This is a genomic window from Methanosarcina sp. DH1 (genome assembly GCF_020804205.1).
Classification (GTDB): domain Archaea; phylum Halobacteriota; class Methanosarcinia; order Methanosarcinales; family Methanosarcinaceae; genus Methanosarcina; species Methanosarcina vacuolata.
This window is the reverse complement of record NZ_WJBJ01000023.1, coordinates 1-115,343: the sequence shown is the minus strand read 5'-3', so window position 1 is coordinate 115,343 and position 115,343 is coordinate 1. Positions and strand designations below refer to the sequence as shown.

Below are 115,343 nucleotides of genomic sequence, written 5' to 3'. Positions count from 1 at the left end.
ATGGATGGTTATGCAGTCAGGGCAGAGGATACGTATGAATGCAGCGGAACCGAGCCTGTAGAACTCAAACTCATCGGAAACATCCAGGCCGGCTCGGATGTAAAATTCAATGTTTCAGCGGGGGAAGCCGTGGAAATAGCTACCGGAGCTCCGATTCCCGAAGGAGCTAACGCTGTGGTAATGGTTGAATATAGTTCTGAAGAAGACGGAACCGTATCGATTTACAGTCCTGTAACTGTGGGAGAAAATATCATGAAGGCCGGTTCTGACATCCAAAAAGGAGAGCGTATGATCAGGGCAGGTCGGAAGCTCGGGACCAGGGAAATCGGAGTGCTTGCTTCTGTCGGAAAAAAGGATGTGCCTGTCCTAAAACTGCAGGTTGGAATACTCTCAACAGGAGACGAGCTTGTGCGTCCCGGAGAAAAACTTACTTTCGGAAAGATATATGACGCAAACTCTTACACCTTATATGCTGGCATACATGAATGTGGCGCTTTCCCCCTGCTTTACGGGATTGTAGAAGATAACAAGGCAGCCATGAAAAAGGTACTTGAAACTGCGGTTTCGGAGTGTGACCTGATTCTGACTTCTGGCAGCACGTCATCGGGGTCAGGGGACGTGATGTACAGACTCGTAGATGAAATCGGAGAAACCCTTGCCCACGGCATAAGTGTAAAACCTGGGAAACCTGTGGTCATTGGAATAATACAAGGTGTCCCTATAATAGGGCTTCCTGGAAACCCTACATCTGCATTAACAATTTTTAACGAATTCGTAGCTCCCCTACTTAGAAAAACCCTTGGAGAAGAGAAAGCGCTTAAAAAAACGGAAAAAGGAGTTATAGGCACACGTTTCCGTTCAGAAGGAAGGCAACAACTTCTCCCAGTAGGCCTGATCAGGGGAAGGGTTTATCCTGCAGATAAAGGCTCGGGTGCCATAACCTCTCTTTTCGGGGCAGATGGCTTTATTGAAATCCCACCCAGTACAGAGTTTATTGAAGCGGGAACCCCTGTAGAAGTGACTCTTTTCGGAGAGGTTGAAAAACCTGATATCCTGATAGCAGGCGGCTTCTGTCCTGGTCTTGACCTTCTTGAAGACCTTAGTGGACTTCGTTTCCGGGCCCTTTACACAAGTTCAAGCGGGGGCTTCAGTGCAATTGCCGCAAATACAGCCGATATTGCAGGCGTGAATCTGCCGTCACGAGACCACCGGGGACAGGATGGAGTCCTGTATAACGTCCCTACAATCGAGAATATGGGACTTTCGGACATTGTTCTTGTCAAAGGGTACAGGCGGGAAGTAGGGCTTCTTGTCAGGGAGGATAGGCAGGTTTCCGGGCTTTCTGACCTCCCGGGAAAACACCTGATTAACCGGAATCGTGGTTCAGGTACAAGAGCTCTTTTAGACCTGAAAATTGCAGAATTTATAGCTGGAAAGGGAATTGATAAAAAGGAGTTTACAGATTCGATTCCTGGATATGCATCCGGAGCAAAATCGGAAGTAGCTGTCTGTGAGACCATCATCTCAGAAAACGCCGAAGTAGGTGTGGGAATAAGAAACTGTACTGAAAAGAATGGGCTCCAATTTGTAAAATTTGCAGAAGAAGAATATGATTTCCTTATAAGGAAGGAAATTCTGGAAACTCCCGAAGTCTGCAAGTTTCTGGAAACTCTTAACTCCGCAGAATTCGCTTCAAAGCTTCCCGAAGGGATACGTGTGTATGAGAGGACAGGAGAAATAATATTCTTTGAATAAAAATAATATTTTTTGAATGAAAATAATCTCAATGGATAGGAGAGATTGTCCCTTTGAGACAGTTCCTTTGAATAAGATAAACGGCCACTCATCATAATAAGTAAGACTGTCTCTTTGAATCCAGTTCTGATGAAGAAATTTTCACCGGAAGCAGCTTTTAATAAGCTTTAAGTATTATTATAATTATTATGAAATAGAAATGTTTTGAGTAGCCTTATTATTCAGAACCAGTAAATGAAAACATTCCATAGTTATATATATTGCATTCAACTATTCAGGATAAAATATCCAGATACGGATCTCTTTTGGATCAAAAAAGGTTTGTATAAACCGTTTGGACACGGTTTCTTTTTCAATTAATATGAAAATCATTTCTTTAGTCCCTAAATCGGCAGGTTCCAGATGAGCAGCATACAGGAGCAAATACAGGACGTCGAAGACGAACTTCGAAAGACCGTGTACAATAAGGCAACTTCCCATCATATAGGCCGCCTCAAAGCCAAGCTAGCCCGCATGAGGGATGAAGTTGAGAAAAAAGCCTCGGCAAAAGGAGGAGGAGAAGGGTACTCGGTCAGAAAATCAGGAGATGGAACCGTCACCCTTGTAGGTTTTCCATCAGTAGGGAAATCTACGCTTCTGAACAAAATCACGGGTGCCAATTCTGCAGTGGCAGCATATGAATTTACTACCCTTACAGTTGTGCCAGGCGTACTGGAACACAAAGGTGCAACAATCCAGTTCCTTGATGTCCCTGGGCTTGTAAAAGGCGCATCTTCAGGGCGTGGACGTGGAAAGGAAGTCATATCTGTTATCAGAAACTCGGATATGGTTATATTTTTGCTTGATGTATTCCAGCCCAAGCATTACGAAGTACTTATGGACGAACTTTACCAGGCCGGCATTCGTGTGGATGAAGAGCCCCCTGATGTGGTAATCAAGAAAAAAGATAGAGGTGGGGTAGTGATCAATTCAACCGTTGACCTTGACCTGGATGAGGAAACTATCAAGGCTGTGCTGGATGAGTATAAGATCCACAACGCAAGTGTACTTATAAGAGAAAACATAACGGTTGACCAGCTTATTGACGTTGTCCTGAGCAACCGCAGCTATGTCAGGTCTCTAATAGCTGTTAACAAGGTTGACCTGGCCTATCCACAGTTGATTGAAGAATGCAGAGAGCTATACCCTAACTCGATCTTTATTTCAGCCCATGAAGGCATTAATATCGGGACTCTCAAAGATGCTATTTACGACAGGTTGGGTTTCATTCGAGTCTACTTAAAGCCACAGGGTCAGTCTGCCGATATGGAAGAGCCCCTGATAGTTATGAGCGGGACCAACATAGGCCAGATTTGCGATCGCCTGCACAGGGATTTCCGCAGGAAGTTCCGCTATGCTCAGATCTGGGGCACCTCCGCAAAACACCCGGGGCAAAGAGTAGGCCTTGACCATAGAATGCAGGATGAGGATATTCTTACAATTATCATTCAGAAGTAACATTTGAAGTAAATGAAGTAAACGTTCTGAAGTAAAAGAAGTAAACATTCTGAAGTAAAAGAAGTAACAGAACTATAAAAAAACGAGACGCGAAAAAGAAATACCCGATATTTTCGCATCCCACACTTTTTTGAGTTTATATGCTCTCAAAAGCCTGTACTGTTCCGGAAGTTTTTGAAAAAACACTTTTCTTCCTGTTATTTTCGGAATCAATACCGTTTCTAGCTTCAATTTCCTCTTCAAACTCAGCAGCGCATTCATCCGGGCTTTTTCGGGGAGTGGTTTCAGGCATTTTCCTTGGCTCGAGATTTTCAGAAGCTCCAAGGCCATACCTTTCCTTTGCAGCTTCTATAATGGCCTTAAGCATTTCGGAATAGGAAATATTAGCATAAGCCGCCATCTTTGCCAGATGACCGTCCCAGCACCAGCCAGGATTGGGGTTTACTTCAAGAAGTTTGGGTTTGCCTTCGGCGTCAAGCCTCCAGTCAAAACGGGCGTAATCCCGACAGCCTAATCTGGTAAAGAGAGCAAGGCAGCATTTTACGATTTCCTTTCGGGTTTTTTCTGGGAGATCAGCAAGCACGGACTTTATGTTCCAGTACGGAGAACCTGGAATCCATTTAGCTTCATACCCGCAGATCTTTGGAAGGTCTTCAGGCACTCCCGAGTAATCTTCTTCCGTAATAGGCAGTACAGTACATGCAGGCGGATTTCCAATAATGCCAACACTGATATCTTTTCCGGGAAGAAACTCTTCCAGCAGGAAAGGCCGGTTCGAGCCAATTTTTTCCCGGGTTGCCGCAAGAATTTCAAGAAGTTCCTCACGGCTGTGAGCAATGCTTTTCTGTGTAATCCCAAAACTTGAGTCCCCTGAATTGGGCTTTACAAGCAGGGGGAAAGAGAGAGAAAGCTTTGAAAGCTCCGAGTCTTCGGTTACAAGCATTCCCTTTGCTACAGGAATACGCATCTCTCTGGCAAGGCCCCTTATAATGGATTTGTCATAACAGAAAGCAAGACATTGAGGGCCCGCCCCTGTATATGGAATGTTGAGCTGTTCGAGCAAAGCCGGAACATGAAGCTCTTTTGTGGGGTCGTTATTAAACCCTTCATCACAGAGATTAAGTACAAGATCAATTTTTGCTGCTTTCTTCTTCAGTTCCTCCAGCAACGTTTCGTGCCTGTCAAGGAAAGTAAATTTCATAAAAGGAATCTCTGCAAGTGCTTTTTTCATTCTATCAAGAGTATCAAAATCATCATCATCGAAGACACAGGCAGGCTTAACCTGATCTTCTTTTCTCGGATCTCCAAGCACAACTGCAATATTCATTGGTTTTTTATTCCCGGCTGCGTGAAGAGAAGGAGGCCACGGTTTCTCAACAGAGGCCGAGACCAGGATTCTCTGTTCCATCATGCCCGCATCCTGAGTAACTGCGGATACCGGGCTAAAAGTAGTGTGAAAAGTCGGACTACTAAACCCTGACGCAGTAAGCAACTCAAAAAGGCTTCCTTTATTGTATAACCTCTCAGCGTAAAACTGGTCTGCAATTACTCCTCTGTCAATACGGCTTATCACTTCTCTGCAAATTAGCCGATCACCATCGGCCGAGAGGGCTCTTTCCCTGCAGACAAAGTATTTCCTGTCCAGCCATTCCCATGACCTGGGCTGGAAGCTTTTTTTCATGTAATCTCCGTCCACAACATCAACAAAAACTCTGCCTCCGGGCTTCAGAACTCTGAAAATTTCTTCAAGAACCTTTTGGTCCTGGAGCGTTGAGTCAAAGTAGCCAAAACTGTTGCCCATTATAGTAACTATGTCAAAAGTATCAGATGGATAGGGAAGTTTTCTTGCATCTCCTTCTCTGAACCTGACCTGCAGGTTCTCTTTCTGTGCTCTGGTTCTTGCTTTTCTTATAAGGTACTGGGACCTGTCATATCCTTCAATATTTGAAAAACCTCTCCTCGCCAGTTCAAGTATATGTCTTCCCTGACCACAGCAAAGATCAAGAATTTTTTCTTCAGGAGACACTCCTAAAATGGAAACAATGAGATCGACCTCTTTTCTAGTAACCTCCATATCATCCAGAAGATCGGCATCGGTCTTAAGGTAAAGTGAGTTAAAAAGAGTCTGCCACCAGTCGGACCGGACATGAGTTTCAAGGTCGTCAACAGGCCCAAAGGTTTTCTTCTGTACAGTGCACCTGGTGCGTCTGCGCCTGGTATTTGGATCTGTATTATTCAGGGTCATGATCTTATATCTTCCAGAAAAAAGTGTATGTGCTTTGAGTATATCAAGTTTATTGGAGAGTTGAAAATACTTACGTACTCGTAGAAAAAAAGTGGATGCATTAAAGATCAATAGACCTATAAATTTGGTTTAAGGGAGTATTACATCTTTAAAATATATTACAAGACAAATATGGGTTTAAAAAGTTAAAGAAAGACTAAGTAAGTAATAGCATCCAAAATAGTAATTAAAACTCCAATTTTGGAAAATTCGGCAAATGATAGAGTTTTTCCTTCTTTTTCTGCGTTTTGGATAATTATGACATTGCTTGCAGCGCCCAGGATCAACAGGTTTCCTGCAATTGTACTTCCTGCAGCAAGCGCCATCAGTTGCACCTGAGAAACTGTACTGCCCATGGCAGGCAGATAGAGCGCAACAAAGGGAACGTTAGAAATAAGTTGACTGAGTCCAATGCTGAGTGCGAGGATCATTGACACCGAGCCTAACTGAGGAGACATCCTGGTAAGCAATTCCTGGCATGTTCCGGAAATCCATACGCTTTTCATTAGCACAAACATTGAAACGAAGAAAACCAGGGTTGACCAATCAATATTTTTCAGGACCTCAACGCGTTTTCTATTGAGCAGGACAGGCGACGCGGAGAAAAGTGCAATCCAGCTCAAATCAAAGTCCCAGGCAGGGAAAAATTCCACCAGGAAAATTTTACAGACTATGAGAATCAGCAAAAGCAAAAGAGAGATTTTTGAAGCACTGGCAAGTTCAGGGTCAGTAATAACTTCTTCAGAGTGAATAAGGGTTGATTTTCCAAATTCCTCCCGGAAAAAGAGTTTTAGCACTGCGTAAGCAATTAAAAGACATATAAGGGTTGGTATGGCGAGTGAATGCAAAAAGATTACAAATGGAGAATCAAGGTTTCCTCCGATTGCTATGAGGAGGTTCTGCGGGTTTCCAATAGGGCTCATAACGCTTCCCGTAGTCACCCCAAATGCCAGGGAAAAGAGCATTAGTTTGGGAGATATATTGTACTTTCTGGAAAAACCCAGAACCAGTGGAGTCCCCATGATAGCCAGGGTATCATTCATGAGAATTGCAGAAAGAATTCCTGTAGAAAACAGCACAAGTAAAACAAGTTGATCCGTATCCCTTGCCCTGGAAACTATCCGGTTCCCAAGCCAGGCAAGATACCCACTCATGTTAAGTGCTTCCCCAACGCAAAAAGCCCCGAAAAGGAAGATGAGCACATCCATATTAATCGCTGCAAGAGCTTCTCGGAGAGAAATCTCACCGAGCAACAGTACCAGTATCGCTCCAAAAGTCATGATCTGCCAGATATGCAGCCTTAAAGATCCGACTTGCCTGAGAGCAGTAAGTACAAAGACACCCAGAAGAATAAGCACGGAAAGGTCAGGTAAAGATACAGGAGAAGACAGTAAAAACTCTGCTGGCATAGGGCACACGAACTTAACAATATATATTTAGAATGTGATACCAGCTTAAGTATAAAACTCCTGCGCTCAGAGGGAGATTTTCTGTAAAAAAAGACCTTAATGAATAGGAAAGTACGAAAGATTTAAACGTAGACTAATAGATTTTTTAAAACATGACAATCTTTTTCCCTTTTTCTGCAACCATCCGCCAGGAAGAAGACTTCTATATCTCAATCTGCCCTGAAGCTGATATAATTTGCAAGGGAATCACTATTGAAGAAGCTATTGAAAACCTGAAAAAAGAAATGGAAAAATTCCTTGGGGAAGAACTGTCCCAGGGATTTTCAAAAATTACATTTTACTGAATCTGAAATTTATAGTTTCCTTCCGGAAATATAATCTCTTCTGATTGAAATCATGGCAGTTATCAATGATTTCAATGATTTTCATCAAAAACCAGGAACTCTGTAAGAATCGATCAGATCGCTAGCAAAGAGGTTCCGGGTTTTATCGATATCATGAACACACAGTAAAAGGGTTTTTAAAAGGGTTTTTAAAAGAGGTTTTAACAGAACTAGTAGAAAAAACAAGAGAAACATACATTAAAAGGAGGGTAAGGAAAAACCCGAAAACTTATGGTCCTTTTACCGTAGCCCCCGTTACGGTCGCTCGGAAAATACGCTCCCCCAAGCATATTATTCAGAACAGGACCAAAAAGCTTCCGGGCAATTCTTTACTATTCATACCCTTTGCTCACTCTTTGTTATCTCTAGTGTACAGTATAGGATAATCCCTGTCATTATTTTAAATTAATTATACCAAAAATTAGTTCCAAACGAAAAATGTTTTCGCATAAAAAGTTTTAAAATCGGAGTATGATTTCATGTTATACGAGTTTTTAGCGTTAACCAGATGTTAATAGACTTTGAAAAGGGAATACAGTAGTAAGAGGTTTGATTGAGAGTTAATTTACAACTGACCATCTGGCAAATTTCAATAAAAGTCCACAAAGGCATTTTCAACTTTTCAAAGAAGCAATAAGATAATAAAAAGACCAGAAAACAAAAAGGATAAGAGAATAAGAAGACCAGAGACCAGAGAGAACAAAAGAGTTAGTAAATCCAGAAAAAACGTAAGAAAATGCCTGGAGGCGCTGTACCTGTTCACTGTATCCCCCAATAAAATCTCCCTGATTACCATGCTCCCCCGAACATGATTTTCAAAGAAGGACCAGCAGCCTCCAGGCTATTCTCTTATCTATTAAGGTTTCTCTTATCTATTGAGGTGGTTACCAATCTAACTATCTAACTCCATAATATACTAAGAACATAAATTATTTTAAATTAATTATATCAAAAATTGTTTTTAATCAAAAAATATTTTGACGCCAAAGATTTTAGTTCCAGAATAGGTTCAAATATAGAACAATATTTTTAGATACTTCCGTTTTTTTGGCCAATACTATTTTTTTATATATTTAATAAATTCATATGAAGAAGCGTAAAACCCTGAGTTTTTAGCTCAGGGATATTCACATATTATCCTTCTTCATTGTTTTGTGTGGATATCTTCTCATAATATTCTCATAAAAACCAGTGCGGCCTTGAATTGAAAATCATCTAATCCATAGGGAATGACGAAGAACCCATATTATTTACATCCACACATGAAGATTATTAATGAAGGAAGTGGCGCATGCCTGTAAAGACCATGGAAACTCCTAGCCGATTTGCAGCAGCAATGACTTCGCCATCCCGAATTGATCCGCCTGGGGAAACTATGTAGCGAATATCATTTTCTGCTGCATGAATTATGCTGTCATCGAAGGGGAAGAAGGCGTCTGAGGCCATTACGCATTCTGACATAACTCTCTGGCAATAATCTTCAAAGGAGGTTTCAGGATTTTCCCGTTCGTAAATGATCCTGAGATTTTCAACAGCTTTTGTGGCTGCAAGTTTACGAATCGAGTCCACCCTGTTCGGTTGTCCTGCGCCCATAGCAAGTACCATGAAGAAACCTGGCTCATACTCGTGAGCAAGGATCACTGAATTGGATTTAGTTGACTTACAGGCTTTAAGGCAGAATTCCGAAAGAGAGCGCTTCTCTTCAGGATAAGGAATGTCTGTGACTGATTCCCATTTTTCGTAGAGGCCAATATCTCGACTTTGCTTTAGCATGCCTCCGATTACATACTTATATGTGTAGTCCGTCCCGAAAGCTTCCCTGAGATCAGGCAGTTTAAGGAGTCTAAGATTTTCACTTTTCTTTTTCAGGTATTCAAGAGCATCGGGCTTGAAGTCAGGAGCAAGAATAATCTCCACAAATTTTCCGTTCAGAAAAGTCGCAGCTTCGAGGTCAAAGATTTCATTGGTGCAGATTATGCTTCCGTAAGCTGAAATTGGGTCTCCGTCCCAGGCAGCCTGAAGAGCCTGCAGGAGTGTGCTGCCGGTTGCAAGCCCACATGGATTATTGTGTTTTACAATTGCCACGCCAGGATGAGCATTTCCTAGTTCTTTCACCGTTTGAAGAGCATTATCGGCGTCCACATAGTTATTGTAGGAGAGTTCTTTTCCGTGCAGCTGAGTAGCTTTTGCCAGGGTAGGGCCTTCAATTTGGGAATCTTTATAAAAATAGGCTTTCTGATGCCAGTTTTCGCCATAGCGAAGTTTTACACCGCCAGTAAAATTCAGGCGAAGCACGTTTTCTTCGAGCAGGGTTTTGCTCAGGTAGGTATCGATTGCTGCATCATAATCCGCAGTATGCCTGAAAGCCTTAACTGCAAGGGCAGCTCGAGTTGCCTCCGAAACTACCCCTGTTGAGCGGAGTTCTTTGAGGACACGCCCGTAGTCCGACGGATCTGAAAGTACTATAACCGAACGGTAGTTTTTAGCTGCCGAACGAAGAAGAGTTGGCCCTCCAATGTCTATGTTCTCAATGGCTTCTTCGAGTTCGACGCTTTCCTTTGAGACCGTTACCTCAAATGGATAGAGGTTTACAGCCACCATGTCAATAAGCGAGATGTCTTCTCTTTCAGCCTCAGCCATCTGTTCCTGGCTCTCTCGCAGACATAAGAGCCCGCCATGAATTCTTGGATGGAGAGTTTTAACCCTTCCTCCCATCATCTCCGGACAGCCTGTGACTTCCGAGACATCAGTAACTTCTATGCCGGCGTCGCGAAGAATTTTCGCTGTCCCGCCTGTTGAAATAATTTTCACGCCAAGTGATTCAAGCCCGCGTGCGAATTCTGCAATTCCGGTCTTGTCTGAGACGCTGAGCAGTGCCCTCTTTACCAAAAAATCACCAATATCTTTGGTTTAAAAATTCTTAGCTATAAAACTTATGGTCTACGCATTATTATATTAAAACAGAGAGTTTTTTCTGGATAAACTGAATTTATATTTTATAAATTCAGTATTTCCGTTAAGGGGCTTCCAGAATTCTTCCAGGAATATAGTTCTTTAAGTTTTTGGTACGTTTCATACACAACTCCTCCAAGTTATACATTTTTTGCTTCTTTTTTGGTAACTCGTATAAAGGGTAATATGCAGCTTTACTTTTATAGCTGCATTTTCATAAAACAAACATAGGCTGAGAAGTTAGGGCTCAAAGCCTCGGGCATGAAAAACTGGTCTTTACCTATCCTATTAAATGTTCGGGTATTCCTTATATGCTGTAACCTGCTGGATCGGACATCGAACTCAAGCTTCAAAGAAGCACAAGAAAATACCATTTCCTAAAACAAACAATTTCCGGCGAAAAATGGGACAAAACTAGAAGAAGGAGTTAGCATGCCTGAAAAAAAGTCAAAAAAATCTGACACTCAGGACTTCATTTTCGAATATGATATTCCTGATAACAGACACAATTTCGACCGAATCTGGGCTCTTTTAAAAGAAGAGTATTCTGACGTAAAACCCTCTCTTAACTACAGCAATCCCCTTGAACTGCTTGTGGCGACTGTTCTTTCAGCCCAGTCAACTGATGTACAGATTAATAGAGTGACTGATAAACTGTTCAAAAAGTACAGGACTGCAGAAGATTATGCCAGTGCAGACATCAGAGAACTTGAAAACGATTTATATTCCACAGGTTTTTACAAAAGCAAGGCAAAAAATATCAAAACTGCTGCGCAGATTATTGTTGAGAAGTACAACGGAAAAGTCCCAAAGACTATGGAAGAACTTATCAGTTTGCCAGGGGTCGGAAGGAAAACGGCTAATATAGTACTTTCTAGAGCATTTGGAATAGTAGAGGGAGTTGCTGTAGACACTCACGTAAAAAGGATTTCAAGACGGTTGGGACTTACGAAAAACTCCGACCCCGCTAAAATTGAACAGGACCTTATCTCACTTGCCCGAAGAGAAGATCTCGATTCAATTTCCATGACACTGATCTATCATGGGAGGAAGGTCTGCCAGGCAAAAAAACCAAAATGCAAAATCTGCATTGTAAAGGACTTATGTCCTTCGAGTGTAATATTTATTAGCAATGCTTGAATTTTTTTCCAGAGACAGGAGGACTAAATTATTTTGTTGAAACAAAATCTGTAAAGTTTTACTGAAAAGATTACTTTTTCAAAGATCTTTTAATATGCGAGCCGTTTCTCCCCTACTTTTTGGGAAGAACGGTTTTTATGGAAGAGAACTCTATTTTATGTTCAGACTTTTTTGCTAAAAACTTTTCCTAGCCCTAAACTGATAACCAGCACTGCAAGTGTTCCAACAGCTATTGCTACTACTTCCCCACTCTTTCCCAGGCCTTCGATGGAATAGTCAGACATCGGAGAACTTACCGCAGGTTCAGTCTCTTCAATTTGGGACATCTTCGATTCTTCAACCACCCCCCCAGCAGCACTTTCAAGCCCGTCAGGGTCGGAGGATGCGAGGAAAGGAGCTAGAACCGCAAGCAGAAGTGCAATCACAATTCCGGCATAAAATAATTTCATGTTTGATTTTCCGCTCATGCATGAGCCTCCTTTTTATGTTTATCGGGTCTGGCAGTGAAATTATCCTCAAGAAGATCAGGACGGGATTTTGCAATCGCTGTGATTACAACTGAGGTGATCAGTCCTTCACCTATAAAACCAATTATCAAGTGATATGTTCCCATTGCAATTAGACCTGGGACAAGGGGGAAGGTGCCTGCAATCCACATTTGGATCGCACAAACTATTGCCGAAATAAATAGTCCGAGCCAGGCGCCTCCGAAGGCTGCAATGCTTGTACCTACCCTACTTCGAAGGGCAACATATGTATAATATCCAACAAATCCGGAAATGACACCCATATTCAGAATATTTGCTCCCATGGTAGTGACTCCCCCGTCCCCGAAGGCGAACCCCTGCACAAGCAGGACTAGAGTAAGCACAAGGACCCCAGCCCAGGGGCTTCCGAACACGATGGCAACAAGGACTGCTCCTACCATATGCCCACTTGTTCCCATCCCTATGGGAATATTCATGGCCTGGATTGCAAAAATTCCTGCCGCAAGAGCCGCAAGAATCGGTACTTTCATCTCATCAAGCTCGTTTTTTGCCCATTTCATTGACATTATAATAAACGGAAGGGCAATAACCCAGTAAATTACTGCCTGGCTAAGCGGTATGAATGAATCAGGTATGTGCATTTCACTTTCCTCTTTTACCCCTATCTCTTATTTAGCATGAAAATGCTGCATCTGTAAGCACTTTCACTGGTTATGCATGTTATTCAAATAATATCATGTTCGTTGCCTGTAAATCCAAACAAAAGTTCTTTAGGTTCAGAAATATTCCTAAAGCAAGGAATTGAAAATTATCCTTAACATAAAGCCTGAAAATTCTTTTTCAGGAATAACCTTAGCATTTTTGAGTTTCTTGTACTGTTTTCAGTGACTGTTTTCAAAGAACACTTCCGATAACCACATTAACCAGTATTACATATATACGTTTTGGTATTACTTTTTTTGACAATTTTTTTATTGAAACCTTCTCATGTATCTCTCTTTTTATTTTTTAGTCGAATAAAGTAGCCTGGTATATTCGATTAAGTCGCACATCGATTCATATTAATTTTTTGACTTTGTCTCCTACTCTGTTTTGGTCTCCTACCCTATTTTGAAACACGGAAAAATGAATGAGACATCTTTGTTCAAAAATATGAAGTATGAAGAATGAATTTATCGAACAGGCACAAAGAAATGAAAGTACTTGAAAGAACTTTCATGCTAAAATAACGTCCTGGTTTCGTAAGAATATTATTATAAAAGTTAGCAATACGTAATAGGAAATATACCAAAAATCTTAAATATCAACTGGTAATATCGATTAATGGTCTATGGCGAACAGACACAAAATAAAATTACCTCCGAAATCGCCTAAGTCATCTGAACTCCTTTTTGCCCTGCCTGTGGTAGCAAAGCAGGCAGGAACTGGATGAAACGTTTTAGAACTCCTGGTTAAACTAATGATTTTCATAGCGCCATTTGTTATTTCACCCATATTTTACTCCCGTTCCTTCATTTTTCGTTCTGATATCTTTCCAGTCCTTGATGTTCAAGATTTTCAAGGGAATTTTTCAACTAACTCACCCTTAGCTCTAGTTATCGTCAATTCTGTCATACAGTTTTTCCAGATCCATTTGCAACCTGTTAATTTCCTTTTTCCAGATTTTTTTATTAAATTCCATACAGAGACCCATTTTCAAAGCTGCCAATTTCACATAATTCTGGGAAATTTTTCTGTTGCTGCAGGGAAGGCCGAAAGCCAGATCGGTTTTTTTGATGCTATATTTTTCGTGGATGAGAAACTCGTAAAGCTCAGTAACCAGGTATGGTTTTTCTTCAGACTGTTTGGAAAAATCCGGGCAAAGATCAACCAGATTCCGCAGGTGGGACTGGACGCCACAACATTCAGGGCACAATTGCTTTGAATTTGCAAACTTAAGCAGCTCTTTGAATTCAAGAAAAATACTCGTCTGCTCAAAACCTGAGGGTAGAGTTTTTCCGAGAAAGATAAGTATATGGATGCATTCATGAAAGAGGATTTTTGCTATCAGGAATTCAATCCTATCCCGAAGGTTCCATAATTTTTCGACCAATTTTCGTTCCCACAACTCATATGGATTTATCAGGACAAGGGATCTGTAGATTATTTTCTTGTCTTCTTTAGAAATGATTTTTTTAGGCTCGAAGGCTAACCCCGGCATCATTCCAACAAATTGAACTCGGACCGCTAGATCCCAGCAGTATTTCCATTCCCCTAAACGCGCACATTTTACCCGATAGTATTTTCCGTCAAATTTGACTCTTTTAATTAGCCGATACAGCTCATCATTTTGTTTTTTGATAAGGGCTTTTATTACAGTTTCCCTGTAAATGTTCAGGTCGAGATAGAAAAGCCCTGGAGATAAAAACGAACAATCAGGAGCAGGATTAGAAACAGAATTAGAAACAGGATAAGTAAAAGGATTAGAAACAGGATAAGTAAAAGGAGAGAAGTATAAGTCAACAGGAGAGGCTGGTGAAGAGGCAAGGAATAACTTGTCCTTCACTCTATGTAACGGCAAGCTATTTTTTTCCTTTGGCAAAACTTTCTTTGTTCCTATTCCCTGCACCGCAAATCTACCCCTCTTGAACCCGTTACCCACAATAATAGGTTATTAGTGTTAGGTTATTAGTATTACTAAAATTTATTTTTGTATTATCAAATAGTAAAACATCATAACTAATAAATACTTTATTCTACAAAAGTGAAATATAGTAACAATACCACAGAGGATATGAAGAAACTCATATTTCCTTAGAGCTTTTAGAACCCTCTTAACTCTAAAAACAGAGAAGCCTAAAGTTTTTAATTTTCAAAACAACCTTCTGCAGATTTACTGGACTCAAATCTACTGGAATATCTGTATTCTTCAAAATAACTTTTTTAACTTACTGCATTAGTAAATTTCATTGTAGTATTATGTATATAGACAAATTTATTAACTTTGTATACAGATTAGTACCAATAGGAAATAATTTATTTTAAGAAATCTATTAAAAGTATAATCCATAAGTTAAGAAAATCCTGTCTGTTCAGGAAAGGAGTAAAATATGTCTGAGAAAGTTGCAAGAGCAAATGTTATTAGGTTCAAAAATACGCACATAAAATGCCTGAAAATTAGACTTCGGAAGTCAAAACCGTTTATTGCAAAGAATGAAACTGAAGGATACAACAACCAATAGAGCTAAATCTAGAAATTTCCGGACCTGGTTAAGTCTAACATAAAATATACAATGCTGCCGAAAAAGTTCTAAAACTCTCTTTTTTGAAATTTGAAGAGGATACCTGAATTCCCCTAAAATGCCGCAACAATTTTATTTTCCCGCTGTTAACAAATATTATTTTTTTGTTTTCGTATGGTTTAAATGATTTTTACTAAGCCATCTTACGTTTTTTGTCTTATTTTTTACTTAATGCAATGAATTTTTTTAATATACTTACTTTTTTAAGATTGTAGATAAGTTTATATATATTCAACAAAAATTAATCATATATAAAATATATTTTTATTAATATATTATTGATTAATAACACGGAGTAGTGTGATCTCATGAACAGCTTACTAAGTGCTGAGGGCAACAGTTTACTGCCCATTTTTCAAGACTATGAGCCGCAATTATATGACATCAGGTCCCATATCTTACATTTTTACAACAATATTAAAGATCGTGATTTAAGTATAAGTGCAGAATCAAATATGGCTGAACTTTATATGATATTTTCCGAGCTCGATGAGCTTGGGCATCTGGATGTTTCTGAAGATCTCTGTCAGGCCTTACTTAGAGATCCGGTGATCCGTTCTGTTCTTCCTGCAATTTACACCAGTTATACTCGTTTTTTTAGTTTGCATGAGACTCAGCTAGCAAAAAATATTCTGGCTTACAGGGAACCCTGGAAAATGATGGAATCTTTTCCTCTATATTCCAGATACGAAAAAATGGTCAAGACTCAAGTTCGGGCATCCCCTGGAATTGAAGTGATGTCTTTCATAGGCTGCGGTCCTCTTCCTGTTACTCTACTTTTTTTCAGTAAATTATATGGCATCCGTTGCATTGGAGTAGATCAGGATCCTGAAGCCGTGGATCTGGCAAAAAGCTGTATAAAGCACTTTGGGCTTGAAAAGGAAATCACTATTCTTGAGGGAGACGAAACCGTACTTTCAAAAATGGAATGGGACTCTGTGCTTATAGCAGGACTTGCCGAACCCAAACAACGTATCTTCGAGAACTTACATACAATGATAAAAAATCGAGAATCAAGTTCCGAAAAACCAATTTCAGTGTGTTATCGCAACTATAGCGGCATAAGACAATTATTATACTGGCCAGTCCAGCCGGAACAGATTAAAGGTTTCAGAAAAATAAACGAAATTTACCCCGCTGGAAAAGTAAACAATACCCTGGTTTTCATGGAGTGTGAGTAACATTCAAAAAATAGATGTTAAGCCTCTAATTGCCGAATTTCGCCAGATCTATACCCAGATAAAAGATCTTAAAGAAACCGATATCCTGGATAATTCCTCTCCTGAACTGTATGCCGTGTTTAAAAGGCTGGATGAACTGGTATCTCTGGATATAGATGAACAGTCTATTGATGTACTCTTTGAAAGCCCGGATTTTAATATTCTGATTGCTGAGATTTCTCGCTTTCGGTTTTTATACAATTTGAAACTTGAAATCGAAAAAGCAAAAAGTCTTCTTGAAAGCTCGAATCCGTGGCAAACTCTCCAGAATTTTACATTTTATCCGAACTACCTGCAGCTTGCCAGAACCGAATATACAGGTTCAGGTCTTAAACCAAAGGATTGTGTTCTTTTTCTTGGAAGCGGCCCTCTACCTCTGAGTCTAATAATGCTCTGTCGCGAACACGGTCTTTTCGGAATCGGAATTGAACAGGATGGAAAAAGGGTAAGCCTCTCCCGGGAGGTAATTGCTTGTCTTGGTCTTTCCGAAAGTATTGAGATAATCGAAGGAAACCATTTCATCCTGCCCCTTAAAACCAGATGTGACCTTTACATGGTTGCGGCCCAGGCTGAACCCAAAGAAGAGATATTCGAGCACCTTGCAAAAGTCCTTCCCAAAGAAAGTAAAGTTTCCTACCGCCTTTATGAAAAGGGCCTTCGGAGAATTCTGGACAGTAATTTCCTCTTTGAACTGCCTTCAGGATTTGAAGAATATCTCAGGGTTCAGCCGGAACCTCCAGTTAATAATACGGTTGTATTTTTGAAAAAGAGATAAAATCTTCTGGCTGTAGGAAGCGGTTTTCAAAATCTTCTATAATAATCAGTTTTCAGAAAGAATCAGTTCTCAAAAATAATAAGTTATCAGAAAGAATCAGTTCTCAGAAAAGTTAAGGGAGTAGTGGAGGCAGTGGAAGCTCCTTTCAGACATAAAGGTGTATATATAATATGCAACCTGCACTCAGGAGCAAAAAGAAGATGTCCTGAGCTCTGATTTTTGTCCTATAATAAGCCTTTTCATGACCACTTCCGTAACCTCTGCAAAGCATACTTATATAGGTCCTTTCTCCCTGCTCGTAGGAGCGTATGAAAATAGAACTTATGCTGTTTCCTACCTGCTCGATGACCCATTTTCTTGGCACATCTTTGTTCCAGATATCAAAAAGCCTTGTTTGCTGTGCGGTCCTTATCCTTTTAAGAACGGCCCAGAACAGGAAAAGATAGCGTATCATCATGCTCAAAAGCAGAGTAAACTCTCTTGGAATGCCTATTCTGTCTGCAGCTGCAACCATATCTCTCAGCCGCGTAGTAGAAGAAAACAGGATAATAGCTGTTATGCAGACCAGAAATTTTGCAAGCAGGGTGATTCCAAAGTCAAGTCCTTCATAAGTTATACTGAGCCCGAAAGGCAGGTCAAGAGGGTATAGAGTATAATTTTCTATAAAGGAAGGTCTAAAGAATGGCTGGATAAGGGCTATTGTGAGTCCGAATGGTAAAATTGCAAGAATACGAAGGAAAAAGTATCTTAAGTCGAGCCCTGCAGCAAGCACCAGAAGCAGCAAATAAACCTCGATGGCAAAAAGGCGGACCATATTTTTTTCGTGAATCCGGGGCAGGCTAACTGCATAAATGATTATTGCAAATGTAAAAAGCAGCTTTATCCGGGGGTCAAGCCTGTGTACTGGACTGTCTTTATATGATTCGCGTTCAATATCCGTGAGCGTTACCATTAAAAATTCTCCTCTGAGGACTATTTCCGGCTTTCAATCAAGCCTCATATTTTGCTGTCCCGAGCTTATAAGCCGCAGTACTTCGTCTCTGGCTGCTTCGGCTGTTATCTGTATGTTAACATTGAGTCCTTTTTGCTGGAGCATCTCGAATACTTCAGCCACTCTCGGAAGTCTGAGGTGAGCTTTCCTGAGGAGTTTGGGATCACTAAATATCTCATCCGGGCTTCCGTCAGCCTCAAGTCTTCCATGATGGAGAACAAAAACCCTTTCTGCAAAATAAGGAACCACATCCACATCATGGGTAGAAAGGAGAAGGGTAATTCCAAGTTCCTTGTTCATCTTCATAATTAACTCAAGCACGCGAGCAGAACTGAGAGGGTCAAGGCCAGCTGTTGGCTCATCAAGGACTATAACCTCAGGGCGCATGGCAAGGATGCCTGCAATCGCCACAAGTTTCTTCTGCCCTCCGCTTAGATGATGCGGAGCCCTTTCCTCAAAACCTGTGAGTCCGACCATCTCAAGGGCTTCTTTAACTCTCATTTCCACCTCTCTTCTGGACAAACCCATATTAATCGGCCCAAAAGCAACATCTTCTTCAACACTCGGAGCAAGCACCTGGTCGTCAGGGTCCTGGAAGACGATTCCTACGGTTTCCCTGCAAGCCCGGAGATTCTTCTTAGTCATTTTTTCCCCTTTTATCAGGATTTCCCCTGAAAGAGGCCGCAGGATTCCATTAAGGTGCTTGAACAAAGTCGATTTTCCGGCTCCATTAGCTCCAAGCACTGCAACTCTCTCCCCTTTGAACACTTTGAGATTGATTTTATCCAGGGTATTTGAATCAAGATGAGAGTATCTATGGCAGAGGTCTCTGACTTCCAGTACAGGAACGCCATTTCTTTCGGGAAACATGCCCGATTTTTCGGAACCTGTTCCGGCTTTCTGGCTCATTCTGCCTGTTGTTTCTTTTGGGAAAGTTACTGTTTCTTCTGAGTTCTGTGGGGAATTCGGAGTGCTCATACTGAAAACATCCTGTATGAAGATCGCGTTTACATATGAAAACTAACTTTTTTAAAAATAGTATTACAAGTAATGAAGTTATCTTTCTTATGTATTATGGTTTGTACTTTACCTTTAACTTATCCATCTATTGTTTAGTTCCATTTCATTATTTGCATTTAATTTTATATATTATTTTAAGTGCCTTCAAAAAAGATTCTGATTAAACTTGCCTTTCAAAGATGTGTGATTTTACGGCATCTATAGACTTTGTTTGTGTATGCCTAATAAAAGAATAACCCTTTCGGTAACGATTTTGTTAGGATGACAGGTATTTCTTTAACAAAATTTTTGAAAGATTTTAGTTTTCGTACCTGTAGCTTTATTATTTCTAGAATAACAAATGATCAAATACATATTTTGCATGGCCACAAAAAACCCGTATTCAAAATATCGTATACGAGTGGCCTTCTAAACAGATTAATGTATTGGTCAGTTGTGGATTTTTTATACTATCTCGTTGTAACATTAATTGTGAACTAAAATTAAGATCTACGTTTATAGATTTTTTGCGAAAAAAACGAAATGAACAGACTTTTTAAAGTGAGTTTATTAATTAGGATCAACAATTCAAGCAAAAATGAGATGTCGCTTGATGCTGATTTTAAGGAAAATTTTTGGCAAAAAACACATTTCTTTGAAAGGAAAGGCAAACCATAACGAGGAAGGAACAAAGGCAAATGGCACATTTATGACGATTGTTCAGACGACAAAGAAACTGGGTGTAAGTGCATATCATTACATGTGTAATAGAGTCGGCGGTACATTTGAGATGCCATCTCTGGCTCAACTCATCAAAGAAAAAAGCTTGGTGAGTGGAAGGTGAGAGATTTCCACTCAACTTGAAGAGGATACGAATCCAGTTTTTATCAAAATCGATATTCGCTATCTAAAGACTTGAATCACTATGTTGTATTACACAGATGATGACCATTTACAAAATCTAGTGATTTTGAATTTTATATTCATCACTAGATTTTGGTACTGAGTCCTGTAATGAGAACGCTTAGTGTTATTTCAACGCAGCCTATAATGAGAATGCTCAGTATTATTTTTTTGTTAACCAAAATATAAAACCTCCATTTTCGATTATTAACCCTGTAATCTCAATTATGAAAGTGAAGAAATGAGAAATTCATCAAAGAACATTCATATTCTTGCAATTTCAAACGGGGATTAATCCCCTCCTTTCGTACTTGTTACTATTAGTTATTGGCTAATTACCAAGAATTTTGGACAGGTAATAGGCAATTACCACTACCAGTAAGCTTTGTGTTGAAAAAGAAGTTAATAAATGATTAACTCGGAAAATCTGTTTGTAAGAAAAAAATCCCTTGGGCAAGATCAAAATACTTATATAAGATTATGTGAGGTAGATCCAAAATATGGGGTGACTGTTGTTCTGGAAATACCTTCTGCCTGAGTAGATAAATATAAAAAAAGAATGAATGTGTCGTTTTTATGACGTGGATTATTAAGTCTGTTTAAAAATAAAATAGGATAAATAGATATATTTGCCCTATGATGAACTTATCTCATTTTCCAAGTTTACGAACTTGGCAAATATGGGATATTGAGGCGGCCATGAAAAGAAAGTTTGTAAACAGCATCCACTTAGAACTTGGGATCCATTTTATTAACCCTGCAACTATAAGGAAACCGCTGACTGTGGCAAATATGCTCAGGCCAAGATAGAACTGGCTCCAGGGTATATCTCCTTTATTAACAGTTTCCAGGTAAATGTCAAATTCCTGGGAGGCTGGGAGAAGTTCCACAGTGTCCTGCTCTCTATTGTAGGCAACGATCCCCATATTTTCCATTTTTGGGATATGTGTCTGAAGCAGTGAAACATATATGCTTTTCCTAACACCCCTATTTGGCTCTTCGTCTTGGGATTCAATACGGGCGATCTCTTCGGACAGGGAACGTACACTCTGGTTTCCCTGAATGCGGAGGAGTTCAAGCACAAGCCTTCTTCGGTCGTTCTGGAGTACTCCAAAAATGTCACTCTTTGATAACTGCGATTGTGTTTGTACAGTTCTCTGAGTATTAAACATTTTATTTACTAGATAATAAACATTATTTATTAGGGAGTTCAAGCACAAGAATATCTCTCCATTTTTTTAATAAAAAACTTATGTATCCTCTTCAGATTCAATGGAGAATTTTCCAACTTTACACGTATGTGATAATTTTGACATAGTTAGGTACTCGAATATATCGCTTGAGATTGTTTCATAAACTTGGAATAATTCTTAAATTTTTGTAACTATTCAGCCTGCCGGAATCTATTGATCTATATCGATTTTGATGAAATCGGCATGTCTGAATTTTAACTAGTAAGGATTGAAAAAACGTAATCAATAGCCAACAATTAAATAAAATACATTTTCTGAAATTTGCCAATTGAATTTGGGTAAATCAGGCTAATGATGTTGTTTTTCCTAGGCTGAATAGTTACAAATTTTCAACAAATATATGAAATTTATTTTTACCCATTGAATCTACATGGCTCTTCGTTGTTTTGTGTGGATATCCTCGTAATGTCTTCATAAAAACCAATGCGGTCTCGAATTGAAAATCATCTTATCCACAAGGAATGACGAAGAGCCATACAACCTTACTCTTTTTTGGATTTGGCAGGTACTGAAAGTTCTGTGAACCACAAAATTTTAAAAAAATCGTAAAAATTGAGAACTTGATCTAGGTAGACCAGTTTCAGATACAGTGTACAAAACACAGTATACAAAAATGTGACTTAAAAATTACAACATATTCAGAACACTGCCTTAGAATTAATTACTAATTATGAACATGACTCTCTTTTTGTGTTTTGGTTATTTATTATGCAATGTTATTCGTAATGTTATTTGTAATGTTATTTGTAATGTTATTTGTAATGTTATTTGTTAGAACGTTTATAATGTAGTCCATACATATAAATATATAGGATTTCGCATATATTTATGGTTTTTAATATAAGTGTATGAATTTCAATATAAATATTCATTTTTAGTATTTATTGAACATACTTAATAGAAATCTTGAGTTATTAATTGGAAATCACCACGATCAGTATTTTTGTGTTGAAAAAAATGGTTATATGTTTTATCCCAAAATAATTTCGCTTTTTTAATATTTTTTCATCGGTCATCGGTTAAGGATTTATTTCCATTTCCTGTTACTCTTTTTTGAGTCCAATCTCTCTATTTCTTATTCAAACCATTCTTCTCTGAACCTTTCTCTGTTTACATGTGGATCCAATGCTTGACTTTCGTATACACTCATTATCGTTTCGAAAGTTCTTTGAATTCCACATCTATTCAGAATTACTGTCAACAGATCTGATGCATTCTCTGCAAATATTGTGCTCCAGCGTAACTGCGTATATTGAGCCATTTTTTCAGGATGAGCTGTTGAGTTTCTTACAAGAGAATAAATTCTTCTGCTAACGATTAGCGTCAACATTGCTGTCCATATTAAAGCCTCAATTACCTGTATATTCTTTGTATCCAGAACGTCAAGAGCGTATTTGCTTTTTAACTCTTTAAACAGCAGTTCTATGTCCCATCTTGCCCCGTACAATTTTGCAATATCTTTTGCATTCAAAACATCTTTCTGAATATTTGTGATATATATATGATGTTTTTCATCCTCATCATTATATACTGCAACAAGACGTACAAGCATCTCATCCTGCTTTTGTTTGCCTTTATATGCTCTTCTTTTGAATGCTATTTTTACAACTGCATCAATATCTTTTCCAGAAAGTTGTTTAATACACTCACTAACAGGTTTTCCAGCGAACTCTTTGCTTTTTGTCTTAGAAAGTCCCTCTTCAATAGAAACAAGAATAGGATCCATATTCTTCCTTATTCTTGAAACAAAATACCCTCCGTTTTCCTCAACTCTTGCAAACATTTGAGTTTTGTAAAAACCAAGATCAACAAGAAGAATACGGTCTTTGATCCAGGGACCGATTTTCAATGTTTTGATCTCAGCTGTTTTCTCAGAGTATAAAGCAACAGTTTTAGGGCCGTTAGCAACTGCACTTACCATAACTCCCACTTTTATCCCAGCAGCTACTGTTCTTGCTCTTGCTGCTGGAAACTTGTCTGATAAAGAGGAGTGAAGGCGAACAATTGTGCTGTCCTGAATGAGAACATCCTGGAAGTTTTCGAGTTTCTTGCTAAGTTTTCTACCAGGTTCTTTTGCAAGCTCTTCTATGCCGTGAATTACACACTGATGAAGAAACTCCACAAGTTCGGGAGTGAAGCGATAGTACCAGCTGCTATCACTTATGGTTTTACTGGATTCGGTTTCATAGTCTCGTTTCAAACTGGCAAGTGTACGCTGCAAGCGGACACCAAAACTGAGAGTTAAAACCCAAAAGATGATGACAGGATCAATTTTACGCTCACGTACTATGAGACCAGTTTCTTTGGCAGTTTGCCTTAACCACTCTTCGGGAAACATTCCCCGAAGAGAGTCTTCAAGAGTAGGTGGGGGACGAGGAGACATAGATGAACTAATATTTAGGATATTAATATAAAAACACATACGGGAGTGGTTTTCTAACGCTTAACCGATGACGCATGAATATTTTTTATTTTAATCATACATCATATACAGTTGACACACTATTTTACTCCAATTTCGAACTTGTTTCATTTTACATGATTAGTCCACAATACCAAAATGGAATTTTACTTACTCAACGTTTAACTCTTTGCGTCGCCTGCTGTTGTATTTGGTATTAAGCATTTAAAGGATTTTGAATCTGCGAAATTATTTCAGGATACAACATTACTGAGATACGGGTGAAATGGAATCTCCAGTTACGTATTCCATAAATCCATCTGCAACATATGAAACCGGTTTCCCGTCAATTTCTCCATTGACGTTGTAAGTTCCAATCATCTCCCAGATTACACGATATTTAAGTGTCACGTTTCCATTTTCATCAATTGTTGGTACAGATACTGGAAGTGGAGTAGAATGTTCCGAGGTGGTTGTAAACTCTATATTTAGACGATCACCAGAATCGGATGAGACAAGTATACCTGTGTTAAGAGGTAGAGGGAACGAACCTGCCGGCATATAAGCACCTAAGTATGGCATCGGAACGGGCTCATTGACATATATAAAGTTCGAATGAATGATTTGGATCTCCTTATCATTAAAAGTAGCAGCGATTTCCCTGTTCTTCCATACGTTCAAAACTGATCTTAATGATTGAGTATATCCAGCATCGGTGATGTTCCCAAAGTTAATTGAATATTTTCCGACATCATTTCCATTCAAACCATTCTTGGTCTGAGTAACCTGACCCCAGTCCCATCCAAGATCATCTCCCCAAGACCAGTATCCCCAGTTGTGGTCATGGTAACCTCTTTCGTTTTTCAGGATATATTTTTTCCCATTAACAGAAAGTTCGCCGTTGACCTTCATTTTTGATGAAGCTACTATCCAGTTGATACCTTCTCCCGGTACTGTAGAGAAACCAGAAGCATTAAACTCTGGGGACGGCTCTACCTCCGGTTTAAATAATGCATCGAAGACCGTAGATCCGTCATCGGATTCTACGTGCACAGAATATCCCGCTGGAGTCAGCCTGACCGTACTATTAGCTATCGTAACATTTGGCGTTTGAGAAGAGTATTCTGCAATACCTATTGGATATGATCCAAAAGAGGCATTGGAATTCTCGTCGCCAGTATCATAACCAAGAAGAACAGAAGAGGAATTAAAGACCCCATTTAATTTAAATGTACAGATGATTGAAAGGTTCTGTTCTTCATCTATTACATTGAAGTAATGCCACTCATTGTATAGGGGCATCATACTACTGTCTGTCGGAGGATGAAAAACATCAACCGTTGAAAGTTCTCCTATCAAACTATTATTCTGGCTATTATTCTGGCATGCACCGAGAGCAACCCCTGAAACTGCCAGAAGTGAAAAAAGTACAAAAATTACCGGTTTTAATATCTCTTTAATTTTCATTAATCACACCACTATGTACAAAACCTTTTTTCTTCACTTGCAACAAAAAGTTGATTTTAAGAAATTCCGATTTCATACAGTCATACATGTGATAGATTATAAAAGTGTTATTAAATTAACTTAAGATTGTATTGTTTCATATATTTCTTCACAGGTTCTTTCTTCAAAAAAGAAATAAGTTTATGTTATTCCTGCTAACTCAGACGCTCTCTTAAGATGATCTGTACCGGAATCGCGAAATGTTCTGGCCTTTTGGAAATTTTCAGCTCCTATAGTACCGTTTTTCGCTTCATTTGCTCCCTGCAACAATGACTGGCCTGCAGAGTTATAGTCCTGAAGAGCCGCTCTCCATTCTTTCTGCGCATCCTGGAGTTTGGAAGATACGGTATATTGATCATTTTCATCTATGGCGTTCTGAGTATCATTTACTATTTTTTCGGCGTAAACTGCGAGTGCGGTATAATCAGAATTGTTTGTAGCGTTGGATACACCGTTCAGATCTGCATTAAGTATCTTCAAATGCTTCTGGACGTTAGCTGCCCATGCAATATCCTGGGATGCTGACTTAAGGGAATTTTTCAGTGAGTTTGGTTGAGCCTGAGAAACATTTTCTTCGTTTTGTGACCCGGCTAAAATCCCGACAAACAGTGCAACTAGCAAAATAAACAATGCGATGTAGATGTATTTTTTCATATACACTCCCTTAAAAGTTCATCTGTAACAATAAAGATTTAGAGGAGAGGTATTATAAATTATGTTATGGTTATGTTTTTCTGATATAAGTTCTGGAAAAATCGTTTTGAGAAAGCGGGGTATATCGAGAGTTATAAATCAGGAATGATCTTCTATTAAATATTTTTTATTATGATTTTACCCAACTTCATTAAATCTTATTATTTCGCCGTTCATATTATGTTCAAGTTCTTCAGCTTCAAAAACGTCGAAGTCAAGCAGATTGAAGTGCCTGGGGAGATATAAGTGGTAGAAATTTTGGTGACTGTTTAAGGGCCTATAATAATTCCATCATAACTGTTGTAACACTAAAAGGACAGAGAATCTATTTAATTTTAGATAACTTTGATACACAACCTATTGAGCTAAAAACGTTTATAATCTATAGTATCCTATAGGATAGTATATGGCTGCTACAACTACAGTTTGTCTTGAACCTAGAGTAAAAGAGATGCTTAATGGCTTGAAAACTCACCGAGAAGAATCTTATAATTCTGTTATCGAAAGGATCGCAACTATGGCTTATGATAGTGAACCCTTGACAGACAGTGAAATTAAAGGAATTGAAGAAAGCCTGAAGGACATAAAAGCAGGAAGATACTATAGCGAAGATGAAGCAAAGAAAATGATAGGTATAGACTAATGTACACTGTTCAGTATACTTCACGCGCTATTAAGGATATCAATAAACTGCCACTTGAAGCTAGAAAAAGAATTTTTGATGCGATTACTGAGATTAAGGAAAACCCTTACTCACATGTCAAGAAATTAAAAACATCTCCTGATTCACCTATCTATTCTTTGAGAGTAGGAGAATATCGAGTACTGTTGAATATTACACGGTCACAGCTTATTATTTTTGTAATCGGAGCTGGATATCGAAGCACAGTTTACAGAAAATTTTAACTAAAATCACTGAATAGGAAATTAGGTTCTGATAAAAACAGGTCTTGTTACAATATTAGGTCTGAACTGTTTTTCAGCGAAGGACAGACCTGTATCGTTTCTCTTATATGCTCTATAGCCAGTTCAACTGTTTTTCCCTGAGTATGGCAACCCGGTATGTCAGGAACTTTTTTTAATATATATTCCGTCTTCGTCCTGCTCGATCAGAAACGTATAATTCAGGCTCTTGCCTTCATCTTTACCGGAATTTCAGTGAAGTATTTTTAAGTTATGGGATTAGCTCATACAATAAAAAAGAAGAAATGAGGCAATCCTCATTTCTTTACAGTTTTCGAAGAAACCAATTTTCCTTGAGCATTATACAAATACGCCGTATCTCCGGTATTATTCCAAATAAAGGAGTACTTATTCCAATACAACGTGCTTCCGGAGTTTCTGCCCTTTCCGCTTCTGAGAGTTACCGAAGCTTTAGATTTTAATGTGTATGAAGAAAAAGTGTAGGTATGCTTTGCACCCTTGTCCTTAATTTTCCAACCTTTCAGATTTACCGATTTTGTTCCTTTATTTGTAATTTTAACATATTCTTGATTCGGCTTTTCATTAGCTGCTCCAACATATAAAGCACTTATATAAACCGAGGTTGTCGAACCACTTACCTTTTCAGTGGCACCCAAAGCAAAAGGAACGGTACCCAAAATCAAACAAATAGCCAAAAAGATAACAAATGTTTTGTTCTTTATCGTATTACTGCCTCCAATATTTACTCACTGTTTTATAATGTTGGAGAGTAACTTTTGAATAGTGTATATCTCTTCCGATTAAACCCAAAGAAATAAAATTTATATTTCAAGAAATATCCAAAGTTTGGTGTATGTAATCATATTTAGCATACATGATCAAAGTCACATTTGAGCCTTCGATGGCAATTCACTGGTTAGTTTAGCTATGGCTTCGAAGAACCAAAATAAGTACAACCTTACTGCCTAAGATAATGATGGGACCTACAGTCAAAAAAGGTTGAGGTAAAAAGTACTTTCATAAAAGTACTTTCATTTCTTTGTGCCTGTTATTCAAAGAATTTCATGTTCGTTTAGTTTAGGAAGTATGATTTTCTACCATTAAGATAAAACTTGAAAGAAAAACAGGTATACCAAGAAAGCATACTTATAAATGAGATTCATATTAACCATTTATTATGGCTGAGGCTGATTTTGAGGAGAAAGTAATAAAGGAACTCGATTCTATCAAAAAACAACTGACAGACATAAGAGAGCATATGGTAGACGTAGACTGTATACTCACTGATAAGGAAAGAAAGCTCGTAGATAAAAGCCATGAGCACCAGAAAAAAGAAAAACTGACTTCCCTTTCGGAGTTCAAGAAAGAACTGGGAATCTAATATGTTTGAAATTTTTCTGGACACGCCTGCAAAGAATTTCATCAAAAAACTCGATTCCAAAAACAGCCAGAGAATCATCAAAGCCATTGAAAAACTTGCTGAAGACCCTATTCCTCATGATGCTAAAAGAATCTACGGCACCAGCGAAAAGCTTTTTAGAATAAGATTGGGGATTTCAGGATTCTCTATCGGATTGACTATGAAGAGATTATTATAATTATTGTCAGCGTCGATTCGAGAAAGAGAGTATATAGAGACTTCTAAGTTTAAAAGTAACCTGTTTTTAAATCACTTTTTTATTATATTTCCTGCTCAGCTACTCAAATCCTTCGATTAGGCGGTTATTTTGAAGTTTATATTGAAGAACAGTGAAAAATCGTAACATTTTAAAAGTAGTATTTCTCATTTAATTTTAATTTATAACCAAAATAATGGTGCTCTATATGTCAGACTCTATAAGAGCTTTAGCTAACAGCATGGTTTCAAGAAAAATTTCCGGTACTGATCCGTATATATTATTTCTCGGTGCTGGAGCATCAATAAGTTCTGGATGCTCAAGTATGATGCAAATTGTTGATGATGTCTTGAAACAGTATGCTAATTCAGAGTTTGATAAATGGGAAACTGAAATTGAAAATGCAACCCAAATAGAGAAAAAATTTGGAGAACTTCTTAGAGAAAGCAAAAACAAAGAGAAACTCACTCGTTTTTATGATATATGGGGAACATTAGATCATGAGACTAAATACTCAATTCTTAGGCCACATTTATGGGATCGCAAAAAACCTTCAGAAGGATATGGTAATTTAGTTAAACTCATAAAAAAAGGCTATATTAAGAAGATTCTTTCTACAAACCTGGATAGTTTACTGGAAAGAGCCCTGAATAATGTAGGATGTTACCAACCAGATGATTTTGTCCTAGTTGTGAATAAAAAAGATCGACGTGAAGAGATAGTTGAACAACTTAACTCTTCCCACTCTCCTTTAAAAATAATTAAATTACATGGTACTTTAGAATCACCAAGAAGTTATGCTTTTAGACCAGAGGAAATCTCTGATTTTGAAAAGGAAATAAAACCGGATCTGTCTCAATTAATTAACCAAAGTCTAATTATTGTAGGATATAGTGGACAAGATCGAGACATTGATAAGCTTTTTGAAGATGAAGGTAAAGAAATCCATTTTGTAAACCCCTCAAAACCAGAAGTAGAAAGCAGAATTTCCCAGACATTAATAGTTCGTGGAAAAAGCAAAATAATAGACGGAAGCGATGGAAATTTTGATAATTTTTTTGAAAAACTACTGAAATATGTAGAACTTGAAGAAGGAAGAAGCAATGCTTCATATTCTAAACCGTCAATAGAAGGATTTTTAAGAAATATAGGTTTTGGAAAGGAATTAGAAAATTCACGAAGTCGTTATAAAAATTTAACTTCCCTTTATGTAAAACCCACAGAGTACAATGAAATATATTCAAAGTTAGAAAAAGATCATATTATATTCATAATCGGAGAGCCTCATTTAGGTAAAACATATACTGCAATCCATCTGCTTTGGGAATACTACCAAAAAGACTATGAAACACTGCATATAAGACATGATAATTTAATAACAATGCTTCACGAAAATGAAGGAAACCTTAAAAAGCTTCTTTTATCTTTAATATCTTCTAAAAAGGGAAATCCTGTGATCATTCATTTTGACGATCCCTTTGGCGAAACAATGGAACGTAGAACAGATGAATTTGCCAAAGGACTAAGTGAATTTTTGATATTATCTAAACAGTATGAACATTTAAGAATTATTGTAACCACTAGATTGAATATTTTTAGAGAAGCTCTGGCTGAACAAGATTGTCAGGATATTGAAGGACTTGAAAAAGATCTTAGAGTTCATACCTCGTACAAATCAGAAGTTCTTGTAGATATATTACATAGATACACTCAGTTTTACAAACCTCTTTGGGCAACTGACGAAAAAGTAGTTCAAGTACTAGATGAAAAGTTGCCTGAAATGCTTCCAGCTCCTCACAACATAGAATTCTTTGTAAGAACTTCAGAAAGACTTACTTCTTTAGAAGAAGTACTTCAGCATGTCGATAAATCTAAGGAAATGGTAAGAGCATTGGGAGAATGGATGACGAGCTTATCTGACCATGAGCAGATCTTCTTAACATGGGTAGAAATTCAATCAACCTCAAATATACTCTTTATAAATTATTCTGCATCCAAAATAGATCTTGAAGATGCATATAGAGAAACTTTAGCATTTTTGTACAAAAAAAAGTACATATTTAGTATTCCTCCAAGTTCATTTTCAGTTGACAAAGATAAGTTTGATATGATACTTTTGGAAAGTAAAGGGAAAAATTCAAAAGTAAGTAAATTTGACTTTGTACACCCTTCTTATCATGAAGCATTTTGGTACACTATAAAGAATGAATCAAGATTGCTTCATTGGTGGAGAATATTGAAAGAAAAATGTGAAGAGATACTAGTCGATTTAGATAATAAATTGGATTGCTTTCAGTTACGTATGATTGAAAATTATGGGACAGTAAACAGAGATTTAGATAAATTATTACTCATATCAGCAGAAAGTGAAGATATTAATGAAAAAGCCATAGCCCTTAAACATATGATGGAACGAATTGAAGTGTTTGGAGAATCTCATTTATTTACTTCTTGCGTAGAAGCTGTTGTTTCATCCAGAAATACAAATTACAAGATAACATTTTTAAATTTACTTTCTAAAAACTTCGACTCGTTGCCACCGAGAATAATAGATAGATCAATGCTGCTTCTTGTTAATGAAGTAGATGAAATTCAACAGAAGTATTTGAAAATATGCAATGAAAATAATAATAATTTATATAATGTAGGTACTAGTCCCGAGTTAAAGATATACTCATTAGTGAAAAAATTTCAATTGATTGAGATATTAAACGAATTTCTAAACCAAAGGGAAATAAATGTAGAAATCTCAGACAGCTTGCTCCAAATAACTCTTAGCGAATTTAAAGAATTATTCGAAAAGAATATAAACTTGGGACATGATCTTGTGGAATTAGCCTGCAGAAAGAAGTTACGTGAAGAAGTGCCATATGAACAAAGAATAAATTTACGAGATATTGAAGATTATCTGTATATTGCAATGGGTATACCCGATGATATGTATGATTATGTTTGCAGATTTACATTTAAAAACGAAGATCGATTCGGTTTAAAAATCAAGTGATGAACATAAAACTAAAAATGAATAGATTTTAGAACAGAGTCCGAATACCTTATAGCGTGTCTTAAAATTAAATTTTATTCTACAATTGGGACAGGAATTACTCATTTGAACTGAAAAACAGAGGCAAGAAGCAAATTTATTCATTGTAGAATTTATAGCCCGTCAAATTATAAATAAAATAATTTAGGGCGTAGAAATCAATGCAAGAGGTTGTTTGTTTTACCTTTTCCTTATTCCCAAAACTTCTTCGTCTTCACATAATTCCTCTCCACAATCAGAATATCCCTGTAAAACGCCTCTTCATCCCCTATCATTTTTTCAATCACCATTGACGCCGTATCAGGCCCAATTCCCCAGCTGGCAAGCGCAATAACCGCCTATTTTCCCTACAAGCTGACCACGCTTGCGTTTCTGTAAACTCTCTGTATTCGTTTCTTTTCTTCGGGGAAACTTTGACCTTTTTTACCTATTTTTTAACAATCTTGATTTCCTCTTCCTCCCAGGGTTTGAAGGCTGCAACCATTTAGAGTTTTAGAGTAGCCAATGAATCCAAATCACAATGTACTTTCGTTTTATTTTTGATACTAACATCTTTAAATTCTGTTCTTTTGTAATTTATTATTACTAAAATTATATAGGGAGCGCATTATTATGCCTTTGAGCAAATTGTCTAAGAATGAAGGATTGGCAGTCACTGCTTATGATGGAGACGGTACGGTTCTTCTGGCATTTGATATTGATGAGGAGAAGACGAAAAACCTTGCAGGCTTTGCGGTGAAGGTTATTACTCCGAACAAAGGTCCTTACAGGTCGAACAAGTACTGGTTGAAGAACAGGCTTAGTTTTAAGAGAGAGCTTTCAAGTGAAACTGAACTTACTCCTGAAATGTGGGAAGATTCGAACAAAGCTCCTTTTCAGATATTCCACTGGGTTCATTTTCCAAGCGCAGGCCCTGGGAAATACGTTTACACTGTTTATGCGTGTTATTTCAATAGCAATGGATCTGTTGATTTAGGTCCCAGCGTTCAAACTGAAGCAGACCTGAGTTATCGTGCTTTTCCCAATCTTGAACTGGGTTTTACTAGGGGGTATATTTCGTCTCAGGCTTATGCCGACAGGTTTGATAATAAGGCTATCAGGCCGAAGACCAAGTCCATTGATTTCGATACTGCTCCATACCAGGCACAATATACATGGCTGGGTGCTCACGCAAGAAAAATGGTTTTCGATTTTCTTGAAGAGTGCTTGAATGATGATTCGATTAGTGTAGACGTATTCGCTTACGACTTCGACGAACCTGACATTATTCGAAAACTTGCTGCTATGGGGCCTCATGTTCGTGTATTTCAGGATGATGCCACGCTGCACACTAAATCCACGGCGGTTGAACCTGATGTTGTCAACAAGTTGAAGCAGGCAGGAGCGTCTGTAAAAACCGGTCATTTCTCCCGTTTTGCGCATAACAAAGTAATGATTCAAAAGAAAAATGGCAAAGCTGTAAAAGTGCTAACAGGTTCAGCCAACTTCTCATTAAGAGGATTCTACGTCCAGGCTAACAGTGTTCTGATCTTTAATGACCCCACAACCGCTGAACTTTATGAGCAGGCATTCGAACAGGCTTTCAATGATCAAAAAAAGTTTAAATCCTCAACCATCGCATCACAATGGTTTGAAGCAACAACGGATCATAACCCTTCGGTCTCAATCAGCTATGCTCCGCATAAAACAGCATTCTCCCTGGAAACAGTGTCTCAAACCATAGATTCGGCAAAAAGTTCGGTCTTCTTTGCTGTTATGGAGACTTCTGGAGGAGGACCTGTGATGCCAGCCCTTGAGAACCTGTCAAACAGAGATAATATTCTCTCTCTTGGAACTATCGAAAAAAACAGCCAGCTAAGTTTGTTCAAGCAAGGGAAGAATAGTGGAGTGACAAGCTTTGAGTTCCTGGAAAAGGACATTCCAGAGCCTTTCAAGGAAGAATATAGCGGGGGGAGGGGACAGGTTATACACCACAAATTCGTTGTCTGCGACTTTAATGGCGATAATCCGGTCGTGTACTGCGGCTCTTCCAATCTCTCCCAGGGTGGCGAAAAAAGCAATGGTGATAATTTGATCGAAATCCGGGATGTAGATATAGCTTACTATTACGCCATTGAAGCTATCCGGCTATTCGACCACTACAGGTTCAGAAGCCTGCATGAAAACAGTACGTCAAACAAACCATTGCAACTCGATACAACAGATAACTGGGTAAAACCTTTCTACAACCCAAATGATCTAAGGTGCCAAACCAGAAAATTATTCATCGGCACACAACAATCTCAAGGGCCAAAGTAACAGTAACTCATAAAAAGGGCTCTTCTTTTTTTGTGTGGATATCCTCATAATGTCCTCATAATGTCCTCAAAAACCAATGCGGCCTTGAATTGAAAATCATCTCATCCATCGGAAATGACGAAGAGCCTTATGAAAAAACAGCGCCCGGTTCTGTGGGTTTTGTAAAGCCAAGAGTTTTGAGGGCTCCTGGATCTTTGGGTGAAAAGTGTTAAAGATGTTATGAAATGACATGTTTTTTCGCAATCAATTTTTGGTTAAATTGTTCAATTGTTGTGTTAGTTGGCATCAGTGTAAATGTTTCTATGAAAGTGCAGAAATAAAGTGAATAAGACAAATAGAAAAGCAAGGAGAAGAGTGTAAGAAAACGCTTAATTTTATTCCGCTTAATTTTATTCCGCTTAATTTTATTCCTTTTATATTTTTGTATTTATCGTATCCGATCTTTTTTCACAGTTATTCGGTTTTAACATCCGATATCCTTTACTATTTAATATTCGTCGGTTTCTTCGGGGTACGCAGTGAAAGGGAACGCTTCAGCCAATCCAAACCCGCCAGGAATAAGGACATGGAACGTTTCCCTTCTTTCCCCTTTCTCTACTTCCAGCTTTTCAATATGGCTCAGATTTGTTTCAAAACCCTCTTTGGGTTCCTTGAAATCCTTGATATCTTCAAGGTCAAGTACTCCACTGGAGCAGTACAACATTTGAACATTATCTAAAATCCATCTCTTACTCACTAATACCATAATCCCACCACTCTACTATTTAACTTTTGAACCGTTAAAACACCCCCTGGTTTTCTCAAATACCGAGAATGGATCACTTCGGTAATGATAAATTGTTTATCTGGATCTCTATTTAACGTTTAAGGATCTAAAAATATGATAGAATTCAACTCTTGCATATACACACAGTTACCAGATTCTTTAATAAAACTCGGGCATTCAATCTGGATTTGTTGCAAAAGTTTTAGAAACTAAGGGCAATACAAAAATTTTTATATATGTCGTAATAAATGCCCGAATGAATGTCAGAGAAGTACTTTATGGATGACCTCGAATTAATAAAACCGACTACAACGTTTGAAGAGGCTGCTTTAGAATATAAAAAAGAACACTTTGATATCGGAGAATATGAATTACATGGTAGCGCTCTGCTTGACAAAATAGATCTTTACTCGGATTGGCTCAAAATTATCGAAGAAAACTCCAATGAAAAAACCGTACATAGTGATTGGGTAGTCGCAAGTACATTTTTTGTTGTTCGTAAGTCTGATCAAAAAATTATAGGTATGATTGATATTCGGCACAGCCTAAACGACTTTTTACGTAATTACGGGCACATTGGTTACGGTGTACGCCCCTCCGAACGCAAAAAAGGTTATGCCACACAAATGCTGAAAATGGCACTTGATTACGCGAGGCAAATTAGATTATCAAAAGTGATGCTGGCATGTTACAAAGACAATGAAGCTTCATGTAAAATAATTCAAAAGTACAATGGTATCTTTGAAAAAGAGATTTTACATCCCAATGGAAAAATTGTACAGGTATACTGGATAATATTATGAGCTTTGTGTAGCTAATGAAGATGGATACGTGACCAGCCTAATTATACAGTTTTTTGAGAAGCGACCATATGAAAAACGAGGTTAGTTGTTTCATAGTAATCTTCTGTCCTGTATTATTTTCTCCCCTTATTTTTTCCCATCATTTTCTCCCCTTATTTTCTCTCATTATTTTCTCTCATTATTTTCTCTCATTATTTTCTCTCATTATTTTCTCTCATTATTTTCTCTCATTATTTTCTCTCATTATTTTCTCTCATTATTTTCTCTTGAGTTTCCATCCTCCATAAAGGCAGGTTAAGCTTGCCAATAATCCAAAACCTGGAGTAGAGTTATTTTTGCTTTGTTTACCCCCAGCATCAGATTCAGAATCACTATTATTGCTTGAATTGTCAGGTTTTGTCATGGATTCTTCTTCAGGTGTTATAAAAACAACCGGGACGTTGGTAATATTTTGTTTTCTTGCTTCTTCGTCAATTATCTGGTAAACCTCTTTAACTATAGTGTTCTGTTCTTCGGAAGACAAAGTTTCGTTAATTTCTATTTCCAGTCTTATCCTTGCCCCATAAGTTATTATCTGACCCTTTTCCATATATGGCGTCATTTTTTTCTGTATTTGACAAGTAATCGTATACAGTTTTTCTTGCCATAAGTTTATCTCATTCGGGTCTTTTAACAAAGGAATGATTCCATAAGCTGCAATTGTTTTATTCAAAGGCATGGTCGGTTTGTGCTCCATAACCTCTTCAAGAGTATTAATATCTGATTTGGATAGATTCTCTGTACTTTTTCCAAACCAGTACCAGCCATTAATACTTTCCAGGTAAATTTCCTCCCAATAGGTTCCGTAACCAAATTCTACCGGAACGTCCTGTATACCCATCTCTTTTGCAGAGTCGTCTATTAGAGTGTACATCTCATCCATCAAAGGCTTGTCAACATTGCCATACTTGAACAAAATGACAAAGTATCCCCTGTCATTAATTCCGCATGACATTACCTCTCCATGGGGATACATATATTTTGAAGCAACCGGATCTTCTATCCTGTTACTGAGTTCTTCAAGAGTAGAGTTCCAGTTTTCTTTTTGTTCTTCACTTTCCAGTACAGGAAGTTTGCCGTATCTGCTAATTACAGTATTTCCCAGTGAGTAAAGTCCAAAAAAGTAATTATAGTACTCATAGTTCACATTAGTTGCTTCGGAATTCAGGTAATCATCCAATGTTACTGGCACACTGATACAAATTCCTTTACTAGCCGCTTCTTGTTCTATAGATTTAGTAAGCTGATCGCTTGCCTGCCAGCTCTTTAAATTCTCCTCCACCCCATTCTGTAATCTCCTATCAAAAATTGACCAAATTCCGGGATCCGTTTCAGTTGCAGGTCTATCCGGTATCACTTCAAGAGTATATGCATCTACAAATATCCGATGCTCATCCCCTGAGGCTTTGTCTTTTATTACGGTCATTGCCCCAATACTGGGATAGCAATATACAACCACCTTGGTTGATTTTATTTCACCGTCTGGATATTCATTTCTGGCAGTTTCAATTGATTTATTCACTGCTTCAGTTATATTATACAGAACCGGAGTTTGTTCGATAACCTGAATTGACTGCCCAAGGGTCTTATTCGCCCCTACGTCGACTCTACCTATCAGGCTGTTATTTTTATATACAGAAAATTGATAATACAGTTTCTGCCCGTTTGGATCATAGAGTTCTAATGGCTTGGGATCGATAGATGCTCCTTTCCACTCTTCAAATTCGGCATCGTTTGCAATAAAATTTATTATTTGCGCATTTGCATGTTCAAAAGCTACCTCTTCAGTTACAGAATAATCATTTTCATTTTGAGCATTAACAGCCGGCACCAATGCGACAGCAGCCAGAAACACTGCCAAAAGCAGTACTCTTGTTCCAATTTTGTTCCTGATCATTTACTTCATTCCGAAGAGTCTATTTTCCTTAGAAGGCAAAATAACACAAGCTTAAAACACTCAAAGCTAACTCAATAATTCCTCTTAGAGCGTATCTTATGGAGTCTTTGGTGGTCTAGAAGACTACATTTGAACTTCATAAACCCCTCTTTGCTGACTCTTTATAAGTTTTCCGTATAAAGTGTTACATTATGCAATTTTCGTGAGAATTTGAACGTGAAGCCATTTTCTTATCTTTGATTGTTCAAAGATTCGCACAGAAAACATATATATGACCCGATTGCCGCAAGTAAACTCATATGCTGTCAACAAAAAGGGAATAGTTCTTATTTTAAAGTCTGACTTTGTTAGCTGGTTGCAATCTAGTTGTAAATTTTGGCACTAAGTTGAATATTTATTTAAAAAATGCTTGCAGATCGCGGTATTTTCATGTTAAACGAACACGATATTCTTTGAATAACATGCACAACCTATGAAAATGCTTGCAGATGGCAGTATTTTCATGTTGAATTAGTTCTTCGTTGTTTTGTGCGGATGTCCTCATAATGTCCTCATAATGTCCTCATAATGTCCTCATAAAAACCAATGAGGTTTTGAATTGGAAATCGTCTTATCCATAGAAAATGACTAAAAACTAAAAAATTTAATATACTACTAAAATTTAATTTGAAAATGTCAAATTTCCAGATTTTAAATTTGAACCTGTACTTCTCTCCACGCTCGATATCTGCTCACAAACTGATAGGTTCCTTCCTCCAGAATCGTTCTGATAGGGTTCTTACTCCAGAATCGTTTCCAGTTACTCGTAATTATAAAAGAGTTTTATTCATCCGTTATTCTGCCCAACCGCTAATAGGAACATTTAACCCAGTAACAGTTAACCCCTCAATGTTCAAGCCCTTTGTATTCAACATGGAATTCCCTGGAGAAGAAAGGTGGCCATTGGAAAATATCGGACATCAGGAGAAAATAATTAAATGAAGTAATATGGAGATAAAAATGAAAACAGAGTGGAAATTATTTATAATCTTACTAATTGCATGTATCTTTGGAGTTATATTTGTACTTCCTTATACTCTTACTCTTCAAGGAGAATTACTTCAAAATTTACCCGTGCCTTTATACGTCTTCCTGGCTGCTCAGGTTATCCAAAGTATGATCCTGTTTGCGGTTGCCATCATTATTGGCCTTCATCTTGCCAAAAAAGTCGGACTTGGCCTTCCAATCCTTGAAGGATGGATTGAAGGCAGAGAGGTTAAAAGTTATTTAAAATCCATACTTGGAATATCCATTGGGCTTGGAATGTTAGCCGGTATCCTGATAATTGGACTTGATTACCTGTTTTCCTTTGCGGGTGTAACAATTAATGTAGCTCAGGCAGGTCAGCTAAATCCTCCGGCATGGCAGGGCTTCCTTTCATCGTTTTATGGTGGAATAAACGAAGAGATCCTTTTAAGATTATTTTTAATGACTCTACTTGTTTGGATATTTTTTAAAATTAAAAAAACAGAGGATGGAAAGCCAACAAACGCAGATATGTGGTTAGCTATTATTCTGGCAGCCGTTATTTTTGGTATTGGCCATCTACCAACTTTGTTAGCAATTACAACACCCAGCCCGCTGTTAATTGTCCGTACCATTGTTATAAATTGTGTTGCTGGAATTATATTTGGATGGCTTTACTGGAAAAAAGGTTTAGAATCAGCTATGATATCGCATTTCTCTGCTGATATAGTATTGCATGTGATTTTACCATTGATCGTAGTGATTTGAAGAATTAGTTTACATAAACAGGACTTACGCTCGTATGATGTTAAATCAAGTGCATTCGGCGCCATAAAGCAAATTCGGCGTCATAAAGCAAATTCGGCGTCATAAAGCAAATTCGGCGTCATAAAGCAAATTCGGCGTCATAAAGCAAATTCCACATCATTACACGGTATACTTTGATAAAAATATTATCAAACTTCCAAAGATTGGAAAAGTTGAAGCGGTTTTTCATAGAAAGTTTGAGCCTTCTTCAAAAATCTGGGCTCTTCGTTGTTTTGTGTGGATATTCTAATTCAAATTTGACCTTGAGAGACAGAGGATGGATATGTCCTTATTGCAAAACCAAACACAAGCAAAACCAAACACGATAGAGATGTAAATGCTGCAATCAATATAATAAAAATTCTATCTTCTATGTCAAAACCTAATAGTTATCTGACACCTGCGGAACGTAGGGGATGGGCTCGTGGACTTGCGAGCAGTGTTTCGAGGGATGAAGCAAGAAGCTCCTTCTTCGCCGTCAGGCAGGGAGGGATAGTTCACTACTCAATATTAAATAGATATCCGTGGTTATATAGTTTTTAATATTGAATTTGAATAATTTCTTTAGGGATAAAACTAATAGTAATGATTAAAAGGGGGAAATATAGCCAGAATCGGAGTCGTAAGACCTGAAGTAACGAACTTCCAGGATTGGAAAGGCAAATTCGACAAGAGGATGACGGTTTGAAAGAATAGCAATGGACTTTACATGAGCTGTATTATGATGAAGCCTATTAAGAGGCTCATGTCGTTCATACCGAGCTAGTTTCAAAATTCCGATTATTCATGTATTATATAAAGCAGATTTTCCATTCGACTTGATAATCTTGATTTCTTTACTCCAAAAAATTGGCATGGAAGGATTAGAGGTAGTTTTGAAACAAGCTCACAGTAAAAGATGATAAATTGGAAATGGCAAAACATCATGTAAGAATTTCAAGCTTTTTAAAAGCGGACCGAAATTGATCTCTCTGGCAAACGGCACTCAATTCTTCCAAGAATGGACAAGATTTAAGAGATTGCATACTAGAGAGTTGGTCTTGAATTTTTATTAATAGTTGGGGTAGGTAACGTTATGACTGACGAAAGAAAGATTCCTGAAATGGGCAGAACAGACAAACAAGAAACCGGTAAAGGCATGTCGAACCGCGACTGGTGGCCAAACCAGTTGAAGATCGAGATCCTGCGCCAGCATTCTTCCAAGTCCAACCCTATGGGTGAGGACTTCAACTACGCGAAAGAGTTCAAGAGCCTCGACCTGGCGGCTGTGAAGAAAGACCTCGCGGCGCTGATGACCGATTCGCAGGACTGGTGGCCAGCGGACTTTGGTCACTATGGCCCTTTGTTTATTCGCATGGCGTGGCACAGCGCCGGAACCTACCGCGCCTTTGACGGCCGTGGCGGTGGCGGTAGAGGCCAGCAGCGCTTTGCTCCGCTCAACAGTTGGCCGGACAACGTCAACCTGGACAAAGCGCGTCGCCTGCTCTGGCCAATTAAGCAGAAGTATGGCCGGAAGATTTCATGGGCCGACCTCATGATTCTTGCGGGTAACGTCGCCCTGGAAACAATGGGTTTCAAAACGTTCGGTTTCGGAGGCGGTCGCGAGGATGTATGGGAGCCGGATCAGGACGTCTATTGGGGCCCTGAGGATACGTGGCTGGGTGGTGATAAACGCTACTCCGGTGACCGGGACCTCGAAAATCCGCTCGCTGCCGTGCAGATGGGGCTGATCTACGTCAATCCTGAAGGCCCGAACGGCAACCCGGATCCGATAGCAGCGGCCAAGGATATCCGCGATATTTTCGCTCGCATGTCCATGAACGACGAAGAGACCGTTGCGCTCATCGCTGGCGGTCATGCCTTCGGTAAAACCCACGGTGCCGGTCCTGCGTCCCATGTCGGGCCTGAGCCAGAAGCGGCCAGTATCGAGGAGCAGGGCCTCGGTTGGAAGAGCAGCTTCGGCACCGGCAAAGGCGGTGACACGATCACCGGCGGCCTGGAGGTCACCTGGACCAACACGCCAACGAAGTGGAGTAACAACTTCTTCAGGATCCTGTTCGGCTACGAGTGGGAATTAACGAAGAGCCCGGCCGGTGCATATCAGTGGCAACCTAAAGGTGGCGCAGGTGCCGGCACGATTCCGGATGCCCACGATCCGTCCAAGCGTCACCCGCCAAGCATGATGACCACTGACCTTTCCTTGAGGTTCGACCCCATCTACGAAAAAATTTCAAGGAACTTCTACGAGAACCCGGATCAATTAGCGGATGCATTCGCCCGCGCATGGTTCAAGCTAACGCACCGCGACATGGGTCCGCGCGCCCGCTACCTCGGTCCGGAAGTCCCTGCTGAAGAGCTCATCTGGCAAGATCCAATCCCCGCAGTCAATCACAAGTTGATCGATGAGAAGGACATTGCCTCCCTCAAGGACAGGATCCTCACTTCTGGGCTGTCGATCTCGCAACTGGTTTCGACTGCCTGGGCATCGGCGTCCACCTTCCGTGGCTCTGACATGCGTGGCGGTGCGAATGGTGCACGAATTCGCCTCGCTCCACAGAAGGATTGGGAAGTCAACCAGCCAGTCGAGCTGGCGAAAGTGCTGAACACTCTCGAAGGTATTCAGAAAGAGTTTAACAGTGCGGCCTCCGACGGCAAGAAGGTCTCTCTTGCTGACCTGATAGTTCTGGCTGGTTGTGCAGGCGTTGAGCAGGCTGCGAAAAATGCTGGTCACGATGTGACGGTCCCCTTCTCGCCAGGGCGCATGGATGCTTTGCAGGAGCAGACCGATGTTGTCTCCTTCGCCTTAATGGAACCGATTGCGGATGGTTTCCGCAACTACCTCAAAAGCCAATACACTGTATCAGCCGAGGCGTTGCTTGTTGACAAGGCGCAATTGCTGACGTTGACCGCACCAGAGATGACGGTTCTCGTTGGCGGTATGCGCGTTCTAAACACCAACTTCGGACAGACCCAGCACGGCGTTTTTACCCTGAAGCCGGAGGCGCTAACAAACGACTTCTTCGTGAACTTGCTTGACATGGGCACGGAGTGGAAGGCGGTATCGGAAGCAAGGGATATGTTTGAAGGGCGCGATCGCAAGACTGGCAAAATCAAGTGGACCGGTACGCGTGTCGATCTCATCTTCGGTTCTAACTCCCAGCTCCGGGCTCTGGCCGAGGTTTACGGAAGTGCGGACGCGCAGGATAAGTTTATCCAGGACTTCGTGGCAGCCTGGACCAAGGTAATGAACCTTGATCGCTTCGACCTCGCTTGATCGCGTATAAATGTCTTCAAGGGCTTGAAGATCTTCAAAACAAACGACTTTGCTCAGGCTGGAAAAAGGTATCGTTCGCCTGACAGGACAGGGCAGAAACATATGATTGGCAAACTTTTGGACGACCTGAGCCACGTCACCATTCCAGCTGTTCAAAAACGTGAAAACGGAAAATTACGGCAGGCTGATAATTACGGCAGGTTGATAATTACGGCAGGTTGATAATTACGGCAGGTTGATAATTACGGCAGGCTGATGATACTTTGCAGATCTGTAGAGCCAGAAGGAATTAGAGGATATCTCAAGATAAAGAAGACTATCTAAAGAAGACTATCCTCGAATTTTCTATTTTTTATCGCGGAATCACCCATTGATTGCTTTCACTCTGGCTTTTGGATTGCCTGATTGTATGCGAGATTACTATTTCCGCAAGTTAAGAATCTCTATGAATCAACGAACTCACTCATTCCAGGCCCCATTTCTTCCTGAACTCGAGCTTCTGCTGGCTGTTCATCCAGTGGCTGCCATCACAGTAGGGCTTGTTCTCAGACTTCCCGCAGCGGCAGAGGGTTACTCTGTTCCGGGATTCGTACATGCTGCCATCGGCAGATTCGATGGGGACACCGCCTCGAACCCAAAGGGGGCCTTCACAACCTTTTTGTTTGTCGTGAACCAGTACAATAGATGGTTCAAATTCTTTTTCAAAGGGTTTGCCTGTCTTCTTGTCCCACAGGACCAGCCGTCCCGACGGGCAGATCATAGCTTCCTCTATGGCGGTTTTTCTGGCTTCCGGGTCGTCTGATTTTTGTATGAGATTCCTTATTCCGCCAGACCGCTGGCAGAAACGGGAATGGTCGCAGAGTTCGTAGGCATCGGTGAGTTTTAGATCAGGACCTTCAAATGTTTCCGCTTTTTCTAGGTAAGGCTTTCTGCTGGCTGTTTCGCTACCGTTAAAACCGATCTTGCGGTGGGTCCCATCACAGAAGGGCTTGTTTTCGGATGAGCCACAGCGGCATAGAATATAGGACTCCCGCCGGGGGTATTCCTTTATATCAATTAATTCTCTGGTGTGGCCGTCGTCATCGGTGACAATTACCTGTTCTAAAAGCGGCACTCCACCTGTAACGCGATACGGTCCGTCTTTGATTATCTTAATCCTCATTTCTTTCTCATTGACTGCCATGATCATAATCCCCCATTACCTCTTATAATGCAGTTCTGGATGTTTAGTCTGACTATTCTTTCTTCGTTTTTGCCTGTCCCGTGCCAGCCACCAGAACATGGAAGATCGCTATCCAGGATACAATATCCGAGGGGATATAATATATTTTTAGTTCTTTATCTCACCTATTCAGCAACAGATTGTCTATTCCAGCAAGACATGGTCCAGTTAAATACAATCTTTTCACGTTTTTTCAAGCTCGACATGAGTAAATTAAATTAATCTGAAAACTTCTCTCCACGCCCGCATGCTCATGAAGAGAACAGCTATCAGGCGGTCGCTGACAAGAAAGGAGAAAAAGCAGTAGAGAAGGGAAAAATGCAAAAATCCTTTAAAAAACAGCATCAAAAGACACAATCCTCAAATTGGTTTATTCCCTACACGAGGAAGGTTAAGGTAATTAAAAAAGCGTTATTCGCGGTGTAGCCAGAGTGTTCGTGCTGATTCAAAAGAGCACTCTGAGAAAAAATACATGTTGGAGTTTTGATAAAAAGTTTAAAAGAGGATGACTTCACCATTTTTTACATCTAAATATTACTGTTAAAACAAGCATTGCAGCAACAGGTACAATAATTGAAGGGAAATCTGAAAAATTAGTGGTAGATTTACTGATATTTGGAGCAAACTTCTGAATGCATAGTATACTATAATCGGCAACATAAACATTACCCGAAGAATCTAAAGCAACACCAAATGGTTCATTAAATTGTCCGTTGCCGGTGCCATACGAACCCCATTTTGTAAGGAAAGTTCCGTTGCTATCGAACTTCTCAATTCGATCTTTATGCAAAAAGGCAACATAAACATAGCCAGAAGAATCTACAGCAACACCTGATGGATTTTTAAATTGTCCGTTGCCGCTTCCCGAAGAACCCCATTGAGTAAGGTATCCACCGTTGCTGTCAAACTTCTGAATTCGATTATTATATTGATCGGCAACATAAACATTGCCCGAAGAATCTACAGCAACACCTATTGAACCATTAAATTGTCCGTTGCCGGTGCCTAAAGAGCCCCATTGTGTAAGGTATCCGCCGTTGCTGTTAAATTTCTGAATGAGAGAATTGTGAGGATTGTCAGCATAAACATTGCCCAGAGAATCTACAGCGATACCGGATGTACAAGAATAGTGTCCATATATATGTTCATAGCCGCTGCCATTACAAACCCATTGTGTAAGATATCCGCCAGTGCTGTTAAATTTCTCAATGCGATTGTTGCTTGGATCGACTACATAAACATTGCCCGAAGAATCTACAGCAACACCAGATGGTTCTTCAAATTGTCCGTTGCCGGTGCCATACGAACCCCATTTTGTAAGGAAAGTTCCGTTGCTATCGAACTTCTCAATTCGATCTTTATGCAAAAAGGCAACATAAACATAGCCAGAAGAATCTACAGCAATACTTCTTGGATAACTAAAAACGTTGCCGGTGCCATACGAACCCCATTTAGTAACAAAATTATAAGTCTCAGCATGCGCAACCGAAGAGCTCAACAATCCAAGAAATAATAAAACCAAACAAAACAATATTTTCCCAGAAACACTAACTCGTTGATATTTCATTTTTGAAATCCTTCCTTGTTTTATTTCATCTACGATCTTTAAAAGTCCAAGCTATGATTATATATTAAAAATTTCCTTGTTTAATGTGTAATTATATTAAATATTCAAACGATTGAATATATATAAGAATAATATAATAGAAAAACAATTGTATAGAGACAGTAAGCTATCTCAATCCACATTTCGACCCCTGCCAATAGGGGCAAATAATTCCTGTATATTGGCCATTTAATTAATAGGACCTCAACAAAATGGCATATTTGTACCATGAATTTGTACAAAAATGCCAGAATTCGAAATATGAGTTGAAGGCTATACATATTGAATCTTAATTCTAATTAGAGACTGAATCTTTTTTACGAATTCAGATTTTCAATCAAGAAACCTAGATTCGGCAGGTAGACATAAGGAATTTGAACATTTTTATTGATATCGTTTTTTGAACATTTGATAAATATACATTAGATTTAAAGTTGGTTAACGTGTGGTTCAACTCCCACGACACATATAAATACTGAATCATTTTTCCATTAAAGTTTAGTATGAGAGATTATGTTTGGATCATATGTAAACCGCACAACTGCACATAATAAGGGGCCCTCATTTCAAAACCGCAATCGGTAAAAATTATCGGAAATGAAATGTCGACGTTGAATAAGAAAGAGCGATTACTCGCTCTCCCTCTTCTAAGAACCGTACGTGAAAGTTTCCCTTCATACGGCTCAAGCATTCTATAACCTTTTCTGTATCAGGCAGCAGTTTTTTTTTTTCAAATGGAATGTCCTTTCCGGAAACTTAATTTGTATTGACGTTCACGGAAATAATTCGTGTCAAGAAACGGATTCATTTTCAGCTTTAAAGGAATATGCCTACAGATTCTGGTTTTGGATAAAAGCAATAAACCATTTATTCCTGTTCTGAAATTCCACCTTCTGGAAGTACTTCTTTTCCAGTACTTGTTGACAATCCAATCTTTGGATTTATTTGGATGTCTTCTTTTAGCCCATTTCCATAACAGTTCCCATATTATGTGGTCAAGTTTCTGGAAAGTATCCGAAGAAACCACAGAATTATGGTAGTTGGACCAGCCTCTTATTATGGGATTTAGTTTGGCAATTAAAACCTCCTGAGACCATGCTCTTCCTTCCGTTATGGTTTGACTGATTGTTTCAGTAAATATTTTAATGGACTTTTTGGAAGGTTTGGTCAGAAGCTTACCTTTATACTTGCGGAAATTCCAGCCGAGGAAGTCAAAGCCTTCATTAATGTTTGTGATAAGGGTTTTTTCATCAGAGAGCTCAAGACCTCGTTCTTTAAGAAAAGCAACAATTACATCCTTAATTTCTCTCGCAGTTTCTTCGGAATTAGCAGTGACTATGAAATCGTCAGCGTATCTTATGAAGTTGACCTTCTTGGAATTTTTCCCTCTTTTAGGGTACTTAGCAAGAAGCAACTTCTCGATGCCGTCCAATGTCATATTAGCCAGAATAGGAGAGATAATCCCACCTTGAGGCGTACCTGCTTTCGTTGAATTCAAATGATGTTTATATATGAAACCTGCTTTCAGAAATTGAGTTAGTATAGCTTTTTCCATTGGAATATTAGTCAGTAACCACTGATGATTTATATTATCGAAACATCCTTTAATATCACCTTCCAAAATCCATTGAGCTGAAATCTTCTTACTCAGACATAGAAAGATTTGCTGACAGGCATCCTTGGTACTTCGATGTTTTCTGAAGCCAAAAGACCGTAGGTCAGACTTAATTTCAGCTACGGGTTCCAGAGCCAGTGAATATATAAATTGGATAGCCCTGTCATACATTGTAGGGATACCTAAGGGACGCTTCTTCTTCTTACTAGGTTTATTGATGAAGACTCGTTTAAGCGGTTTGGATTTGTATCTTTTACCAGTGAGACTAAGGACAGCTTTCATTTTGGAGGCAGAACTTAACCATTTTTCACCATCAATTCCAGATGTCCTTTTTCCTTTATTTTGAGTAACTTTTCTTACTGCCAGAAGTTTGGCATAATAAGAATGAGTCAGTAAATACTGTAATCTCTTGGCAAGATTCCATTTGTTTTGTAGGACTGCTTTTGTAATCCGGGTTTGCAACTTATTAACTCTCTTTTCGACTTGATGCCAGTTGATAGTTTTCCAATTATGGCAGAGTTGAGCGTTTGTAAGCTTCTTATCCAGAGAGGATATCGTTGAACAACTTACATTCAGAAGTTTGCCTCCTTTCATACAATAGAATACCGATAAGCAAGTATGCACCCTTTCGGGTAGGGCAAAGTTAGAACCCTTATCCATTCCATTACAGAATGGCTTTCGCTTTTTGCCTAAATCCTCTGCCCTCTATGCCATTAATTTCCTTCACAGGATCTCTACCTTTCCTTTTTTTTTTCAAAAAAAGAAGAAGAAGAAGGAGCATATAGGGTTTACCAAGTTCTATACTACAAATAATGTAAATACCTTAGAAGCCATCTGTAAACCGAGAATCATTTGTCCATTTGCTATAATGTCGGCAGACCCATTACAGCCTGATTCTATACCTTTTGGTTTAAGCGCATCCAACCTGCTTTCGCTTATTCTAGATCACGATTCTTACGATGGTTCACTTTACGTTCTTCATAGTATTCTTATCCTAACCAATTATCAAAGTCAGGTTCCTTGAGTTCTTGATATTGTCATGTGAGCTTCACACACAAACGTTACCATTTATGCATGTCACACTAGGATTACCTCAAATGGAAAAGGTAGCGTATGACGCAATTCATAGTATAGCTTCTTGTCGCACCTGCCTAATCTAGGAAGAAATGCAAAAATCACTATATTTTGGAACAGAGTCGATTAAAAACCCATCAAATTTGAAGAGGATACAATTAATCTGAAACTTACCTCCACGCCCGCATGCTCATGAAGAGAACAGCTATCAGGCGGTCGCTGACAAGAACAAAGTAAAAATAGAATAGACAGTTGCCATAAAAAGAATGGTATCCTCTTCAAATTGTATGGGCGAAAGCAGTAATGTATTTTCGACCACATAAAAACTATAATAGTAGTTCCATTTTCCCTTATCATATTTTGGAGTAGAAAAATGGAACTTGAAGCTTTAAAACAATTGCTTGCTTCACTGGACATCAATCCTGATGAAATTAAAGATGAAAGATATGCCAAAGCTTTTCGCATTTTGTTTGCTATAATTGAAAAACAGAATGAAGAGATTGAATTCCTCAAGGCAGAGAACCAGAAGCTTCGAGATGAAATCAACTTACTCAAAGGTGAAAAAGCCAAACCTAAGATTCGTGGCTCTAAAAAGCATGAAGACATTTCTTCTGAAAAAGAGAGAAGAAAAAGAAAGATTCCATAGGATAAAGAGCCTAAATCTAAACTGGACAAAGTAGAGGTTCATCGAACTGAAACATGTAAAGTTAATAGATCCAATTTACCCAGTGATGCGTATCTTAAAGGTTATAGAGACGTAATAATTCAGGATATATCCATAAAGCCTGAGAACACAAAATACAGGATAGAGATATTTTATTCTCCTTCTGAGCATAAAACATATGCAGGAAAATTGCCACAAGGCGTAAAGGGTGAGTTTGGTCCTGGGATCAAATCTCTTATAATCACTCTTAATCATGTTGCTAATGTTTCAGAACCCAAGATACATGAATTCCTAAAAAATAKCGGTGTCCATATATCTAAAGCCACTATTTCTCGAATCTTGACAAAAGATATTGATATTTTTCATCAGGAGAAAGCCGAGATTTTTCTGGAAGGTCTTAAGGCTACGCCTTATCAGCAGATTGATGATACAGGTGCAAGAGTCAATGGTGTCAATTATTATACTCAGATTCTTTGCAATCTTTATTATGCTGCTTATTTTACAGTTCCAAATAAGAACCGGGAAACCATTTTAGATGTGCTTTTATGTGGAAAAGAAAAAACGTACTGCTTTAATGAGGAAGCATTTGATCTAATGAAAACGTTTAATGTTTCCCAAAGATGGATAGAAAAGCTCTCTTCTTTAAAAAACAAAATATTCAGTGACGAGGAAATGCGTCGAAAACTGGATTGTATTTTTTTGCATGGTAGAAAAACTACTAAGAAGAAAGTTCTTGAAGCCGGTGCAATTGCGGCATATCATCAGATGACAAACATACCTGTGGTTACCACACTTTTGAGTGATGATGCACGTCAATTCAGGCAAATTGCATATCATCATGCTCTTTGCTGGATTCATGATGGTAGAAACTACAAGAAATTGAGGCCAGTAGTTCCTTATCATAGAGAAAAGCTGGAAGCTTTTCTGGACAGGTACTGGGACTTTTATGGTGAGCTTTGTAAGTTTAGAATAAAACCAGATTCAGAGGTAGCGGAGCAATTATCCATTAAGTTTGATCAGTTGTTTTCTACCAAAACAGGATATGAACAGCTGGATGAAAGAATCGCTAAGACGAAAGAGAACAAGGAACAGTTGTTAAAGGTACTGATTTTGCCAGAGATTCCGCTGCATAACAATGCAGCGGAACTGGCAGCAAGAGCAAAGGTCAGAAAAAGAGATGTGAGCCTTCAAACCATAACAGAGGAAGGAACAAAAGCAAATGATACATTTATGACGATTATTCAGACAGCAAAGAAACTGGGGGTAAGTGCATATCAGTACATATGCGATAGAGTCAGCAGTATATGTGAGATGCCATCTTTAGCTCAAATCATCAGAGAAAAAGCTCAGTGAGTGGAAATTGAGGGGTTTCCACTCAATTTGAAGAGGATACGTATTTAGCTGTTTTTTAACTGTGTTTTAGTTGTATTAAGCGGTATTTAGCTGTGTTTTAGCGGTATTAAGATGTATTAGGGTATATTAGGATGTATTAAGAATTATTAAGAAGTATTAAACTGTATTAAGATGTATTAAGCTGTATTTAACTTTATTTAACGGTATTAAACTGTATTTAGCTGTTTTTTTAGTACTTTTCCCCAGTACTTCCCTTTAAAGATGCTCCCTTATCTTCAATCAGCCTGAAAGCAAGTTCTACGGCTTCTTCCGGATTTTTTGCCCTGTGAACGCCTTCGATTTTCCAGCCTGGTTCAACCACGACTACAGGTTTCCCCATCTTCAGACCCAGAGCTATCTCCGAAAGTGTTCCGTATTCTCCATTAACCGCAATCAATGCATCCGAGGACTGCGCTATAAGAGCATTTCTGGCATGCCCCATTCCGCTAACAACCGCAATATCTATCCAGAGATTTGCTTCTTCCCTCAGGGCTCCGGGCAAAATCCCCAGGGTTATTCCTCCTTCCTGCTTTGCTCCGTATGCAGCAGCCTCCATAACTCCGCCCAGACCTCCGCAGAGCAGAACCGCCCCTCTTTTTGCGATCTCTCTTCCCACCCTTTCTGCAAGAGCCCTGACCTCGCTGCAGCAAGCCCCTGCACCTATAACTCCTATCTGTTTTCTGGCCTCTGCTTTCACAGGTACGTTCATTGCGCAAACACCCTTTTCTTCATTTCAGGTCTTTTAAGAGTATTTTTCTTAGAATAAGCCCGAATTTGCTGGTTTTTAAAAATAGTTGAAAATAGTGGATATTCAGAAATTATGGACAATATATAGTCAAAGATACTGGACAATGGATAGTAAGAGATAATAGACAATATATAGTCAAAGATACTGGACAATGGATAGTAAGAGATAATAGACAATGGATAGTCAGAGATAATGGACAATGGATAGTCAGAGATAATAGACAATAGGTAATTAGAAGTAATGACTCTGAATTTCCACGATCTCCGTACTGTTCTTTGCGGTTGCATACTCTTCAAGCGGTTCCTTATTGAGTTCAAGAAAACTGTGCCCCCAGTTAAACTTGGAGAGGACTTTTTCAGCCTGTTCTTTATGCCCCAGAATGTAGAGAGCTGCTGCAAAAGCTTCGGCTGAATTAAGTTTGAAGGGCCTTCCGAAATTTACAGGATTGCCTGCAAGCAGGTATGGAAGGGCCCTGTGCTCAAGGTTCAGCTTCGCAAGTTCGGGAAAAACCCTTTCCACTTCTTCCCAGGAGCAATCGAGTACGATGATACCTTTTCTGTAATCGTCGGCAGGAGAAATGGCTTTTTCTGCAGTAGGGTCAAGAAGGATCGCTGACCTTGGCAACCTTGAGATCCTGTCGTAAAGACGGGCAAGGTCAAAGCGAGCCAATTTCCTTCCGGTGCATTTTTTCGGGTCACACTGCCCGGCATGATAGATATAAAGGGGAATATCCCGTTGATTTGTCGGATTCATTACTGATCCTCTGGACGATGAGATACTATTTAAACAGCTTCCTTATTTACCTGTTTTCTCTTTTATCTGCTTGCCTGCGGAATGTTATCGAACATTTTTTATTAACTCGAAAACATTTTGAAAACAAATAATAAAATAGTTTATATATAATAATTAATATATAATTATTTAGACCACTGCTTCGTCTCTGGTAAAGCTTGAAGATGGATAAATATTGAAAACCTATATTTTATAGTATCCTATCTTGTGATGTTGAGCGATAAATAAACATTTTACGTTAGCCTGCGTCATACCGGTAATTCGCGATGGAAAAAGCGTATTCATTAAAATTGCATTTAGTAAAAGTGCATTCAGTCAATGTTCTTTAACAGCAATGTTATGCGGTATTTATGAGGGGAGATTGCACAATCATGGCTGACTCCATCGATGAATTGAACCTGGAGAAGGAGACTATTCTTCTTTGAGAGGGGGAAGGATATTCTCTTTGACTCGGGCTATTTCTAAAAGCAAATAAATCATCCAGAAGCACGAAGTCCCATATGGGACAAAAGATATTCCTTTGACGGTGCTCAGGTATTATTCCAGCCGCAGGGAGTACTGGTTGAAGAACTAATGTTTGGGGAGTGGACTATATGGAACAACCAGCTGATGTTACGGAACAATCAATTGAATCTGAATATGAAATTGGGTATGAAATACTGCAGGTACCCTGGTGGGTGGTTCTTCTGGAAGGGATCATTGCCATACTTGTAGGAGTATTCCTCCTATACAGGCCTGCAGCAACCACTGTTTTTCTTGTACAGATTCTTGGTATTTTCTGGCTGGCAGAAGGGATTCTTTCTGTCATAGGGGCTCTGATATTTTCGGGAAATAGGGTATGGAAATTGCTTTCGGGTATCCTGAGCATTATTGCAGGAGTTGTTATACTGACATACCCAATCTACAGTCCTTTCATAGTCCTTACATTATTCGTTATTTTCATAGGGGTATGGGCTATTATCAACGGGGTCGTAAAAATTGTCCTGGCCCTTAAAGGAGGAGGGTGGGGAATAGGAATCATCGGTGTCCTCACCATAATTATCGGCCTGCTTCTTCTAACCAATTCTCTGGTAGGGGTCCTGTTCTTACCATGGATATTCGGTTTTTTCCTTATTCTCGGAGGAATCGGGTCACTTATCTGGGGATTAAAAATGAGAACCTGACGCAGGCTATCGCAGGACAGGGGGGATTTAAGTATGGAAAGACCTATTGGTGTCACAATACTAACTTTTGTAGCTGTTGTTCTGGCGTTTTTAAACGCTATTGTAATGCTTCGGTTTCTCGGCTTTTTGCCCTTTTTAGGGGTAATCGAGGGCCGTGTTTTCAATCTATGGTATGCACTGCTTTATGGCCTGCTCGCCTACATATGGGTGTGGCTGGCTCAGATGCTCTGGCAGGTGGACCAGCAAGCCTGGATGTTTCTGGCTATTATTACGATATTCAACCTGTGCATTGATTTTGTGTTACTGGTTACAGGAGGTTCATGGTATGATGTGAATTTATCAGTTCTCGCGAATACCCTAATTCTCATCTATATCATGCTGCCGGGTGTAAGGGAAGCATTCAGAATGGGTTAACGAGCGAAGATGCAGGTGGCATAGATTACGGTTCTTAAGTAATGAAAAAAGTTTATGCCTTCCTGCTTCTTCTTTAATTTCTGGGTCTACTGGCTGTAAACATAATTATGTGAGCTTTTTCCTGCAATAAACAGAATGAAGTAAGCTTCTTCCTGTGGATAAACAGAATGAAGTAAGCTTCTTTCTGTAGATAAACAGAATGAGATAAGCTTCTTCCCGCAGAGATTACGCCTTTATATTTTACTACAGGAGGCGTTGACATAGAAAGAAGAACTGCCCTGATGGGTTCCATAGTTATTGTGGGCCTGGTTGGAGGAGCCACTAACCTCATTAATGAAAGTACTGCTATTCCAGAAGATCTCAAGCCTTCCATGATATCGGCAGTAGAGGATAACGCCCGCTTTTTGAGCGATGAAGAATTGACAGCTATCCTGAAAGATGCTTCTCCTGACCTTTCACAGAAGGTCTTGAGAGTAAACGAAATCGTTCGCATCCACGGGATAAAAGCTTCCCTCTGGGGACTGGTGGTTTTTGCGATACTCGGCATAATTGTCTCAATCTTTCTCCCGTCTAAGATCCTGGTTCATTCGCAAACTGAGATATAAAAATAATCGATAGCTCGAAAGAATATGAGAGGATTTAAGGTTGGATGAATTTTTTGAAATATATTGCAGGATGAATATGCTTTTTCGATTTTATTCATTTTATTGAGAGTAAAAGACGTCTATCTATTTTCTGGTAATACTATTTGAAAAACAGGACTTTTCTACTAAGCAAAATCCTTGAACTAATCTATTAAGGAATTTAAATTTAAGGATGATAAAATATATATTTATCCTTTATAAAGTAAAAGTGATGAGATCTAACCTGATCACAATTCTTTTGTCTTCCGAAAAAAGGACCGACCTGCTTCTCCTCCTCAAAGAAAAGCCTCGAACCATTGAAGAGATCAATAATGAGCTTGATACGAACTCAGTCGCGATCCTGCCCCAGCTTAAAAAACTGAAGGAAAAAGGGCTCGTGATTCAGGAAGAAAAGATATATGAGCTTTCCATTCTCGGGAAAATCATTGTTAGAAAAATGGAATCTCTTGTAAAAGCCTTCCGACAACTTGAAAATGATTGCAAGTAAGTGGACTTTGAGATATCTTCAAAAATCTGCAAAACGCAAAACCTTCTTCCTGAACCTGCTAATCCGGCAGCCTATTCAAAAAACCGTTTTCCGAATTAGCTACCGACAGCCTATTTGAGAGTGAAGTAAAGACCCGGACGACATCTTCCTGTCACCCTCAATCTCTGCTGTCAGCTAATGAAGAAATGCTGTCCTTATCCCTGATTTTCAAGCCTTTTAGAAACTTCCTTTTAGGAACTTATTCCTGCGTTTTAAACATTTTAATACTTTTTCTATGTTTTTTAAGCCTTTCAAAAACTTACCCTTGCTTTTCAAGCTGTTTTTGAGCTTTTTCCCTTACCTCGGCAAAGATGTCCTTTCCTTTTACATCAATCCCTACAATAAGAGGCCCGAATTCTTCCACTCTGAGCACCCAGACAGCTTCAGGCATCCCAAGGTCAAGCCAGTGGACGGCTTTTACTTCCTTAATTAACTCTGCCGCAAGAGCTGCACATCCGCCTGTATAAGCAAGATAGACAGACCCATTCTTCAAGGCATCAGCTACGCCTTTCATCCCGCCTTTTCCAATAATTGCCCGAACTTTATGGGCTATCAGGAGAGGAGGAGTCATTTTTGACATCCTGCCGCTGGTTGTAGGGCCAGCAGACACTACTTTCCAGCCGTTTTCGGTTTTCTGCATAAGAGGACCGCAGTGGTAGATTACAGCACCTTCCAGGGAAAAAGGAAGTTCTTCTTTCTTTTCTCCCATTTCAAGAATTCTGGCATGGGCTTCGTCCCTGGCTGTCAGGATTTCTCCTGAGATATAGACGATATCTCCGGCATTGAGTCTCTCGATATCTTCTTTCTTCAGCGGAGTTTTCAGGTGATATTCCATTACTCATCCCCCCCAAATACAACCGAAGCATGTCGATTCGCCCAGCACTGGATATTTACTGCAACCGGAAGGGACGCAGTGTGGCAGTGAGCAGTTTTTACGCGCACTGCAAGGGCAGTTGTGCTGCCGCCAAGCCCCATACAGCCTATCCCAAGGGCGTTTACAGCCTCAAAGATTTCTCTTTCCAGTCCTTCCATCGGGGCGTCAAGGGGCTCAAGCAGGGATTCTTTTGCAAGCCTGGCTGCTGCGTCAAAAGAACCCCCAATCCCAACGCCGATGGTCAGTGGAGGGCAGGGCATTCCTCCGGCGTTCACTATGGTTTCGAGCACGAAGTTTTTGATGCTTCCGGTTTCTGTAGGGTTAAACATCCTCAGCGAACTCATATTTTCCGAACCTGCGCCTTTAGGGGCAGCTGTGATCTTTAACTGGTTTCCGGGGACGATTTTCCAGTGAATATCCGGAATTCCAACCCCTGTATTATTTCCGCTGTTCTTTCGGGTCAGGGGATCGACTGCGTTTGGCCGGAGAGGAATTTCAGCTGTTGCAAGGACCACTGATTCCCTGATTGCAGCCTCAAGGTCAAAACCTGGCTGAAACTCGCTCCCGATTTCTGCAAAAAAGATCATGATGCCAGTGTCCTGGCACATGGGGACTCTGTGTTTTTTTGCAATTTCAAGGTTCTTCAGGATTGCTCGAAGCTGAAATTTTGCAACCTGATTTTCTTCTGCGGCCTCAGCTTTCCTGATTGCGTTTACTACATCATCAGGAAGTTCGGTTTCCGTTTTTCTTAAAAGGTCTGCTATAGACCGAATAAAACTTTCACGGCTAATTTTTGTAGACAAAAGATCACCATTGTATAGAAGAAATGAATTCTTTAGAACAAAGGGCAGGCATGAATATATATCCTGTACAGGATACACAGTGAGCGCTTTATGAGATAAATTCCTGGGCGCTTTTTTGTTTTTAATGTTTAAATATCGAGCGGCCCAGATTCTGTAACTGTGCAGTTATCTGGTAAAAGGGAGTTAGGTTAAAATCGTTTTTACATTCAGGTATGACGAAAGTAAAACAGGTAGTTGTATTATGAGAGCTGTATAATTAAAATTGGACTGCTAAGTAGCAAAAATATAATTTATTATCCTTAGTTGAGTTGCCTAAAACTAAAGTAAAAGAGGTTTTTTGTCGATCAGGGCGGCTGTTATCTTTGTTTTAAGCCAATTTTTCAAATCAGCTTCAGTTTCTAGCAATCTGAAAATCTCTTCAAGTTTTGCTAACACAACAATTACACCATAATTTAAAGCATTATGGCACGCTGTAATGGATGGCTCAGTATAATCCGAAAATGATATATAAAGTCCTCTTACGTGTCCTCCTCTCTCTTGTATACGTACTATGTGGTTGTTAACTTCCGATTTACCGATGGGATATTTCCACCATTTCATTTCAACTAAATAAAGAACGTTTTCAAACTCAATTAGTCCATCAATCTGTTCTACAATTCCTTCAGAATTATTTCCTGATATTGTGAAGGATTCACGAACTAAAACTCCATAACAATCGAATAGTTCATTTAACACCTTTTCAAGAGCTTTACCTCTTTTCTGTGAGTTTTCATCCTTAAATAACGAAGTTAAATCAGATTGTACTTTCTTAATACGTTCCCTTTTCTTATTCTGCTCTGCAAGTAAAGCAGCTTCCTTATGTTTAAAATTCTTGAGTTTCTCGTTTTCTTTTTCAATACGCATTCTTGTGAAACTATCTTTCCTATTTACAATTTCTCGCACTTTCCAAACCAAACCCCTAGCCTCATTGCGTCTATTTTCATAACAGCAGGTATCAAAGTCTTCAAAATCAACTACTGCCTGTAAAATTTTACGTCTTGCTGAAAGTGCTTGATCTCCTTGCTCGTTCAATGCTATCAATAATTCATGTGTGATATCGTACATCTTGATAGAGTCCTTATCTTTTGAGATTATATCTTTATAAGGTTCTAAAATAGATGTACTAACACCTGCACTTCTAAAAAATGAAAGTAAAAGTTTCTTCGACTTGACAAGAGTTGGAATTGTTTCAATCAAAGCTGCTAAAAGGTCAGGTGGATAGTGATATGAAAAATTGTCAAGTATTGGCTCTTCCATACTATGGTCACAAGATTTATAATGCGGTTACACTATAAAAATACAGGCATTGTATGTATTTTAGAAACATATATCTATTGAAAATTAGACAATATTAAAAATAGAATATTGTATTTAATATACGTTTTTAAGGGATAATTTATGAGTCAATTCTACAGAATTCTGAGTAGTAGGATGTGAATGGCTTTTAGAGTGTTTAGTTGCACAAAAAAATCATATTTAATGTTCGGGACTTTTTTAACAAATATAACCCTGATACATCTGCGCAAACATAACAAAAAAACTAATTAACGAAGCTATACCTGACGATCTCTGTAGCAATATGTCTGGATCTGATTGTTTTAATTTGTTCAATCTCTCTAGAATTTCCTTGATATCATTATTTTTAGGAAGGTCATCAATTAAACTTGATAAGTCATCCAAGCGGTCTTGTATGTTATTATTTACATCATTTAATTCTTTAACTTGGGTGGAACTCGATTTGTCTAAACAGGATTCATTTAGTTTCACAATTTTATTTAGCTTTTCCAATTCTTTTGCCATTGCGTCAAGATTTGATATAACATTATGTGAATTCAGTTTAATTCGAAAGATGGCGAATCTGATATCATCCAGCTTGGCATCAATCCTAATAGTCTTATCATAGATAAGGTCAGACTTGCCAGAGATATATTCTATTTTACGGTGTATTTGATCTATTTCTTGCTTTGGAACCACTTTAACAGTAGACATCAGAGAAATAATAAGAGGTAGGTCATGATACTTATCCGCAGAAATTATTCTATCATCAACAGCTTCAATTTTGCTAAGAATTAGCTTGTTTTCAGGAATTTGGGGGATTTTCATTTTTATAATAGATAAAATATCTTCTAGAATTTTAGTTGCTTCTAGATATTGTACCTGATAATCAAAGATAACATTCTGGATTTCTTTATTGATATCACATACAATTTCTTCTGCTTCTGTTCCTTTCGATTCCTTACAAGCAATCTTTGATTTCTTTTGAATTTCTTCGATAATCGCTTTCAAATTTCTATCCAAAATGGGTAGCCCTTTTCTCAGAACTTCTGTTGCAAAGGGTGCTTTGTCATCAGTATATTTCATCAGTTCTGCTGCAAGATCACAATATTGTCTATAAGAGTTAAGCTCACTTTTTTTTGCTTCTAAGTCCAGATTTTTTAGACTTTGAATTTCATCTAATGCTCTCGCAAGGTTTTGAACAGCTTCAAAAAGCAACTTCTTGCTCTTTGACCCTTCAATTGTAGATTTCACTGCTGCTAAGCATTCATTAATTTCTTCTTTTGACTCCTGCCTTTTAAAAATAATAGAGTGAAATGAGCGATAAAAAAGAAGACAAAATTTAGGTAGACTATACCATTTATCAGGCGATCCAATTATTGCTTTTTCGAAAAACTCAATTGCGTTTTCTAATTCCTTTTTGTAATTCTCTTCATTTTCTGCTTTGGAAGCCTTGAATATAGAAACTTTCCCCAGAGAATGATTTGCGAAGGTTCTAACAGAACAGTATTCATCTTTGGTCAGCCTATTTAAATCGTCCAATGCCTGTTCTTTATATGGTACTTGAGAAAATGCAGAGCCAAGGGAAAAGGAGGCACTGGATCTCACACACCTATCTACATCATTTGTAAGTCTATGTAAATCGTCCCAAGCCTGCTGCTTATCAAGCACCAGAGAAAATACTAAACCAAGAGTAGAAGCAACATTAGACCTAACACCACTATCTTTATCATCGGTAAGTTTATGTAAATCGTCCCAGGCTTGTTGTTTATCAAGTACCTGAGAAAACACTAAACCAAGAGAAGAAGCAACATTAGACCTAACACTACTATCTTCATCATTGGTCAGTCTATGTAAGTCTTTCCAAGCCTGTTGTTTATCAGGTACCTGAGAAAACACTGAACCAAGAGCATAAGCTACATAATATCTTACAGAACTGGCTTCATCATTGGTCAGTCTATGTAAATCGTCCCAGGCCTGTTTATTTGGTAATTCAGAAAATGCAGAACAAAGAGCACTAGCTGCATTAGATCTCACATAATCATCTTCATGAAAAGTTAGTTCATGTAAGTCTTTCCATGCCTTTTGTTTATCTGGAACTTGAGGAAACACAGAATCAAGAGCAGAAGATGCCTGATATCTCACACCACTTTCTTCATCAGAGGTTAATTTAACTAACTCATCCCATGCTTTTTGTTTATCCGGAGCATTAAAAAACAAAGCCTGAAGAGTGTTAACTGCTTTAGATCTCACTTTCCATTCTTCATCAGAAGTTAGCTTAACCAATTCGTCCCATGCCTTTTGTTTATCAGGTACCTGAGAAAACACTGAACCAAGAGATTCGACCGTGCTATATCTTACATCACTGTCTTTATTATTTGTTAATCTAAGTAAATCATTCCATGCCTTTTGTTTATCTGGCATTTGAGAAAACGCAAAAGCAAGAGCTTTAGCAGCCCTATATCTCACATGATAATCTTGATTATTGGTCAGTCTATGTAAATCATTCCATGCCTGTTGCTTATCTGGCATTAATGAGAAGGAATTCTCTAATTCTTCTAACGCATGTATATGTTTTTCTGGATCATTGCTTAGACATTGATTGTGAATTTTCTCCTGGTCGACCAACTGCCAAACACCGTAAAATCATATCAAGTTGATGTTTAAAAATTTTCCTTTTTGGTTTTTCAAAATTCGGTAAAGAATAGACACTTTAAGCAACTGCAGGAAAAGAAACTTTTTATGTCAAGTCTTCTGAAATTGCGATTTTTCCGGCAAGTGTTCAACCTAAGCTCCGCATTTTTAAGCGTATTTTAGCCGATTTGCCAGATTCACTCTTACTCGAATTTTCCTGCGGATATTGCGGTCTCCGACTTGCAGATCCACTTTCGACAGGCGTACTACTGGCTCGATAGGTGTACCACTGGCCCTGAAAAAAGGTATGATCGCCATTAATAGAGCGTAAATTTTTTGTTTTAGCTTTATCTTTGCAAAACTCCTAATTCAACATATAATAGTAATAATAAAAATATGAAAACTAATAAGTTAATATTACTCAAGAAAAATTTAAGGCTAATTTAGTATTAAATAGAAAGATTAATATCTTACATAATTAATACTTTTTTGGAAATTAGTATGAGTAATCAAAAACAAAGTCCCTGCAATTTTATGGAAATTATGGGAAAGAAACAGCTTCCTCTGCTAGTATTCCAAAGTGCCGGAATGGCATTAGATTCGTAGCTGTGATCGAGTGTAGCATTATTACTGGGTGTAGCAACACTTTCAATAATTTGTCATTCCAGCACACAAGGCAATTAAATCTGTTATCCAGCTGTGGAGTTCTGACCGAATTAAGACAGCCTGTGTTTAGAGGTCTCAGGGGTGATCGGATGAAAAAAAATTCATGGATGGAGTTAAAGAGAGGAACCCTCCTCGGGATTTGCTTTGCTGTACTGATGATGTTTGCGGCAGTCCCATGCCAGGCGCAGCAGACAACTGTCAGCTTAAACATGCCTGAGCTGGTGAAGGGAAATACGGTTTATGCAACTGTAAGTATCGATAATGTTGAAAATCTTGATGCGGGACAGTTTGATCTGGTATTCAATCCGGATGTCCTGAAAATTGTTAGCGTCGAAAACGGTAGTATCGGGAATACGGAAATACCGGTGCAATGGCGTTCAGTTGACAGTAAGACTGCCAGAGTGATTTTTAACCTGGAAGGAGTCACCGGCGTAAGTGGTTCTGGAGAACTGGCCAAAATCGGGTTTGAAGTGATGAGTAATGGTAAAGGTGACCTTATAATTTCCAACGGACTGCTAGGAAACACAGAAGCTAAACGTATCGATACCATCTGGGGAGATTCCAATGATGACGGAAAAGAAGGGGAAGAACAAGAAGCAGATACGAAACAAACAGCCACACCCGGGTTTGAAATAGAACTCTCTCTGATTGGTTTGACTGCAGTTGTCTGTCTGGCCAGGGGTAAACAGAGGTGATAACATGAAAATAGAGTTCCTGGTTGGAATGATCATTGGTTTGATTCTTCTTACATTGCCCACATTTGCATCGGATTCTGTAAATGCATCAAACTCCATAAATGCATCCGATTCCCTAAATTCGTCTGTTTCTGCAAATGTGTCTAATTCTGCGAATCTTTCTGACTCTGAAGATGTATCGAATGTCACACTCAGCATTCTTGGAAATGCTAACGGAGACAAGACCATAGATATGAAAGATGTGGAATACACTGAAAGCATCATTCTGGGCTCCAAAAACCAAACGCAGTTTGCAGATGCAACGTGTGATAACAGTACTAACATACTTGATGTAACTAAAATCGAGCTTATCAATCTTGGAAAAGCAAAAGAGCTTACACTTGTTGATGGAGTTGGCAGGCAAGTAAATATAACTCTGCCTGTAAAAAGGATCATCCCCACGGATTACCGTACTACGGAAGCTTTGCTTGCTCTCGGAACAGGAGACATGATTGTAGGAGTGGACAAGGCTTTTCATGAGCGTATGGCTGAGTTTGGGCTTCTGGATCTTCCGGAAGTTGCAGTGCACAGCCAATCGGTTAATTATGAAATGATTCTGACTCTTAATCCCGATATAGTTCTGCTGCCTATCTCGCAGGCAGAAAGTGCCGACCAAATAGCCGAAAATCTTCCGAATACCTCTGTTGTTGTAATGGGGCTTGCCTCTAAGAAAACAATATACTCTGACTTAACAACTATGGGTTTTGCCCTGGGGAAAGAAAAAGAAGCAAATGAACTCCTCAACTGGATGCAGGGCTATGAAAATCTTGTAAACGAACGAATCAGAAGCCTGAAGTCTGACAGCATGCCGACTTTCTACTATGAGTATATGTCAGGGGGAGAAGAGAACTGGAAGGCAATAACTCCGAACGATCCCAGCGCAGGTCAGGTGGCTGAAGGAACAGGCGGGCGCAATATCGCCACAGGATTGGCAGGCACTTCCATTGAAGTTGACCCTGAATGGGTAATAGAGAAAAATCCTGACTTTATGTTTGCGGATTTAATGAAAGGATTTGACAGCGGTCCGGGAAAGACAGAAGGGGATATGAAAGTTCTGCTGACAAAAGTCCTTTCAAACAGGCCAGGGTTCGAGCAGGTAAATGCTGTGAAAAATAACAGGGTCTACTTAATCGATAGGGACATTATCGGGGGACCCAGGTGGGTAATAGGGCGTATCTACTTTGCCAAATGCATGCATCCTGAGCTTTTTGAGGATATCAACCCTGAAGAAATTCACAAAGAGTATCTCAAAAAGTTCCATAACATTGAGGTTCAAGGAACCTGGGCTTATCCAGAGTGAGAACCATGATTCAAAAAGCTTTCCAGAAGGAAGCCTCTTCACCTTTTTTTGTTGAAGATCTTCCCGATATCGTACGTGGGCATGAAATCTGGATTGAGTACGGTATGCATAATTTTTCCCCCGGAGATCCCATAGCATGTGACCTTTGCTTTGGACATAATATGAAAAGTGACAAAGCGGTTAAGACTGAAAAAGTAACTCCTGGAGTCTTTGGTATCTGGGGAAAAAATCATGCAGTCGAGGTCAGTGTCACAGAAAATCACTTACTGATGCAATTCACTCCAGCTGTCGAAGGATATCACACCATTGGAGTAGAGTACGATGGCGGAATCCTCAATTTACCTCATCCCGGACTGGAGGGCCCAAATTATTACCAGCAGTATACAAAAAACATCATTCCTGTAGGAGATTGTCACGCAGAATATGACCTGATTATCGGGCATGAACTGGAGATCATTCCTTTGAGCTACAGGAGGTATAAGGTCGGAGAACACATCCTGTTAAAAGTACTTTATGACCAGCGTCCACTGCCGGATGTAACCGTCTATGGAATACATATCTACAACCGCGATAGTCCTATTGAAGTGCCAACCAATCAGGAAGGCGTAGTTGACATTGAACTGGAAAAAAGTGGAAAGTGGATGTTCAAGGTTGGACACCGGGACCCTGAAAAAAGTGCAAAAGGCCTGTATAACAAAAAGATAATGACTGCAACTTTTACTATTATGGACATAGGTGAGAACGTATGGAAGTAAAACCTCAAATTAGAGAATGGTGGGACAATGCAGAACACGATTACGATGCCATTGCAGCACATGGAGTTCACTCTGAAGAAGAAAAGGAACTCTGGACAGAAGCGATAACCCAGATCCTGGGAACCGAACAGAAACTGAAAATTCTGGATATGGGAACAGGCACCGGATTTTTAGCTCTGCTGCTGACAGAGTTGGGTTATGATGTCACAGGTGCAGACTGGGCACAGAGTAAACTGGAAAAAGCAAAAAAGAAAATGGAGATAGCCGGAAGTTCCGTAAATTTTGTTGTGGAAGATGCCGAAAATCTCTCATTTGAATCTGAGAAGTTCGATGCGGTTGTCAGTAGACACCTGATCTGGACTCTGGCAAACCCGGCTTCTGCATTTAAAGAATGGGCGAGAGTGACAAAATCCGGGGGCAAAGTGCTGACAGACATTCCGGCTAGACATTCTCATCCCGGAAACCATCACTTTGGAGAGGAGATAGGAAAAGAATTGCCCTTTTACAATGGTGCTGACCCTGGAGAGGTTATCAGCATGTTTGAAGCGGCAGGGCTTGTGAACGTGTCTGTCAAAGTGTTCAATAAAATGACGCTTGTAGAAGGAGAGAAAGCATAAGCCATGGTATTGCTTCGGTGGTTCGTGCTGTTGAACTCTGGATATATGTTTTCCCTTTCACGGTTGCTGGCATACTGATGGCGAGTACCACAGTTGATTTCGGGATATTTGGTCGATTATTTCCGGTAATGAAACCGATACTGCACAGAGCACATTTCACTTCCCATTCGGGAATTGCGCTTATGACATCTCTTGGTTCTCCAATCACAGCAGTAGCGATGATTTCGGAATTTTATGGGGAAGGGAAAATAGACCAGAAAGAGACTTTACTGGCAACCGTTGCAATTTGGTTTCGGCAGACCATCTACGAAAGTCTTGTTTATATCTCCCCGACGATCTGAATGAAAAACAATAAATTGCCTAATGCAATGGATGTGTATCTTTGGAGACGAAACAGCATACGTTGACTAAAGAAGAGGTTAGAAGCCAGTACAATAATCTTATCGGAAAAAAGGTCTTCTTTATTTTCTTCCTCCTATTCTCAATAATTCTCGTATCAGGCATATCCGCCTCTATGGGATCTGCAAACCTCTCTATCTGGGAGACTTATTCCTCAATACTGAACAGGTTATTTCCAGCTTATTTTGAGACAGGTTGGCTTGCCGATGTTTGTATATGGAACCTCAGGCTTCCCCGAATATTCATGGGCATAGTGGCTGGTTTCGGGCTTGGGATTGCAGGCTGTGTAACGCAGGCAGTACTCAAAAACCCGCTTGCAAGTCCCTATACGCTTGGCATATCTTCAGGTGCCGGCTTTGGGGCGTCTCTTGCAATTCTTACAGGCATAAGTGTTGCCGGAGGAAATTATCTTGTAATAGGTAACGCTTTCCTATTCGCACTATTATGTTCTTTTATAATCCTTGGATTATCAAACCGAAAAGGTGCAACGCCTGAAACCATGATTCTGGCTGGCATTGCAATGATGTATTTGTTTGCTGCAATGACAACAATCCTTCAATACTTTGGCGAAGCTGAGGCTGTAAAAGAAGCAGTATTCTGGACAGTAGGTGACCTTGATAGGTCCTCCTGGCCTAAGATCACTATTATTCTCGGCGTACTCACATGCTGCCTCCCCCTGCTCATGATAAAGTCGCTTGATCTCAATCTAATGGCTGCAGGTGACGAAACCGCAGCAAGCCTGGGTGTAAATGTCAAACGTACCCGAATAATTCTGATGTCAATAACGACTTTGCTGGTTGCATGTATTGTGTGCTTTACGGGAACAATAGGATTTATAGGCCTGGTTGCTCCACATTTCACGCGAATTGCAGTAGGAGGCGATAACAGGTTTGCTCTTCCGGTATCTGGCCTTCTTGGTTCACTACTGCTGACCAGTGCAGACCTTGTAGCAAGAAGAATTTTAGCTCCAATAATTCTTCCTGTTGGAGCAATAACTGCTTTCATGGGCGCTCCACTTTTTCTGTATATGATCATGAAACGAAAGAGGGAATACTGGTGAAACTGAAGGTAAACAATGTTGAATTTGCTTATAAAAGCGTATCTGTGCTCGAGAATATATCACTGGAATTGAATCGCGCAGAAGTTCTTGGCATTGTAGGTCCAAACGGTACCGGAAAATCCACCCTTATCCGGTGTATCGACCATATACTGAGCCCGAAAAGAGGAAGCATATTACTGGACGATCACAATGTCAGTAAAATGAGCAGAATAGAGGTTGCAAGGAAAATGGGCTATGTACCGCAGAGTCTTGAAGGTGTTTTTCCTGCTTCTGTTATAGATACCGTTCTTATGGGCAGACGTCCGTACATTGGATGGAAAAGCAGTAAAGAAGACCTGGATAATGTACTTGAAGTGCTGGAATTACTTGGTATAACGGAGTTTGCCATGAGAGATGTTAAAGAAATCAGTGGAGGTCAGCAACAAAAAGTGCTTATCGCACGGGCGCTTGCACAGAAAGCAAGTGTTCTTCTTCTTGACGAGCCAACCAGCAATCTTGATATAAGGCATCAACTCGAAGTTATGGAGATTATTAAGAACATCGTGAAGAACAAAGGAATCTCTGCAATCATGGCACTTCACGACTTGAATCTGGCTTCGAGATATGCCGATAGAATAATCATGATGAAAGAGGGTAAAATATTTGCAGTTGGGAAACCTGCTTCAGTTCTCACCGTAGAGAATATAAAAGAGGTCTATGGTGTACGAGCTCTGGTGAAAGACGATGGAGAGGGCCCATATATTATTCCACTAGAACCTGCAACAAGTTAACGAAACTGTATCTGTAAGAAGATGATCCATTTTTATTTTATTGATGTTTTAAAACACCTGAATGTCAGAAGTTCCCTTAAAGTCAATATTGAGTCCGCAATTCCTGCTTCTCTTGCAGGTGCATTTTTACATTCAATCCCTCTTTCATCTTTGTACCTTAGTCATCCATCTACATTTGGTCCGTCGACTATTACTTCCTTTACCAGGCCCAGTTTGATGATATCCACCCCGACCCCTGGGTTAACCACGTCTTTTAGCAGGGAATAAATTTGTTCATCCTTAAGCGCTGTTCCTTGTGGAGTTTTTCCATGTCCAGAAACTAACTCTTCATGCTCCTGGAACTTGTCTTCTAGCCTGCTCAGCCGGTCAAGTATCTGGCTTATCACAGTCAAAGTTGCGCTGGTGCACGCCGCAGCAAGCTAGCGGGGTATTCGAATGAAAATAAAGTACCAGTTTCCAAAGGATATGATGATTTCAGGAATTAATATTAGCACTTAAATGGACTTGAGATTCTATAGAACAGCGAACCTAATAAAATCCTACTAAAATAGAATTATAGGTATAATCTAATATACATAAAAATCTAAATATACAATTGAAATTGTGGGGCCGCGAATTCTGAGGGTAGATATCGCAGTTCAATAAAGGGGGAGAGTCGAAAATATAAAATTTAGCCGGATACAGGCTTGAATTGTTATTTTTTGATAGTTCTTTCTGAGACTTTTGATATGCCTGGTTTTTTGGGTCAAAAAATAAATTATCTCTGGATACTCACCAGAAACTGTGGACCTGAGATGCTCTTCTCCAGAATCCTGATTGGCGGGCTGGCACGATAACCAGAAATGAATCTGAAAGCAGAAATCTGAAAGCAGAAATCTGAAAGCAGAAATCTGAAAGCAGAAATCTGAAAGCAGAAATCTGAAAGCAGAAATCTGAAAGCAGAAAGGAGCTTGATAATGGCAACTTTAACAGTTCTGAAATTTGACACAGCTAACGGTGCAGAACGTGCACTTGATGTGGTAAAGGATTTGAGCAAGCAGAACCTGATCAACCTGCATGATGCAGCCATAGTCACCTGGCCTGAAGGTAAAAAGAAACCAAAAACCAAACAATTGACTGATTTATCAGGTGCGGGCGCATTAAGTGGAGCTTTTTGGGGAATGCTATTTGGCCTGATCTTTTTTGTCCCCATATTTGGTCTGGTCGTCGGAGCCACACTGGGTGCACTGACCGGTTCAATGGCGGATGTTGGGATTAATGATGATTTTATCCGATCTGTCCGCAGCAAAGTTACAGAAGGCACCTCAGCCCTCTTTTTGATGACCAGTGATGCTGTACAGGATAAGGTCTTCGAATCCATGAAACAGTTCAAGTTTGAGATAATTGCATCCAACCTGTCTAAGGAAGAGGAAGACAAACTTCGTGAAGCGTTTGCCGAAGAAGAAGCAGCACCTGCATACTGAATTTTGATAGACAAGCAAGCCACCCTTCCGGGAATGTAAATATTTCTGGGATCGATTGCAAAGCAAGAAAAATAATTCAATAAAAATAATTCAATATAAGATGAATTGGGGAGAAAAACAAAAAATAAGTATCTCCTCCTTTTTATAACTTCAACGGAATTTTAAGATTTATGGAGAGGGTGCCACTCAAAGAATACAAATCATGAGCTACTTTTCCAGGAGTTATCGGACGCACGTTTGGCCAGTCTGAACAGCCTGAACGGAAGCATTGCGCGCCAAAAAGAGTGTTTCAAATGTACTGTTCATTGTGCTGGACAATTCCGAAACAATCGACTACGCAACATGATGGCATAACCTGAAACAAAAGGAATTTTCATGACATCAGAAATTGAATATTTTGTCATAGCCTTTGCAGTGCTGCTCTTTCTCTTTGGCCTTGTCTCCCGAAGGATCTCAGGTACTGTAGTTACAGCTCCTATGATCTTTGTGACAGCAGGAATGCTGCTCAGCCCGGAAGGACTTGACCTTTTGAGTTTCTCTTCAAGCAGCACTCCAGTTCTTAGTGTAGCTGAGCTTGCACTTGTCCTGACTTTATTCTCGGATGCCTCAAAAATTGAGCTGCAGACACTATTGAGTGAAGAGAAACTTCCAGGACGGCTTCTAATAATTGGAACGCCGCTAACAATTGCCTTCGGAGCTATTGTTGCCGCTTTTCTTTTAAAAGATATAACACTTGCAGAAGCAGGTCTTATAGGAGCCATGCTTTCTCCTACCGATGCCGGACTTGGTCAGGCAATAGTTAACAATACAAAAGTACCTGCAAAAATCAGGCAGGCACTTAACGTAGAGAGTGGGCTCAATGACGGGGGTGCAATTCCATTCTTTCTCTTTTTTCTGATACTAGCAAGAGGAGAGGCACTAAAATGGCCAGTAGGTACCTTTATTGTCCTGGCGTTTGAACAGATAGGTATAGGGGTGCTTGTGGGCGCAGCTATAGGGCTTGCAGGGGGATGGCTTTCGAGCAAAGCTGTAAGAGTCGGGTGGATGGCGGGGCTTTACCGCAAAATTGGATTTATGTCTCTGGCTGTCATTTCCTGGCTTGGAGCAGACTTAATTGGCGGTAGTGGGTTCATTGCCGCTTTTACAGGCGGTCTCATTACTCAGGCTGCAGGTAAAATAAAAGCTACAGAAGAAGAGATCATCCTTACAGAAGCTGAAGGAAGCATACTTAGTTTTGCAGTTTTTTTCATATTCGGAATTACAGCGGCTGCAAGAATTTTTTCAATCAGCTGGCCGATATTTATCTATGCGGTGTTTAGCCTTACGCTTATCCGCATGATACCTGTGGCAATCTCCCTGATAGGCATGAAATTGCATACTAAGACCGTACTTTTTCTGGGCTGGTTTGGGCCCAGAGGTCTCGCATCTGTTGTTCTGTTATTGATTGCTATGGAAGAAACGGGAGGAATTGGGGGAAGTGAAACTCTAAGTCTTGCCGTGATCACGACTGTTTTTCTAAGCGTTTTTGTACAGGGAGCTACAGCAGGCCCTGGAAGTGAGTGGTATTCTCGCATAGTAGCGGCGCTGCCTACTGATGCACCTGAAAGGAAGAAAGTAGGAGAAACTTCTACAAGCTCCGATAACCTAGACCATCAAACCTGATTAGCTGGTTATAAAAGAAAATGATTAGTGCGAAAAAGGCAGCCCTGCTGTATTTCAACACGGAGAACTGCAAAATATGAAAATAAAAAGCGGTCATTACCGGTCACAGAGCATAAACAATTAGGGACTGGGAGAAATGTAAGTGGTTGAAATTGAACAGATACTGCCGCTTGGCAGAATTCTCCTGAGGCTGGCTGTTATTCTGTTGCTGACAATAGGAGCCATAATAGTAAGCCGATTAGTTCTGAAGCGCTTGCTCTGGCCGGCAATCAAAAAGACAAAAACAACAGTTGATGACCGAATTCTTCGCCTTCTAGAAAATCTCCTGTTACTTTACATTATTCTGCAGGGCATGCAGGCGACAGTAAGGCTGTTCAGTGAGTCTGTAGGTGTCTATTCAAAATTAGTGGATGATCTTTTCTTCCTTCTCTACTGGAGTATAGGAGCCTATATAATTCTTCGCCTCATATCTATCACTTCAAACTGGTACTTATCCAGGGTACCCTTGCGGGATCGGGAAAAAATTGACCAGCGAATTGTTCGCGCCATACAATATATATTTCTGCTGGTTTTCGGTTTTCTAGCTATAGTTATACTCCTGAGACATTTCGGGATCACGGGGACTGCACTTACCGCATCACTTACAGCTCTTGGTCTCGGTGGAATAATCATTGGACTTGCAGCCCAGACAACCCTTGCTGATATAATTACCGGAATTGTGCTTTTAATTGACCGCCCCTTCAGAATCGGAGACCGTATTCGAATCGAAAAACTCGATACGTGGGGAGACGTGGTAGAGATTGGGTGGAGGTCAACGCGTATTCTTACAAGAGACAATAGGCTTGTAATAATCCCCAATTCTGTAATCGGAATGGATTTGATCACTAATTATTCCATACCCGATAAGATATACCGTGTCGAGATCGATGTAGTTGTATCCTATGGCCCGGATATAGAGTACGTACGGGATCTGATTATTGAAGCTATGAAGCACGAAGACTGGATCATGCATGAAAATCCTATACAGGTCCTCTTACTCGAGTTTACAGGGTCAGGAATGAAGCTCAAAGCCAGATGCTGGATAGAGGATTACGTGGAGACAAGAATTTCAGAGGACCGACTAAATACGGCAATATATAAAGCTCTGAGAAATGCAAATATAGCGATGCCTTCTTCTGATGTCATTATTCATTTTGCTGACAAGGAAAATGTGTTAACAATTTCCAAAAGAAACGAGAATTAAAAAAGGAAATAAGATTAGCAGAAAGAAGAGAACATCTTCAATTTTATAGAATAATTCTCCTCAGCAGATCCGATAAAATTAGTCAACATGCATAAAGTATTATATATAAAAAAATAATTATATAAAGCGATTTATTGAACACCGAGCCTGGGGAGATCTCGGAGGTTCTATTGGGGAGGGTTGACAGTATAAAAATTAACATATAGATTCCTGCAAGAGGTTTTCGTAATGAGAGAGATATTCGACATATCTCAGCATCCAGGTTGAAATCGAGAATTCAAAAACAATTTTAATCGATCCGCCTACCTCTGGATAGCACGGTGTCATGTAGATAACAAAATGTCGTACATAAAACAAAGTGCTGTACATAAAACAAAATATCGTACATAAAACAAAGTGTCGTACATAATAGATTGCAATTTTTCGAAATAATCGAATCCTTGAGGATTAACGCGGCACTGGTCTGTGGAAGGATATCAATACATGCGAAATTGTAGGATCACACTGCATGAAGAAAATCATACCCGGAGCTTTCCTGCAACAAACTGGCCATTCCCTGAACCCCGCTACAAAAAGCTTGACGGTTTAAGTAAGGCTCTTTCCCGACTACTATGCTGTTGCATATTGAGACAGCAGAAAATGTGTAACCCGGGGAAGAAGACATGATTAACCCAGGTTTTTCAAGATTTACAAAACGATAGTGGAGATGATGGGCTCACCTCTATTGGCGAACTGAAACGAAAACACAACAATCAACGAACTGTGCGACATAAAGGAGGTTTGAGTAATGGAAACTTTAACAGTTCTGGAGTTTGATACCGCCGAAGGTGCCCAAAAAGCGCTTCATGTGATTGAAGATTTAAGCAAAAGACAATTGATCAATCTGCATGATGCAGCCATAGTTACCTGGCCTGAAGGGAAGAAGAAGCCAAAAACAGAGCAACTGCACAATTTAGCAGGTGTAGGCGCGTTGAGTGGAGCTTTTTGGGGTATGCTGTTTGGCCTGATTTTTTTTATTCCCATATTTGGTATGGTTGTTGGAGCGGCAATGGGCGCACTTGCAGGTTCCATGTCTCATGTGGGTATCAATGAGGATTTCATAAAGTCAGTCCGTGGAAAAGTGACTGAAGGCACTTCAGCTCTCTTTTTGATGACCAGTGGTGCTGTAGAAGACAGAGTCGCAGACGCTATGAAACAGTTCAAGTTTGAAATCATTGCTACCAATCTGTCTGCAGAAGAAGAGAAAAAGCTGCATGAGGCATTCGCTGAAGAAGAAGCAGCTCCAGCACGATAAAATTTGATCGAAAAAACGCCTCTCTGGGAAAACACGTATTCTCTAGAATTTAGTTTAAGTGAAGAACAAAAATTCAAGAATAAAATGAGTGGGAATAAAATGGTGGGTGCAGGACAAATTCAGTTCCTCTCCACACCCTTATTTTTATAAATTTTATAGGTAATCCAAAATAGATCGGGGGATAAATGCCGCTTAAAGAATACAAATCAGGAACCACTTTTCCAGGAGTTATCGGGCGCACGTTTGACCAGTCAGAGCCAGCATGGCCCGAACCACTGCGGGCTAAAGAAGGCGCTCCTAATGTACTGTTCATTGTGCTGGACGACACTGGATTTGGCCAGCTTGGGTGCTATGGCAGCCCTATCCAGACACCAAACCTGGACAGCCTGGCTTCGGGAGGCCTAATTTACAGCAACATGCATACGACTGCATTGTGCTCTCCCAGCCGTTCGTGCATATTGACCGGCCGAAATCACCATTCAAACAACATGGCCTGTATTACAGAGGGTTCAACAGGCTATCCCGGCTACAACGGCTATATACCTTTTGAAAACGGTTTTTTGTCGGAGATCCTTCTCGAACATGGATACAACACTTACGCGATAGGCAAATGGCATCTGACGCCTGCAGACCAGATCTCGGCAGCCGGACCTTATGACCGCTGGCCTTTAGGAAGAGGCTTTGAGTGTTACTACGGTTTTTTAGGAGGTGAGACTCACCAGTATTACCCTGAGCTGGTACATGACAATCACGCAGTAGTCCCTCCAAAAACTCCCGAAGAAGGTTACACATTAAATGAGGACCTGGCGGACAAAGCTATCCAGTTCATTGCCGATGCCAAACAGGTAGCTCCAAACAAGCCTTTTTTCATGTATTTCTGCACGGGAGCCATGCATGCTCCTCATCATGTTCCTAAGGAATGGCCAGACAAGTACAGAGGAAAATTCGATGACGGTTGGGAGGCTTACAGGGAGAAAACATTCGCACGGCAGAAGGAACTGGGCATCGTTCCAAAAGATGCAAAACTATCCCGCCATGACCCGGATGTTAAGCCCTGGGAAGAATGCTCGCCGGAAGAAAAAAAGCTCTATGCCCGCATGATGGAGGTCTTTGCCGGATTTCTGGAACACACCGATTACCACATCGGCAGGTTGCTGCAGTTTCTGAAAGACATAGGTGAATTTGAAAACACCTTAATCATAGTGATTTCTGACAATGGTGCCAGCTCCGAAGGTGGTTCTACTGGATCGGTCAACGAGAATTTATTTTTCAACAACGTGCCTGAGTCGCTAGAGGAGAACCTCTCATTGCTGGATAAGCTGGGGGGTCCGGAGACCTTCAACCACTATGCCTGGGGCTGGACCTTTGCTGGAAACACGCCCTTCCGCCGCTGGAAACGTGAAACCTACCGTGGTGGTGTCAGCGACCCATTCATAGTCCAGTGGCCCAGGGGAATAAAGGCAAGAGGTGAAGTCCGAAATCAGTATGCTCACGTTATCGATATAGTGCCTACAGTTCTGGACTGCCTGGGAATCGAACCTCCGACTGCTATAAAAGGTGTAACCCAATCGCCTATTGAAGGCGTAAGTTTTGCGCATACTCTCGACAATACCAGTGCACCTACCAGACACCACACCCAGTATTTCGAGATGATGGGACATCGCTCCCTGTATCATGAAGGCTGGCGTGCCGTATGTCCGTGGCCTGGCCCTTCATTCACTGAAGCAGGAAAACCCTTTGGTGAACCGATTTCTGCAGAAAAGTTGACCGAGCTTGATGCAAAAGGCTGGGAACTTTACAATGTCCAAAAGGATTGGACAGAGAATGAGAATGTAGCTGCAGAAAACCGGCCGAAGTTAATCGAGATGATTGCTACCTGGTATGCAGAGGCAGGAAAATATAATGTGCTGCCTATCGATGCTCGAGGAGTGTTGCGCCTTGCTGATGAGCGGCCACAGATTGCAGCCGATCGGATTAACTACGTTTATTATCCCGGAACTCAGCCAGTTCCCGCAAACGCAGCTGTCAAGGTTCTTAACCGCACACACAGCATCACTGCCGATGTAGAAATTCCAGCAGGAGGTGCTGAAGGAATCCTGCTTGCCCATGGTGGTATCGATTCCGGCTATTCATTATATATTAAAGGCGGAAAGCTGCACTGGGTACATAACTATGTAGCCAAGGCCCTTTATCACGTAGAATCCGGAGAAAATGTTCCAGAGGGAAGGCACCAACTGCGCTTCGAGTTTGAGGTAACCGGTAAGCCAGATATTGCCAATGGTAAGGGTGCACCTGGAAAGGCTCAGCTCTATATAGACGGGAAATTAGTCGGCCAGGCTGAGGTTCCTGTAACGACTCCGCTTGTACTCGGTCTAACCAGTGGGATTACCTGTGGCTCAGCTCATGGAGCACCGGTTACACCTGATTACGAGCCTCCTTTTGAGTTCACAGGCAAGATCTACAGCGTGGCCGTGGACGTGAGTGGCAACCTGATCGAGGACAAGGAAGCTGAAACACGCATGGTCTTGGCAAGGCAATAAATAATTCCCTTACATGTTCAGTTATCCTCTTAATAAACTAAATAAAAAGGGTAATTCTAATGAGGCGAATCATGGGAGGCCTCAGGGGGTTTTGGAGAAGAAAGAGTACAACGCTATAAGATACAAGAAAAACTCGTTACTATAGGAGATGACTACTGGATAGAAAACGAAGCTGAAAAGAAAGTTTTCTATGTCGACGGCAAAGCTCTTCGAGTGCGAAACACTTTGATTATCAAGAATTCACAGGGCAAAGAGTTGTATAAACTCAAAGAGTAGCTTCTCCGGGTCAGGAACATAACTCAAAGAGAAGCTTCTCCGGGTCAGGAACATAACTCAAAGAGAAGCTTCTCCGGGTCAGGAACATAACTCAAAGAGAAGCTTCTCCGGGTCAGGAACATAACTCAAAGAGAAGCTTCTCCGGGTCAGGGACATGATGGATTCTCCGGGTCAGGGATATGATAGATATTCAAGATGCAGAAGGTGAAACAGTTGCGACTATCAAAAAAGCTCTGATCACACCTCTTCGAGACCGCTGGAAAGTTGAAGTTCCAAATGGGCCTGAAATGAATGTCCAGAGCAATATTCTGAACCACGAGTATAGGATTGAAGCCGGGAGGAAAAAAGTTGCAGAGATCTCAAAAAAGTGGTTTCGAATATGGGATACTATGGAGCATAAATTGCTCCTGGCCGGGATAATGCATTTATCTTGACAATTACGGCAGCCCTTGATCAGATGGCACACGAATAAACTGAGAAATTTTGAACTGAAGGGAGGAAGAATGGTTGAGCCTGTTCCATTTTTGAGTTTCCTTGAAACAATTGGTATCCTTTCGACATTGATTTTCGTACTCTCCAGCATGCTTGCCATGGGTTTCTCCCTTACAGTTCAGCAGATACTTGTCCCACTGAGAAACACGAAACTGGTAATCTTATCCATCGTAGCCAATTTCATATTCGTACCCATGCTCGCTCTTGCAATACTTATGATTTTTCCACTCTCAGAAGGACTTTCCATCGGGCTTTTCCTTCTGGGCACTTCCGCAGGAGCTCCGTTTATCCCGAAACTTGCACAGGTGGCAAAAGGGGATATTGCTTTTGCAGTAGGGCTGATGGTACTCCTGATGGTAGTGACTATTATTTATGTCCCGATAGTCTTGCCGCTTCTACTCTCAGGAGTTACCGTCAACCCGTGGGATATAGCAAAGTCTCTTATCCTTCTAATGCTTCTCCCACTTGTAATTGCCCTGTTCATCAGAGCCAGATACGAAGAAGTAGCCGATGGACTCCTACCCCTGATGACCCAGGCTACCAACCTTTCATTACTTGTCCTTTTTGTGGCTTTCTTTGTGGTCTATTTCTCAGACCTTATTAATGTCATCGGGACTACAGCGGTTATAGTAGCGGTAGTTTTTGTGCTTGTTTCATTTGCCACAGGCTATTTCCTCGGAGGATCCAGCAGGCCTATCAGGAGAGTGCTTGCCCTCGGGACCGCCCAGCGCAACCTTTCAGCAGCCCTGGCAATTGCCACGTTAAATTTCACAGACCCGGATGTGATGGTCATGATCATGGTAGTGGCACTGGCAGGCCTTATCCTGCTGATGTTTATAGGAGGAGAGATGGGAAAAAGGGTAGAAATGCCTGAAGAGGAGACGCAGAAGCAGGAAAACCTTTCTTCAGCACCGGGAAAGTAAAAAGAGATATAGAAATCTAAAAAACCGATCAACTATAAGGATGAGGAGGGTGGTTGCCAGAAAATTGCTCAAGTAGAAAGAGTTCAACTTGAGGAGTAAAAGGATTACTTCTAAGGGTAAAGACACAACCTGTTAGACCAGCATAACAATCTCAAAGAATGTCTGAGTATAGCACCTTATCTTCAACAGACCCAGAAGAATTCGTGGTCTACCTCCAGAAACTAGTTTCCGCCAGTTTAGGGTTTCTGGTCGATGCCTCAAAAATTGATTTGCAGGCACTGTTGCGTGAAGAAAAACTTCCAGGACGGCTTCTACTTATTGGCATGCCGCTTACAATATTCTTTGGGGCTATTATTGCTGCTTTTCTTTTAAAAGATATAACACTTGCAGAAGCAGGTCTTATAGGAGCTATGCTTTCTCCTACTGATGCAAGGCTTGGTCAGGCGATAGTTAACAATACAAAAGTACCTGAAAAACTGAATAAGTTAATTTATAAAGCTCTAATAAAAGCAAATATAACAATGCCTTCTTCTGATATCGTTGTTCATTTGCTAACCAGGAAACTGAGTTAACAGCTTCCGAATAGAGTGAGAATTTAAGATGAAAATAAGATCAGCAAGAAAGAATAGAACATCTTCTATATTAAAGAAATCACATTCAGAAGACCCGATAAAATAAATCAATATGCATAAAATAATATGTGTAAAAGAATAATTATTTAAAGTAAATTATTGAACAACGAGCTTGGGGAAAAATCTCGAAGGTTCAGTTGGGGTGAACGAGATATTTAATCGATGCTCTTTCCCGGTTACTATTTTGCTGCATGCTAAGACAGCAGAGTACTTGTAGCTAAGGATGAAGACAGAAAACCCAGCTTTTTCAAGATTTACAATAGCGCAGAGATGATGATTTCGTCTCAATTGGCCAACTGAATCAAGATGCAATAAGCAACAAAAATATGATAAAAGGGGGGTTCGAGTTATAGCAACTTTGACAGTTCTGAAGTTTGAGAAAGCTGATGGTGCTGAAAAGGCACTTCATGTGATTGAAGATTTAAGCAAGAGGCAATTGATTAACCTGCACGACGCGGCTATAGTTAGCTGGCCAGAAGGAAAAAAGAAACCGAAAACCAAACAATTGACCAGCATGGCCGGGGTAGGCGCACTTAGTGGTGCCTTTTGGGGCATGCTGTTTGGACTGATTTTCTTTATCCCCATATTTGGTATGGTTGTTGGAGCCGCATTAGGAGCACTGACTGGTTCTATGGCTGATGTGGGTATTAGTGATGATTTTATACGGTCAGTCCGGAGCAAAGTGACAGAAGGTACGTCAGCTCTTTTCCTGATGACCAGTGATGCAGTTCAGGATAAGGTGTCAGAAGCTGCCAGAGGAATGAAGTTTGAACTAATTGCCTCTAACTTGTCCAAAGAAGAAGAAAACAAACTACGTGAAGCCTTTGCCGAGGAAGAAGCTGCACCTGCATACTGAAATTTGAGTGAGAAACTACATCCTCAGGAAATACGAATGTTTCTGAAATATTTCTGAAATCGAGTTTAGGGCAAGAATAACATTTCATGAATAAATAAGAGTTCACAGGGTAGAGCAAAAATTTAGTTCTTTACCCATTTTTGATCGATAAATCGTTCCTCAGAAAATGCAGTTTTCTGGAAAGTTTTCTGGAATTTATTGTAAGACAAGAACAATGATTTGATACTGACATATAGGGGAAAGAAAGGGCAGATAAACTGAAACACGCATGGTATTGTCACAGCAGTAAACAGAAATACTGCCTGAAGGCCAGTATTCTAATTATACTTAATATACTCAGGCTGGCTATTGCTTCAAAACCCGGAAGAATTAACGAATAATTAGAAACTGGAGCGAAAATGACAAAGAACCATCTGCCTCCACGCATTCATGTGCTGGCAAAGCCAACAGGAGCAATTTGCAACCTTGCCTGTTCTTACTGTTTTTTTCTGGATAAAGAGCTGCTTTATCCAGGCAGCAGGTTCCGCATGTCAGATGAAGTTCTGGAAAACTACATCCGGCAGCTTATCGAAGCCCACCACAGCTCGCAGGTAACCGTTGCCTGGCAGGGAGGGGAACCTACTCTGATGGGAATAGACTTTTACCGGCGTGCAATCGAACTGCAGGAAAAGTACAGAAAACCGGGGATGGTATTCGAAAATACGATGCAGACAAACGGCACGCTGCTGGATGACGAATGGTGCCGGTTTTTTAAGGAAAACAATTTTCTCATAGGGATCAGTATCGACGGTCCTCGTGAAGTGCACGATGCCTATCGGGTGGATAAAAGGGGGAATGGAACTTTCGACCAGGTCATGAAGGGGCTTCGACTGCTGCAAAAACACGGTGTTGAATACAATGTCCTGACCACAGTAAATAGGGTAAGCGCCAATTATCCACTTGAAGTCTACCACTTTCTTCGGGATGAAGCAGGGACAGACTGGATGCAGTTTATTCCGGTTGTAGAGCGAATCAATGAAGAGGGGCATACTCTTTACCAGAGAGGAGACACAGTTTCGGACCGTTCTGTGCAGCCAGAGCAGTTTGGCAGTTTCTTGAGCCGCATTTTTGACGAGTGGGTAAGAAACGATGTGGGAAAGGTATTCGTGCAGACTTTTGAAGCTTCTGCACGCAAATGGCTGGGGCTTCCTTCAGGCATGTGCGTTTTTGAGGAAATGTGCGGTATTGGGCTTGTTCTGGAGCACAATGGCGATCTTTACTCATGCGACCATTTTGTGGAACCGGACTATCTGCTTGGCAATATTCTGGAAAATGAGATTTCTGAGCTTGCTGCTTCGGAAAAGCAGTACAGGTTCGGGCAGGACAAAAACGACACTCTCCCGCAGGTATGCCGGGAATGTGAGGTGCTCTTTGCCTGCAGGGGGGAATGCCCTAAAAACCGCTTCCTTACCACTCCTGCAGGAGAAACCGGACTGAACTACCTGTGCGAGGGCTGGAAAGCTTTCTTCCGGCATATCGACTTTCCGATGCAGATCCTGGCAATTCTTATACGCAGGGGCTACCCGGCAACAGAAGTGATGAAGGTCCTGGCTCTGGAAGAGGCTTTTGCCCGGGCAGGGCGTAATGATCCCTGTCCCTGCGGCAGCGGCCGAAAGTTTAAACGCTGTCATGGTCTCAGGAAAAATAACGCGAAAAGGGAGACGAGAAGCAGGTAAAGTAAAGGGTTCAGATGTAGTCTGGATCAGTTATGCGATTGTGAAAAAATGGGGTATATTGAAGAAAAAAATTAAATTTATCTCTCAAACTGCGGAAGGTTGCTTTAAATTGCCGAGTGAGATATCAATCCATTTTGGGGGGTTAAATGACAGAAAAGAAACCAAATATACTGGTCATCTGGGGAGATGACATCGGAATCACCAACCTGAGCTGCTACAGCGACGGGCTGATGGGATACAGAACACCAAACATTGACCGGATAGCAAAAGAAGGTATCAGATTTACGGACTCTTATGGGGAGCAGAGCTGTACTGCCGGAAGAGCTTCGTTTATCACCGGCCAGAGCGCCTTCCGTACCGGACTGAGTAAGGTGGGAATGCCCGGAGCCAAGATGGGACTTCATTCCGAAGACCCGACAATTGCTGAACTGCTGAAACCTCTGGGTTATTCCACAGGCCAGTTTGGAAAGAACCATTTCGGAGATCGGGACGAATACCTGCCCACAAACCACGGTTTTGACGAGTTTTTTGGCAATCTCTACCACCTGAATGCTGAAGAAGAACCTGAAAAACGCGATTATCCACCTGAAAAAGATTTCCCTAATTTCAGAAAGAACTATGGTCCCAGGGGCGTAATCCATAGCTATGCCGACGGCCGCATCGAGGATACCGGTCCATTGACCAAAAAAAGAATGGAAGACGTAGACCAGGAATTTCTGGATGCAGCTATCGATTTTATTAAACGTCAGCATGAGGCGGAAAAGCCGTTCTTTGTCTGGTTCAATACCACAAAAATGCATTTCAGGACCCACATCCCTGACAGGATACGAGGACAGTCGGGGCGCTGGCAATCCGCATACCATGATGCAATGATTGAGCATGATCGGCAGGTAGGCGTGCTGCTCGATTTGCTGGATGAAATAGGTATTGCCGACAATACCATTGTTCTCTACAGCACGGATAACGGACCACATATGAACTCCTGGCCCGATGCAGCTATGACTCCGTTCCGCAACGAGAAAAACTCCTGCTGGGAGGGAGCTTTCCGTGTTCCTGAGGTAATGCGCTGGCCTGGCAAGATCCCGGCAGGCACAATTTCTAACGAGATAGTGAGCCACCTGGACTGGCTGCCCACTTTGCTTGCAGCAGCCGGAGAGCCGGATATTAAGGAGAAGCTTAAAAGAGGCCACAAAGCAATAGACAAAACTTTCAAAGTGCATCTTGATGGTTATAATCTGCTGCCCTACCTGACCGGGAAAGAGCAGAAATCACCCAGGATTGAGTTCTTTTACTTCTCAGACGATGGAGACCTGGTAGCTTTGCGGTACGACAACTGGAAAATGGTCTTTATGGAGCAGCGCGCCATCGGTACTTTACTGGTCTGGGCTGAACCTTTTGTCCCGCTGCGAATACCGAAAATATTCAACCTGCGTACAGACCCTTATGAGAGGGCGGATCAGACCTCAAATACTTACTACGACTGGCTGCTGGATCACGCGTTCCTGCTGGTGCCATCCCAGAGTGTTGTGGCAGATTTTCTGGAGACATTCAAAGAATTTCCTCCACGCCAGAAAGCGGCCAGCTTTACCGTTGATCAGGTGATGGATAAGCTTTTGCAGGGAATCGGAAGCACCTGAAGGTTAAAGCTTTATCTGAAACAGAAATCTGCGGAAAATGGGGATATAATAAAAATGAGGATATAATAAAAAATGGGGATATAATAAATCAATAGCGAGCAGCTTAACTGCAGTTTGTAAAACGAAGTTCATATATATTATAAATTTTAAAATTATAAAATAATATATATTTAGTACTGCATATTTATCCATTTATTTATGTGGGGAAAATTTCTGGGCATCCTGAAGAGAGCCATAGCTTAGACTAGAATTGGAAACAGGTTCCAGTGTCACAGGTTGCCGGGATCGATAGGCTAACAGTACAATCTTCACAAATTCAATAACAGGATAAATAAGCTGCCTTCAAGGGTACGTAAATATAGTAAACAAAAGGAGTGATTTTGATGAGACGAATTATGGGTGGTCTCAGGGACCGTGGAGAAGAAAGCATACAACGCTACAAAATGCACGAAAAACTTGTTTCCATAGGAGACGACTACTGGATAGAAAACGAAACTGGAAAAAGGGAATTCTACGTGGACGGCAAAGCTCTTCGCCTGCGCGACACTCTGATTATCAAGGATGTGCAGGGTAATGAGGTATACAAACTCCAGGAGAAGCTTCTCAGGATAAAAGATACGATGGACATCCAGGATGCGGATGGAAAAACAGTTGCAACGATCAAAAAAGCTCTGATCTCACCTCTTCGCGACCGCTGGAAAGTTGAAGTCGCAAACGGACCTGAGATGGATGTCCAGGGTAATATTTTAGACCATGAGTATAAGATTGAAGCCGGGAGGGAAAAAGTCGCAGAGGTCTCAAAAAAATGGTTCCGGGTAAGAGATACCTATGGTGTGGAGATCGAGCCCGGACAGGACAGTGCGCTTATCCTGGCGATTGCAGCTGCTCTCGATCAGATGGCCCACGATTGATAAGATAGGTTGGAGAAGAATAGTTTAGATTTTTCTTTTTTTGAATCTGCAGTTAACTTGGCAACGATAGATTTCACATTGAAGCACGCTGTAATTGTGGTTTTATTCAAGTTAAATTTGTGCGTGTGTAGAATCAGTTAGAATCATTTGTATTCCTTCAGTCTAAGTATTCGCAGATAGTCCATGTCTGTTTAGCTCATAATTTCAAAGTTAAGGTGCTCATAAATTTGACCCACCTCCCTGTTTATTTTTTGAGATTTCCGATAGTCCTGGAGCTCAATAAAGAGAATTAAAAAAGTAGTCTAAACCTGTGAGGTTGAGACTCAATAAAATAAACTTAGCCGGGTTATAGAATATTTTTGCCCAACGCCTAATATGAAAGTGCATCTCTAAGCTCAGATCTTAATACAGCATATGGGATATTATTTTTGGTTTTATATTCATTAATTCTTTTGTATATTTTTAGGCGTCTTTCATTAAATGTAAGGAAACTAAGCCTAATTTTATAATATTGTTCTATATATTGTCCTACGTGCATTTCGTCGCCGATTGCATAAGGATTTTTGTATTTTTTATCGAGTTTAGTGTAAGTTGCTTGAGAGTCTTTTATAAATTTTCCGACGCTTGAACGGAGCTTTTTTATATAATCTATCTCGCTTTCATCGTAACAATAAATCTCATCAGAGCATTTCAGCACTTGTAACTTATTAATCGAATCAATATCTGATTTCTCTTTCACTATAATGGTGGTTTGTGTATGTTTATGTGCTTGGTATAAATCTGTATCATAAAGCAGAATTAACAGTTTATCTGTTATTGGGCAGAAAATCATAAAACCACTACATGCAAGAGCAGTTGTAATCTTGTATAGAGAATAGTTAGGAGCAATATAGTTGTAGAATACGACAGGATTATCGCTAGTTATAAAATTTGTTTCTGTATCATTTATGAGCAACACTGGGCTCAAGCCAATCATGGAATGTAAGTTCTTATCTACAGAACCCAAGAGTGTTTGAATCAAATCAAAATGAGCTCCTACTGGATGTGGTGTTGCTTCAACTCTAAGATCGTGATGATTGTTCTTATCTAAATACATTTGACCAATGCTTTCATACATAGTCTGAGATGTTTTTATAGCGTAATCTCTAGCACTTTTTGTTCTACTTTTTAGTAAAATAAGAAACACGCACAAAGAACATAATTCTACAGAAGTTAAAGATAAATTTTTATAATCTATTATGCGATTTAGCAAATCGTTATGTTGAGTTTCTAATCTGTTAAGTATATCTTCTAAGTTTTTACAATCGCACTCATCTCCATCTTCTAAGTTATTAACTCCATATTGCTCATCTTTTCCATAGAAATAATTTCCATAGCCCACATTTTTTATTGCCATGCAATGTCTCTTTTCTTTTATAACGCTGTGACAATAAATCCTTTTATCTCCAGGATTAATATCAGGATCGTCTCTGTCAATAGAGAATCCGCGCAAATAATGTTGTGGTATTATATGCTGCTTTTTATGATCTGCCATTAAATATTTACATACACTAAATCATATAAAAATAGTCACTTTTGAGTGAAAGTATTTGAGTTGCAGATAGTCTACAGGTTTTTCTGTAGAATCATAAATTTAAATAAATTGCTAAATTAAATGTTAAACATAATTCTTACAGTGGTCGAAAGTTCCGTAAAATTACAAATATCATAAAAATTACAAAATGCATCCAATGCAAAATCGACACAACTTTTGAGAAGCACGTAATACTAAAGGTATAATTCATATATTATCTGTTGTTTTTATAAAGAAATTTGCCAATTTCAGGCTGATTTTTCCACAATTGCCTATGTGTTTGTTTTCTCGATCATTACATAGTATATAGGAATGCACTTGTTTCCTTCGATGAGTAGAACATTAAATGAAAAAATCCTATGAGAAACACATAGGCACTTTTTTAGGGGTCTGTAGATACCGATTTAAATAAGTGTTACTGAACGGAAATATAAAAGCCTTTAATGAAAAGTGAGTTATGACAGTTGTAGAACCCTTAAGTCAATTGTGAATTTAGTAAAATGATACACGTCAAAGATAAAGAGAAGTTATTGCTTAAAATATCTACTTTGCAATATAAAAGTAATAAAAAATATTCCAATTGCAAAGATGAAACTAATCAAGTGGCTAAAATTCCCTGATGGATATATTACATTAAGTATTTCCACAAAAGCAAAGCCAAAAAAAGCTGCTATGGTTGATGGGGCGTTAATTGCTTCAACAAAACCTTTCTTTTGGGGTAAATTATAAATAAGCACTAATAAAGAACTTAACATTGTATATTGTTTCACCATGTCCGTTTCTTCCCCTATTTGTTTAATTTTATCACAAATAGGCTGATACTCAGGACCCTTTGGAACCAAATTTTCAAGTATAAATACTAGATTTTTTACATTTGATGTCATATAATCCTGATTACCTATCTCCCATTTCTGGACTTCTCTGTTCACTGCACATGCTAGTTCTTCTGTAGCACCTCCTTTCGATTTTTTGCATGCAACCTTAGCGTTCTTTTGAATTTCTTCGAGAAGATCTTTTATATTCCTATCTAAGATGGGAAGTCCTTTTGTAAAAACTTCTGCTGCAAAAGGTGCTTTTCCATCAGTACCTCCCATTAGTTCGGCTACATGTTCTACGTAATTTCTATAGAAGTTAAGCTCACTTTGCATAGCTTGCAGTTCCTGATCTTTTAAAATTTGGATGTTTCTTATTGCTTCTGCAAGTTTCTCAACTGCTTCAAAAAGTTCCTCCCTCTGTGTTCCTCTAATTGCTTCTTTTGCTTCTTCTAGAAATTTATTCACTTCTACTTTAGCTTCCTGTTTTTTGAAAACTATTGTATGGAATGAACGATAGAAATTAAGACAAAATTGTGACGGATTACCCCATTTATCTGCTTCCCGCACTGCTCTTTCAAAGAAACAAATTGCTTTTTCTAATTCTTTTTTATAATCTTCTTCTTTATACGCTTGCGAAGCAATGAATATAGAAGCTCGACCAAGAGAATGATTAGAGGCGTTTCTCACATCTCTGTCTTCATCATAGGTCAGTATAAGTAAGTCATTCCATACTTGTTGTCTATTTGGTGCTTGAGAAAAAACAGAACCAAGAGCTTTTGCAATGTACAATCTGACATGTTTGTCTTCATCTAAAGTTAGTCTGTTTAAGTCATTCCATGCCTGCTGTTTATCTGGAACTTGAGAAAAAACAGAACCAAGAACTTCGATAACTCTTGCCTTCAAATAACCGTTTTCATATAAGGTTAGTCTATGTAAGTCATTCCATGCTAGTTGTTTATCTGGAACTTGAGAAAACGAAGAACCAAGAGCTTCGATAGCAATTTCTTTCACATCCCTATCTTCATCTAAAGTCAGTCTATGTAAGTCATTCCACGCCTGCAGTTTATCAGGAACTTGAGAAAACGCATCTCTAAGGACATAAGCAACCATACGCCTAAAATAACCGTCTTCATGCTTAGTCAATCGATGTAATTTATTCCACTCCGTTTGTTTATCAGGTAAATGAGAAAACGAAGAACCAAAAACTCTGATAGCACTAGTATTAACTATGCCTTCTTCATCTAGGACTAGTCTAATTAAGTTATTCCATGCCTGTTGTTTATCAGGAGCTTGAGAAAAAACAGAACCTAAAACAATAGCAGCAACATATCTCACATTACTGTCTTCATCATAGGTCAGTCTAATTAAGTCATTCCATGCCTGCTGTTTATCTGGTATTTGAGAAAATGAAGAATCAAATACAATGGTAGCAGTAGCCCTCACAGAACTGCCTTCATCTAAGGTCAGTCTATGTAAGTCATTCCATGCCTGCTGTTTATCCGAAACTTGAGAAAACGCAAATCTAAGTACGTTGGCAGCCTTTTGTCTCACCTCCCTATTTATATCATTGGTCAGTTTATGTAATTCATTCCATGCCTGCTGTTTATCTGGAACTTGGAAAAAAAGAGAACCAAAATCGACAGAATTGTACTTGTCTTCAAAAGTCAGTCTTTTTAATTCATTCCATGCCTGCTGTTTATCTGGAACTTGAGAAAAAACAGAACCAATAAATTCTTCAGTTTCATATCTTACACTCCAGTCTTCATCACTGGTCAGTCTAATTAAGTCATTCCATGCCTGCTGTTTATCTGGAACTTGAGAAAAAACAGAACCAAGAATTTCTGCAGCACTAGCCCTAACATCATTGTCTTCATCTAAGGTCAGCTCGTGTACGTCGTTCCATGCTTGTTGTTTATCTGAAACTTGAGGAAATGCATATCCAAGAGCTCTAGCAGCACTAGACCTAACATTACTGTCTTCATCTAAGGTTAGTCTTAACAGTAATTTCCATGTCATTTGTTTATCTGGCACTTGAGTAAAAATAAAACCAAGAGCTATAACAGCACTAGACCTAACACTATTGTCTTCATCTAAGGTTAGTCTAAGTAAATCATTCCATATCTTTTGTTTATCTGGCACTTGAGAAAAAACAGAATCAAGAGCTTTGGTAGCAAAATACCTTAATTGACTGTTTTCATCTAAGGTCAGTCTATGTAAGTCATTCCATGCCTGTTGTTTATCCGAAACTTGAGAAAACACAGAAACTAGAGCTTTGGCAGCTATATACTTAACATCATTGTCTTCATCACTGATCAGTTTAATTAAGTCATCCCATGCCTGCTGTTTATCTGGCACATGAGAAAAAACAGAAACTAGAGCTTTGGCAGCATCATACCTTATATCTCTGTCTTCATCATTAGTCAGTCTAATTAAGTCATTCCATGCCTGTTGTTTATCTGGCACTTGAGAAAAAACAGAACCAAGAGCTTTGGCAGCGATATACCTAACATCATTGTCTTCATCACTGATCAGTCTAATTAAGTCATTCCACGCCTGTTGTTTACCTGACACATGAGAAAACGAAGAACTAAGAGCTTCGGTGGCATATAACCTAACATCTCTGTCTTCATCACTGGTCAGTCTAATTAAGTCATTCCATGCCTGTTGTTTATTTGGCACTTGATAAAAAACAGAACCAAGAGCTTTGGCAGCAACATGCCTTACATCATTGTCTTCATCATTGGTCAATCTAATTAAGTCATTCCATGCCTGTTGTTTATCTGGCACATGAGAAAATACAGAACCAAGAGCTTCGATAGCAATAAACTTAATCTCTCTGTCTTCATCTAAGGTAAGTCTTTGTAAGTAATTCCATGCCTGTTGTTTATCTGTTAACTGAGAAAACACATAACCAAACACTTCGGTGGCATAAAACCGAATATCTCTATCTTCATTTAAGGTAAGTCTTTTTAAGTCATTCCATGCCTGCTGTTTATCTGGTACTTGAGAAAATACAGAACCAAGAGCTTCGATAGCAATAAACCTAACATCTCTATCTTCATCGTTGGTCAGTCTAATTAAGTCATTCCATACCTGTTGTTTATCTGGTAATTGAGAAAACGAAGAACTGAGAGCTTCAGTGGCATATAACCTAACATCTTTGTCTTCATCTAAAGTTAGTCTACGTAAGTCATTCCATACCTGCTGTTTATTCGGCACATCAGAAAACGAAGAACCAAGAGTTTCGATAGCAATAAACCTAACATCCCAGTCTTCATCGTTGGTCAGTCTAATTAAGTCATTCCATGCCTGTTGTTTATCTGGAACTTGAGAAAAAACAGAACCAAGAATTTCTGCAGCACTATGCCGCACATCCCGATCTTCATCTAAGACCAATCTATGTAATATATTCCATGCCTGTTGTTTATCTGGAACTTGATAAAAAACAGAACCAAGAACTAAGGCAGCACCATGCCTTACATCTCTATCTTCATCATTGGTAAGACTAAGTAAATCATTCCATGCCTGTTGTTTATCTGGAACTTGAGAAAATGCATAATCAAGTCCCACGAGAGCATTAGACCTAACATCCCTATCTTCATCATTGGTAAGACTAAGTAAATCATTCCATGCTTGTTGTTTATCTGGAACTTGAGAAAACACAGAAACAAGGACTTCGAAAGCAAAAAACCTAACATCTCTGTCTTCATCATTGGTAAGGTTAAATAAGTCGCTCCATGCCTGTTGTTTATATGGCATTAGAGGAAACGCATATCCAAGAGCCCCGAGAGCACTAACTCTCACATCTCTGTTTTCATCATTGGTAAGACTAAGTAAATCATTCCATGCCTGCTTTTTATCTGATACTTGAGAATAAGAAGAACTAAGAGCTTCGATAGCACTAACCCTCACATCCCCGTCTTCATCTAAGGTAAGTCTCTGTAAGTCATTCCATGCCTGTTGTTTATCTGGAACTTGAGAAAACGCAGAACCAAGAGCTTGAGCAGCAATAGACCTAACATAACTGTCTTCATCATTGGTGAGGCAAAGTAAGTCATTCCACGCCTGTTCTTTTTCTGATACTTGAGGAAATACATACCCTAGAACTGATATCGATCTAGTCCTCACATCTCTGTCTTCATCATTGGTAAGGCAAAGTAAGTCATTCCACGCCTGTTGTTTATCTGGAACTTGAGAAAGTGCAGAATTCAGGGCTGCATTGGCATAAAACCACACATAACTTTCTTCTTCTTCGATTTGTTCATCCGAGCTAGAAATCGTATTTACATCTGGATTTAAAGAATACGCAATACAAAGAGCTTCTAGAATACTATACATAATATTTCTGTCTTCATCAATGGTCAGTTTAATTAAGTCATTCCACGCCTGTTGTTTATCTGGCACATGAGAAAACACAGAACCAAGAGCTTTGGCAGTATCTTTTCTTACATCACTGTTTTCATCTAAGGTAAGTTTTTGTAAGTCATTCCATGCCTGTTGTTTATTCGGCACATCAGAAAACGCAGAACCAAGAGCCTTGGCAGCAGCATGTCTTACATCACTGTCTTCGTCATTGGTAAGATTAAGTAAATCATTCCACGTCTGTTGTTTATCTGGAACTTGAGAAAAAACAGAACCAAGAACTTCTGCAGCACTATGCCGCACATCACTGTCTTCATTATTGGTCAGTTTAATTAAGTCATTCCAAGCGTATTGTTTATCTGACACCTGAGAAAACGCATATACAAGAGATTCGAGAGCATTAGACCTAGCATCACTGTCTCCATCGATGGTCAGTCTAATTAAATCATTCCAAGCCTGTTGTTTATCTAACACATGAGGAAATGCATATACAAGAGATTCGAGAGCATTAGACCTAACATCACTGTCTTCATCATTGGTCAGTCTATGTAAGACATTCCATGCCTGTTGTTCATCTGGCACTTGCGAAAACACAAAACCAAGAGCTAAGGTACCAAAAAGCCTTACATCCCTGTCTTCATCATTGGTGAGGCAAAGTAAGTCATTCCACGCCTGTTGCTGATCTGGCACCTGAGAAAACGCATATACAAGAGCTCCGAGAGCATCAGACTTAACATCATTGTTTTTATCTTTGAACAGTTGAATTAGGTCATTCCATACCTGTTGTTTATCTGGAACTTGAAAAAAAACAGAACCAAGAGCTTTAGTAGCCCTAGACTTCACAAAACTGTGCTTATCTTTGGTTAGCCTAATTAAATCATTCCATGCCAGTTGCTTATCTGACATGGAAGAGAAAAAAATCTGTATTAGGCCCACTGCATATATGCGTTCTTTAGGATCATTGTTTTGACATTGGTAGTGAATTTCCTCTTGGTTAATCAACTGTCAACACCTCAAATTTTATGTAAACTTGGTGTTTAAATATTTTCTTATTTATTTCAATCAACGAGCACGAATAGGGGGCTCTATTCACTAATAGTCCAAAAATTTTATTGAGTAGTCAGCTTCAAAATTTCTAGAAATAATTTTCTATATAATAAGAGAGCGTCGCAAAAGGACTCAGTACCAAAATCTAGTGATGAATATAAAGTTCAAAATCACTAGATTTTGTAATTAGTCACAATCCTTGTGATACGACTTAAGAATTGAAGTCTTTAGATRTCGAATATTGATTTTGATGATAACTGGCTTCTTCGTGGYTAATTCAGATTTTCAATCCAAAAATGCAAAAATCACTAGATTTTGGAACAGAGTCCGCAAAAGTCCAAAATTAACTAAAATTCAGCCGAGCATATCATAGCAAATAAATTTCATAATTTCATGTGATGCCGATTTATGAAATTGAAGTTCTATGACTGTATGTAATTAATTAGAATCTCTAGACTTTTACGACGCTCTCAATAAAGTAAATGTTTTATTCCAAAATAATTTCGCTTTGTAAATCTATGCGTATTCTATAAGAGATAAAATACAAACTTTTTATGACAAAATGTTGTAGTAAAATTCAGGAAAATATTCGGGTAATACAATAAAACCTATGCAAAAAATTAAAGCTAATTTTAAAGCTTTGATTTAGATTTTGCAGTAAATTCGCAACACAGCCCAAAAAAGCATATGAAATGACTTCGGGAAATTTTAATATGTTAAAAAAAGTCGCAAAAGTCGAAGATAAATTTGTATGAAATGAAAATAAAGAATAGATACCTCTTATCTTTTTTTAAAATTCCTTTATTTTATTATATTGTTTTATCCTGAAATTATTTCGTCTCAGAATTTTTACCGTTTTTCAAATACGATCCTTTTGATATACAAAGTTCGTATTTTAGGCAAAAAACCACTTATTTTTTATCATATTTTTGAATATTCTTTAATAAACACGAACTTTTTAATATTTTGTTCGTATTCCATCTATTAGTAAATGTCACAATTTTTGAATTTACGTAATCTCATCATGTTAAAATACTTCAACCGTGAGAACTTTAGTTACATCTCCAAAGACAAGACCATTTCCATACTAAGCCTATAGAAACGAAATATTATAATGTCGCTAAACTCGAAGTAAAAAGCCTAAAAAACTGCATGGAATAATCCTTAAAAACATAAAATAGCAACATTTTTATAGTATAACGTCGTTATATTCCGCCTTTTTAAAGAATCTTATCGAGACTAAGTTTATATCTGCTGTAATGTCAAAATCGACTCGCATAAAAATTTCATTATCCAGATGTTTTTATGTATTCAACCTGATCATGTCAGAACCGCGAATAGATAGGTGACTTCTGTTGAATCAATCGAATTTAGAGATTTGAAAGAATTTCACTAATAGGAACTGATCTAAAACATCAAATCCACTGAGCCTTAAGCATTGTACTTATCAATTAGAGAGTATCAATTAGAGAGGTCAAAATCTCCAAGCTGGATGGATACTTCATAATTTGGTGATAGACCAAACAAGAGCATCTATTCTGTCGGGTGACTTCTCTACTCCTAGAACCCACTCACACATTTGGGCTTCGAGTTGAGGAATGTACCGAAATGGTGAACCTTTCCCTGCTCGTAAATAGCACTTATAGGTTCTGCTCTGATAGCTTTTCCCATTGAAGCATGAACCGCCTTAGAAGGAATTTTTGGATCAACTGCTTTGATGTTCCTCTCTACATACCCTTTTACCAGATACACCGGGAGGTTACTACTAAAAAGAATTGACAGTAATAATAAAAACGCTTGCAAGTTTTACATATCGATAGCAATCCAAAAAGTCGTTAATCATTTCTACCTGAATTTCAGAAATCGGGTACTACTATGAGACATCTGATGAATTTTACATGCCCTGTACCTTTTTTGCACTGAATGCTCATATCTAGAAAACAGTCTTCCAGTCATCCTTCATGCTGATTACGACCCAGCCCCGTTCTTCAGCCATCTGCAGAGTTTTCTCGCTTCCCTCGTCGTAGGCGTACTCACGCTTAGCATCGTCATGGCGGAGCAGTAACGATAGAGAACGGTGACCGCTTTTCTGTGCCAACCATAGCATATGCAAGTCCCCATCCGAATTACCGGCGGCCAGGATGGGCTTACGGCCGATATGCAGCTCTATGTTTACCGGCTTGCCTGGTCCGTCATCAATGGGATCGACCAGCCCTAGCTTTCGGAATACTACCGGCCCCTCATCAGTCAGGCGGGTCTCAAATGCGATATTGCTGCCAATAACCCGCTCTCTTGGAATGTTGTAGATTTCCTCTGAGACCGTACGCATAAAGCTCATACCACCACCAGATGCCAGGAAGACCTTGAAACCGTTATTGCCCAGGTAGCGCACGAGCTCAACCATTGGCTTATATGTCAGATCCTTGAATAGCACGCCAAACCGAGGATGCCTGGCGGTCTTCAGGAATTCTTTAGCTATGAGCATAAAATTATCCTGAGACATGCCAGCATGAGAATCAAAGATTATTTTCATCAGCTCCTTAACACTACCACCGGTGTGGGGATCAAGCTTGAAGAAGTAGGCCATGTCGCCTGTTACAGCAGCTTTAAATCCCGGCTGGTTCAGGAGTTCAGGATCTGCTTCAGCCAGCTGTTTCAGCCGTTCGATGGCAAAGAAAATCTGAATATATGCGGGTTTCTCCACCCACATGGTCCCATCGTTGTCCATTATGGCAATTCGCTCGGCTTCTGGCACAAAATCAGCGTTATCAGGATTTGTGATAGCATTTACGTAATTAAGGATTGCTTTCTTAGCTGGTGTTTCGTTCCATAATGAGAGAATTTCGGACATTGTCGATTCCTCTTAATTTACTTTAGATAAAATCAAAAAATCCTATCCAAAAGAGGCTGTAGGGTTATGTTTTGGCGAGCTCTCCTTCAGGTAATGCCAGGACGACCTGTATATGAGATTTCCCAGATAGCCGTCTGTGATACGGTTTCTGTTCAGCATTATGCACGAAGACAATATTCGTGTTAATCAATAATGAAAATAATAAGCATTGAGTGTGGCAGAAAAATAAGTTAGGAATAGTAGTAGTAAATAATTCCCTGAATGTTAGTTTTTATCAACATCTATCTTCAACTGAGTTCCCATACTCTAATCCTGTATCAGACGACATTCATCAGTTATATTTAAAATGTTTAAGTGAAGTTTTTTAGCAAAATCTCAGATCAGAATAGAGGCATCAGCCTATATAGCATTATTTCTGACATCAAATCCATACTTGTATTTCTAGATATATTATATTTGTCGGAGAATAATATCATGATGATAATTTTGAACCATCTTTCATTACAGGATTTCAAAAAATGATAAAATAGGAGGTGAAAAAGATGATTATGATCACGAACGACACAACTTTGCTGCTGGCTAAATTCCTTTTCGCTTATTTGGGACACAGAAGATTGTTTTAACACACCCTGGAGTTGCAAAGAATAAGCGGGATATCTTGGTTTGAAAGTAAAATATAAATCAAATTGCTTGCGGCCATACCAACCTAAAGATGTTGTCCGACAATTCAATTTCAGGGCAAAAAAATGTGAAAAATAAGGCATATAAAGCATTTAAATTGAAAAACAAGAGATTTGATAACTATTAGCGGTAATTGTCGGACAGCCTGTAAAGGATGGGGTATGCTTCAAGTCGCCTGTCCGGTTTCTGGGGAATAATTCAGTATCCATTTACAAGACTTTCTTAGTACAGAGTCGCATTACCAACTTCCGTAACCGTGATGCTAAGAAACCTCACTTTACAAAGAACAACGGTATAGAGGTTTAAACAAAACCAAAAAGATGCGAGGGTTCACTTTATCCACTACATGAAGGACAGGGTATTCGTGACCCTCTGCGCTCCCGATGTAATGAAGAAGATCGCTGCAATAGTATGGTTAAACAAACCAAGATACAACAAGCTGGCTCTTAGCTGTTTCAGGTGGATAACTCAGTTTAAGTTTACCTAATTTTGATGGATCATATCTTTTGATGGATCATATCTTTTGATAGATCATATCAATAAAATCTAATATGTGTCCAAAGCCTTTTGCATTTCTTTTTTGTACTGTACAATACTAAATCCGCGAATGTCCGAGGCAAATTACTGCTGGGTCGGTACGCAGGGGTTACCCGGTTTCAGAAGTTATGAAAATTATGAGAATTATGGCTCTGGAAGGTGCTTTTTCCCGGACAGGGCGCAATGATTCCTGTCTCTAAAACAGTGGACTCAAATTCAAACGCTGTCATGGCGCAAGAAAAATAACGTGAATGGGGAGACGAGAAGCAGATAAAATAAAGGGTTCAGACGTGGTCTGGATCAGTTATGCAATTGTGAGAAAAACGGGATATAGTGAGGAAAAAAATCTAAATTTATCTATCAGACTTAGGAAGGCTGCTTTAAATCGCCGCCCGAGATATCAACTATTCTATTCGGGGGATTAAGGATGGAAGAAAAGAAACCAAATATACTGGTCATCTAGAGAAAGCAAGAAGGAGTCTTCGAATGAAAGTTGTAAGGTTTATTGCAGGAATGCGTTTCTTCGTATTGATTCCAGTGATAGGGTTGGCAATTGCCGCTTGTGTCTTATTTGTTAAAGGTGGCATAGATATTGTTCACTTCATGGGAGAACTCATTACAGGAATGGCAAAAGAAAGTCCAGAAGGAAGTGTCATTGTTGAAATTGTAGAGACCGTACACCTTTTCCTGGTCGGTACGGTGCTTTTCCTTACATCTTTCGGGCTATACCAGTTGTTTATCCAGCCGCTACCTTTACCAGAATGGGTGAAAGTGAACAATATTGAAGAGCTGGAACTGAACCTCGTGGGACTTACTGTTGTCGTACTTGGGGTTAACTTCTTGAGCGTTATCTTTGAACCGCAAGAGATAGATTTAGCGATATATGGAATAGGCTATGCTCTGCCCATTGCAGCCCTGGCTTACTTCATGAAGGTACGTTCACATATTAGCAAAGGGCGTAGTGAAGGGGAACAAACGAAAACCATCGGCGAGGTGACCTCTGTGAACAGCGAATCAAATTGGTTAACAAACAAAAAGAGAGACTGAAGTCAGAATGTCTCACTTTTAAATTGGTTAACAAACAAAAAGAGAGACTGAAGTCAGATCAATTATCTCACTTTTCTTCTTTGCAGATCGCTCTTAGTTCCTGTGTAGATCAGCAATTGCTTTTAATTGCGCTTTGTTGATAATATCGTATTAAGTTTTCAGGATCATTTTAATAAGGATCATTTAATAATACTAATAATATGGAGGCAGATTTATATTACCCGAAACAGTATGCATGGAATAAGATTACTCTTTTTACTGTTGTTGACGGTACTCATTTTACCTGTTGCTCAGGCAGCTTCGGAGTTTAATTATCCAAAAATATTAGATAATCCCTGGGATCATTCCCCTATAACCGTATATATAGATAACAAAAGTGTTCCTCCACATTATAGTCCTACCTATTACACACAGGTACAAAAAGCTCTGAATTACTGGGCAGAAGGGGGAAATGGAAAACTGGATTACACCCCTATTTTTAAAATTGTGGATTCCGAAAAATCTGATATCAGAATAAGATGGGTCGAAGACCTGCAGAAAGAACAGGATGTTCCTCCTGGAGTTGCAGGTGATGCCATTCCATATATTGTCGATGGGCGATTTATACGCATAGATATAACGCTTGGAGTTGGATTTTCTCAATGGGGAGAGTGGGTCCCATATACTGATACTGCAATGCTCGCCATTGCAAAACATGAATTGGGGCATGCGCTGGGATTGGATCACAGCAATGACAAGCAGGACATTATGTATCCAACAAATGAGCAGATAAATAACACAAATCCTATCCTGAGCAAGTACGGTTCATTTTTGCTTTTTGCCATTTACTCTATTCTTGCTATTGCCGTTTTCCTCTCTGTAAGCTATATATTAGGACGCGTTGCTAAATAAGAGCTTATCCGAAAATAGTTACCAGCTGTAACTTCCACAATAGAGGGGAGTTAATTAAATGAATACCGCTGACACAGTCACTTCTAGCCTGAAAATAAAAACCCTGCTTAGTTTTGTAGAGCTTATTGCCATCATCGTTTTGTTCCTTTTCGTTCCTGCCGGTTCATTTAATTTTTGGGAAGCATGGGTTTATTCAATTATATATGTTGTATCATCAGCGAGAATTACTTTTTATTTATGGAAAACAAACCCTGAACTTCTGGCTCGTAGGGTTAATGGGGGGCCAGGCGCTGAAAAAGAAAAGGCTCAGAAGATTACACATTTTTTTGTTATCTTATTATTTATTGCCTTTCTCGTTATTTCCGCACTTGACCATCGTTTTGGTTGGTCGTACGTCCCTTTCTATATTGTAGTTCTTGGCGACGTTCTTGTGGTGTCAGGATATTATTTACTCTTTCTTGTCTTCAGAGAAAACGCTTTTGCATCTTCAATTGTTGAAGTAACAGCCAATCAAAAAGTAATAACAACTGGACCGTATAGTATAGTTCGGCACCCACTGTATGTGAGTGGTCTCATTATTATGTTAGGCACTCCCCTCGCGCTTGGATCGTGGTGGAGCTTACTTATATTTATTCCCCTTACGCTGGTAATTATCTGGAGACTTCTTGATGAAGAAAAGTTTCTATCCAAAAATCTACAAGGCTATACAGAATACTGTCAAAAAGTTCGTTATAGATTAATTCCATTTTTGTGGTAAGTTAGATAGAGCCGTAAAAGTAGCTAATGGTTGGCCATCAAAAAAATTTCAGCGCAAAATTTTTGATGGTCAATTTGTATCCGATTGGTATTATATATTTTAAATACAAAATCAATAGCTTTCAGGCAAGAAAATTCCTTAACCTATTACCAGTGATTAATTCTTAGTATTCTATATTTACCGTTGCTTTTCAATATGTGTTATTTACTTTCCGGATAGGCTTTGAATCAATTTGCAGACGAATCAATTAACTCAACTCCTTGAATTGCTATACTTAACGCTCTTGTGTCGTTATTCTTTAGTTCCGGAAAGTCACATGGTCTTTCGGTGCCTTCAGGTACATTCAAAAGAATGACATTCTTTCCCTGATTTAAGGTAACAGGGATATTTACTGTGCTTAAATTAGTGCTGATATTTTGTTTACCCTGGAGAGTTTTGCCATTATAAACCTCGAGCGTCTTTGGTGAATGTAAACTGCATGCGCTGATTTTCAATACTGCATTTTCAGCAACACCTGAATAAACCGATAATGTAGCCTTGTTTGATAGCCACCTGGTCATTGTGCCGTCCCAATTCTCCAGGCGGTTCCACCCTGTACCTAAAAGCATGAAGGGCTGAATTGTTTCATCTGGAACACGGTAAACAATAAGCTCGTCTTCCTCGTATACATCAGGTTCGGTTTTAAGGGTTTTTTTCAGTAAATTGGTTACAAACTCAAGCTGCTCACTGGACAACTGGTTTTTGTGGACAATAACATACCTTATATTATTGGCATTCAGGACAGACGTACCTATATCAGTAACATCTTCCTGTAAAATATCTTTAGTTCCTAGAGAATAATACTGTAATTCTTTAATAAACGGAGTCTTCCTTTGGAAATCACTAACGTTGGCCGGATATCTTGCTGCGTATCCACCGACAAGAGCTTTATTGTGAATTGTCTGATAGTACAGGTACCGAAAATCCATATATCCTGCGTTAGAGTTTTGTGGGATTTCGAGCATCGAATAGTTATCCTCATCGTTACTAATTTTACAGTAAAAGTCAGGAACACTTACCTGTGTGGTCGGATACGGAATAGCCAGGTATTCGAAAACCACCAGGAAACCCACTATTGTAAAGATAAGCTTTTTTCTATCGGGCTTATATTTCAGTAATTCTGAAAAACCATACCCTGCCAGGACTGAGTACCCAAGGGTTGCGATAACAAAAAACCTGCCAACTGTTCTGCAGTTTTTCAGGAAAGGAACCGTGTTGTATAGTATCTGATAAGGAAGTGGAATTTTCAGGTTGGAGTCCGTGAAAGCGACCGCTCCATTGAAGTGTAAAATGGGTCCTAAGCTAATAATTGTAAAGAAAAATGTAGATACTAACCAGAACTTTATATCAGGCTTTCTACTTGATTTCAGGAGTGCAAGGACTGAAAGTCCGAGGACAATATATCCTATAAAGTTCACATGTTCAGCAGGCCAGCTTTGTATATTCGAATATAAGTCTACGGTAAACTGACCGAGCAACGGATGTAGATGAGATGGGAGGAAAAAGCTCATCAAATCGTTTGATAATTTGGGAATTTCATTTGCGTTTGGCTTTAAGAAGTTTTGATTTGAAAGGGCAGTGAGTATCTCATTAATGGTCAAAGGCAGTACTCCGAGAAAAGCGACCCCGCCAAAAATGAAGTATTTTATAATTATTTGTTTCACAGAATGAGTAAAGTTTTTCCCGGAACTGATAGTCAGGTAAAAATCATAGAAGAATACTAACCCTGCAAAGATCCCCATAAAGATCAGGTACTGCAGATCACTCATTGTTACCAGAATGAAAAATATTCCTGCAAGGATCGGGTTCTTGATTCCTTTTTCCTTAACTGTTTTCATGAGATACAGTGCACAAAAGGGTATCCACTGAACTGTTGCTGCTCCAAAAAAGTATAGTCCTCTAGAATAATGGTACGGGGAAAATGCGAATACGATTCCTGCAATAAAGGCAGCATATTTATTATCAGTAAGATATTTTACCAGGAGATACGAACCAATAGCCCCTATTATAAAAGTTAAGAGCCATAGTATCGTGTATATGACATGCAGTTCTAAAAAAGGCGACAGCAATACATATAGCATTTGATTGAAGGCTGATGAAAAGGGCATTGATTCTATGCCATTCGGATAAAAAAGTAGATGGTCATGCGTCAAAGCTGCTAAATCCGCTTCCTTTATTGCTATTTTTGTGTACCATAATATTCTCATCCACTGAAACGAATCTGCTCCCGTTCCAGGAATATCGGTTTTTATCTTAAATAGGACAGGATAAGTAAGAATAATTGTCAAAAGAGTATATGAGATTCCCACCAGAGAATATTCCAATGAGTTGTAAAAATGTTTATTCTTAAGACTTCTGTTTTTTTCCGGGTTAGATGTTTTTCTTATTTCCACGAAATTGTCTCCCAATTTCCTGAATATCTCTTATTCTTTTTTCAAAATAAATTTTGAATAATATATAAATGTTATTAAAAGGCAAATACTATTGAAATACAAAGTTTATCAAAAAGTAAATTTTAATAAAAGGTACATTTTAATAATCTATATATAGCTCCATTTTAATAAACTGTGCATATACTCTTAAAATGTTTACGTTTGTAAAAAGTAAATATTAATAATTATTTTTTGCATAGAACCATAGTCCAGGGAAACGGCCTTCGAACTTCCAGAACATCAAAATAAGTTTCTATTAAACTCACAAACTTTCCTGAACTCCAGTTCTGAACATGTTCAGGATCATTCCCAAAACGTGTCAAATTTTTACCCCGTAAGAAATTCATAGCACGGAAATAGGGTTCATTTGGCACACTGATAATACAGTAATTTTTGGTTATTCGTCGGATCTCCTGAAGGGCTAAATCCGGTTTATCGAGGTGTTCCAGTACTTCGGTTGCTATAACAAGATCAAAACTGTTTTCTTTAAACGAAATGTCACATATGCTGCCTGAACAAAATTCACATTCTGGATTTTTCTCCTTTGCAATTCTCAGAGCATTTCTGGAAATATCAACGCCTGTTATTTTTGGATAATTAAGGCAGTTAATGACAAATCCTTCCCCACAGCCTATATCAATAACATTATTTATATTTTTTAAAGGAACGGCCGTTTCCTTTAAGTTTTTCATAAAATTGGATATCACTACGCCCATAAGCGGATTTTTTGAGTTGTATTTTTTGTAATTTCTACTCTGGTTCTGATCCATTTAGCCCCACCTGGTTAACACGCGTTTTTAATTTTGTTTTTTCGTAATATTCAGTTTTAACTTTTTATTCTTAATAGCCCGATTATTTTGAATTTGTGTCAATTGCTTTGACTTATTTTTAATGTCCATTTTCAATAACTTTTCTTAATATCCTTTTTTGATATCCATTCTCAATAACTGTTTTCAATATCTGTTTTCAATATTCTTTCTTGATATCCGTTCTCTCTGTCCGTTTTCAATATTCGTTTTCAATATTCGTTTTCAATATCTGTTTTCAATATCCGTTTTCAATATTCGTTTTTGATGTCCGTTCTCTATGTCCGCTCTTGATGTCCGTTCTCAACATCTATTCCCAATGTCCTTTATATAACAATTCAACCTGCCTTGAAATTTTAAGGCTTTTTTCTTAAAGTAAGCATGAATCCAAATATCGCTGGTAATAGTGTAGTCAAGAAATATAGAACGATAGAGCAGGAAAAACCATATGCAGAACTTTCATTCAATAACTTGAATATTGTAACGCTTACGAACTCTCTAACTCCAAACCCTGATATGGAAATTGGAAAATTACCCAGAACTACTACTATTGGAAGGGAAAAGGTAAGTAAGCTGTTTAATGAGGGATTTAAGGATTTTATAACTATCCAGTATACAAATAAATTGAGTAAATAATACCCAAGAGTTAATACAGAAACAGAAAAAATAGCTTTTTTATTTCCAGTGATTTGTTTTATCGTTTGAATATAATTTTCTTTAAATTCGCTTTTCTTCGAAAATATCCCAAAAATAAGATTTACGATCTTTTCATTTGTGATAACAAAAATGCCTGCGACAAAAATCATTATCATTGGCGTCATTATATAGATTAGATATCTATCCTTAAAAAAGAAAGCTATAGACAGTACACTTAAAACCAGGAGACAGACCATATCTATGACTCTGTCCATCACTACGGTTGGTATGCTTCTGGAGTTCTCAGCATCTAAATAAAAGGCTCTTGAAACTTCTCCTGCCCTGCCCGGAGTAAGAGCTCCATAAAAATTACCCATCAAAATTATTTCAAGCGACCTTTTTACGGGAATTTGGACATTTATACAATTAAGTAGAGACTGCCATTTCATCGCTTTTATCAGGTACATCAGAGCAATAAAAGGCAACGAGAGCGAAAGCAATTCCAGGTTCGTCTGGGTAAAGGTCTCGTAGATTGTCCTCAGGTCAAGTTTGGCTATCAGGTAAAACATTAGCCCCAAACTGACTACAGTTTTACCTATCGTTTTCCAGTTCATAGCTATCGTACTTTATAATATAATCATCGTTATTTCTGGAGTTTGTGATCAGTTCTCCGATCAGGCCAAGGGAAATAAATTGAGCTCCAAGAACTGTGATTAATATACTTAACATCAGCAGAGGCCGATCTCCTATCTTAATACCCCTGAACCATAGCGAAACCAGATTCAGGTTTATGACCATTGCTGAGAGTATTAGTAAGAAGCCGATACCTCCAAAGATGTGAAGGGGCCTTTTCTTGTATAGGTTCAAAAATGTGACTGTGATCAGGTCCAGAAAGCCTTTAAGTAGTCTTTCAAATCCATATTTTGATTTTCCATGAATTCTAGGATGGTGTTCGACTTCGATTTCTCCAACAGTGTATCCTTTCCAGTGAGCTAGAGCTGGAATATAACGATGGAATTCTCCATATAATCTTATATTCTTTACGACATAGTTTCTATAACCTTTGAACCCGCAGTTGAAGTCATGAATTTTGACTCCTGTGATATGTCGAGTCAATGCGTTGAAGAATTTTGAGGGCAGGGTTTTTGAAACAGGGTCATGTCTTTTACTCTTCCAGCCTGAAACCATATCATATTCTTCTAATTTTTCAAGAAATCTCGGGATTTCTTTGGGATCATCCTGCAGGTCTCCATCCATGGTAATAACATAATTTCCCTGTGATTTCTTGAAACCGCAGGAAAGAGCCGCAGCTTTTCCATAGTTCCTCTGGAATCTTACAATCTTAATTTTGCTATCTTTGATTGTTTTTAACTTTTGAAAAGTATCATCCATAGATCCATCATCTACGAAAATAATCTCAGATGCTTTTCCCAATCTGGAAAGAACTACAGTCAATTGATTATATAATTCCCCTACGTTTTCTCCTTCATTGAAAACTGGGATTATGATTGAGAGATCTAATTTATCGGACATTTACCGTTTTCTCCTAAACAGTGTTTCAGTTTACTGTAAAATTTTAGTAGTTTAAGGAGTCTCTGAAACCAAACGAATCCATCTCAAACTTTAATTTAGAGCCAGTTTCAATAGAGGAAAATTTTAATTGAAATTGACAGCAAATTGGAACAAAGCCTCTTTACAACAATATTTTTAGTCATGTTTTAAGCCACGTTGAAGTCTCTACATAACTTATTTCTGTATTTTTAGATCAATTTTAAATTCATCTCCATTGATCTTCGGTTAAGGAATTTTCTTGCCAGAAAGCTATCGATCTTGCATTAGAAACCAGCCTTTAATTTTGGCCTGTTTACATGAAATCAATACCCTGTTCCAGCTTATAACCTGTTAAAACTATTTGATAAATGTTGAGGAAATAAATTCCATTTATCACGATTCCTTACTTAACCGAAGACGCATGAATTCATCTCTGAAGTTTCTTGTTCTATAAAATGAACCTAGATAAAGATTACTGGCGTAGAAAAAATCTTCAATTCTCACCAAAAGTTTTTCCTCGAAATTATCTTAAAAACAATAAAATTACTCTCATATAAAAGTTAAGATTTAATTATAATCTTATAAAAGTTATTTTATATCTTCTTCAAATAGCCGTCTTATTAACAGGAAAAACTGCACTTTTCATTCTTCATGTAAGAAACATTTTCATGATCAGATAAAACAAGGCAACTTTCAAAAGAAATTGATAATATAACTTTGAGAAATATATAAGTTTTTCTATGTTGTGCTAACAGCATCCAGTTAAATATTGAAATATCCATATTAATATATGTCAATGTAAAAACTGTGGGATCTTGCACAAAAGAAAATAGTTTTCTTATGTATATCAGGAACTCGGGAAAAACTTGCAAAAGGATCGTGAAAACAAGACATTACAGGCCTTTACCTGACAACAGACCACTACTTCTTTTACCCTATGGGTAGCATTCAAAAACGCATTCTGTAGTGGTCTAACTGCAAAATTAAACATATAAATATATAATTAACAGTTGATATCAAATGCAGATCAAACGGAGATGTATAGCATGGTAAGTGAAATGACTCCAACCCGAAGAGTTCTGGCAGCAGTGCTTGGAGGCAGGGTTGACTATGTACCCCCTGCAAATCCCCTGGCTCAAACCACAACCGAACTGATGCAGATATGCAATGCCTCCTGGCCAAAAGCCCACTTTGACAGCAAGATGATGGCAGACCTTGCAGCCGCTCCCTATGAGGTCTGCGGCATTGAGGCTGCACGTCCACAGTTCGATATTTCTCTCGAAGCAGAAGTTCTTGGGTGCAAACTTGACTGGAATAAACCTGACAGGCCTCCTGTAACTGGTCCTGCTTATACAGACTCCTCAGATATAACCTGGCCCGATAAATTGGAAGAAGCCGGAAGAATACCGGTAGTGCTCGGGGCAATCGAAGAACTGAGAAAGCGCTACGATGGCATGCTCCCTATCATCCCAGGACTTACATCCCCCTTTACGGTAGCAGGTCACATAGCAGGTGTTGAAAATATAGCCAGGTGGACAAAGACTGACCCAGAAAAAGCCCATGCTTTCATTGAAGCAGCAACCGATTTCGTGATAGCTTACGGGAAGTTGCAGACTATTTACGGGGCACATGTCATCTTCCTCGCTGATCCTTCGGCTTCTGGGGACCTGATTTCTGCGGAAACATACAGGGAATTTATACTTCCTTCCCACAAAAGAATAGCAAAGGAAATAAGCTGCCCTCAGATCCTGCACATCTGCGGAAATACCAGTAAACTCTTGCCTTACATAAAACAAAGTGGAATTGACTGCTTCTCCTTTGATGCCGTTCCAGTCTGGTATTGCCGTAAGGTAATGGGCAACGATATGTCCATTCTCGGAAGTCTGGATGTCATAGACCTGATGCCAAACGGTACCCCCGAACAGGTTTATAACAGAACTAGGGAATGCATTTTGCAGGGAGCTGATATTGTAGGGACTTCATGTGGGGTCTCATATGGAACCTCCCTCGAAAATCTCAGAGCGTATGTTAGAGCCTGTAAAGAAACCCCAATCCCGAAATGCGATGATGTTGAAGATCTTGTCAGGCAGATTGGAGTCGGTATCGGTAGGAATATGAAAGAAAATGTGCTGGGAGGGATGCAGGAATGATCAGGCACATTGACATTGCGGTTCAGAAGATATTCGAGATGAAAGAGAAAGAACCTTCCAGGTTTAAAAAACTCATTGACGAAGGAATCATGATCGGCCTTGGGGTTGACATTGGAGACAAAAGTAAAGAAATAACTGCTGTCGACCAGATAAAGAAACAGAACATGCCGAAAGATCCCAAATATGCAGCCGTGGCAGAATCAGTGATCGAGGGGGACAGCGCCGAAACAGTAAACCTCACAACTGCTCTGCTCGCAGCAGGAAGAGATCCTACAGACCTAGTATTAAATGCCCTTATGCCAGGAATCCAGACCGTATGTGAGCTTTACGACATAGGAGAGAGCTACGTACCTGAAATCCTGCTGGCAAATGAAGCACTTGTAGGGGGAGTGAAACTTTGCCAGGAAAGGATAGGCGAAGTCCCCTCCAGGGGGAAAGTAGTGTCCCTTGTTATTGAAGGAGATGTGCATGATATAGGCAAGAACATTGTAGCTGCCATTCTCAGAGCAAATGGTTTCGAGGTAGTTGATATGGGGAGTGATGTAACGGTAGAAGAAGCCGTTAAAACCGTAAAGGCAACAAATGCTGACCTTGTTACCGGAACAACCCTCATGAGCACAACCAAAGGTGGTCTTAAAGACCTTGCAGAAATCCTTTATTCTGAAGATGTTCCCGTAGCCTGTGGCGGGGCTGCAATCGACAGAAATTTCGTTGAGACTTTTAGTAACTCAATATATGGAAAAACTCCACTTGATGCAGTAAAAATCGCAAAGAAGATCTGTGCAGGAAAGAGCTGGAAAGAAGCCCGTCAGGAACTTTACTGATTCTATTTTACTTCCATCTCTATTTATTATTCTTCTTTTTTATTTTTATTATTCAACCCTAATTTTTTTATTTAACTCTATATCGGGAAAGAAACGTTCTACGATAACAAATAAAGAATGCTGGAAAGTGAAAATAGCGTCAGACTCAATTTTCAAATATTTTGGTTGAATGCTCCTCTTGCTAGTGGAAATTCATACGTCCATAAAGATGAAACAGTAATCTAACAAGAGTAATTTTACTCAGCAAAAAACTTAAACACAATTATCCGATCCTGAAGAGAATACCCGCTATACACAGGCATGAAACAATACAAATTTAAAATAGTTCTCCAGAATACATTGTCATAAACTCAATAATACGAAACAAATATATGAAACAAATATACGAAACAAATATACGAAACAAATCTAAATTTTTTACTTATTCCAGATATCCAGTTTAACCAGGACTTTTTAGATGAAACTGAGTATATCTGCAGACAAATATTTAATCAGGAGTCAAATCCCTTGTTCCAGACTGAACCTATACTCTACCTGCAATCCCTTGGAAACGATTGGCTTACATCCCTCATGATTTTGATAACTTCAATGGGATCATCGGCTTTTTTAGTTTCCATAGTAATTATTGTAACTTTCGGGATTAGTTTCCGGAAAGGTTTTCTTCTGTTCCAGCTTTTAATCTGGACAGGACTGATTACCGAAATCATAAAAACAGTAATCGCCTTTCCGAGGCCGGATTATGTAGATAATAGAGTACTGAACCTTGAATACGGAGTGAAAAGCACGTCCCCTTTCAATGGGAGTGGGCCTGATGGGGTGTTCCAACTTCCCGATAAAGAAGTTCTCGAAACCTTCCGCCTTCAAGAAACACTTTCCCCGTCGCCTTTTGGTTTCCCTTCGGGGCATGTTGCAATTACGACTGCACTCTGGGGAGGAAGCTCCACGATTTTCAACAGCCGGAAAATCAAAATGATGGCTCCTTTTATGGTATTGCTTGTAGCTTTATCGAGAATGTACCTTGGAAGACATTTCTTGGGAGATATTCTGGGAGGAGCTATTATAGGTTTATTTTTCCTGACTGCTTTTACCTTATTTCTCAAAAGCTCCCTGAAAGATGATTTTTTCAAGAAAGAGAATTTTGAACTTGCACTCAGACGCAAGAACCTGATTTTATATTTCGTTCTGTTTGTTATCCCTCTTGTTCTTATAGCTTCATCTATGATAAGTGCAGAAGCAGCGGGTTTTTTCCTCGGCACGAATGCGGCATATGTGTTGATTATACGAAGAGGGCTCCCTGATGATGCGGGAAGTACCGAGCAGAGAGTTTTGAGGATATTTATTGCGTTTCTGCTGTTCGGGATCTCAAGCTTTATTCTGAGTACCGGGTTCGAGAATATCGAAACTGCAGCCTATTTTGGTCCGACACTCATCGAGTTCTTGAAAGCTTTTATACCTGCATCTACAATCTGGGTGTCTGTAGTTATCTGCACAAAGCTCAACCTGTATAGAAGAGAAAGGGAATTCTTAAGCAGCCGAAAAGGAACTCTTGAGCAGCCAGGTCACGGAATGGAGTAGAAATACATTAAAAAGGACTCGGTGGAGTAGAGATCTATTAGGCAGTGTCTCAAATTTGCTGTAAATTTGAAGTCAAGTCTTTGCGTATTTGTCGATAATTGATCTGCCAATATGGAATTTTCGACCCTGCAACTTTTTGAGTTTTGTGATTTTACAGAATAATTGGCACACTGCCAAGAAAAAAGCTTGGTGAGTTGAAGGTGAGAGATTTCCACTCAATTTGAAGAAGATACGAAAGATTTAATATATCTGCAAGACCCAAATTTTACCTGTAGTAATAAATATAAAAATTAGCGTCGGAGTATTTATTATATCGAAAAGTAAATAAAAAAATAGTAGAATTTATATAGAAAGGGAAGTGGTACATTTTTAATACAAGTATGATTATTAAATAACAATTATTTTTGTAAGTTGGCTTGCCAGTAAATGGGTGCTACAGAGGTCAATTCACATCTACATGAAATTTCATTTATAGGAATTGAGACTATGAAAAACAAAATAATTGCATTTGATTTCTTGAGGGCTTTAGCAATAGCGATGATTATTCCGGCTCACTTAAGTAACTTTTTATCTTTCACTTATCTCAAGTTAGCTCTTTATGCCGTTGATCCTTTTGTTGCAAATATGGGACTGGGACTTTTTATATTTATGAGTGGATATTTGTTATATTATAACAACCATTCAATAAAATCGTTCCAGAACGTATTGTCTTTCTACAGAAACCGGCTCCTGAGGATCTTTCCCCTTTACTGGGCAGCGATTGCTGCTTTTACACTTGTGTTCTTTATATTTGCTCCAAGGCTAAACTCAGGTTTTGAATTTCCCAATGCCGCACATGTGTTTAGTTTTCACAATCTAATCATGCATGTACTGGGACTACAAATCTTTCTTGCCCCTGCATATGCGTCCCCAATGCTGACATTATACTTTGTAGGTTTGATTATTGTTTTCTACGCAATTTACCCGCTTATTATTATGCTTTCAAAAAGTTCAAAACAGATCTTACTTTATTCTTCTCTCATATTTCTCGGGTGCTTGTTAGTCTCGAGAACTTTTAACATTATTGAGTACCGCTTTTATACATTTTTCCCAATGTTCGTTTTTGGGATTCTTACCTGTAAAGAAAGCATATTTGAAAAGTCAATGATGATTAACAGGAAAAATCCTTTTGTCCAGATATTGCTGGCGATCCTCCCTGTTATGCTTGTACTGGTTATCGTTTTGGGCTCGAGAACAACCCTTCTCCTGGACCCAAAGACTACATTTACTATTGAATCTGCAGGCAGCGGCACGATAGGGTCTTCTACAGTGATGTCGATGCTAGGAAATATGGCAACTTCACTGGGCCTGAGTTACATGATCTTAAAATTCATCATTGATTCTGTGCTCCTTAACTTATTCGTTATAATATTCTGTGTTCTGGAATACAGATTTGCAATGAAATTTATCAATAATGAATTTTCAAGCTCCCTTAGTTCTGCGTTTACGTATGTCGCTACAGCTTCATATTGTATCTATTTGTTCCACAGGCCATTTCTGGCGCTCTGGAATTCAGTGACGCACTTTATAAGTAATCCACTCCTGCATGATGTAATCCTTATCTTCATAGCGCTACCTCTCCTGGTCGTTATCTCGTATCACCTGCAGATTCTTGAATTATATTTAAAAAAGCATCTTTTTCATAAGAAAGCGACTCACAAAGACTTTCCTTTTAGAGGCTATTCAAATAGTTCTGGCAAGTGAATGCCTGGTAGAAAAATTCCTGTGAAAAAATCGGAGTTTCAAAATTCAGAACTGAAATCTCCAATTCCCGTGTTTCGTCGCCCGAGTCTCATCTCGGGAGGACAGAACCCTTTTCGTTACGCTTCGCTTTGCTCAAGAGGGCTGAATTATAATGAAGATACTGAGATGAATCAAGAAGGTTAACTTACCTTATTTCTGTCTCGTCCGAGTCCGGTCCAACCGAACAGGTCCATCGTTTAGGCTCCCATAATCCCCAAGGGAAACTAAGGAATAATAAAAATATACCTTCAAATTTTTAGTTTGGGAGTTGATCTATATTTCTATTTTCCCAAATAATCATTTTTGGCAACAAAAACCCTTGATATTATATTTTTATCATTCCTAAATGAAAAATTTACACCGCACTGCTGACGGTATTTCTTCACGGCCTAGCTAAGGCATGCAGGTTATCCCAGACCTAGATCTCTGAATTCCGGGAAGATTCTCAGAAAGAAGATATTAGACATCTATGACCACATTACAAACTGAATTAAAAGAAGATTATCTGAAATTTATCTTAAATATTTTCCACAGCTTTTAATCAAACCCTAAAAGATTTTATATATTGAGCTTATCCCAAAACCAATATTATTCCCACATCAATAAGAGTTTCAGAATTATTTTTCAGGATTAGAAGCTCTTATTGATAATCCAGAATACGATATTCAGAGAAGCAATTTTGCGTTTTGGGATCAGCTCATTATTTAATTTTACACTTTTTAACTATAGTCACGCCTGTACTTGTTGCAACAAAAAACTTCATTGTACTTCAGGGCAATTACATTATTTAGCCTCGTGACTAGAGGGTCGTTAACATATTCTATTTTTGTATTATTCTATAGATTAACACATGAATTTTATTCATTTCACACATATTATCTAATTATTTTAAAAAATAATTAAATAAAACTTTATATACTATAAATGTTAAAAAATTAGTAGTTATATGCTAAAACATGTATTATGCTCAAAAAATAAGTTTAATTTTATATTTAAAAACTTTTATCTTTGGAAAAAATGTGTAAAATGGTGGATCACATGAATCTTATTTTGAACCTTTTAGTTCTCGTTTTTATGATTTGGCTTGTGTTTTATATTCTGTTTAAACTGCTAAATATTATTACACGAATACTGGATAAAAAACAGTAATATGTTGATACCTTTTTTGCGGAGGCTCCACCCAGCAAATCTTAAAACTTGTGACTTATGCATCACTCCCAATTTTCTTAAAACATGTCCCACAGATTTTAATTAATCGCTAAGTAAATTTATGTTCTCTATTTTTTTTCTTTGTGAAAAGCCAATGCATTCAATGCAAATCGTGAGTAAGCAGCAGCGGGGCCTCCTCCCATCTCGATGGCCACATCTATAGTTTCATATATTTCTTTATCTGATGCACCTGCTAAACAAGCCTGTTGAACGTGCCATTCAATACAGGGTTCACATTTAGTAACAATAGAAATAGATAGAGCCATTAGTTCCTTATGTTTCCGTGAAAGGCAACCAGCTTCAAATGCTTTCTTTTCTAATTCAAGAAAAGAGTTATAAGTACTACAATTTTCTAAAAATTGAGAATGTTGTTGCTTTCTATCGTTTATACTTTGATTTATTTTATCTTTGACGAATTTATCCATGTAGTCACATCCCGATAATAGGATTACTCTAACTCTACTTAAGTATTTATTTAGTTTAATTAAACTGATCCGAAAACTAACTTATCAGGTTGTGTCAAAATGATGTTCCTTTGATTTTCTGCTCCTTATCAAATTTAAGCCTTCTATGGCAATTCACTGCTCAGTTTAGCAATGGTTTGAAAAACCATAGTTAGGGCAACCTTAATACTCAAGGTAATGACAGGATCAATAATCAAAAAAGTGTGGGTGAAAAGTAGTGAAAAGTACTTTCATACCTTTGTGCCTGTTATTCGAAGAATATCATGTACGTTTAGAGAAACAACTATAGGTTTTTGAATGAACTCATAGTCTTAGAGTTACACTTTTTAGTATATACCAATGGTTTTGTTCTCTGCTTTTGTTATTTAAGCCGTAGCCGAGCCAAAGAGGCCATAAAATCACCTAAAAGTGCCGCGACTCCATAACAGAATTTAATCAAGTTACACAAATAAAAAACAGATTTCTTTTTCAAAATATTCCCAGTAAATTAACGCTGAGGGGGAGATTCGAACTCCCGTAGCGCAAAGCGCTACCGGTTTTCAAGACCGGCGCCGTAGTCCGCTGGGCTACCTCAGCAGGTTGAAAGAATCATTCTTACAGCTTCCCGCAAAGGGAAATATACAGATTAGCATTTGATTCCGGAAAGCGTATACAACAAACCCGATTATGGTATATAAAATTTGCGAAGAGAAAGTGCTCTTCGCCTCTCTGAACAATTAAAAGCTGAGATCAGACTTCCGGTTCTGAGGATTCCTCGGTTTCTGGTTTAGACTCAGACTCGGGTTCAGCCTCTGCTTCAGCTTCGGGCTCGGCTGGTATCTGAGTTTCGGGTTCTGCTGTAATCTTTTCAATGAACTGGACTTCCTTAAGACCAGCATACTTGAAAAGTTCGGATGCAACCCTATCCTTTGCCATGAGCCAGCGCTGGTTGAAGGTCAGACCTGTGGGAGTATAAATCTTTGCAACACCGTCAACAGCCTCGATTTCCAGATCCCTGAGGCCGGTATAGAGGGCAAGAAGACCCTGAATTTTCTCAACTTCAGTCTCAAGAACATTTTCAATGGTATACTCATAGGTAACGGTCTTGCCTGCAAGAGGACCATTAAAGTCTACAGTGACCCTGCGGCCTATAACCCTGCTGACAACTCCTCTTCTGCCATCGACCTCAACAGGAAGACCAGGATGAACATTTCGGTCTTTCAGTTTCGTGATAGACATCGTTTCTACAAGCTTGGGATTACTCAGGCCAAAAGCCTTTTCCGGAGGGATTACAACGCTTCCGTTGTAGCTGACTTCCTTTCCCTCGAGATCTTCATCAAGTCCCTCAATAGTATGATTTGCCCCGACAATAACAACGTCTCCGCCGTAAAGCCCGCGCGGATTAAAGATATCCTCCTTTTTTGCTAGTTCTTCGTCTGTTGTATCGAAAATTCTGCCGTCTTCGAACTTACCTGTGTAGTTCAACTTTATAAAATCGCCTTTCTGGATTGCCATAATTTTCAACTCTTTTTATTAAATAAACTAAATTGATAAGCAAGAAAATTATTCATTGTCAGCCAATTCAGCGTAAATGTGTTTCACGCTATAGAACTCTGCCTTTAATAAGCTTTTTGGGAATCCACAGGGTTACTGTCGATTTTACGGATACTTACAAAAAATTGTAGTTTTATGAAAGATTTACCAGAATCAATATCATTCGACCTTGAAACTTACATTTAGCAGACAACTGGCTTGAAAATAAGCAGGTAAAACTATTTTATTTTAATGCTTATGGTGAGCACCAGCTTTTGTAGAAAGAGTGCATTCCTGCAAACAACCTGAACAAAAACAGAGGTTCCGGCAGGAAAAATTTCTATCCCGACACTTTGAGAGTCTGAGAGTCGGTGATTTCTAAGTTTAAGGACTTTCTCATATTTCATATGTCTTTCGATTACTATTTATGCAACGAAATTACAATCAAATATTAGAGTATAATTCTGGGAAATCACAGTGGAGAATTTGGGGTCTACTATTAGTTTTTTCCGCTAGGTGTCCTGTTGAGTTTTACCACCAGATGTGTGGAATAGGTACTTAACAGAAAACTTTTGTTTTCGGGAGGGGTATATGGAAAGGAAGCTTATGAGAATAGGGGTTTCCATGCCAGGGGAACTTCTGGATAAATTTGATGAAACTCTTATGAAGAGAGGGTATTCCTCTCGATCCGAGGGAATAAGGGATGCCATCAGGACATATAACCAGCACTATGACTGGATGCAGCAGATCAAGGGCAAAAGAGCTGCAACGATTTCTATAGTATATGATTGCTCAAAAAAAGGGGTATCGAGCACCCTGGCAAGCATTCAGCACGAGTACCTGGGTCTGATAAATTCCTCAGTGCACTTCCATATTGAGCCAAATTTGTGTTTTGAGGTAATAATTCTTCAGGGAGAAGGGGAGAAAATAATAGAACTGACTGAAAAAATATTAAGTTTGAAGGGAGTCAAGCACTCCAGGTTAACAACTGTTCCAGAAGAGAAGATTGAAAAATGAATCATTGGTCATCGGTTAAGGAATTTTCTTGCCAGGAAGCATTGATTTTACATCAGAAACCAGCTTTCAATTTGGCTTGTTTACATGAAATCGACAACCCTGTTCCAGCCCATAACTTAATAAAATATTTAGCAAACATTATGGAAATGGACGCAGTTTGTCACGATTTCCACTTCACAGAAGACGCATGAAAAGTGAATATAAAAAGTGAATATAAAATGGGAATTAAAGCTTTCTGATCATGGAAAATAGTTTAAAATTTACTTATTCAAACTTCAGATCTTAAATTCCACTTCAAAAGCTGTGAGTATTCCTGAAGACATGGAATCGGAAACCACTCGTATATTTGTTCAGAAGCGGAAAAACTCAATTCATCGGACAGAATATAAGGAATTATTAAGGGGTAAGCTAGCAAATCGTTATGCTCGCTTAAAAGTGATCTTTATGGGTCTAACAAAAATTCAGGTTACATTAAATGTATATGCAACGAGTTTCGAGAGATTGGTGAAGGATGTAATAACTAATCTGTTTATTAGAAAATGGATACAGATAGAGAAAGAAAATGTTGTATCCGTAGAGGATTCCATGCTTCCTGAAATTATCAGAATTCAGTCCGAAGGTTTTGGAACTAAAAACCAAAATGGTGTTAAACGATATTCGAAAAGAATGAAAAAGATCTTTTATGTCATAAAAAGCTAGGATCAGGTTGTGGGTTACTGCATATATTATTTGAAGCCTGTTCTATCCCTAAAGGGTTTTAAGAAAAAATCCGTAATTTATTCAATTTCAATAGATAAGAATTTTAGAAGAAAGCACCATGGAGAGAATTTATTAAAAGAAAGCATTAAAGAAATGAGGATAAATGGGATATCTTCTATTCTATTATATGTAAATACGGAAAACTTTCCTGCCATAGGGTTGTATGAAAAAATGGGCTTTAAGATAATTAAAGAAATAAAAGACATCTGTGGCTCGAAAGAGACATGTTATGAAATGGAATTAAGAATTCTTTAATTCTCAGGTCTTTCTCTAATTCCTTAACCTCACTAATTCCTTAATCTCTCTAATTCCTTAACCTTTCTACTTCCTTAATCTCTCTACTTCCTTAACTTCTTTAATTCCTTGACCATTCTACTTACTTAATTCCAATAGTAAGTCTCATCTTTTATCAAGATTGAGAAACAAAACCATACTTTTTCAGTATATCCTGTCCTTCTTTTCCGGTCACAAAATCAAGGAACTTCTGAGCTTCTTCTTTATGTTCGGAAGAAGAAATCACAGCTATAGGACACTTAACAGGAATACTAACAGGCACGTTTCTAACGATTTTAATAGTTCCTGGTTCTGCAGTTTTCGCATCTGTTATGTATACAAACCCTGAATCAACTTCTCCCTTTCCACGTATGTGAGTACTTGTTTGACGTCTTCAGCAAATACCATCTTATTTCCGAGCTGACTCCAAAAACCTGCCTCAGTCAGTGCAGTACGTGTATAATTTCCGACAGGAACTGTATCAAGATTTCCAACGCTGATTTCAGTCACAACGCTAAATATGTTTGATTTTTTACATCAAGTGTGGATCCAGATTCCGGATGACTCCCTGGGAAGCTAAAAACTCCAAAAACGAAAACTATTGGAAGAAGTAAGAGCGCACCGTTGCGGTGTATTACCAGTGTAAAACACTACTGTTAAAAGAATGATATTCAGACGTTTGTTTAAGGTTTTGCATTCCCCTATAGTAAGATAGCATCGATCTCATCTAAACTTTTACAGTAGTTTTGATAGTTATGAATGTTCTCTTTTCTTACCAGTATTGCTTTAATTCCCGCGTTTATTGCCCCTTCGACATCTGCAATATAACTGTCGCCGATCATTGTTACTTCACTGGTATCTTCGAGTTTTTCAAGCACTCTCCTGTATATCTGGATATTTGGCTTTTCATACCCTATCTGTGCTGACGAATATACTTGAAAGAAATAATCACTTATTCCTAAATCTCTGACCAGAATGGATAATTCAGGTACATGGTTTGAAACGATTATATTTTCATAACCTTTACTTACTGCCCTTTCTAAACAGGGAATTGTATCATCATAAAGATGCCATTTTTCAATATCTAAATATTTCATTTTTATTTGACCTGCAATTTCAGCTGATAATGTCTCATTGACCCCAATTTCATGTATTATTTTAGAAAAGTGCAGTGTCATATAATCCCACCACTGGACTCCTCCTAAAAACTCTTCGTGAGATATTTCCGGAGTGTGCCAGGGAAATCCTCTGGTAAGAAGTGGACGAATATCCTCAAGTTTAATGCTGCCGTATCCATGTTCCTGTAATAGGTCGTATATAGTTTGTCCCCACATTCCATCCCGATAAGCCAATGTATTATCAAAGTCCCACAGAAGATATTTTTTCTGCATTGTTAATACTCCTTCATGCATCTTCAGTTAAGTGAAGAATCTTGACAAATTGCGTCAATTTCCAGAATGCTTGCTAAATATTTTATATGTTATGCGCTGGAACATGGTATTGATTTCATATAAACCAGTATCTCCGAATAATATCTGGCTTTTGCATACGACAAGCTAATATTAATGACAAAAGTAGAATTGTTCCCATATTTTGTTGCGGGGTCACTATCAATAGCTCCCTGCTGCTCCATTGACCTACACCTCCACGTCACTGGTTCAATGGAGGTGGCCGCTTATTTACACATTTTTGTACCTTTTCAAGCATTCTTCATACATGTCTATCATGAATACCTTGAAACTCTCCTCTTCTTTATACAGGATAATCCATAGCAGTTGCAATACCTGTTCATAAGCGAAGTAGAAAAATCGAACAWTTACATCTGTTGATTTGGATTTGATACGTGCCTCATCCTGAATTCTAAAACCCGTCTCAAATCTCCATCTTCTATTATATGATGCAATAATATTGTCAAGATCAA

The 115,343-nt window shown here is 39.2% G+C and carries 93 protein-coding genes, 1 tRNA gene and 3 pseudogenes (1 of these 97 running past the window's edge); 54 read left to right on the top strand and 43 right to left on the bottom strand.

Features of this window, described 5'->3' with window-relative positions; translation table 11 throughout:
* Window positions 1-1,755, top strand: partial view of a molybdopterin biosynthesis protein gene (locus FXW07_RS13515; RefSeq protein ID WP_229395896.1) — the 3' portion only. The gene continues 174 nt to the left of window position 1, outside the view; only the last 1,755 of its 1,929 coding nucleotides appear in the window; the start codon falls outside the window, past its left edge; its stop codon occupies window positions 1,753-1,755.
* A 402-nt stretch (window positions 1,756-2,157) separates the two neighbouring features.
* Entirely contained in the window at window positions 2,158-3,252 is a 1,095-nt protein-coding gene (locus FXW07_RS13510) for a GTP-binding protein (protein ID WP_229395895.1), read from the top strand.
* A 136-nt stretch (window positions 3,253-3,388) separates the two neighbouring features.
* Here the strand turns inward: FXW07_RS13510 and FXW07_RS13505 are convergent, their stop codons facing one another.
* Window positions 3,389-5,497: a methyltransferase domain-containing protein gene (locus FXW07_RS13505; RefSeq protein WP_229395894.1), complete on the bottom strand. Its 2,109-nt coding sequence runs from the start codon at window positions 5,495-5,497 to the stop codon at window positions 3,389-3,391.
* Window positions 5,498-5,682: 185 nt separating this feature from the next.
* The gene (locus tag FXW07_RS13500) at window positions 5,683-6,945 is read right to left on the bottom strand and encodes an anion transporter (RefSeq protein WP_229395893.1); all 1,263 of its coding nucleotides are present in this window, start codon (window positions 6,943-6,945) and stop codon (window positions 5,683-5,685) included.
* A gap of 152 nt (window positions 6,946-7,097) precedes the next feature.
* Here FXW07_RS13500 and FXW07_RS13495 point away from each other — a divergent pair, with 152 nt between their 5' ends.
* Window positions 7,098-7,289, top strand: a complete 192-nt coding sequence (locus FXW07_RS13495; RefSeq protein ID WP_048122361.1) for a hypothetical protein — start codon at window positions 7,098-7,100, stop codon at window positions 7,287-7,289.
* 1,311 nt (window positions 7,290-8,600) lie between these two features.
* Here the strand turns inward: FXW07_RS13495 and purH are convergent.
* A complete protein-coding gene (purH, locus tag FXW07_RS13490) occupies window positions 8,601-10,217 on the bottom strand; it encodes a bifunctional phosphoribosylaminoimidazolecarboxamide formyltransferase/IMP cyclohydrolase (protein ID WP_229395892.1) in 1,617 nt (538 codons plus the stop codon).
* Window positions 10,218-10,712: 495 nt separating this feature from the next.
* On the opposite strand from purH, the gene nth reads away from it, so the two are divergent.
* Window positions 10,713-11,420: an endonuclease III gene (nth, locus tag FXW07_RS13485; RefSeq protein ID WP_229395891.1), complete on the top strand. Its 708-nt coding sequence runs from the start codon at window positions 10,713-10,715 to the stop codon at window positions 11,418-11,420.
* 161 nt (window positions 11,421-11,581) lie between these two features.
* Here the strand turns inward: nth and FXW07_RS13480 are convergent, their stop codons facing one another.
* The 4 genes from FXW07_RS13480 to FXW07_RS13465 all read right to left on the bottom strand — a co-directional run bounded on the left by FXW07_RS13480 (window position 11,582) and on the right by FXW07_RS13465 (window position 14,516).
* Entirely contained in the window at window positions 11,582-11,887 is a 306-nt protein-coding gene (locus FXW07_RS13480; protein ID WP_229395890.1) for a PDGLE domain-containing protein, read from the bottom strand.
* On the bottom strand, window positions 11,884-12,549 hold the full coding sequence (cbiM, locus tag FXW07_RS13475; protein ID WP_048122369.1) for a cobalt transporter CbiM: 666 nt from the start codon (window positions 12,547-12,549) through the stop codon (window positions 11,884-11,886). The genes FXW07_RS13480 and cbiM overlap by 4 nt, the downstream gene beginning before the upstream one ends.
* A 679-nt stretch (window positions 12,550-13,228) precedes the next feature.
* Entirely contained in the window at window positions 13,229-13,402 is a 174-nt protein-coding gene (locus tag FXW07_RS13470; RefSeq protein ID WP_229395889.1) for a hypothetical protein, read from the bottom strand.
* A gap of 97 nt (window positions 13,403-13,499) precedes the next feature.
* The gene (locus FXW07_RS13465) at window positions 13,500-14,516 is read right to left on the bottom strand and encodes a hypothetical protein (protein ID WP_229395888.1); all 1,017 of its coding nucleotides are present in this window, start codon (window positions 14,514-14,516) and stop codon (window positions 13,500-13,502) included.
* Window positions 14,517-15,497: 981 nt separating this feature from the next.
* On the opposite strand from FXW07_RS13465, the gene FXW07_RS13460 reads away from it, so the two are divergent.
* Together FXW07_RS13460 and FXW07_RS13455 are read left to right on the top strand one after the other, a co-directional pair.
* The gene (locus FXW07_RS13460; protein WP_255679071.1) at window positions 15,498-16,370 is read left to right on the top strand and encodes a nicotianamine synthase family protein; all 873 of its coding nucleotides are present in this window, start codon (window positions 15,498-15,500) and stop codon (window positions 16,368-16,370) included.
* Window positions 16,363-17,184, top strand: a complete 822-nt coding sequence (locus FXW07_RS13455; protein ID WP_229395886.1) for a nicotianamine synthase family protein — start codon at window positions 16,363-16,365, stop codon at window positions 17,182-17,184. The genes FXW07_RS13460 and FXW07_RS13455 overlap by 8 nt, the downstream gene beginning before the upstream one ends.
* Window positions 17,185-17,329: 145 nt before the next feature.
* On the opposite strand, the gene cbiQ is transcribed toward FXW07_RS13455, so the two are convergent.
* Window positions 17,330-18,136: a cobalt ECF transporter T component CbiQ gene (gene cbiQ, locus FXW07_RS13450; RefSeq protein WP_229395885.1), complete on the bottom strand. Its 807-nt coding sequence runs from the start codon at window positions 18,134-18,136 to the stop codon at window positions 17,330-17,332.
* 33 nt (window positions 18,137-18,169) lie between these two features.
* Entirely contained in the window at window positions 18,170-19,153 is a 984-nt protein-coding gene (locus tag FXW07_RS13445) for an ATP-binding cassette domain-containing protein (protein WP_229395884.1), read from the bottom strand.
* A gap of 676 nt (window positions 19,154-19,829) precedes the next feature.
* Between FXW07_RS13445 and FXW07_RS13440 the strand changes: the two genes are divergently transcribed.
* Window positions 19,830-20,018: a hypothetical protein gene (locus FXW07_RS13440; RefSeq protein ID WP_229395883.1), complete on the top strand. Its 189-nt coding sequence runs from the start codon at window positions 19,830-19,832 to the stop codon at window positions 20,016-20,018.
* Between the two features lie 709 nt (window positions 20,019-20,727).
* Here FXW07_RS13440 and FXW07_RS13435 read toward each other — a convergent pair.
* The 4 genes from FXW07_RS13435 to FXW07_RS13420 all read right to left on the bottom strand — a co-directional run bounded on the left by FXW07_RS13435 (window position 20,728) and on the right by FXW07_RS13420 (window position 25,891).
* Window positions 20,728-21,249: a hypothetical protein gene (locus tag FXW07_RS13435; protein WP_229395882.1), complete on the bottom strand. Its 522-nt coding sequence runs from the start codon at window positions 21,247-21,249 to the stop codon at window positions 20,728-20,730.
* Window positions 21,250-22,405: 1,156 nt separating this feature from the next.
* Window positions 22,406-23,713, bottom strand: a complete 1,308-nt coding sequence (locus FXW07_RS13430; RefSeq protein WP_229395881.1) for an IS4 family transposase — start codon at window positions 23,711-23,713, stop codon at window positions 22,406-22,408.
* 285 nt (window positions 23,714-23,998) lie between these two features.
* On the bottom strand, window positions 23,999-25,198 hold the full coding sequence (locus tag FXW07_RS13425) for a hypothetical protein (protein WP_229395880.1): 1,200 nt from the start codon (window positions 25,196-25,198) through the stop codon (window positions 23,999-24,001).
* A 180-nt stretch (window positions 25,199-25,378) separates the two neighbouring features.
* Complete coding sequence (locus tag FXW07_RS13420) at window positions 25,379-25,891, bottom strand: hypothetical protein (protein ID WP_229395879.1); 513 nt, start codon at window positions 25,889-25,891, stop codon at window positions 25,379-25,381.
* A 445-nt stretch (window positions 25,892-26,336) separates the two neighbouring features.
* Between FXW07_RS13420 and FXW07_RS13415 the strand changes: the two genes are divergently transcribed.
* Both FXW07_RS13415 and FXW07_RS13410 read left to right on the top strand, forming a co-directional pair.
* Window positions 26,337-26,573, top strand: coding sequence for a hypothetical protein (locus tag FXW07_RS13415; RefSeq protein WP_229395878.1), 237 nt, complete (start codon window positions 26,337-26,339; stop codon window positions 26,571-26,573).
* Window positions 26,573-26,836, top strand: a complete 264-nt coding sequence (locus FXW07_RS13410) for a type II toxin-antitoxin system RelE/ParE family toxin (protein WP_229395877.1) — start codon at window positions 26,573-26,575, stop codon at window positions 26,834-26,836. Before FXW07_RS13415 ends, FXW07_RS13410 begins: the two co-directional genes overlap by 1 nt.
* A gap of 314 nt (window positions 26,837-27,150) precedes the next feature.
* On the opposite strand, the gene FXW07_RS13405 is transcribed toward FXW07_RS13410, so the two are convergent.
* Window positions 27,151-27,531 carry a lamin tail domain-containing protein gene (locus FXW07_RS13405; protein ID WP_229395876.1) on the bottom strand — a complete coding sequence of 127 codons (381 nt, stop codon included), beginning with the start codon at window positions 27,529-27,531 and terminating at the stop codon, window positions 27,151-27,153.
* Between the two features lie 500 nt (window positions 27,532-28,031).
* On the opposite strand from FXW07_RS13405, the gene FXW07_RS13400 reads away from it, so the two are divergent.
* The 4 genes from FXW07_RS13400 (at window position 28,032) to FXW07_RS13385 (ending at window position 33,811) form a co-directional block, all read left to right on the top strand.
* Window positions 28,032-28,235 carry a hypothetical protein gene (locus FXW07_RS13400; RefSeq protein ID WP_229395875.1) on the top strand — a complete coding sequence of 68 codons (204 nt, stop codon included), beginning with the start codon at window positions 28,032-28,034 and terminating at the stop codon, window positions 28,233-28,235.
* A gap of 1 nt (window position 28,236) precedes the next feature.
* Window positions 28,237-28,452, top strand: a complete 216-nt coding sequence (locus FXW07_RS13395; protein WP_229395874.1) for a hypothetical protein — start codon at window positions 28,237-28,239, stop codon at window positions 28,450-28,452.
* A 226-nt stretch (window positions 28,453-28,678) separates the two neighbouring features.
* Window positions 28,679-31,474, top strand: coding sequence for an SIR2 family protein (locus FXW07_RS13390; protein WP_229395873.1), 2,796 nt, complete (start codon window positions 28,679-28,681; stop codon window positions 31,472-31,474).
* A gap of 651 nt (window positions 31,475-32,125) precedes the next feature.
* Window positions 32,126-33,811: a phospholipase D-like domain-containing protein gene (locus FXW07_RS13385; RefSeq protein WP_229395872.1), complete on the top strand. Its 1,686-nt coding sequence runs from the start codon at window positions 32,126-32,128 to the stop codon at window positions 33,809-33,811.
* Window positions 33,812-34,298: 487 nt separating this feature from the next.
* On the opposite strand, the gene FXW07_RS13380 is transcribed toward FXW07_RS13385, so the two are convergent.
* The gene (locus FXW07_RS13380) at window positions 34,299-34,556 is read right to left on the bottom strand and encodes a hypothetical protein (RefSeq protein WP_229395871.1); all 258 of its coding nucleotides are present in this window, start codon (window positions 34,554-34,556) and stop codon (window positions 34,299-34,301) included.
* Between the two features lie 299 nt (window positions 34,557-34,855).
* On the opposite strand from FXW07_RS13380, the gene FXW07_RS13375 reads away from it, so the two are divergent.
* Window positions 34,856-35,380, top strand: a complete 525-nt coding sequence (locus tag FXW07_RS13375; protein WP_229395870.1) for a GNAT family N-acetyltransferase — start codon at window positions 34,856-34,858, stop codon at window positions 35,378-35,380.
* A gap of 256 nt (window positions 35,381-35,636) precedes the next feature.
* On the opposite strand, the gene FXW07_RS13370 is transcribed toward FXW07_RS13375, so the two are convergent.
* Window positions 35,637-37,316 (bottom strand): hypothetical protein, encoded by a 1,680-nt coding sequence (locus tag FXW07_RS13370; RefSeq protein ID WP_229395869.1) that lies wholly within the window; start codon window positions 37,314-37,316, stop codon window positions 35,637-35,639.
* A 672-nt stretch (window positions 37,317-37,988) separates the two neighbouring features.
* Between FXW07_RS13370 and FXW07_RS13365 the strand changes: the two genes are divergently transcribed.
* The 4 genes from FXW07_RS13365 (at window position 37,989) to FXW07_RS13350 (ending at window position 42,624) form a co-directional block, all read left to right on the top strand.
* A complete protein-coding gene (locus tag FXW07_RS13365) occupies window positions 37,989-38,297 on the top strand; it encodes a hypothetical protein (RefSeq protein WP_229395868.1) in 309 nt (102 codons plus the stop codon).
* A gap of 18 nt (window positions 38,298-38,315) precedes the next feature.
* Entirely contained in the window at window positions 38,316-39,089 is a 774-nt protein-coding gene (locus FXW07_RS13360; protein WP_229395867.1) for a CPBP family glutamic-type intramembrane protease, read from the top strand.
* A 1,114-nt stretch (window positions 39,090-40,203) separates the two neighbouring features.
* On the top strand, window positions 40,204-42,402 hold the full coding sequence (gene katG, locus FXW07_RS13355) for a catalase/peroxidase HPI (RefSeq protein WP_276573350.1): 2,199 nt from the start codon (window positions 40,204-40,206) through the stop codon (window positions 42,400-42,402).
* Window positions 42,403-42,426: 24 nt separating this feature from the next.
* On the top strand, window positions 42,427-42,624 hold the full coding sequence (locus FXW07_RS13350) for a catalase-related domain-containing protein (protein WP_229395866.1): 198 nt from the start codon (window positions 42,427-42,429) through the stop codon (window positions 42,622-42,624).
* A gap of 241 nt (window positions 42,625-42,865) precedes the next feature.
* Here the strand turns inward: FXW07_RS13350 and FXW07_RS13345 are convergent, their stop codons facing one another.
* The 3 genes from FXW07_RS13345 to ltrA all read right to left on the bottom strand — a co-directional run bounded on the left by FXW07_RS13345 (window position 42,866) and on the right by ltrA (window position 47,439).
* On the bottom strand, window positions 42,866-43,585 hold the full coding sequence (locus FXW07_RS13345) for a CDGSH iron-sulfur domain-containing protein (RefSeq protein ID WP_229395865.1): 720 nt from the start codon (window positions 43,583-43,585) through the stop codon (window positions 42,866-42,868).
* Window positions 43,586-44,135: 550 nt separating this feature from the next.
* The gene (locus FXW07_RS13340; RefSeq protein ID WP_229395864.1) at window positions 44,136-45,191 is read right to left on the bottom strand and encodes an SMP-30/gluconolactonase/LRE family protein; all 1,056 of its coding nucleotides are present in this window, start codon (window positions 45,189-45,191) and stop codon (window positions 44,136-44,138) included.
* Window positions 45,192-45,960: 769 nt separating this feature from the next.
* A complete protein-coding gene (gene ltrA / locus FXW07_RS13335) occupies window positions 45,961-47,439 on the bottom strand; it encodes a group II intron reverse transcriptase/maturase (RefSeq protein ID WP_229395863.1) in 1,479 nt (492 codons plus the stop codon).
* 853 nt (window positions 47,440-48,292) lie between these two features.
* Here ltrA and FXW07_RS13330 point away from each other — a divergent pair.
* Both FXW07_RS13330 and FXW07_RS13325 read left to right on the top strand, forming a co-directional pair.
* Window positions 48,293-48,565 (top strand): hypothetical protein, encoded by a 273-nt coding sequence (locus FXW07_RS13330; RefSeq protein WP_052727877.1) that lies wholly within the window; start codon window positions 48,293-48,295, stop codon window positions 48,563-48,565.
* Window positions 48,566-48,922: 357 nt separating this feature from the next.
* Complete coding sequence (locus FXW07_RS13325) at window positions 48,923-49,936, top strand: transposase (RefSeq protein ID WP_229395582.1); 1,014 nt, start codon at window positions 48,923-48,925, stop codon at window positions 49,934-49,936.
* Between the two features lie 229 nt (window positions 49,937-50,165).
* On the opposite strand, the gene FXW07_RS13320 is transcribed toward FXW07_RS13325, so the two are convergent.
* A complete protein-coding gene (locus tag FXW07_RS13320; RefSeq protein ID WP_229395862.1) occupies window positions 50,166-50,684 on the bottom strand; it encodes a TIGR00725 family protein in 519 nt (172 codons plus the stop codon).
* 270 nt (window positions 50,685-50,954) lie between these two features.
* On the bottom strand, window positions 50,955-51,476 hold the full coding sequence (locus tag FXW07_RS13315; RefSeq protein ID WP_229395861.1) for a DUF367 family protein: 522 nt from the start codon (window positions 51,474-51,476) through the stop codon (window positions 50,955-50,957).
* 632 nt (window positions 51,477-52,108) lie between these two features.
* Here FXW07_RS13315 and FXW07_RS13310 point away from each other — a divergent pair.
* The 4 genes from FXW07_RS13310 (at window position 52,109) to FXW07_RS13295 (ending at window position 54,223) form a co-directional block, all read left to right on the top strand.
* A complete protein-coding gene (locus FXW07_RS13310) occupies window positions 52,109-52,678 on the top strand; it encodes an HdeD family acid-resistance protein (protein ID WP_229395860.1) in 570 nt (189 codons plus the stop codon).
* A 33-nt stretch (window positions 52,679-52,711) separates the two neighbouring features.
* Window positions 52,712-53,092 carry a hypothetical protein gene (locus tag FXW07_RS13305; RefSeq protein ID WP_229395859.1) on the top strand — a complete coding sequence of 127 codons (381 nt, stop codon included), beginning with the start codon at window positions 52,712-52,714 and terminating at the stop codon, window positions 53,090-53,092.
* A 281-nt stretch (window positions 53,093-53,373) separates the two neighbouring features.
* Window positions 53,374-53,697: a hypothetical protein gene (locus FXW07_RS13300; protein ID WP_229395858.1), complete on the top strand. Its 324-nt coding sequence runs from the start codon at window positions 53,374-53,376 to the stop codon at window positions 53,695-53,697.
* Between the two features lie 250 nt (window positions 53,698-53,947).
* A complete protein-coding gene (locus tag FXW07_RS13295; RefSeq protein ID WP_229395857.1) occupies window positions 53,948-54,223 on the top strand; it encodes an ArsR family transcriptional regulator in 276 nt (91 codons plus the stop codon).
* A gap of 298 nt (window positions 54,224-54,521) precedes the next feature.
* On the opposite strand, the gene FXW07_RS13290 is transcribed toward FXW07_RS13295, so the two are convergent.
* The 5 genes from FXW07_RS13290 to FXW07_RS13270 all read right to left on the bottom strand — a co-directional run bounded on the left by FXW07_RS13290 (window position 54,522) and on the right by FXW07_RS13270 (window position 60,205).
* Complete coding sequence (locus FXW07_RS13290; protein WP_229395856.1) at window positions 54,522-55,097, bottom strand: FumA C-terminus/TtdB family hydratase beta subunit; 576 nt, start codon at window positions 55,095-55,097, stop codon at window positions 54,522-54,524.
* The gene (locus tag FXW07_RS13285; RefSeq protein ID WP_229395855.1) at window positions 55,097-55,939 is read right to left on the bottom strand and encodes a fumarate hydratase; all 843 of its coding nucleotides are present in this window, start codon (window positions 55,937-55,939) and stop codon (window positions 55,097-55,099) included. The genes FXW07_RS13290 and FXW07_RS13285 overlap by 1 nt, the downstream gene beginning before the upstream one ends.
* Window positions 55,940-56,257: 318 nt before the next feature.
* Window positions 56,258-57,235: a restriction endonuclease gene (locus FXW07_RS13280; protein ID WP_229395854.1), complete on the bottom strand. Its 978-nt coding sequence runs from the start codon at window positions 57,233-57,235 to the stop codon at window positions 56,258-56,260.
* Between the two features lie 237 nt (window positions 57,236-57,472).
* Entirely contained in the window at window positions 57,473-59,881 is a 2,409-nt protein-coding gene (locus tag FXW07_RS13275; RefSeq protein ID WP_229395853.1) for a HEAT repeat domain-containing protein, read from the bottom strand.
* A gap of 174 nt (window positions 59,882-60,055) precedes the next feature.
* Window positions 60,056-60,205 carry a hypothetical protein gene (locus FXW07_RS13270; RefSeq protein ID WP_156151019.1) on the bottom strand — a complete coding sequence of 50 codons (150 nt, stop codon included), beginning with the start codon at window positions 60,203-60,205 and terminating at the stop codon, window positions 60,056-60,058.
* 437 nt (window positions 60,206-60,642) lie between these two features.
* Between FXW07_RS13270 and FXW07_RS13265 the strand changes: the two genes are divergently transcribed.
* From FXW07_RS13265 to FXW07_RS13235, 7 genes are read left to right on the top strand one after another with little or no spacing between them, the layout of a single operon-like run.
* A complete protein-coding gene (locus FXW07_RS13265) occupies window positions 60,643-61,248 on the top strand; it encodes a cohesin domain-containing protein (RefSeq protein ID WP_229395852.1) in 606 nt (201 codons plus the stop codon).
* Between the two features lie 4 nt (window positions 61,249-61,252).
* Window positions 61,253-62,587: an ABC transporter substrate-binding protein gene (locus tag FXW07_RS13260; RefSeq protein WP_229395851.1), complete on the top strand. Its 1,335-nt coding sequence runs from the start codon at window positions 61,253-61,255 to the stop codon at window positions 62,585-62,587.
* 5 nt (window positions 62,588-62,592) lie between these two features.
* The gene (locus FXW07_RS13255) at window positions 62,593-63,342 is read left to right on the top strand and encodes a DUF4198 domain-containing protein (RefSeq protein ID WP_229395850.1); all 750 of its coding nucleotides are present in this window, start codon (window positions 62,593-62,595) and stop codon (window positions 63,340-63,342) included.
* Window positions 63,333-63,959, top strand: coding sequence for a class I SAM-dependent methyltransferase (locus FXW07_RS13250; RefSeq protein ID WP_229395849.1), 627 nt, complete (start codon window positions 63,333-63,335; stop codon window positions 63,957-63,959). The genes FXW07_RS13255 and FXW07_RS13250 overlap by 10 nt, the downstream gene beginning before the upstream one ends.
* A 17-nt stretch (window positions 63,960-63,976) precedes the next feature.
* Window positions 63,977-64,300, top strand: coding sequence for a hypothetical protein (locus tag FXW07_RS13245; RefSeq protein WP_229395848.1), 324 nt, complete (start codon window positions 63,977-63,979; stop codon window positions 64,298-64,300).
* 41 nt (window positions 64,301-64,341) lie between these two features.
* On the top strand, window positions 64,342-65,418 hold the full coding sequence (locus tag FXW07_RS13240) for an iron ABC transporter permease (protein ID WP_229395847.1): 1,077 nt from the start codon (window positions 64,342-64,344) through the stop codon (window positions 65,416-65,418).
* A complete protein-coding gene (locus tag FXW07_RS13235; protein ID WP_346655661.1) occupies window positions 65,415-66,188 on the top strand; it encodes an ABC transporter ATP-binding protein in 774 nt (257 codons plus the stop codon). Before FXW07_RS13240 ends, FXW07_RS13235 begins: the two co-directional genes overlap by 4 nt.
* A gap of 32 nt (window positions 66,189-66,220) precedes the next feature.
* On the opposite strand, the pseudogene FXW07_RS13230 reads toward FXW07_RS13235, so the two are convergent.
* Together FXW07_RS13230 and FXW07_RS19365 are read right to left on the bottom strand one after the other, a co-directional pair.
* Window positions 66,221-66,355 (bottom strand): annotated as a pseudogene (locus FXW07_RS13230) (IS1 family transposase); the annotation flags it as partial.
* 15 nt (window positions 66,356-66,370) lie between these two features.
* A pseudogene (locus tag FXW07_RS19365) lies at window positions 66,371-66,574 on the bottom strand (serine O-acetyltransferase); the annotation flags it as partial.
* Window positions 66,575-67,144: 570 nt separating this feature from the next.
* On the opposite strand from FXW07_RS19365, the gene FXW07_RS13220 reads away from it, so the two are divergent.
* The 3 genes from FXW07_RS13220 to FXW07_RS13210 all read left to right on the top strand — a co-directional run bounded on the left by FXW07_RS13220 (window position 67,145) and on the right by FXW07_RS13210 (window position 70,556).
* Entirely contained in the window at window positions 67,145-67,651 is a 507-nt protein-coding gene (locus tag FXW07_RS13220; protein ID WP_229395846.1) for a DUF1269 domain-containing protein, read from the top strand.
* A 375-nt stretch (window positions 67,652-68,026) separates the two neighbouring features.
* Window positions 68,027-69,313, top strand: a complete 1,287-nt coding sequence (locus FXW07_RS13215) for a sodium:proton antiporter (RefSeq protein WP_229395845.1) — start codon at window positions 68,027-68,029, stop codon at window positions 69,311-69,313.
* Between the two features lie 142 nt (window positions 69,314-69,455).
* Window positions 69,456-70,556, top strand: coding sequence for a mechanosensitive ion channel domain-containing protein (locus tag FXW07_RS13210; RefSeq protein WP_229395844.1), 1,101 nt, complete (start codon window positions 69,456-69,458; stop codon window positions 70,554-70,556).
* Window positions 70,557-71,055: 499 nt separating this feature from the next.
* On the opposite strand, the gene FXW07_RS13205 is transcribed toward FXW07_RS13210, so the two are convergent.
* The gene (locus FXW07_RS13205) at window positions 71,056-71,220 is read right to left on the bottom strand and encodes a hypothetical protein (protein ID WP_229395843.1); all 165 of its coding nucleotides are present in this window, start codon (window positions 71,218-71,220) and stop codon (window positions 71,056-71,058) included.
* A 123-nt stretch (window positions 71,221-71,343) separates the two neighbouring features.
* Between FXW07_RS13205 and FXW07_RS13200 the strand changes: the two genes are divergently transcribed.
* From FXW07_RS13200 to FXW07_RS13155, 10 genes are all read left to right on the top strand, one after another.
* A complete protein-coding gene (locus FXW07_RS13200; protein ID WP_229395842.1) occupies window positions 71,344-71,850 on the top strand; it encodes a DUF1269 domain-containing protein in 507 nt (168 codons plus the stop codon).
* Window positions 71,851-72,035: 185 nt separating this feature from the next.
* Complete coding sequence (locus FXW07_RS13195) at window positions 72,036-74,390, top strand: arylsulfatase (RefSeq protein ID WP_229395841.1); 2,355 nt, start codon at window positions 72,036-72,038, stop codon at window positions 74,388-74,390.
* A 120-nt stretch (window positions 74,391-74,510) separates the two neighbouring features.
* Window positions 74,511-74,666, top strand: coding sequence for an LURP-one-related family protein (locus FXW07_RS19540; protein WP_346655662.1), 156 nt, complete (start codon window positions 74,511-74,513; stop codon window positions 74,664-74,666).
* A 179-nt stretch (window positions 74,667-74,845) separates the two neighbouring features.
* On the top strand, window positions 74,846-75,100 hold the full coding sequence (locus tag FXW07_RS13185) for a hypothetical protein (protein ID WP_229395839.1): 255 nt from the start codon (window positions 74,846-74,848) through the stop codon (window positions 75,098-75,100).
* Between the two features lie 69 nt (window positions 75,101-75,169).
* Entirely contained in the window at window positions 75,170-76,081 is a 912-nt protein-coding gene (locus tag FXW07_RS13180) for a bile acid:sodium symporter family protein (protein ID WP_229395837.1), read from the top strand.
* A 158-nt stretch (window positions 76,082-76,239) separates the two neighbouring features.
* Window positions 76,240-76,653, top strand: a complete 414-nt coding sequence (locus tag FXW07_RS13175) for a cation:proton antiporter (RefSeq protein ID WP_229395836.1) — start codon at window positions 76,240-76,242, stop codon at window positions 76,651-76,653.
* A 418-nt stretch (window positions 76,654-77,071) separates the two neighbouring features.
* Window positions 77,072-77,569, top strand: coding sequence for a DUF1269 domain-containing protein (locus tag FXW07_RS13170; protein WP_229395835.1), 498 nt, complete (start codon window positions 77,072-77,074; stop codon window positions 77,567-77,569).
* 398 nt (window positions 77,570-77,967) lie between these two features.
* On the top strand, window positions 77,968-79,284 hold the full coding sequence (locus FXW07_RS13165; RefSeq protein WP_229395834.1) for an anaerobic sulfatase maturase: 1,317 nt from the start codon (window positions 77,968-77,970) through the stop codon (window positions 79,282-79,284).
* 146 nt (window positions 79,285-79,430) lie between these two features.
* Window positions 79,431-80,921 carry an arylsulfatase gene (locus FXW07_RS13160; protein WP_229395832.1) on the top strand — a complete coding sequence of 497 codons (1,491 nt, stop codon included), beginning with the start codon at window positions 79,431-79,433 and terminating at the stop codon, window positions 80,919-80,921.
* 383 nt (window positions 80,922-81,304) lie between these two features.
* Window positions 81,305-81,832, top strand: a complete 528-nt coding sequence (locus FXW07_RS13155) for an LURP-one-related family protein (protein WP_229395831.1) — start codon at window positions 81,305-81,307, stop codon at window positions 81,830-81,832.
* A 370-nt stretch (window positions 81,833-82,202) separates the two neighbouring features.
* On the opposite strand, the gene FXW07_RS13150 is transcribed toward FXW07_RS13155, so the two are convergent.
* The 3 genes from FXW07_RS13150 to FXW07_RS13140 form a co-directional block, all read right to left on the bottom strand.
* A complete protein-coding gene (locus FXW07_RS13150; RefSeq protein ID WP_229395830.1) occupies window positions 82,203-83,366 on the bottom strand; it encodes a DUF4238 domain-containing protein in 1,164 nt (387 codons plus the stop codon).
* A gap of 566 nt (window positions 83,367-83,932) precedes the next feature.
* Window positions 83,933-89,584: a HEAT repeat domain-containing protein gene (locus FXW07_RS13145; RefSeq protein WP_229395829.1), complete on the bottom strand. Its 5,652-nt coding sequence runs from the start codon at window positions 89,582-89,584 to the stop codon at window positions 83,933-83,935.
* Between the two features lie 1,978 nt (window positions 89,585-91,562).
* Window positions 91,563-92,480: an HAD family hydrolase gene (locus FXW07_RS13140; RefSeq protein WP_229395828.1), complete on the bottom strand. Its 918-nt coding sequence runs from the start codon at window positions 92,478-92,480 to the stop codon at window positions 91,563-91,565.
* Between the two features lie 1,704 nt (window positions 92,481-94,184).
* Here FXW07_RS13140 and FXW07_RS13130 point away from each other — a divergent pair.
* The 3 genes from FXW07_RS13130 to FXW07_RS13120 all read left to right on the top strand — a co-directional run bounded on the left by FXW07_RS13130 (window position 94,185) and on the right by FXW07_RS13120 (window position 96,393).
* The gene (locus FXW07_RS13130; RefSeq protein ID WP_229395827.1) at window positions 94,185-94,745 is read left to right on the top strand and encodes a YqhA family protein; all 561 of its coding nucleotides are present in this window, start codon (window positions 94,185-94,187) and stop codon (window positions 94,743-94,745) included.
* A gap of 261 nt (window positions 94,746-95,006) precedes the next feature.
* A complete protein-coding gene (locus tag FXW07_RS13125; RefSeq protein WP_229395826.1) occupies window positions 95,007-95,636 on the top strand; it encodes a matrixin family metalloprotease in 630 nt (209 codons plus the stop codon).
* Window positions 95,637-95,694: 58 nt separating this feature from the next.
* A complete protein-coding gene (locus FXW07_RS13120; protein ID WP_229395825.1) occupies window positions 95,695-96,393 on the top strand; it encodes an isoprenylcysteine carboxylmethyltransferase family protein in 699 nt (232 codons plus the stop codon).
* Between the two features lie 227 nt (window positions 96,394-96,620).
* On the opposite strand, the gene FXW07_RS13115 is transcribed toward FXW07_RS13120, so the two are convergent.
* The 4 genes from FXW07_RS13115 to FXW07_RS13100 all read right to left on the bottom strand — a co-directional run bounded on the left by FXW07_RS13115 (window position 96,621) and on the right by FXW07_RS13100 (window position 101,839).
* Window positions 96,621-98,825 carry a hypothetical protein gene (locus FXW07_RS13115; protein WP_229395824.1) on the bottom strand — a complete coding sequence of 735 codons (2,205 nt, stop codon included), beginning with the start codon at window positions 98,823-98,825 and terminating at the stop codon, window positions 96,621-96,623.
* A gap of 224 nt (window positions 98,826-99,049) precedes the next feature.
* Window positions 99,050-99,634 (bottom strand): class I SAM-dependent methyltransferase, encoded by a 585-nt coding sequence (locus FXW07_RS13110; protein ID WP_048120328.1) that lies wholly within the window; start codon window positions 99,632-99,634, stop codon window positions 99,050-99,052.
* Window positions 99,635-100,026: 392 nt separating this feature from the next.
* On the bottom strand, window positions 100,027-100,920 hold the full coding sequence (locus FXW07_RS13105; RefSeq protein WP_255679069.1) for a lysylphosphatidylglycerol synthase transmembrane domain-containing protein: 894 nt from the start codon (window positions 100,918-100,920) through the stop codon (window positions 100,027-100,029).
* Window positions 100,898-101,839, bottom strand: a complete 942-nt coding sequence (locus tag FXW07_RS13100; RefSeq protein WP_229395821.1) for a glycosyltransferase family 2 protein — start codon at window positions 101,837-101,839, stop codon at window positions 100,898-100,900. Before FXW07_RS13100 ends, FXW07_RS13105 begins: the two co-directional genes overlap by 23 nt.
* Before the next feature lie 1,064 nt (window positions 101,840-102,903).
* Here FXW07_RS13100 and FXW07_RS13095 point away from each other — a divergent pair.
* The 4 genes from FXW07_RS13095 to FXW07_RS13080 all read left to right on the top strand — a co-directional run bounded on the left by FXW07_RS13095 (window position 102,904) and on the right by FXW07_RS13080 (window position 108,149).
* On the top strand, window positions 102,904-104,007 hold the full coding sequence (locus FXW07_RS13095; protein ID WP_229395819.1) for an MtaA/CmuA family methyltransferase: 1,104 nt from the start codon (window positions 102,904-102,906) through the stop codon (window positions 104,005-104,007).
* Window positions 104,004-104,831: a cobalamin-dependent protein gene (locus FXW07_RS13090; protein WP_229395817.1), complete on the top strand. Its 828-nt coding sequence runs from the start codon at window positions 104,004-104,006 to the stop codon at window positions 104,829-104,831. Before FXW07_RS13095 ends, FXW07_RS13090 begins: the two co-directional genes overlap by 4 nt.
* Window positions 104,832-105,338: 507 nt before the next feature.
* A complete protein-coding gene (locus tag FXW07_RS13085) occupies window positions 105,339-106,406 on the top strand; it encodes a phosphatase PAP2 family protein (RefSeq protein WP_229395816.1) in 1,068 nt (355 codons plus the stop codon).
* Window positions 106,407-106,832: 426 nt separating this feature from the next.
* The gene (locus FXW07_RS13080; RefSeq protein WP_229395815.1) at window positions 106,833-108,149 is read left to right on the top strand and encodes an acyltransferase; all 1,317 of its coding nucleotides are present in this window, start codon (window positions 106,833-106,835) and stop codon (window positions 108,147-108,149) included.
* A gap of 1,316 nt (window positions 108,150-109,465) precedes the next feature.
* Here the strand turns inward: FXW07_RS13080 and FXW07_RS13075 are convergent.
* The 3 genes from FXW07_RS13075 to FXW07_RS13065 all read right to left on the bottom strand — a co-directional run bounded on the left by FXW07_RS13075 (window position 109,466) and on the right by FXW07_RS13065 (window position 111,355).
* Entirely contained in the window at window positions 109,466-109,822 is a 357-nt protein-coding gene (locus FXW07_RS13075) for a carboxymuconolactone decarboxylase family protein (protein WP_229395814.1), read from the bottom strand.
* Window positions 109,823-110,352: 530 nt separating this feature from the next.
* A tRNA-Ser gene (locus FXW07_RS13070) sits at window positions 110,353-110,437 on the bottom strand.
* Between the two features lie 153 nt (window positions 110,438-110,590).
* Window positions 110,591-111,355: a peptidylprolyl isomerase gene (locus FXW07_RS13065; protein ID WP_229395812.1), complete on the bottom strand. Its 765-nt coding sequence runs from the start codon at window positions 111,353-111,355 to the stop codon at window positions 110,591-110,593.
* A 609-nt stretch (window positions 111,356-111,964) separates the two neighbouring features.
* On the opposite strand from FXW07_RS13065, the gene nikR reads away from it, so the two are divergent.
* The 3 genes from nikR (at window position 111,965) to FXW07_RS13050 (ending at window position 113,404) form a co-directional block, all read left to right on the top strand.
* Window positions 111,965-112,390, top strand: coding sequence for a nickel-responsive transcriptional regulator NikR (nikR, locus tag FXW07_RS13060; protein ID WP_229395811.1), 426 nt, complete (start codon window positions 111,965-111,967; stop codon window positions 112,388-112,390).
* A 444-nt stretch (window positions 112,391-112,834) separates the two neighbouring features.
* A complete protein-coding gene (locus tag FXW07_RS13055) occupies window positions 112,835-113,089 on the top strand; it encodes a hypothetical protein (protein WP_229395809.1) in 255 nt (84 codons plus the stop codon).
* A 9-nt stretch (window positions 113,090-113,098) separates the two neighbouring features.
* Window positions 113,099-113,404, top strand: coding sequence for an N-acetyltransferase (locus FXW07_RS13050; RefSeq protein ID WP_229395808.1), 306 nt, complete (start codon window positions 113,099-113,101; stop codon window positions 113,402-113,404).
* 154 nt (window positions 113,405-113,558) lie between these two features.
* Here FXW07_RS13050 and modA read toward each other — a convergent pair.
* The 4 genes and pseudogenes from modA to FXW07_RS13025 all read right to left on the bottom strand — a co-directional run.
* A pseudogene (gene modA, locus FXW07_RS19535) lies at window positions 113,559-113,932 on the bottom strand (molybdate ABC transporter substrate-binding protein).
* Between the two features lie 191 nt (window positions 113,933-114,123).
* Window positions 114,124-114,813, bottom strand: coding sequence for an HAD-IA family hydrolase (locus tag FXW07_RS13035; RefSeq protein WP_229395805.1), 690 nt, complete (start codon window positions 114,811-114,813; stop codon window positions 114,124-114,126).
* Window positions 114,814-114,902: 89 nt separating this feature from the next.
* Entirely contained in the window at window positions 114,903-115,055 is a 153-nt protein-coding gene (locus FXW07_RS13030) for a hypothetical protein (RefSeq protein ID WP_229395804.1), read from the bottom strand.
* A gap of 46 nt (window positions 115,056-115,101) precedes the next feature.
* Window positions 115,102-115,343: hypothetical protein (locus FXW07_RS13025; RefSeq protein ID WP_229395803.1), on the bottom strand; the 242-nt coding region annotated here is incomplete at its 5' end.

Bases quoted from the DNA above. Each gene is read 5' to 3' on its own strand.
- FXW07_RS13370 (WP_229395869.1), bottom strand. From the start codon at position 37,316: ATGATCAGGAACAAAATTGGAACAAGAGTACTGCTTTTGGCAGTGTTT.
- FXW07_RS13140 (WP_229395828.1), bottom strand. From the start codon at position 92,480: ATGTCCGAAATTCTCTCATTATGGAACGAAACACCAGCTAAGAAAGCA.
- FXW07_RS13220 (WP_229395846.1), top strand. From the start codon at position 67,145: ATGGCAACTTTAACAGTTCTGAAATTTGACACAGCTAACGGTGCAGAA.
- FXW07_RS13150 (WP_229395830.1), bottom strand. From the start codon at position 83,366: ATGGCAGATCATAAAAAGCAGCATATAATACCACAACATTATTTGCGC.
- cbiM (WP_048122369.1), bottom strand. From the start codon at position 12,549: ATGCACATACCTGATTCATTCATACCGCTTAGCCAGGCAGTAATTTAC.
- FXW07_RS13390 (WP_229395873.1), top strand. From the start codon at position 28,679: ATGTCAGACTCTATAAGAGCTTTAGCTAACAGCATGGTTTCAAGAAAA.
- FXW07_RS13395 (WP_229395874.1), top strand. From the start codon at position 28,237: ATGTTTGAAATTTTTCTGGACACGCCTGCAAAGAATTTCATCAAAAAA.
- nikR (WP_229395811.1), top strand. From the start codon at position 111,965: ATGGAAAGGAAGCTTATGAGAATAGGGGTTTCCATGCCAGGGGAACTT.
- FXW07_RS13120 (WP_229395825.1), top strand. From the start codon at position 95,695: ATGAATACCGCTGACACAGTCACTTCTAGCCTGAAAATAAAAACCCTG.
- FXW07_RS13495 (WP_048122361.1), top strand. From the start codon at position 7,098: ATGACAATCTTTTTCCCTTTTTCTGCAACCATCCGCCAGGAAGAAGAC.
- FXW07_RS13180 (WP_229395837.1), top strand. From the start codon at position 75,170: ATGGTTGAGCCTGTTCCATTTTTGAGTTTCCTTGAAACAATTGGTATC.
- FXW07_RS13035 (WP_229395805.1), bottom strand. From the start codon at position 114,813: ATGCAGAAAAAATATCTTCTGTGGGACTTTGATAATACATTGGCTTAT.
- FXW07_RS13505 (WP_229395894.1), bottom strand. From the start codon at position 5,497: ATGACCCTGAATAATACAGATCCAAATACCAGGCGCAGACGCACCAGG.
- FXW07_RS13110 (WP_048120328.1), bottom strand. From the start codon at position 99,634: ATGGATCAGAACCAGAGTAGAAATTACAAAAAATACAACTCAAAAAAT.
- FXW07_RS13340 (WP_229395864.1), bottom strand. From the start codon at position 45,191: ATGAAATATCAACGAGTTAGTGTTTCTGGGAAAATATTGTTTTGTTTG.
- FXW07_RS13295 (WP_229395857.1), top strand. From the start codon at position 53,948: ATGAGATCTAACCTGATCACAATTCTTTTGTCTTCCGAAAAAAGGACC.
- FXW07_RS13185 (WP_229395839.1), top strand. From the start codon at position 74,846: ATGATAGATATTCAAGATGCAGAAGGTGAAACAGTTGCGACTATCAAA.
- FXW07_RS13155 (WP_229395831.1), top strand. From the start codon at position 81,305: ATGAGACGAATTATGGGTGGTCTCAGGGACCGTGGAGAAGAAAGCATA.
- FXW07_RS13265 (WP_229395852.1), top strand. From the start codon at position 60,643: ATGAAAAAAAATTCATGGATGGAGTTAAAGAGAGGAACCCTCCTCGGG.
- FXW07_RS13500 (WP_229395893.1), bottom strand. From the start codon at position 6,945: ATGCCAGCAGAGTTTTTACTGTCTTCTCCTGTATCTTTACCTGACCTT.
- FXW07_RS13430 (WP_229395881.1), bottom strand. From the start codon at position 23,713: ATGTCTCCTCGTCCCCCACCTACTCTTGAAGACTCTCTTCGGGGAATG.
- FXW07_RS13410 (WP_229395877.1), top strand. From the start codon at position 26,573: ATGTACACTGTTCAGTATACTTCACGCGCTATTAAGGATATCAATAAA.
- FXW07_RS13480 (WP_229395890.1), bottom strand. From the start codon at position 11,887: ATGAGCGGAAAATCAAACATGAAATTATTTTATGCCGGAATTGTGATT.
- FXW07_RS13250 (WP_229395849.1), top strand. From the start codon at position 63,333: ATGGAAGTAAAACCTCAAATTAGAGAATGGTGGGACAATGCAGAACAC.
- FXW07_RS13280 (WP_229395854.1), bottom strand. From the start codon at position 57,235: ATGGAAGAGCCAATACTTGACAATTTTTCATATCACTATCCACCTGAC.
- FXW07_RS13365 (WP_229395868.1), top strand. From the start codon at position 37,989: ATGTCAAATTTCCAGATTTTAAATTTGAACCTGTACTTCTCTCCACGC.
- FXW07_RS13080 (WP_229395815.1), top strand. From the start codon at position 106,833: ATGGGTGCTACAGAGGTCAATTCACATCTACATGAAATTTCATTTATA.
- FXW07_RS13300 (WP_229395858.1), top strand. From the start codon at position 53,374: ATGGGTTCCATAGTTATTGTGGGCCTGGTTGGAGGAGCCACTAACCTC.
- FXW07_RS13205 (WP_229395843.1), bottom strand. From the start codon at position 71,220: ATGTCTTCTTCCCCGGGTTACACATTTTCTGCTGTCTCAATATGCAAC.
- FXW07_RS13305 (WP_229395859.1), top strand. From the start codon at position 52,712: ATGGAAAGACCTATTGGTGTCACAATACTAACTTTTGTAGCTGTTGTT.
- FXW07_RS13055 (WP_229395809.1), top strand. From the start codon at position 112,835: ATGGGTCTAACAAAAATTCAGGTTACATTAAATGTATATGCAACGAGT.
- FXW07_RS13105 (WP_255679069.1), bottom strand. From the start codon at position 100,920: ATGAACTGGAAAACGATAGGTAAAACTGTAGTCAGTTTGGGGCTAATG.
- FXW07_RS13420 (WP_229395879.1), bottom strand. From the start codon at position 25,891: ATGAAAAAATACATCTACATCGCATTGTTTATTTTGCTAGTTGCACTG.
- FXW07_RS13195 (WP_229395841.1), top strand. From the start codon at position 72,036: ATGCCGCTTAAAGAATACAAATCAGGAACCACTTTTCCAGGAGTTATC.
- FXW07_RS13215 (WP_229395845.1), top strand. From the start codon at position 68,027: ATGACATCAGAAATTGAATATTTTGTCATAGCCTTTGCAGTGCTGCTC.
- FXW07_RS13310 (WP_229395860.1), top strand. From the start codon at position 52,109: ATGGAACAACCAGCTGATGTTACGGAACAATCAATTGAATCTGAATAT.
- FXW07_RS13290 (WP_229395856.1), bottom strand. From the start codon at position 55,097: ATGGAATATCACCTGAAAACTCCGCTGAAGAAAGAAGATATCGAGAGA.
- ltrA (WP_229395863.1), bottom strand. From the start codon at position 47,439: ATGAAAGGAGGCAAACTTCTGAATGTAAGTTGTTCAACGATATCCTCT.
- nth (WP_229395891.1), top strand. From the start codon at position 10,713: ATGCCTGAAAAAAAGTCAAAAAAATCTGACACTCAGGACTTCATTTTC.
- cbiQ (WP_229395885.1), bottom strand. From the start codon at position 18,136: ATGGTAACGCTCACGGATATTGAACGCGAATCATATAAAGACAGTCCA.
- FXW07_RS13425 (WP_229395880.1), bottom strand. From the start codon at position 25,198: ATGAAAATTAAAGAGATATTAAAACCGGTAATTTTTGTACTTTTTTCA.
- FXW07_RS13270 (WP_156151019.1), bottom strand. From the start codon at position 60,205: ATGGCGATCATACCTTTTTTCAGGGCCAGTGGTACACCTATCGAGCCA.
- FXW07_RS13460 (WP_255679071.1), top strand. From the start codon at position 15,498: ATGAACAGCTTACTAAGTGCTGAGGGCAACAGTTTACTGCCCATTTTT.
- FXW07_RS13320 (WP_229395862.1), bottom strand. From the start codon at position 50,684: ATGAACGTACCTGTGAAAGCAGAGGCCAGAAAACAGATAGGAGTTATA.
- FXW07_RS13200 (WP_229395842.1), top strand. From the start codon at position 71,344: ATGGAAACTTTAACAGTTCTGGAGTTTGATACCGCCGAAGGTGCCCAA.
- FXW07_RS13090 (WP_229395817.1), top strand. From the start codon at position 104,004: ATGATCAGGCACATTGACATTGCGGTTCAGAAGATATTCGAGATGAAA.
- FXW07_RS13375 (WP_229395870.1), top strand. From the start codon at position 34,856: ATGGATGACCTCGAATTAATAAAACCGACTACAACGTTTGAAGAGGCT.
- FXW07_RS13510 (WP_229395895.1), top strand. From the start codon at position 2,158: ATGAGCAGCATACAGGAGCAAATACAGGACGTCGAAGACGAACTTCGA.
- FXW07_RS13260 (WP_229395851.1), top strand. From the start codon at position 61,253: ATGAAAATAGAGTTCCTGGTTGGAATGATCATTGGTTTGATTCTTCTT.
- FXW07_RS13345 (WP_229395865.1), bottom strand. From the start codon at position 43,585: ATGGCAGTCAATGAGAAAGAAATGAGGATTAAGATAATCAAAGACGGA.
- FXW07_RS13160 (WP_229395832.1), top strand. From the start codon at position 79,431: ATGACAGAAAAGAAACCAAATATACTGGTCATCTGGGGAGATGACATC.
- FXW07_RS13400 (WP_229395875.1), top strand. From the start codon at position 28,032: ATGGCTGAGGCTGATTTTGAGGAGAAAGTAATAAAGGAACTCGATTCT.
- FXW07_RS13330 (WP_052727877.1), top strand. From the start codon at position 48,293: ATGGAACTTGAAGCTTTAAAACAATTGCTTGCTTCACTGGACATCAAT.
- FXW07_RS13360 (WP_229395867.1), top strand. From the start codon at position 38,316: ATGAAAACAGAGTGGAAATTATTTATAATCTTACTAATTGCATGTATC.
- FXW07_RS13385 (WP_229395872.1), top strand. From the start codon at position 32,126: ATGCCTTTGAGCAAATTGTCTAAGAATGAAGGATTGGCAGTCACTGCT.
- FXW07_RS13095 (WP_229395819.1), top strand. From the start codon at position 102,904: ATGGTAAGTGAAATGACTCCAACCCGAAGAGTTCTGGCAGCAGTGCTT.
- FXW07_RS13065 (WP_229395812.1), bottom strand. From the start codon at position 111,355: ATGGCAATCCAGAAAGGCGATTTTATAAAGTTGAACTACACAGGTAAG.
- FXW07_RS13435 (WP_229395882.1), bottom strand. From the start codon at position 21,249: ATGTTTAATACTCAGAGAACTGTACAAACACAATCGCAGTTATCAAAG.
- FXW07_RS13165 (WP_229395834.1), top strand. From the start codon at position 77,968: ATGACAAAGAACCATCTGCCTCCACGCATTCATGTGCTGGCAAAGCCA.
- FXW07_RS13415 (WP_229395878.1), top strand. From the start codon at position 26,337: ATGGCTGCTACAACTACAGTTTGTCTTGAACCTAGAGTAAAAGAGATG.
- FXW07_RS13255 (WP_229395850.1), top strand. From the start codon at position 62,593: ATGATTCAAAAAGCTTTCCAGAAGGAAGCCTCTTCACCTTTTTTTGTT.
- FXW07_RS13100 (WP_229395821.1), bottom strand. From the start codon at position 101,839: ATGTCCGATAAATTAGATCTCTCAATCATAATCCCAGTTTTCAATGAA.
- FXW07_RS13445 (WP_229395884.1), bottom strand. From the start codon at position 19,153: ATGAGCACTCCGAATTCCCCACAGAACTCAGAAGAAACAGTAACTTTC.
- FXW07_RS13175 (WP_229395836.1), top strand. From the start codon at position 76,240: ATGTCTGAGTATAGCACCTTATCTTCAACAGACCCAGAAGAATTCGTG.
- FXW07_RS13130 (WP_229395827.1), top strand. From the start codon at position 94,185: ATGAAAGTTGTAAGGTTTATTGCAGGAATGCGTTTCTTCGTATTGATT.
- FXW07_RS13470 (WP_229395889.1), bottom strand. From the start codon at position 13,402: ATGGGTGAAATAACAAATGGCGCTATGAAAATCATTAGTTTAACCAGG.
- FXW07_RS13380 (WP_229395871.1), bottom strand. From the start codon at position 34,556: ATGGTATTAGTGAGTAAGAGATGGATTTTAGATAATGTTCAAATGTTG.
- katG (WP_276573350.1), top strand. From the start codon at position 40,204: ATGACTGACGAAAGAAAGATTCCTGAAATGGGCAGAACAGACAAACAA.
- FXW07_RS13075 (WP_229395814.1), bottom strand. From the start codon at position 109,822: ATGGATAAATTCGTCAAAGATAAAATAAATCAAAGTATAAACGATAGA.
- FXW07_RS13030 (WP_229395804.1), bottom strand. From the start codon at position 115,055: ATGGAGCAGCAGGGAGCTATTGATAGTGACCCCGCAACAAAATATGGG.
- FXW07_RS13315 (WP_229395861.1), bottom strand. From the start codon at position 51,476: ATGAATCCGACAAATCAACGGGATATTCCCCTTTATATCTATCATGCC.